The following is a 113,851-nucleotide window of genomic DNA, read 5'->3' as shown; positions in this document are numbered from 1 at the left end:
TTTGAACGTTATGTATTCAATATACTTAAAATAAAATACACGCTCAATGACTTGGATCGGACGTTAGCAGGGGCAGGCGGACTCGCAGGTGCCTGCAGCCGATGGCTTGCCCCGGATAGCTCAGGAGAATAATCTTACTTAAGACTCATCGATCGCCTCAGGGTACGAACATGCCGGCTACTGCCACGCTCTCCAGCAAGTTCCAGATCTCCATTCCCAAGGCGGTACGCGAAAAGCAGCGCTGGGAAGCGGGGCAGGAATTCGTGTTTATCCCCAAGGGCAAGGGCGTGCTGGTAATGCCCGTGCCCGCGCTTGACCAGCTCGCCGGCCTTGCCGAGGGCGCCCGCGCGGGCGGTTATCGTGACCGTGAGGACCGCTTTTAATGGCAGCGGGTTTACGGGTGGTGGATACCTCGGCCTGGGTCGAATGGCTGATCGGCAGCCAGCTCGGCAAGCGCCTGCGCACGGAGTTCCCGACCCCATCCCATTGCATCGTGCCGACTATCGTGCAACTCGAGCTTTCGAAATGGCTGATGCGTGAACGGGGCGAGGAGCAGGCCGATATCATGATCGCCTACACACAGAAGTGCGTGATCGTGCCGCTGGACACCGGTATTGCACTGCTTGCCTCCGAAATGCACCGTGAGTACAAGCTGGCGACGGCGGATGCCATCGTCTACGCCACGGCCCGGCATCAAGGCGCCGAGTTGCTGACCTGCGATGCCCACTTCGAGCAGCTCCCCAACGTGGTTTACTTCAACAAAGAGTGAGCCCGCTTTAGTCGTCTGATCTCTCGATCGCGACGCTGGCACGCAACATCTACAAATAGAGGCTTTTGGATGGATTTCGCGGCAAAAATTTATGTGGCAGGGCATCGCGGCCTGGCCGGTGGCGCCATCGTGCGTGCTCTGCGGGCCCAGGGGTACAACAATCTGCTGCTGAAGACGCACGCCGAGGTCGAGCTGACCAGCCAGGCGGCTGTCGACTCCTTTTTTGCGGCCGAGAAGCCGGACTACGTGTTCCTGGCCGCGGCCAGGGTCGGCGGCATCCAGGCCAACAACGTCTACCCGGCCGAATTCATCCGCGACAACCTGGCGATCCAGACCAACGTCATCCATAGCGCGTGGCAGCACGGCGTCAAGAAGCTCGCGTTTCTGGGCAGCTCCTGCATCTACCCCAAGCTGGCGCCGCAGCCGATGCCGGAGGCGAGTCTGCTGACCGGGCCGCTGGAATCCACCAACGAGTGGTACGCCGTCGCCAAGATCGCCGGCATCAAGATGTGCCAGGCGTATCGCCGGCAATACGGCTTCGACGCGATCTCGCTGATGCCGACCAACCTGTACGGCCCGGGCGACAATTTTCATCTGGAAAATTCGCACGTGATGCCGGCGCTGATCCGCAAGTTTCACGAGGCCAGGCAGCGCGGCGACGCCGAAGTGGTGATGTGGGGCACCGGTACGCCGCGCCGCGAGTTCCTGCACGTGGACGATCTGGGCGCGGCCTGCGTCTACCTGATGCAGAACTACTCGGGCGAGGACTTCGTCAACGTCGGCATCGGCGAGGACGTCACGATCCGCGAGCTGGCGGAGCTGGTGAAGAAAGTCGTCGGCTTCGAGGGCCGGATCGTGCAGGACCTGAGCAAGCCCGACGGCACGCCGCGCAAGCTGATGGACGTGACGCGGCTCAGCGCGTTGGGCTGGCAGGCGAAGATCGCGCTGGAGGAAGGCGTTGCGGAGACTTATCGGTGGTTCGTGGAGCAGCAGGGTGCGGCAAGGCTTTGAGCTGCTCCCCTCTCCCGGCGCTGCGCGCCACCCTCTCCCGCGCGCGGGAGAGGGGACAAAGCTCGAAGCGTCGCGCCCAGGCTTGCTTCCTCTCTCCCGCGTGCGGGAGAGAGTGCCCCCGACGGGGGCGAGAGAGGGCTGGCACCCCGCCGCCGCGACGTCGCCCTCTCCCGGCGCTGCGCGCCACCCTCTCCCGCACGCGGGAGAGGGGACAAAGCTCGAAGCGTCGCGCCCAGGCTTGCTTCCTCTCTCCCGCGTGCGGGAGAGAGTGCCCCCGACGGGGGCGAGAGAGGGCTGGCACCGCGCCGCCGCGACGTCGCCCTCTCCCGGCGCTGCGCGCCACCCTCTCCCGCGCGCGGGAGAGGGGACAAAGCTCGAAGCGTCGCGCCCAGGCTTGCTTCCTCTCTCCCGCGTGCGGGAGAGAGTGCCCCCCGACAGGGGGCGAGAGAGGGCTGGCACCGCGCCGCCGCGACGTCGCCCTCTCCCGGCGCTGCGCGCCACCCTCTCCCGCGCGCGGGAGAGGGGACAAAGCTCGAAGCGCCGCGCCCAGGCTTGCTTCCTCTCTCCCGCGTGCGGGAGAGAGGCAAGGGATTTTGGTCCTGTATGGCGGATGATCTCTTGAACACCGCGGTCCGCGAATGAAGATTCTCCAGGTGATTGGCTCGCTGGGCGCCACCTCCGGCGGGCCGGTCGAAGGCCTGATCCAGCAGGGTGTGCAAATGGCCTTGCGCGGTCATGAAGTGCATACCGTCTCGCTCGACTGCCCTGGTCAGGTCGTGGACGAGCGCATGGCCTCGCAGGGCATCTACTTCCTGGGGCCGCGTCTGCTCGGTTATGGCTTCGCGTTCCGGCTGGAGCCATGGCTGCGAGTCCATGCGCCGTACTTCGACGTGATCATCGTGCATGGCATGTGGCAGTACCACGGCTACTGCGTCAGCAAGGTCTGCCGATCCATGGGCCTCAAGTACGTGGTATTCCTGCACGGCATGCTCGACCCCTGGTTTGCCCGGCAATACCCGCTCAAACATCTGAAGAAGTGGCTGTACTGGCCCTGGGCCGAGTACCGCGTGCTGCGCGGCGCAGCGGCGGTGCTGTTCACCACGGCCGAAGAACTACAGCTGGCGCGCGAATCGTTCTGGCTCTACAAGGTGCGCGAAAAGCTGGTCGGCTACGGCATCAGCGCGCGCCCGATACCAGCTCCGGCCGCGGCCGAGGTGTTCTTCGGCCAATTCCCGGCGCTGCGCGGCAAGCGCAACCTGCTGTACCTGTCGCGCATCCATCCAAAGAAAGGCTGCGATCTGCTGATCAATGCCTTTGCGCAAGTGGCCGGCGCTGACCCAAGCCTGCATCTGATCATGGCGGGTCCGGATCAGATCGGCTGGCAGCAGCAGCTGATGCAGATGGCGCAGGATCTCGGCGTGGCCGAGCGCATCACCTTTACCGGCATGCTCACCGGCGAGATGAAATGGGGCGCCTACGACGCCAGCGAGGTCTTCGTGCTGCCGTCGCACCAGGAGAACTTCGGCATCGTGGTGGCGGAGGCGCTGGCCTCGTCTGTCCCCGTGCTGACGACCTATCAAGTTAATATCTGGCGTGAAATCCGCGATGTGGACGCCGGTTTCATCGAGGATGATACGCAGCAAGGCACCGAGAAACTGCTGCAGCAATGGCTGGCACTGAGCGAGGCGCAAAGAGCCGGCAAACGCAAGCAGGCAATCGAGTGCTTCGACCGCCATTTCGAGATCAGCACCGTGACGGATAATTTGATCGCCGCCTTGCAGTCGGTCTGCGACGGCACCGCAGGTGGCTATACGTTCAGGGGCAAGCCCCTGAAGCAACTGTTCTAGCTGGAGAGAGAATGTGATCAGAAGCTTTCGTTCGGGGTTCGGCTACCTGGCGTTGCTGCTGGCCGTGTTGAGTTTGAACTTCATATCGAGCACCGGCCTCAACTTCTGGGTGCTGTGCTTCGTCCCCATCGGGCTGGCGACTTGGAACCTGGGCGGCAAGGTCGGCCGCGCTGGTAGCGCTCGCGGCGCTCGTGCTGGGCGTGCTGGCTTTCGACAGCCCGCGGTATCCCACGGTCGCCCATATGCTGGTATCGGTCAGCTCCAAGACCCTGGCCTTTGCGCTGGTGGTGCGGCTGATCGTGCTGTTGCGGGCACAGGAAATCGGCCGGCTGTTCGTACCGTCGTCCCGGACCTCGGACAAAAAACAGAACCTCGTGCGTTAACATTCCCGCGCGTTCGCGCCCGGCCGCCGCCGCGCCGACCATCCATTTCGTTACGGAGTTTTTGAGTGAAGCGAGCTTTGATTACCGGCATTACGGGCCAGGACGGCGCCTATCTGGCCGAGTTGCTGCTGAAGAAGGGCTATGAGGTCCACGGCATCAAGCGCCGCTCCTCGCTGTTCAATACCGACCGCATCGACCACCTGTATCAGGACCCGCACGTCGACGGCCGCAAGTTCGTGCTGCACTACGGCGATCTGACCGACTCCACCAACATCATCCGCATCGTCCAGCAGGTACAGCCGGACGAAATCTACAACCTCGGGGCGATGTCGCATGTCGCCGTGTCCTTCGACAGCCCGGAGTACACCGCCAACGCCGACGGCATCGGCACGCTGCGCCTGCTGGAAGCGATCCGCATCCTCGGGCTGGAGAAGAAGACCAAGTTCTACCAGGCCTCCACCTCGGAGCTGTACGGCCTGGTGCAGGAGATCCCGCAGAAGGAGACCACGCCGTTCTACCCGCGCTCGCCGTATGCGGTGGCCAAGCTCTACGGCTACTGGATCACCGTGAATTACCGCGAGAGCTACGGGATGTATGCCTGCAATGGCATCCTGTTCAACCACGAATCACCGCTGCGCGGCGAAACCTTCGTCACCCGCAAGATCACGCGCGCCATCGCGCGCATCGCCCTGGGCCTGCAGGACTGCCTGTACCTGGGCAACCTCGACTCGCTGCGCGACTGGGGCCACGCCAAGGATTACGTCGAGATGCAGTGGATGATGCTGCAGCAGGAGGTGGCGGAAGACTTCGTGATCGCCACCGGCGTGCAGTATTCGGTGCGCCAGTTCGTCGACCGCGCGGCGGCGGAGCTGGGCATCACGATCGAATGGAAAGGCAGCGGCGTGGACGAGGTCGGCTATGTCGCTTCGGTCAGCAACCCCGAGTTCAAGCTGCAGCCGGGGGCGAGGATCGTCGCCGTCGATCCGCGCTATTTCCGCCCGGCCGAGGTGGAAACCCTGCTCGGCGATCCGACCAAGGCCAAGGAGAAGCTCGGCTGGGTGCCGAAGATCAGCTTCGCCGAACTGGTCAGCGAAATGGTCCGCGAGGACCTCAAGAGCGCCAAGCGCGACAGCATGGTCAAACTCGCCGGTTTCCAGGCTTACGATTACAACGAATAAGTCGGGCGGATTATTGCCGCGCTTATCCTGATTAAATAAACTGGATTATCTGGAATATTGAAGTCCGATTACGCTATTATCTCCGCCGGCTCCGATATTTTTCGGCGCCGGACATAAGGGTTCGAATGTATCCCAAATACCACGGAAGAGATAATGACCACGTATAACGACCTGCTCAAGCAGATTGAGTCACTGACCAAGCAAGCCGAAGAAATCCGTAAATCGGAAATCAACGGGGTCATTGCCGATATCAAAGAGAAAATGCAGAAACACGGCATTACCGTCGCCGATCTGCGCGGCGACAAGAGTGCCAGCCCGCGCACCGCCAAGAAGAGCAGCAGCGGCAGCAAGGTCGCCGCCAAGTTCCGCAGCCCGGCCGGCGAAACCTGGTCCGGCCGTGGCCGTACGCCCAAGTGGCTGGCCGAGGCCGAAGCCGCCGGCGCCAAGCGCGAAGCTTTCGCGGTCTAAACGCCACCTGGCAACCATGTGCGGTCGGGCTCGAAGGTCGGCCAGGGGCGGCCGACCGGCGGCTCGTTTTGAATCCCCCGATCCGCCCCTGATTCAATTCAGCTGCGGCAAAAAATCCGCTAAACAGGCAAGCTCGCAGCATGGGGGAAGCAGCCGCGTTTTCAGACCGTACCGCACGGGCGACCGAGTTGCGGGTGACGGTGGTCATCGTCAACTACAACTCGGGCGGCTGGCTGGGGCGCACGCTCAAGCGCCTGGCGCTGCAGAGCTTTCGCAATTTCGAGATCCTGGTGGTCGACAACGGCTCGGAGGACGAGTCGGAGGCGGTCTGTGCGCGCTATCACCGCGTGCGGTTGCTGCGCGCCGGCCGCAACCTCGGTTTTGCGGCGGCCAACAACCTGGCGGTGGCCGAGGCTCGCAGCGAGTGGGTGGCGCTGCTCAACCCGGACGCGCCGCCGCACCGCCGCTGGCTGGAATACCTGCTGCGTGAAACGCGGCAGCGGCCGGACTTCCGCATCTTCGGCAGCCGCCAGGTCAATGCGGCCAATCCGCGCCTGCTCGACGGCAACGGCGACGACCTGTCCGCCTACGGCGTCGCCTGGCGGCGCGGCTATCTGCGGCGGCGCACGCCGGAGCTGGTGGCCCCGCGCTCGCCTTTCGGTGTCTGCGGCGCGGCACTGATGGTGCGCAAGGCGGACTACCAGGCGCTGGGCGGCTTCGACGAGCGGTTTTTCTGCTACGTCGAGGACATGGACTTTTGTTATCGCGCCAGCCTGCGCGGCTGGATGAGCTGGCAGGCGAGCAAGGCGATCGTCTACCACGCCTCCGGCGCCTGCAGCCGCAGCAAGCACAACGAGTTTGCGATCTACCACGGCTATCGCAACCTGGTCTGGATGAGCATCAAGAGCGCACCGGCCTGGGTGCTGCCGGTGGCGCTGTTCGGCCACGTAGTGCTGACGCTGATCAAGAGCATCGCCACCAAAAGCCGCGACGCGCGCGGCGCTTATCTGCGCGGGCTGCGCGACGGCTGGCTGCAATCGGCGCCGTTCTGGCGCGAACGTCGCATCCTGCAGCGCAGCCGCGCGGTATCCGGCCTGCACGTCGCGCGGCGCCTGACCTGGAACCCGCTGGCGATCCCGACGCGCTGGATCCTGAAGGACGGCCCGCCGCGTTTCCGCAAGCAGAAGCGCGAGGCCAAACGTCAGGCGAAACGCAACGGACGCGAGCCGGAATAACATTCCCCTCTCCCTCCGGGAGAGGGGCCAGGGGTGAGGGCCTTGCAGAGATTCAGCTGGCCCCGTGCCGGGGCTCCCTCACCCGGCGCTGCGCGCCACCCTCTCCCGGTGGGAGAGGGCTGGAGTTGCTTCAATTTTTGTCCCAGGAATCCGCGATGCGTCTCTTCTCACCTGCCGCCCTGCTCGCCTCGATCTGCCTGAGCGCCTGCGGCGGTGGCAGCTCCGGCAGCCCCGATGCGCCGCGGCCGCCGAGCTTCGTGGTGTTCTATTCCGACGACCACGGCTTTGCCGACCTTGGTATCCAGGGTGTGCGCGACGACGTGCGCACGCCGCACATCGACCAGCTCGCGCTCGACGGCGTGCTCGCGACGCGGGCCTATGTCACCGCGCCGCAGTGCGCGCCGTCGCGTGCCGGCCTGATGACCGGCATCCACCAGAACCGCTTCGGCCTCGACGACAATGCCGCCGGCCCGATGCAGCCTGAGCAGGTGACGATCGCCGAGCGTCTCAAGGCTGCCGGCTACATCACCGCGATGGTCGGCAAATGGAATCTGGGCGTGGACCAGAACAATCAGCAGAACGTGCCGGCCGGCACCGACCCGGCGATTTTCTACGCGGCGAACCAGGGCTTCGACGAGTACTTCGAAGGCTATCTCAACGACTTCATCGCCTCGCACGACGCCTCGGGCAAAGCCCTCAGCCACGCGCCGGCCGGCGTGCACGACGAGCGCTATCGCATCGACCTGGTGACGCAGTGGGCGCTGTCCTTCATCCGCCGCCATCACGACAAGCCGTTCTTCCTGTACGTGCCGTATTACGCGCCGCATGTGCCGCTGGAGGCGCCGGATGCCTATCAGCAACGCTTCGGCGACGTCGGCGATCCGACTCGCAAGACCGGCCTGGCGATGATCGCGGCGATCGACGACGGCGTCGGCAAGATTCGCGCGGAACTGGCCAAGGACAAGCTCACCGACAAGACCCTGGTGCTGTTCATCGGCGACAACGGCGCGCCGCTGGGCGCCAACTGGGACGGCTCCCTGAACGACCCGCTGGTCGGCGAAAAAGGCATGCTCACCGACGGCGGCACACGCGTGCCGTTCGTGGCAGCCTGGCCGGGAAAAATTCCCGCCAACCAGGTGTTCGACTCGGCGATCAGTACGCTGGACGTCGCCACCACGCTGCTCGCCGCGGCCGGTGTCGCCAAGGCGCCGGAGCTGGAAGGGGTCGACCTGCTGCCCTACTTCAACGGCGGGCTCGCCACGCCGCCGCATGCACGGCTGTTCTGGCGCTGGGGCTCACAGGCGGCGGTACTGTCCGAACAATGGAAGCTGATCCTGCTCGGCAGCCAGCAATCGCTGCTCTACGACGCCAGCCATGGCGCGCCGGAGACCGCGGACCTCAGCGCGGACCACGCCGACGCGGTGCAGGCGCTGCAGTCGGAGCTGTCGGGCTGGGCGGCGGGCCTGAAGAAACCCGGGCTGCCGCAGGGTCCGCTGAACGCACACGACAAGGCGCTGTATCAGGCGCATGGGATCGTGCCGCCGTAGTCTGCACGCGGGATTGAAGAGCCCCGCCGACCTGTGCTTCCCCTCTCCCGCGCGCGGGAGAGAGTGCCCCCGACAGGGGGCGAGAGAGGGCTGGGAAACGCGGTGCCGCGACATCGCCCTCTCCCGGCGCTGCGCGCCACCCTCTCCCGCACGCGGGAGAGGGGACAAAGCTCGAAGAGTCGCGCCCAGGTTTGCTTCCTCTCTCCCGCACGCGCGAGAGAGGGCTTCGGTGCCGGCGCCGCTACGCTCTAGGCTTTGCCTAACCCCAACCGCTCGCCCGAATAGCGCTTGCGCTGAATCTCGCGGCACCATTCCAGGTTCTGCAGATACCAGACGACGGTCTTGCGGATGCCGGTCTCGAAAGTCTCGCGCGGCGTCCAGCCGAGCTCGCGCTGGATCTTGCCGGCGTCGATCGCGTAGCGCTGGTCGTGGCCGCGGCGGTCCTGCACGAAACGCATCAGCTGGCGATGCGGCCTGTGCGGTGAATCCGGCAGCAGTTCGTCGAGCAGGTCGCAGAGGTAGTGCACCAGGTCGAGATTGCGCTTCTCGTTGTGGCCGCCGATGTTGTATTGCTCTCCGGGTACACCGTCGGTGTAGACCTTGATCAGCGCCTGGGCGTGGTCGGTGACATAGAGCCAGTCGCGGATGTTGCTGCCGTCGCCGTAGACCGGCAGCGGCTTGCCGTCGATCGCGTTGACGATCATCAGCGGGATGAGCTTTTCGAGGAACTGGTACGGGCCGTAGTTGTTCGAGCAGTTGGTGATCAGCACCGGCAGGCCGTAGGTGTGATGCCAGGCGCGCGCCAGGTGATCCGAGCCGGCCTTGCTCGCCGAATACGGCGAATTCGGCGCATACGGCGTGGTTTCGGTGAAGTAGCCTTCTGCGCCGAGTGTGCCGTAGACCTCGTCGGTGGAGACGTGATGAAAGCGGAAGGCTTTCTTCGCTTCGGGCTCCAGCGTTTCCCAATAAGCGAGCGTCGCCTGCAGCAATTTGAAAGTGCCGACGACGTTGGTGTCGACGAATTCGCCCGGGCCGTCGATCGAACGATCGACGTGAGACTCGGCGGCCAGATGGATCACGCCGGTGGGCCGGTGCTCGGCGAACACGCGCTTGAGTTCGGCGCCGTCGCAGATGTCGACCTGTTCGAAGCGATAGCGCGGATCCTGCGGCGCGGCTTCCAGCGCCTCGATGCTGGCGGCATAGGTGAGCTTGTCGACGTTGACGATGTGATGCGCCGTGGTCGCCATCAGCTCGCGGATCAGCGCGGAGCCGATGAAGCCGGCGCCGCCGGTGATGAGCAGGGTCTGTTTCATGTTGTCACTACGTGCGATCAGAGGCGGATTGTCCGCGCTTGAGCAGATAAGTCCAGAACGCGGCCGAGGTCCAGTGCCTGAGCAGGCTGGTCGCGTGCCACAGAAAATAACGCGGGCTGCGGCCGCTCATGCGGCGCGCTTCGTGAATCACCGGCGCGCTGCGGATCGCGGCCACGTCGAAGCCCTGGTTGCGGGCGCGCACGCACAGATCGGCATCTTCGCAGTACAAAAAATAGCGCTCGTCGAATCCGCGCAGCTGCGCAAAATCCTCGCGGGCGATGGCGATGAACAGGCCCGCGATCCAGTCCGTCCTGTGACGCTCGCTGAGCACGCGTCGCTGGTGCCGGCCACCGAACAAATAGCGCCGCAACAGCGCCGCCGGCGTGATCAGCTCGCGTGCGTTGTCCTCGATCTGGCCGCTCGCGTTGACGATGGTCGGGCTCGCCAGCAGGTGCGCGCCGGGCTCGAGCAGGCGCTGTTCCAGCGCGATGAAAGGATCGTCGCCGAACGACAGCTCCGGATCGAGCAGCGCCAGCAGCTGGCCTCGGCAGCGCCGCGCCGCGTCGTTGTGATTGGCGGCAAAACCCTGTGGGGCGGTGTTGCGCGTCAGCAGCAGCGGGCCGGGCCAGATGCGCGCCAGATCGGGCGCCTGATCGCGCTCGCCGTCGTTGATCGTGATCACGATCTCGAAGCGGCCCGGAACATAGAAACGCGCCAGCTCGGCGAGCATGCGCCGGATGCTGGGCAAATGGCCGTGGCTGACGATCGACAGGCTCCAGCGCGGCGCGCCGAAGCCATGCTCGTCTACGACGGCGCATGGCTCGCCCGACAGCGACGCCTCGTCCTGCGGATGCGCGACCGACGCGTACAGCGGGCCGTCGGCGGCCGGCGTCACCCGCGGCCCCGAAGGCTGTACGCGATACGCAGCGGCAAACCTCAGAGCCTCAGCACGACGCCGGCGGCAACGGCGGTCTGGTACAGGATCTCGACGATGTCCTTGGAGAACTGGAAGGTCTTGCGCTCGACCTTGGGCAGGATCAGCACCTCGTCACCGGATTCCACTTTCTCGCGGCCACTGATGCTGGTCATGCGAATCTCGCCGTTGGGCTTCATCACCAGCACCTTGTCGACGTCGCCGATCTGGGTCGGGCCGCCGGCCATGCTGATGTAGTCCTTCACGCGCAGCTTGTCGTCCTGCACGAAATTGCTCGGGAAATACACTTCGCCGTGCACCGCGATGATCGGGTTCGAGCGCGGAATGCGGATCACGTCGCCGTCTTCCAGCGGAATCCGCGCCGGGTCGGCCGACGCGGTCAGGATCAGCTGGCCCTTGGGCTGCACCTGGCGCGCGCGCGTGATGAACTGGTTGATCAGCGCCGCTTCCTGGGTGCGCAGCTGCGCCTCGTCCGAGGTCGCCGACCGCGCCGAATAAACCGCCGCGTCGAGCTTGTCGAGCATGTCGTTGAGCACCTGCTTCTGGCGCGCGGCGATGCTCAGTCGATACAGCTGCAGCCCTTCGCGCAGCGACTGCGGGCTGAACTGCATGGTGTCGAGCAGATCCTTCAGCGTCGCGTTGTACGGCAGCACGTACTGGCCGCGGCCGAGGTGCTCGCCCTCGACCTGGACGATGATTTCGCCGATCAGGCGATCGGCGACCAGCTCGACCTCGTCGCCCGGCTGGACCACGACCGCGCTCAGATCGCTGGTCAAAGTCAGATATTCGGCGCGGCGCGAATCGCCGGTGTTGTGCGTCAGCCGCACGTGCGTCGCGGTGGCATTGGCGCCGGCCATCGTCATCAGCTCTTTCAGCGGCAGCGCGCTGCTGATTTCGTAGCGCGCCGGCGTCGCCACCAAGCCGCTGACCGTCACCGTCGGGCCCAGCGGGCCGACGAAGATCGAGTCGCCGTCGCGCAACTGCAGCAGCGGCAGCTTGCCGGCCAGCATGAAATCGTAAAGATTGACCTTGGCGATCTCGTTGCCGCTGCGCAGCACGCGGATGTCCTGATAGCTGCCGGCCAGCGGATCGACACCGCCGGCCAGATCGAGGAAATGCAGCACCGAGTCCGATGAGTTGGCGCCGTAGAGGCCGGGCCGGCGCACGAAACCGCTGACGAAAACCTTGACCGGCTGCGCCGCCGCCAGTGATACGTAGATGCCGACGTTCTGCTTGTAAATGCGCTTGACCGCGCCCTCGACGACGCGATTCAGATCGCCGTTGCGCACGTTGGCGACATGAATGGGACCGACGCCCGGGATGAAGATATTGCCCTGGCTGTCGACCAGCAGCCGCGTCTCCAGGGTGAAGCCACCCCACAGTCGCACGTCGACCAGATCGTCGATCGACACCTGGTAATCCGGGTTGAAGCCCTGGAACGAGGACTGCGCGAACGCTCCCTGAAACAGGGTTTGGCCGAACACCGGCACGGTCGAGGCCAGCGAGGTCTGGACGATCTGCGAATCGACGATCGGCGGCGCAGCGCGCGTGGCCAGCGGCACCTGCGGAATCGTCGAGACAGCCGGGATCGCCGGATAAGTATTGGTGATCGGCGGCACGGCCATGCCGGCAGCCGGCGCAGCCGCCGGGGCGGTCGCGGTCGGTGCCGGCGCTTGAGCCTGTGTCTGTGCCTGGGCAGCCAACTGGGCCGCGGCCTGTTGCTGTTGCGCCGCGCTCGGTATCTGCGCGCCGGCAGCGTTATGCAGCATCGCGACGACGAGGCCGATGCTCAGGCCCAGGCGCGCGGTCAGTGTGTGCTTAAGCATCCCTGTGGTCCCGGATCGCAGCCGCGATCAGCGTCAGAATGAAGAAAACCAAATGCAGCAGGAAAAACGCGGTCACGATCGAATACAGGCGCGCCGGCACCAGCGCCTCGTCCGGCAGACTGGCCTTGGACACCTCGACCAGATGCTTGGCGTTGTGGGAAGCCTCGAGCCGCGCCGCCTCCAATGCCCGCAGTCCGACCTGGTAGGAATCGCTGGCCACGGTTACTGCGGTCTGCGCGCTCTGATAGCTCAGATACAGATCGCTGAGTCCCTTGTCCTTGCCGCCGACCTGCCGGGCACGCTCGGCTTCGATCTGCTTCTCCAGCGCGGCGATCGCGGAGCGCTGCGCGATGATCTCCGGTGCGTTTTCGTTGATGTAGCCCAGCGATGCGCTGAGCTGCGCGCGACGCCCGGCCAACTGCCCCTGCAGGTTGGCGATAATCGCCGACAGCGTCTCGGTCTCGGTCTGCGGGCTGACCATTTCGTTCTTTTTCTGCAGGCTGATCAGCTGCGCGGTGGCCGCGGTCAGCCGCTCGTTGGACTTGGCGATCTCCTGCTCGACGAAGGCCATCTGCTCGCGCGCGATCTTCTGGCTGATCTGATTAACGAAGTGATCAGCCTCCTTGACGATCATCTGCGCCATCGCCTGCGCGTATTCGCGAGAATATGCCTCGACGCTCAGATGGATGATGTAAGAGTCGCTGTCGACACGGATATCGACGCGCTTGTTGTAGAACTTCAAGAACTTCTCGCGCGAGGCATCGGCGGCGAGCCGCGAGAAGTAGTCCTTGCTCGTGTCGGCGTAGTGATCGCGCAGCTTGAGCTTGTCGTCGAGCAGCAGCATCAACGTCAGCGACTGGATGTATTCCTGGATCAGCAGCGCGTCGGCCACCGCGCCGGACGTACCCGAAAACAGTCCCAGATCGATCGACCCCGAGGCCAACGAAGGATCGCCCTGCACCACGATTTCGGCCTCGCTGACGTAGCCGGGCGAGCGCAGCAGCCCGACATAAACCGAATACAGCAGCAGCGGCAGAATGACGCTGGCAGCGTACAAGGCCAGATTGCCGGATGAGGCCGGACGCAGCGGATCATCGGCCGCCGACTCGCGCAGCCCCAGCTTTGCCAGCGCGCCATTGAACGCGGCCGAGAAACGCCCGAGCAGCGTGGCGCTCATTTGCTTTTATCCGCCAGTTTCACTTCGACTCCCTCTTCTTCCGAGTACAGCTTCAGCGCATCGCGGATATCGTCAAACCAGCGCGCCTCGCCCTTGCGCACATAGATCCCCGACTCGCATTCCTCCTGAAGTGAGCGAAGATTATGACTGATCATGATCATCGCCGCCTTGCCGCGCTTGGCGCGGAACGTCAGCGAGGCCTTGGTACGGAAGACCTGGTCACCGGCCGCATTGAGTTCGTCGATCAGGTAATAGTCGTAGTCGAACGCCATGGCGATGCCAAATGTCAGGCGCGCACGCATGCCGCCGGAATAGAAACTCATCGGCATGTCAAAGAATTCACCGATTTCGGCAAATTTCTCAATCCATTCGAGGCGGATGCGCATTGTGTATTCGTCGTCGCCGTGAATGCGGCAGACGAACTTGGCGTTGGCACGCCCGGTGATGTTGCCAGTAACACCGGCCGAAACACCCAGCGGCGGCGAGATCGTGCCTGCATTGGTAATGGTGACGCGGCCCTTGTCCGGCTCGTCGACGCCGCCCAGCAGGCGCAACAGCGTGGTCTTGCCCGAGCCGTTGCGGCCGATGATGCCGACGTTGCGACGATCCGGGATGGTCATACTCAGGTCGCGGAACACGTAATGCCGGCGAAAGCCCAGCAAGGGATACGACTTGGTGATGCGATCGACGACGATCATCAGAACAACCGGTAGAGGTTGCGGCGGTAGAACGCCAGAGACATGAACATCAGCAGCAGGATGCAGGCGGCAGCGTAGTTCAGGTCACCGCGAGCGGGATATCCTTCCATGCAGGTGGCGCGGATCTCGTCGATGATGTGCAGCATCGGATTCCATAGCAGGTAAGGCTTGATCACCGACGGCAGCGAATCGATCGAGTAGATCACGCCCGAGGTCAGATACATCGACCGCACGAATACCTGCTGCACCATTTTTGCCTGGCGGAAGATGCTACCCATTACGTCGAAGAACAGGCCCAGCGAAAACGCCAGCCAGAACAGCAGGAAGATGCAGTAAAGAAACTCCAGCGGCTTGTCGACCGTATAGTCGTAGCCGAACCAGTTGGATATGGCCAGCATCAGGGCAAAGATCACGCCGTAAGTGAGAAAGTCGATAAAGCCACGCACCAGGCCGATGTCGATCGGCCGGATCTGTCGGAAATTGAACAGGCCGCTGCCAGCCATAATGCCGCTGCCGGACATCGCGTGCGAAAACATCTGGTAGGGAATCACGCCGAGCGAGAAGAAGAACACCAGATCCTCGCCGTAGATCTTGCCTTCGAACCGACCTTTGATGCCGCGTACGAGCATCGTCAGGATGATGACCTGGAATGCCGGCTCGACGAAGCCCCACAGATAGCCGCCACGCTGGGTGCCGAAACGCGAGCGGATCTCGCGCATCAGAAACGCATACAGGGAGCTGGCGAATACGCGGCTCGACGGCCGCGGTTTGATTCGCGGCAGCGTCAGCAGATCCAGCTGCGGCGCATCGACGCTGAGCTTGCTTTCACCCAGCAGAGCCGCCGGCGGCGGTTGTTTTTTTCCTTTACTTGCCGGCGCCTGTACCTCGGCTGGGCTGTTGATCAGCTCGTGGCTGTCACCGATAACGCGCGCGTGCAGGTTGTCGCCGACATTCAACTTCTGCTTGCAGGTGAAGGCGAAGCCGCACAGGCCTGTGGGGTGAAAACCGCGGGCCAGCAGGTCCGGTCGCAGCTGATCGGCGGTGACGATCATCGAACGGCCGCCCACCTGGATCTCGATATCGACGGCGGCCTCGACCCCTTCGATATAAACCCAGCCGCCACCGCCTCTCGGCACCACCTGGTCTATCGTGCCGTTGGTCTTGAACTGGCACGAAGGCAGCTCGGGAAAATTCTGATACAGGCGCTGCCAGCTGCGGGCGCAGCCCAGCCGATGCTCGTCCTGCTGACCAATGAAGCCGGCGAGCGCCTCGACCAGCGCGATGCCGCACTCGAGCGCCGCATTGACGCCAACCGCCATCACGGCGGCGTCGGCGTCGATCGCCTCCGCCAACCACGCCGGCAACGGCCAGCTGCGCGGCTCGCCATCGAGCTGCCGGTCGTCGATCACCACCAGATAGCGTTGCTGGTGCAGGCGCGGCAGCACCGCGGCGAAGCTCTCGTCAGCGGCGCTGGCGCGCAACTGCCAGCGTGGACCCTGGTGATAGCGCTGATCGACGATGGCCCTCTGCCCGGCCTGGTCGCCTGCCTCGATGGCGGACGCCAGCGCCTCGTCGCTCCAGCTCGGGAAGCTGACCCCGTGCGCTGGCCATCCCAGCTCGCGCAGCAGCGCCATCAGCACGGCGACCGCCGGGTCGTGCGTCCCGCAGACGATCAGGGTCGATCCGTCGTCTGCCGCTGCCGGCGTATTCGCGATGACTCGCCAGCTCATGCCGATCCGACCTTCTTCGACTTGGTTTTACGCTGCTTGCCGACGACAGCCGCAGCCTCTGCGGCGCCGCGCTCCCTTTTACCCTTTCCGGCGCGCCTCGAGGTGCGCTCGTTGCCTTCGATGAAGACCTTGCGCGCGTAGCGATAAAGCAACTGATCGAACTCGATCAGCGGCTGCAACGCGGCGCGAACTTCCGGAATCCCCGGATCGATGCTACCCCGGCCGGGATTGCGGTTCTCTTCCGGAATGTAACGCGGCGGCGGCCAACCCATTCGCTGCGCGATCCCGCCGAGAAAATCCCCGATCATTTCGGTCAGGCCAACGTGATCGAATTCGTTCAGCGCGTGCCGCGCATCGTTGAGCGCGGCGCGCTGTACACGCGCACCCGGCGCGACCGCACTCAGGTATCGCACCTGCAAATTGTCGACCAGCATCAGCTCTTCGGGCAGCAGCTGGTCGACCAGGCCGCGCACCGCTTCGCCGCTGGAAAAATCCGTGGCGGCGAGCTTGGCGGCGAACGCCTGGATCGTCGGCGCGTGCCCGGTCAGCCGCTGCCGCTGCGACGGATCCGCCAGGTAGCGGATGAATTCCAGATGCGAAATCAGGTGATCCAGCGGCGTGCGCAGCAGCGTGACCTTGATGTAATTGGCGGCATCCAGCCGGCGCTTGAACGCAGGGAACGTGATGTGGCCGGATATCACCGGCATCGCGGCGATCTGCGCACGCCCGATCGAACTGCGCCAGCGTGGGTCCACTTCCAGATGCAGCACGCAATGGGCGGCACCGGCGTTGTCGGACAGGAAACGGTTCACCGAGTTACCGGCGGTTTTGGCGATATGCATGAACATCAGCTGCGTTGGCCGGCGCGCCGGATCGCGCAGCGAGAACGAAAACAGCGGTTGCCAGCGCTGGCCGGCCGTAGCGCATTCGATGCGGTAGCTGCCCTCCTCGGTCACGGGCAGATGCCCGCCGAAACCGCAGGACGCCGCATGCTTGATCTTGGGATGGGCCTTGGCGACGCCGTCGCGTTCCAGGCCAATCTGGAGCTGCCCGATCTCATAGTCGTCGCACTCGCGCAGCACTCGCACCGCGGTCACGGGCTTGCGACGGCTGAGCACCCAGCCCTCGAACCGCAAAAGCTCGCCCTGCTGCAGCAGCACGGCCGGCGCCGGGTGCTCCAGCGCGCAGGTCCAGTCAGCCGGCTTGGGCTCGGCCATGACCCGCGATACCGCCAGCGTGCCGGAAACGCCGGCGCCGCGCCGCTCAGCCCGCATGGAAATACCCAACGAAGACAGACATCCAACCGCTGGTCTTGCTCGTCATCGATCCGTCAAGGTTCAAACCCGCCCGCTCAGCCACGGCCAATGCGGCACCGGCTCGGCGGACAGGGAATAGTCGGCCAGCTTCATCGAGAAGCCGGGGTGGTAATAGGGGTCGCTCCACAGCTGCGCACCCCAACGCTCGTGCATGGTGGCGATCTCGCGCTCGAAGCGTTCGCGCTTCTGCAGCGTGTCGTCCGAGCCGCGCGACTTGGACTCATGGTGGATCAGGCAGGCATGCGGCGTCCAGACGATGTGATGGCCGGCCGCGGTCACGCGCAGGCACAGGTCGACGTCGTTGAACGCCACCGCCAGGTTCTGCTCGTCCAGCCCGCCTACCGCCTCGAACACCGCGCGCTCGATCAGCAGGCAGGCCGCGGTCACCGCCGACACCCGCTGCGGCTGCCACAGCCGGCCCATGTAGCCGGGGCTATCGGCGGCGTAGCCCAGGTGGCCGTGGCCGGCGACGCCGCCGGCGCCGAGCACCACGGCGGCGTGCTGCACGGTCTGGTCCGGATACAGCAGCTTGGCGCCGACGACGGCGACCCCCGGGCGCTGCATCCACGACACCATCTCGGTCAGCCAGCCGGGGTCGATGATTTCGATGTCGTCGTTGAGCAGCAGCAGGAGTTCGCCGCTGGCCTGGCGCGCGGCCCGGTTGTTGATCGCCGAATAATTGAACGGCGCATCGAACGGCAGCACCCGTGTGTTCGGCAGCTGCGCCTGCTCGGCGAACAGCTGCAGCGTCGCCGGGTCACGGCTCTGGTTGTCGACGAGCAGCAGTTCGTAGTCCGGATAGTCGGTCAGCTCGCGCAGCGAACGCAGGCAATGCGACAGGTGGGCGTAGCCGTCGCGGCTGGGAATGATGATCGACACCCGCGGCGCCGGCTCGGGCAACGCAAAACGCAGGCGGTACATGTTCGGGTAGCGGCCGTCCTCGATGCTCACGCCCTGGACATCGCGCAGATGGTGACCGAGCGCGCGATAGCCGGCGGTTTGCGTATAGCTTTTCGCCGACGCCTCGCGCGCGGTCGAGCCCTGGATCGCGCGCCAGTGGTACAGCACCACCGGAATGTGCCGGATCTGCTCGGCCTTGCACTGCGCGGTGCAGCGCAGCATCAGGTCATAGTCCTGGCTGCCCTCGGTCTCCATGCGCAGCCGCCCGACCGCCTCGACCAGCGTGCGGCGGTAAACGGCGAAATGCGCGATGTAGTTGTTCGACAGCAGCAGCTCCGGGTTCCAGTCCGGCTTCAGATGCGGCATGAAGCGCCGGCCGCGCTCGTCGATCTTGTCCTCGTCGGTGTAGATCACCTCGGGCCGCGGATCGCGATTCAGCTCGATGGCGACGTAATACAAGGCCAGTTCGGCGAGCCGGTCGTCGTGATCGAGAAAGCCGACATAGTCGCCTTCGGCCAGGTCCAGCGCCGCATTACTGGCGGCGACGATGCCGCCGTTGCGCGCGCAGAACACCAGGCGGATCCGCGCATCGGCCGCGGCGGCCTGGCTCAGCCAGTCGCGTACCGCGGCATCGGGCGAGGCGTCGTCGGCAATGCACAGCTGCCAGTGCGGATAGCGCTGCGCCTGCACCGAGGCCACCGCCTGCTGCAGGAACCGCAGCGGCGTGTTGTAGGTGGGCATCACGATCGAGATCAGCGGCGTGTACGCGAGCCGGCCGATATGCGCGGCGACCGCGGCGTGATGCGCGTTGCCGCCGGGCTCGACGCGGCGCAGCCAGGCGCGATAGCGCAGGGTCTGCAGGCTCAGCCCGAGCCGCGGCAGCAGCCGGCGCAGAATCGGCCGCAGCGGCCAGGCCAGCCTGCGCAACACGGCACGCGCATTGCGCGACAGCTGCTGGTCCGCGCCCAGGCGCTGCATGCTCAGCTGCTCGATGCGGAAAGCACCGGCGCGCGTGGTCGGATCGAGCCGGACCTGCAAGGTGCGCAGCGGCAGCCGCACTTCGGCCGTGAACGTGAGCCGGTCGGGGCCATACGTCATCGCCACCGATCGTTCTTCGCGATAGCCGCGTCCGCTGTCGACGTAGACCCGCGGCAACCCGCCACCCGGCCCGGCGCTGCACTGCCCGCTGAGCCTGACCCAGCCGCGCGGACACTGGCGCAGATTGGCGATGACGAACTGCGGATCGCCGCCGGTGGCGAGCCACTGCGGCGGGGCCTGCGGCTGCAGATCGCCATTGGCGCGCAAACGCAGCGGGGTCGGCTCGCGCCGCTGGCCCATCCACGGCCACAGCCAGTGCAGTGTCAGCAGCGTGTTGGCGACCAGCAGCGCCGATCGATAGACGCGGTTGCGAATTCGCTGCAAGGCGCGCGGCGGCGCGGTCGGGCTCCCGGCCTTCATCGCGAGCCGCGGCCGCTCATGCGCTCAGCTCGTCGAGCGTCTCCTCAAGCCCGGCGCGCCAGTCCGGCCGCGCCAGGCCCAGCAGGCTTTCGGCGCGCTGGCAGTCCATCGCCGAATTGCCCGGACGCGGAGCGCGCGTCGGATAGTCGCGGGTGGCGATCGCCTGCACGGCCGGCAGGCGTTTGATCATGCCCTTGGCGAATGCGCGTTCCAGGATCGCCTGCGCGAACTCGTGCCAGTTGGTCTGCGGCGCGCCGGCGTAGTGGTAGATACCCCAGCGCAGTTCGCGCTGTGCGGCGTAACGCGCGGCCAGTTCCAGCAAGGCCTCGGCGATATGGCCGGCGTAAGTCGGGCCGCCGCGCTGGTCGGCCACCACGCGCAACTCGTCGCGGTCGGCGCCGAGCCTGAGCATGGTTTTGACGAAGTTGCCGCCGTGGCCGGCGAACACCCAGCTGACCCTGAGGATCACGGCGTTCGCACCCGAGCCCAGCAGCGCAAGTTCGCCGGCGAGCTTGCTGGCGCCGTAGACGCCGAGCGGGCCGGTAGCGTCGCTCTCCACATAAGGCGCGGGCTTGTCGCCGGCGAACACGTAGTCGGTGGACAGATGCAGCACCGGCACGCCGGCCGCAGCGCAAGCGCTGCCGATCCAGCCCGGCGCCTCGCCGTTGATGGTCTGCGCCAGCGCCGGCTCGTCCTCGGCGCGATCGACCGCGGTATAGGCACCGCTGCTGATCACCAGATCCGGCCGGTGCTGCTGCAGTGCGTCGTCGACGCTGGAGCGCCGGCTCAGGTCGAGCTGCTCACGGGGCGGCGCGATCAGCTCGAACGCGCGGCCGGCGGCGCGGCGGATCACTTCACGCCCGACCTGGCCGGTGCCGCCGGTGAGCAGGATCTTCATGCGCCGAATCGGAAAAGGCGCTCGGGCGCCTGGTTTTTCAGCGACGGCAGCCGGCCGTCCTTGTCCGACACCAGCGGCGTGATGCCGGCCAGCGGCCAGGCGATCGCCAGCTCCGGATCGTTCCAGGCAATGCCGGCGTCTGACGGGGCGTCGTAGTACTGCGTGCACTTGTAGGCAAAATCGGCTTCGTCGGACAGCACGACGAAGCCGTGCGCGAAGCGCGGCGGGATGTACAGCATGCGGTGCGAGACGTCGTCCAGCTCAATGCCGAACCACTGGCCGAAGCTCGGCGAACCGGCGCGGATGTCCACCGCCACGTCGTAGACCCGGCCACGCGCGGCGCGCACCAGCTTGCCCTGCGGATTGTGCAGCTGGTAATGCAGGCCGCGCAGCACGCCCTGGCGCGAGCGCGACTGGTTGTCCTGCACGAAAGGCTGGTCGATACCGGCGTCGCGCATCCAGGAATCGCGAAAAGTCTCGACGAAGAAGCCGCGCTCGTCGCCGAACACCTTGGGCTCGATCACGACGACGCCGGGCAGCGGGGTCTGGACGATGTTCATGCTGACCTAGCCGGCGATCTCGCGCAGATAGCGGCCGTAGCGCGTCTTGCCCAGCTGCGAGGCGGTTTCCAGCAACTGCTCGCGGGTGATGTAGCCCATGTTGAAGGCCACTTCCTCGGGGCAGCAGATCTGCTGGCCCTGGCGCTCCTGCACCACCTGGATGAAGTTGGACGCATCCAGCAGCGCCTCCGGCGTGCCGGTGTCCAGCCAGGCGAAACCGCGGCCCATCTGCTCGACGAACAGGCGCTGACGCTCCAGGTAGACCTGGTTGATGTCGGTGATCTCCAGCTCGCCGCGCTTGGACGGCTTCAGGTTCTTGGCGATCTCGACTACGTCGGCGTCGTAGAAATACAGGCCGGTGACCGCGTAATCGGAGGCCGGATGCTTGGGCTTTTCTTCCAGGCTGACCGCGCGGCCCGCGCTGTCGAACTCGACCACGCCGTAGCGCTCCGGATCCTTGACCCGATAGGCGAACACCGTGGCGCCTTCGCTGCGCTGGCTGGCGGCGCCCAGCAGATCCGGCAGGCCGTGGCCGAAGAACAGGTTGTCGCCCAGCACCAGCGCCGACGGCCCACCCTGAATGAAGTCCTCGGCGATGCGGAAAGCCTGGCCAATGCCCTTGGGCTTGCGCTGGATCGCGTACTGGATGTTGACGCCGAACTGCGCTCCGTTGCCGAGCAGGGTCTCGAACAGCGGCCGGTCGCGCGGTGTGCTGATCACCAGGATGTCGCGGATGCCGGCCAGCAGCAGCACGCACAGCGGGTAGTAGATCATCGGCTTGTCGTACACCGGCAGCAGCTGCTTGCTGGTGGCGATGGTCATCGGGTGCAGCCGCGTGCCGGTACCGCCGGCGAGCAGGATGCCGCGCCGCGCCGGCACGGACGCCGTGTTGTTTATCAGCACCAACGATTCCTTCTGGCTGTTTTTACTGGAATGACCGGGCAAACCGGCCACGCAATGGCGGATTATAGCCAGCCGGATCGGCCCCGCCGTCCGGCTTCGTTGCCCGCGGCGGGGCCGGCAGGCGACAATCGAAAATCACTACATCAACTGAACGCAGAAGGGGATCGGCTTTGTCGGGGTGGCTGAACCGCATTCTGCGTCGCAAACCGCCGCCCGCCCGATACCGTGGGCATCTCGATGCGCTGCACGACTTCATCGTCGACGGCTGGGCGATCGATTTCCAGGCGCCGGACCAGCCGGTGACGATCGAACTGCTGGTCGACGGCGGTGTGGTCGCCGAGACCCTGGCGGACCGGCCGCGTGCCGATATCAAGCAGGCCTTGATCGGCAGCGGCCTGCAGGGATTCGTCATCGCCGTGCCGGACGCAGCCTTCGACGGGCGCCACCACACGATCAGCGCGCGCATCAAGGGCAGCAGCCATTTGCTGGAAGGCACGCTGGACACCGTGCTGCTCAACCCCGACTGGAAACCGCGCTACGACGGCGCGGTCACTGGCGTCGAAGAGGGCTCGATCCTGCGCGGTTACTGTCGCAGCCTCAGTGCCGATCCCCATCCGCTGATCGTCGACCTGCTGCTCAACGGGGAGCGCATCGGCCAGGCCACGGCCGCCGGCCCTGCGCCGATCAACGAACTCGCCGACGGCTGCGGCTTCGGTTTCGACCTGCTCAAGTTCTGGCACCCCGACCTGCTGTCGGGGACGCTGGAGTGCCGCATCGCCGGCACCGGCGTCGGCTTCGCGGCCAGCCCCGCCGTACATCGCGCGATCGAGCTGGACCCTCTACGGCAACGCGACGGTGCCCTGGTCGGCAGCGTCCGCCTGCCGCCGTTCGTGCCGGTGGACAGCCCGATCGACCTGCTGCTGGATTCCGCGATGGCCGGCGACGTCGAATGGACCTCCGCCCCGGGGCTCTACGGCGCGGTCATCCGCCAGTTCCGCATTCCCTTGCCCGATGCGCCGCCGGCGGCAGGCGAGCACCACATCGAACTGCAACTGCGCGGACTCGGTTATCGCCTCGGCCGGACCCGGCACGGCGCGCCGGCAGTGCATCGCAATCTGCTCGACAACGCCTTCTTCCAGCAGTGGCAGGGCCACAGTCCCACCGGCTGGCAACTGCCGCAGGCACAGCTGTTGCGCTGCCTGCCGGAGCACTGCCTGCTCGATCTGGCGAATGCGGAGCTGCCCTGGTTCGGCCCGCTGGCGTTGAGACTGGACCTGCAGCCGGCCGGCGACGAGGCGGAAACCGCGGCCCCGCGCATCAGCCTGTTGTCGCAGACGCTGGCCAGCGAGTCGCTGCCGGCCGGGCAAACGCTGGACTTCGTGCTGGTGGCGCGCGCCGCAAACCGGCGCGCGGCCGAAGTCGCAATCGAGCTGGAAGACGCCGACGGCAGCCGTCACGAAGTGCGCGCACCACTGCAACTGAGCGAGCGCTGGAGCCAGCAGACCGTCGGCCTGTCGCTGCCGGCGAGCATGCTCGCCGGTGTAAGGACGGCGACGCTGAGAATCGAAACCACGGCCGACATCGGTACCCTACATGTCGCCGCAGCCGGGCTCGGCGCTGCCGGCTTTGAATGGAAACCGGCCGCCGCCAGCGTTCCCGACGACACCGCCGACGGCTTGCCGCCCGATCCGAACGCCGTCATCAACGGCCGTTTCCGCGACTGGAGCCGCGGCCTGGAATTCGGAAACCCGGCACGCCGCCTGGAGACCGCCGACCACTGGCTGCTGCGCAGCGAGGCGACGCCGGCGGCGCTGAATGCGCGGCTCGAAAAGATCGCCTTGCCGGCCGCCCAGGACCAGCCCGCGCGCGAGCTGTACGGGCTTGGCCTGGCCGGCTCGTCGGCCAGCCCGCTGCGCCTGGAAACCGTACTCGATCCGCTGAGTCTGCGGCTGGATACGCCCGAGATCCTGAGCTTTTATGCGGCGCGCAAGCCGCGCCCGGGTGCGCCGGCAGCGGCGCCGATCGAACGCATCCTGCTGATCCAGCGCAGCCCGCGCCCGGCTTCGGCTAGCGTTCCGACGGCCAGCCGCGACGACGTGCTGTGCGTGATCGCGCGGCGCGTGGTGCCGAGCCAGTCCGGCCGCTACCACGAATTCAAACTGCCGCCGCTCAACATCGCCGGTTCGGCGCTGTCGGATCGCTTCAGCCTGCCGACCGGCGGCCAGGGCAGCCTGCTGCTGGTATTCGAATTCTCCGGCGAGATCGACTGCGTGCTCGCCGACGTCTTCCTCGGCAAGCCGCAGAGGCTCGCGACGGCGTCCGCGCAGCCGCTGTCTGGCGCGGCCGCAGCAGCGGGAGGAACGCCGCAGCGCGAGGGCGCCTATGTCGGCCTGGAAGACCCCAACATCAGCAACCAGCTGGATCTGGTCAAGGGTCTGTCGGCCTGGGGTGGAGCGGCGCCGATTGCGCTGAGCCGCCATGCCGCTGCGGCCGGCCTTGCGGACCCGGAAAGCGGCGCCGCCGTCGATGGCGCGCATTGGTCGCTGCCGCACCTGCAGTTCCCGTTCGTCGAGATCGTGATCCCGGTCTACAACGCGCCGCAGGACGTAATGAACTGCCTGCACTCGATCGAGCGCAACACCGGCGTGCCGTATCTGCTGACCCTGGTCGACGACGCCTCCGACGCGGAAACCGAGCAGCAGCTGCTGCGCTATGTGCGCGGCCGGCCCTGGGTCAAGCTGATCCGCAACGAGCTCAACCTGGGCTATACCCGCAGCTCCAATATCGGCCTGACGCAAAGCGCCGCGCAGTGGCTGCTGCTGCTCAACAGCGACACGCTGGTGACGCCGGGCTGGCTCGAGGGGCTGGTCGAATGCGCGCAGTCCGATCCGGCGATCAAGTTCGTCGGGGCGCTGTCGAACGCGGCGTCCTGGCAATCGGTGCCGGAGCTGTTCGACAGCCGCGGCAAGTTCAAGATCAACATCCTGCCCGACGGCTGGTCGGCCGAAGACTTCGGCGCGCTGGTCAGGCGCGAATCGCTGCGTGCCTACCCCAGAGTGCCGTTGCTCAACGGCTTCTGCACGATGATGGAACGCGAGGCGCTGGAGCGTCTGGGCTATCTCGACGAGATCGCCTTTCCGGTCGGGTACGGCGAAGAGAACGATCTGTGCCTACGCGCCGGCAAGGCCGGCTACCAGCTCGCCGTCGCCGATCATGTGTACGTCTACCATGTGAAATCCGCGAGCTTCGGTACCGAACGCCGTGACCAGCTGTCCAAACAGGGCAACGAGCAGTTGCGGCTCAAACATCCCGACGTCGACCTCAAGCTCGAGCAGCAGAAACTGCTGAACCTGCCGGCGCTGGCCGAGCTACGCTCGACCTTGACGGAAAAGCTCGCCGGCCTGCCCGCGCCTGCCCGCGACGAGGGGATCTGATGCTGGCGCCCAAAGTGGTCTTCGTACTGCCGGCCAATGGCGGCGGCGGCGGCGCCAATTCGGTGGTGCAGGAATCGATCGGGCTGAAGCGCTTCGGCGTGCCGGTGTCGATCGCGATTCCGGCCCGCAACCAGCAGAACTTCATTCCCAGCTACCCCGAACTCGCGGGCGCCGACATCCCGGTCAGCGTCTACGCCAACGCCAAGGCCCTGGCGCCGGTGCTGGCGGCCAGCGACCTGGTGTGCGCAACCACCAATGGCTCGGTCCGGCATGTCGCCGACGCGCTAGACCTGCTGGGCAAGAATCATCGGCCGCGCAGCGCCTATTACGTGCAGGACTACGAGCCGCTGTTCTACCAGCCGGGCTCGCCGGAATGGGACGAGGCGCGGGCGTCATACACGCTGATCCCCGGCTGCACGCTATTCGCCAAGACCCGCTGGCTGTGCAACCTGGTTTACGAAAACCATGGCGTGCGCGTGGCCAAGGTCGAGCCCAGCCTGGATCACGACATCTACTTTCCGCGCCTCGCCAATGCCGGCGACCAGGTGCGGGTGCTGGCGATGCTGCGCCCGAACACGCCGCGTCGCGCACCGATCCGCACCTTGCGGATCATGGAGGCGCTGGCGTCCCGGTACGGCGAGCGCATCGGCCTGCAGGTGTTCGGCAGCAGCGACACAAAACTGCAGGAATACGGCATTAATCTGTCGCCGCTGATTCACAATCACGGCAGCCTGCTGCGCACCCAGGTTCCCGAGGTGATGCGCAACGCCGAGCTGTTTCTGGACTTGTCGGACTACCAAGCGTTTGGCCGCACCGGCCTGGAGAGCATGGCCTGTGCCTGCATCCCGGTGGTGCCCAGCCTGGGTGGCAGCGGCGAATATGCGGTGGACCGGGTCAACTGTTATGCGGTGGATACCCGATCCGATCAGCAGATTCTGGACGCGGTCGATCACTACGTCGGCCTGACGCCGGCACAGCGCGACCAGATGAAAATGGCCGCACTGAACAAGGCGGCAGCTTATACCGTGACCCGGACCGTGCTCAGCGAGCTGGCGCTGTTCGATGCGATCACGGCGCGCTAGCGGCAGACTCTGACAGCGGATTCAAATAGCATCTGGCACTATCCGGTGCGCTTTATGCTTATATCGACGTTTGCGCCGCAGGATCGCGGCCGGTAATCGTGGGCCGCATCGGGACCCGGTTCAATCAAACAACGCAGCCCTGCGGGTTGCCGTCACGTCGCCATCGTGACGGCCCGGCGACCGGGCGCCAACAACGAAGTAGGGGACGGTTTGGCATGGCTGATTCGCAGGACCCGGGACCGGCCGAGCTGCCGCAGGCTTTGCCGGATGACGCCTCGATATCCAACGCCGATCTGCTGCTCGCCATCGAGGCGCTGCGCCGCTCGGTGGAGTTGTCGACGCGGCAGACCGAAAGACTGACCACGGCCGTGATGCAGGCGCTGTCGCGCCTGGATCAGGACGCGACCGCCGAGGCGCGGCCGGTGTCGAACAAGAAAAGCATCAACTGGGTCATCGGGCCGCCGGACAACATCGGCTGGGCCTACGGCAACAACGCCAAACGTCTGTCGGCCAGGCTGAGCTCGTACCGCCACATGATTTCCGGCGCCGAGAGCGCCGATGTCGCGGTGTATTTCGATGCGATCGTAGCCAGCCGCTTTCCGGTGCCGGCCAAGAAATCGATCCTGCGCATCGGCGGGCCGCGGCCTCTGGACCGCCTTTACGGCGACAACGTGGAGGCGATGCGCGAGGCCTTCCAGAAGTTCGACGCGATCATCGCGCTCAACGGCGAGCTGTACCAGCGCGCGCTGAAAGTCCATCGCAACGTACACCTGATCCCGAATGCGCTGGACCTGAAGGAGTGGGAGCCGTCGCGGCTGGCCTCCGGCGGGAACCGTCCGTTCACGGTGGGTTTCGCCGCCAGCCTGAAGTCGTCCGCAGAAGCCGAAATCAAGGGCCTGGACATCGCGCTGGCGGCCGCGGCGCGAATCGGCGCACCGGTGCTGCGCACGTCCAAGGGCGATGGGCAGATTGCCCACGACCGGATGATTCCGGACTTCTATTCCAAGATCGACGTGCTGGTCTGCCCGGTGGCACCGGGCCGCGAGGGCACGTCGAACGTGATCATGGAGGCGCTGGCACTGGGCATCCCGGTGGTCACCACGGTGCACGCCGGCTATCACGGCGAATTCCTGATCGACGGCAAGCACGCGCTGATCCGCGACCGCAACGAGCTGATGTTCGCCGAGGCGCTGGCGACGCTGCAGCGCGATCCGCGGTTGCGTCGTCGTATCGGCAACGACGGCCGCGGTTTTGCCGAGCGCCATCACGATCTGACCACGGTAGCGCGCGACTATGCCGCCGTCATCGGCGGTGCCCGCAGCACGCGTACATCGTCCAAGCCGGCGCGCAAGAAAATCGCGTTCGTGCCGTTCTGGGAGCCCGCCTCGAACTTCGGCTCGTCGCGGCTGCGCGCGCTGTACCCTTCGGAATTCCTGGTACGCGCCGGCCAGGTCGATGTCAGCCTCGGCTACGATTCCACCGCCGACATCGTCGTCGTGGTCCAGTCCTGCAGCGACGAGATCATGCGGCAGCTGCAGGCCAACACGCAGCAGTTCCTGATCTACGACGTCTGCGACAAGTACTACGAGAATCCGCGGCTGTTCAAGCACCTGGATCCGCCGGTGGATTCGCTGGCGCGCTTTCATGATCTCGCCGGGCGCGCCGACCTGCTGCTGACACCTTCACGCGAACTCAAGGCCGACATCGCCTCGCGGCTGCCGGGCAAGCCGGTCAAGCACGTCGTCGAGCCGGTGGACTACGGCACCACGCCGCTGCCTTGCGTGCCGCCGGAGAACAAGGTGGTGCTGTGGTACGGCAACCCGGATCGCGGCAATTTCGAAAGCAGCAAATGGATGATCGACCAGCTGCGCAGCCGTCATGGCTATCGGCCGCTGATCGTGTCGCGCAAAAGCTTTTTCAAGAAATACCCGGAGTATCTGGAGTACTGCGTCGACTGGTCGCTGGCGGCGATGACCGATGCGTTTTCGCAGGCCGGCATCTGCGTGCTGGCCCATGATCTGGCCGAGCAGGCCAAGAGCCCGAACCGCTTCGTCGCCGCGATGATGCACGGCGTGCCGACCCTGGTACACCAGTCCCCATCCTGTGCCGACATCCTGGCCGTGACCGGGCACGAGTTTGCGGTGATCGCCACCGAGCGCGACCTGGATCGTTCGATCGGCAAGCTCGCCTCCGGTGAATTCCGCGAGCTGTTCGTGCGCCGCGTGCAGCGCCATCTGAACAGCGTCTATGGCGAAAAAGCGATCGCCACCGCTTATACCGACGTGTTCAACGATTACAGCTATGCGCGCGCGGTGTTCTCGTCGCGGCCGCGACGCATCGCGTTCGTGTCGCACAACCTGGCGGTCGGTGAAGGCGCGCCGTGGAGCCTGCTGGAACTGGTCACGGGCCTGGCCGGCGGCGACATCACGCCATTCGTGTTCTCGGCCGCCAACGGCCCGTTGCTGACGCAATACCGCAATGCCAGCCTGCCGGTAGAAGTGTTCGACCTGCACGCCCGACACACCGTCAAGGTACTGAACACCCAGTACGCGAACCTGTCGGAAGCGTTCTCCGCCTTTCTGAAAACCAACCAAATCGAGGCGGTGATCTGCAACACCGTCAAGTCCTCGCCGTTCGCCACGCTGGCGCGCCGTTTCGGCATACCGGCCACCGTGATCGTGCGCGAGTCCTACAGCGCGGATGAGCGCTTCGCGCATTTCACCGGCGACGCCAAACGGGCGGCGATCACCGGACTGTGCGCCGCCGAGCACGTTGTCTTCGTGGCGCAGTCCAGCCACGACACCTGGGCCGACCAGCCTTTCGGTGGCCGAGTGCACGTGATCCCGAACGGCATTTCGCCGGCGCGCTTCGCCGAAGACGCCGCGCTGGATCAGGCGCAGGCGCGCCAGCAGTTGGGCCTGCCGGCGAACAAGATCATTGCGCTGTGCGTGGGCACGATCAATACGCGCAAGGGCCAGCGCGAAATCATGGAAGCTTTCGCCGAAATGCCGGCGGAATTCCGTCAGCGCGTGCAGCTGGTCTTCCTCGGCGCGGTCGAGAACGCGCAGCTCAGCGACTTTCGCCGCAGCTATGTCGCACTGGCCGACGAGGTGCGCGAGCAGATCAGTATCGTCGAGGCCACCGACCGGGTCACGTTGTATTACCGCGCCGCCGACATCTTCCTGATGAACTCCTCGTCGGAAGCCTATCCGCGCAGCATCGTCGAAGGCCTCTACTTCGGCCTGCCGGCGCTGTCGACGCCGGTGTTCGGCGTCAAGGAACAGATCCGCGACGGCGAAACCGGCCTGCTTTACGAGTTCGGCGATATGGGCGCGTGGAAAGCCGCGCTGACGCGGCTGGTCGACGAGCCCGGCCTGCGCGAGCAGATGTCGGCCGCGGCGGCGCGCTCGTTCTGGATGCTGACCGGCTATAACGAGATGCTGATGGCCTACAAGGCCATCATCGCCGACATGCTGCGTAACTGAGGCCCCTAGCAAGACGCGATTGCCTGCCACCCTTTGAATGGAAAACGATATGCCCGCTGAACCCCTCGCCGCCCAGGCGACTGCCACCCGGCCACCGATCAAAGAAGACGCGGCCCGCCTGCTGGCGATCGTCGGCCAGGCCGCCGACGTGCGCAAGGCTGCCACCGCCGAATCCCTGCTGTTCAATTACGTGCTCGGCAACGGCGCCCCCAAGGACCGCCACGTCGCCTCGATCGTCAAGGTCCTGCAGTCGGCCGTGGATCTGGGCTACCAGAGCTGGCCGGCGGAGATCCGCAATCTGGCGATACGCCGCGACATCCTCCACGTCGACTGCGGCGCCACGCTGTACGGCCCGGTATTTCGCGCGCTCGGCGCCAATTCCTATACCGGAATCGACAAACAGCTGACGCCGACGCGCAAAAAATTCCGCAGCCGGCTGGAGAAGAAGACCGTCGAAACCGGCTTCTCGTTGGTCGACGTGATGCGCGCCGTTCCCGGCCTGAGCTACATGCAAGCCGACGAGATCGTGTTCCGCGAAGCCTTCGATCTGGTGCTGCTACAGGCGGTGACCCACACGACAAGCTCGGTTCAGGCGCTGTTCGCGCAGATCCATCGCTCGCTCAGGCCCAACGGCGAAATCTGGTTCATGCACGAAAATTTCCACTGCTGGAGCGGCCACCAGACGCATCCTCGCAACCCTTCACATTACGACCCCGACAACGCCGAGCAGGCGGCGATGGCGGACTGGGCGCATATCGGCTTCCAGCCGCCACCGGGCCACAGGCTCACCCACTTCAACCGGCTGACCTTGACCGAACTGCGTAAGATAACCAACACCTATTTCGAGGTGTCGCAGTGGAACGAAATCCCGGAACGCAGCAGCGTCAAAGAGCGATTGACACCCCCGCTTCGCGCCAAGCTGTCTGCGTATACCGAAAGCGAGCTGACGACCAAGCAGGTCGTCTGCCGTGCGGTGAAGCGCGAATTGTTCTGAGCCACCAGCGCTGGCCGCGATGAATATATTCGACGGCCGCGATCTGCATGTCGTCGGCAGGTTGCACGAACGCTCTGCCGATCAGCTGGTGATCACCTTCACCGGCCGCGCCGCGGCGCCGCCGGTCGCCAAGGGCTTCGGCGAAAACTATCTGATGAAGCGGCAAATCTCGGCCGTGCATTTCATCAGCAAGGACAATCACTGGTGGCAGACCGCCGAACTGCAGCAGGCACTCGACGAACTGCTGCGGCTGGGCCTGACCCGCGATCGCGCGCTGACCTTGTATGGATCGAGCATGGGCGCCTACGCGGCGCTGATGGTGTCGGGACGGCTGAAGCCGAAACGCCTGATCCTGTTCTCGCCACAGTTTTCGATCGACGCGGCGCGCGTGCCGTTCGAGAAGCGCTGGCGCAACTACGCCGCCAAGCTCAAGTTCGACTACGACGACATGGCCGCGAGCCTCGACGCGGATACCGAAATCAAGGCGGTGTTCGATCCTTACTACGCGCCGGACACGCAACACATCGAGCTGATCGAACAGCTGCGGCCGATCCAGCGCATCGCGATCCCGTTCGCCGGCCACAACACCGCGCGCGCACTGGAGGAGCTCGGCATTCTGACGCGCGTCACCGACGCGCTGCTGTCGGGCAACTTCGACGCGCCGGCCTTCAGCCGCCAGTACCGCAGCCTGCGCGCCGGCTCCTGCCTGTTCTGGCACGGCTTCTCGGAGGCGCTGGAGCAGCGCGGGCACGAAGCCGCATCCACTTATGCCGCGATGCTCGCCGCGTCCGTTATGAGCAAGGCCGGACGCATGAACGATCCGGTCCTGCGTCGTGACATCCTGCGGCGCGCCGTCACCGCCGCCTGCGATCTCGACCTGCCGGATATCGCGGACAGCTGGCTAAGCGTGCTCGAGCCGCTGGAAAAGCACGCCTATCAGGTGCGCTACCTGCGCGCGCTGGTCGCGCGCGCACGCCGGCAATGGCCGGAGGCCCTCGCTCACGTGCAGGCGGCACTCGACGGCAACTCTGATCAGACTTCGTATCTGGCGCTGAAGCTCGAGGCAATGTGCCGCTGCGATCAGGCCGCGGCGGCGCTGGCGTATTGCGAGCAGAACCTGACGCGCGTGCGCCGCTCCGGCGCGCTGCTGCTGGCTCAGGCGATGGCGGCCGCCGGAACCCAGCAGTGGCAGGCCGCGCTGGACATTCTCAAGCTGGTGTTTCGTTTCAATCGGCGCAGCCCGCGCGCCCGCGTGCTCGCCGTGGACTGCTGGGTCGCACTCGGGCGGCCGGAGGCGGCGGAAAAGCAGCTGGCGCCGGTGCTGCCTTTCGACCTGGCGAGCCGGCCGCTGGCCGAGCGGATCAGCGCGCTGCTGATCGCCGGTGGCTCACGCGGCCCGGCCAGGCGTTACCTGTCGCGGCAGACGCGCAATCGCGCTCGTTTCGATGCGGCGATGGCCGAACTGGCCGCGCTCGACTGGGCCAGCTGGCCGGCGCAGGTGCCGACGCTGCGCAGCCGCTACCTCGGCAGCGAGCGTCCGCCGCTGGTCGCCGCCTAGTCCGCCGACGACGTGGCGGCGCTTGCGTCGTCCGCTGCTGCCGGCGCCTGCGGAAAACGCTGCTGATATTCCAGCAAGGGCGCACGGAACCAGCGCTCGGCCGCGGCGTATTCCTCGTAAATCCGGTCCAGGCATGCGATGTCGATCGGCGCGTCCAGCGAGGCCTGCAGCAGCGCCGAGTAGCTGCGCCGCAGCCACTGCAAGGGACTGCCATCTGCCGGGGCCGCCATCGCCGACGACACCTGATGCCGCAATTCGCTGCTTAGGAATCCCGATACGGCGGCGCGCGATTCCGCGTCCAGCCGCAGCGCGATGCCGAGCTGATCCTGGCAACGCCTTATCACCTGTTCCCAGTTGCCGAGCAACTGATCGTAGGACACGAACAACCGCGGCAGATGGCGGCTGGCGCGCTCCGGCAGCAGGTTGTACTTGAGCCACAGCGCCTGCGAAAACCCGGCGGACAGCGAGTAACGCTGCGCCAGCGACGCGGCAACCTCGTCCGGGTGACGGAAGATCTGCACGACGCGGATCGCGTGCCCCATCTGCGCGGCGACGTCGAACCAGATTTCCGGCAGGCCGGAGATGCGCGGGTCCTTGATCACCGCGCTGTCGGCCTGCGGCAGATCGCCGATGAAGGCGCGGATATGCGCCTCGAACACCTGCTTTCGCCGGCTGGCCTTGGCCGCCTCCTCGACCACGCGCAGGCTCGGGTCGTGATACGCCGAGCCGATGCTGCGGAGGAAGGCATCGTTGCGCTTGAGCGACACTTCCGGCTCGAAGTAACCCAGCGGATTGGCCTTGCTCGGCCGCAGGATCCGCTCCGGCAGCGCCGCGCCGCACAGCGACAGCACGCGCGTCATCGCCGAGGTGCCGCTGCGGCCCATGCCCGTGACAAAAATGAGATTCATAGCGATGTGTCCGGCGCCGCCGCAAGGCGCGAGTATAGCCGCGACGGCGACCGCCGCCGATGCGCATTAGCTTAGAATCAATGCCACCGCCGCCCGTGCGATAGCCCACGTGCGCCCGGCGGCAAACCGCCGGCCCCAGCAGAGCCCTATGAAGAAACTCATCGTCCATATCGGCGCACCGAAAACCGGCACGTCGGCGATCCAGCATTTCATGCTGCGCAACCGCGAGGCACTGGCTCGCCAGGGCGTGCTCTACCCGCAGGGCGGCATGCTCAAATCGGCGCATCACCTGATCGGTGCCGCGATTCATCCGCTGCGCAGCAAGCGCCTCGGCAGCTCGTCGCGCGAGGAGGTGCTCGCCACCGCAATCCATGCCATCCACGACGAGATCGCCACGCAGCAGCCACACACGCTGGTGATTTCGACCGAATACCTATGGGGCAAGCTGTCGGCGGCCAACGTCAATCGCCTGCTGGCAGCTTTCCCCGGCTGGCGTGTGCACGTCGTCGCCTACCTGCGAAGGCAGGATCTGCTGGCGCAGTCGTTATATGTGCAGGCGGTGAAAACCGGCACGCCGCTGTCGTTCCCTCAATGGGTCGACACCGCCATCGACAGCGGCAAGGCCGGTTTCTTTTTTCACGAGGTGCTGTCGTGCTGGCGCGACTGCGGCCTGCCGGTGACGGTCGACGTGCGCATCTACGAGAAGTCACAGATCGGCAGTGACATCTGCAATGACTTCCTTAAAGTCATCGGCGCCGATGCAACCGGTCCATTTTCGTTCGACGATCGTTCGGTGAACTCGGCGCCGGACATGGTCACCACCGAGCTGATGCGCATGATCAACGCCAGCATGCCGGCCAAGGAAATCGCCGAGCGGATCCGGCGCAACATCGTCAAGCACAGCGCGCCACGGGCCCTGTTCGCGCCATTGCGCTACCTGGACGCGGCCGAGGTCCAGGCTTTCATGCAGCGCTTCGAAGCAGACAATCGTCGCGTCGCGCTGGACTACGTGAAGGCTGCGGACGGCGCGCTGTTCCGTGACCCGTTGCCAGGCGACGGTGGTACAACCGACCACGGCTTCCAGTCCCCCGAGTTGTTGCAGCGATTGATCGAATTGCTGCCGACGATGATTGCCTTGCCGGCCGAACTCAAGCAGGCGGCGGCGACCGCCACCCTGCCGGACAGCGCTGCCGTCGCCAGGGACAAAGCCCAGCGCATGAAGAAGAAGCAACGGAAAATGCAGGCTAAGTTGCTCGACAACCCGGCCTGATCGCCCGGGAAGGCGCTGCCTTCTAGCGATCGACCTTGGGCAGGTAGCTCATGTCGATCGGCCAATCCTTGCTCACGTAGATACCGAACGTGACCGCTCTTAAGCCGCGTTCGCGCATGATCTCGTCGATTTCGCGATGCACCGCCGCTTCTTCAGGCTCGGCTTCCTCGATCTGCTTGCCGATGATGTTGAAGCTCAGAAACAGACCGCCGCCAGGCGTCAGGACGTCGCGCTCGATGTGATCCAGAAAGCGCGTCCAGTCTGCCTTGCTCCAGACCCGGCTGGCGGTACGGTTGAAGGTGATGCGGCTGGCTGTGACCAGCTGGTAGCGCCGGTCCACTGGAATCGGCTCGCGTGAGCTGACCTTGGCGTCGACCACGGTGACGCCCAGCGCCTCGCACAGCTTGACGAACATCGGCGGCTGCGACTTGGTCAACGCGGTCGCGTCGTGGCCGAGTTCATTGAGCAGCTTGCAGAAATGCCCCCCGCCGGCACCCAGATCCAGCACTGTGATCGGCTCGCTCCTGTCCAAGGACAGCAGGCCCACCTCGGCCGCCTTGCGCTGAAACGGAATTTCAAACTTCAGGTACTTGTGCATGAAACCCTTGACCGCCTCGGGTTTCTTTTTCAGATATTCGGCCGGTGCCAGCTGCTCCGGAGAAAGATGCTTCTCGTTGGCAGCCGCAATACAGCGCGCCATGACATCGTCCAGCTTTGACATCCGATACCCCTGAACCTTGACCGCGACGCCGGACACTATACGCGACAGGTAGACACAGACTGAAGTGCCGCGGTAGCTTGGCCGAGCCTGCTTTGGCGCCGCTGAAATGCGCCAAGATGTCGCACCACAAGGAAGACCGAAGATGAAGATTTGGGTTACAGCCGGCATCGTGGTAGGCGTACTGCTTTCGGCCGCTGCAGTCCAGGCGCGCAAGCTCAGCAGCAGCAGCAGCCTCAGTACCTCTTCGATTCCACCCACGCCGGGCCAGAAAGCATTTCCGTCCGCAGCAGGCTACGGTGCCTATGCCAAAGGCGGGCGCGGCGGCGCCGTACTGTTTGTCACCAATCTCGACGACAGCGGTCCCGGCTCCTTGCGCGAGGCGGTGAAAACAGCCGGCCCACGTACCGTGATCTTTCGCGTCGGCGGACTGATCTCGCTGGCGACGCCGCTCAACATCAAGGACCCCTACCTCACCATTGCCGGCGAAAGCGCGCCCGGAGACGGCATTTGCGTGCGCGGCGACAAGGTCGTGGTGCAGACCCACGACGTGATCATCCGCCACTTCTGCGCCCGTGTGGGCAGCAGCGGCGGCACCACGCCGCCGGAAAAGCGCGACACCTTTCAGATCATCGACGCACACGACGTGATCGTCGACCACTCCTCGTTCAGCTGGTCGATGGACGAGGTGCTGGACATGGCCGATCTGAAAGAGCCGGTGGATACCAAAAACATCACCGTGCAGTGGTCGATCGTCGCCGAACCGCTGTACGCCTGGGGTACCAGCACCGAAAAGAAGGCCAAGCCCGGGCGCCCGGCGAAGCCCGAAAAAGCTGGAAAAAAGAACAAAGGCGACAAGGGCGGCGGCGATAGCGAAGACCAGGGCCACGGCTTCGGCCTGCTGGTCGGAGGAGGAGGCGGCGGCGTCACCAATGTGTCGCTGCATCATAATCTGGTGTCCCAGGCACATCAGCGCTCACCGAACATCGAAAGCGGCGCGACCGCCGATTTCATCAACAACTACGTGTTCAACTGGGGCCTGCGCGCGACCTTCATCACGTCAGGTTCCAACGACGGCAAACATCACTACTACGGCCCGCTGTTCGTCAACGTCATCAACAACATCTACAAAGCAGGCCCCGGCGCGGGCGGCGGCAGCAATCTCGACGGCCGCATCGTCGTTGGCCAGAAAAAGATCAGCTCGGCACAGCCGATCACCGATTCTCGCGTGTACATCCGCGGCAATGTCGACGGCAACGGCAAGCCTGCGGACGAGGCGACCGATGGCGGCGGCGCACTGCAGTTCGCTGCCGCGGCGCGCGCTCAGGTGCTGATGGCCTCACCGATCAAGGGCGGCCCGTTCGCGCTGACGTCGGAGGGAACCCAGGGGCTGGGTGAAAAAATTCTCGCCGGTGTCGGACGCACCGTGCCGCGGCGCGATGCCGTCGATACGCGCATCGTCAACGATGTTCGCCAGGGTGTGGGGCGTCGCATCCAGTCGCCGGACGAAGTCGGCGGTTATCCGGAGTTGCGCAGCGGCACGCCGTACCCGGACGCCGACCATGACGGCATCGACGACAACTGGGAAAAGGCGCACGGCCTGAATCCCAAGGACCCGGGCGACGCACAACGCGATCGCAACGGCGACGGCTACACCAATCTGGAGGAATTTCTCGACCAGCTCGCCAGTGGCAAGCTGGTGCAGCGCTAGTGCAGCGCTAGCTCAGCTCGGCAAGCCCGAGTTCGGCCAGGATCGGATTGACGCTGGCCAGGAAGGTGGCGCGCTCCCCCGCTTCGGCCTGCTCGATCATGAAATCATTGTGCCGCTTGCGGTCGAAAGTGTCGGCAAAGTGGATCTGGTGCTTGCGCAGGAACTTGTGATCGCGCTCGACGAAACTGGCATGTACGTCGCGTGCGAGCTGCAGATCGAAGCCCCAGAATAGTTCGTCGTTCCAGCCCTGCTGCCGGGCCATCCGCTTGACCAGCTTGCTGGGGATCGCCTGCTCTCGGTTCTTGTCCTTGTTCTTGCGATTGCGCAACCAGCTGTCACGTCGCTGTACGGGCTCCAGGGCCTTGAACACCAGGCGCGAGCACTCGATAGTCCTGGGACCGACACCGGTATTGTGGCGCTCGATCTCCTGATCCTCGGACGGCTTCACTCCCATCAGCTGATACAGGGTTTTGACGTTGTCTTCGCCATTGGGAAGGCAGATCAGCTTGTCGGAGATCGACTCCCAACCGGCAAACACAACCTCGTAGCACCAACGATCGTTGCCACGCTGCTCGGCAACATGATCGGCAAAAGGCCGCGCGTGATTGAAGTTCTTGACCTGCTGCGTATAAGCCGAGTTCAGGCAGGCCACGTATTCGCGGACGAACCCCACCGTGACGATCGAATAACCGAGCGAATCGGCGAACTCGCGCAGGCGCTGGTAGCGGCTGGGCCTGCTCGGATCGACCGGCTCCGGCTCCGCCTGCGGATTGAACTTGGAGGCACCGGGCTTGTTGTCCAGCGAGGTGAAGCCCTCCGACGAAATGATCACGTTCTGCGGCTGTTTGCGCTGCAGCTCCTTGTGCAGATCGTCGAGAGACCCGTTCTCCGGCACGAAGCGATTGTGCCGGTTGAGCTCCCAGGCGATGTTCTGATGCGCACGCGTATTGTGGTCGGTCGCGGTCAGCGGGAAGTACAGGCCCTGCTGGATCAGCGACTTCCGATCCTTGTTCAGCGCGCGCTGGATCGACGTGCTGCCCGCCTTGTGCATGCCGACATGCAGATACAGAGTTTTCATCGAGCTTCGAAACCTTGCAGAAAATGGGCCGCGCGCACCGCTGCCGGTGCTGGCGTCAATTGTAAAAGCGGCATCTGGGCGATGGCAGTCGTCACTCGATCAGGACCGAAAACGGCAGCATGCCCTGGCGCAGCACCAGCCCCGGCATCGCCAGCGAAGGCTCGGCGCAACGATCGAAAATGTTGCCCCACTTCTGCGGCGCATTGGCCGGGCCGACACGCGCCTGAAATGTGGTGGCGTAGCTCAGGCGGCCGGAAGAACCGGAACTCAGGCGAACAATCCAGCGCGACCGCGACGACTGATTTTCGACATCGACACCGATGATGTGCCCGCTGCCGGTCCACTCGAACCCGAAATGTTCGGCGGCACCGCGATCCCCGATGTAAATCTCAAGCCCGCGTTCGGCGTAGAGCACCGTGCCGCTGATGCGGTCGCCGTCCCGGACGATCGATGCCGGATCGGTACGCGGCGAGGTTTCGAACGGCACTTCCAACAGCGACCAGCCGCCATTGCCACCATCGAGGCCGGGATCGTAGACCGGGCGGCGTATCGTCATGCCCAGCCGGATGTCGGGATTCCGGGTCACCGCTTCGCGAACGATCCGCGCCGCGCGCGCACCGTATTCGCGCAGCAGCGCTTTCGCCAGAGGCCCCCAATGCACCGCCTGGCCTTCGCTGAAGCCATAGTCGCCACAGAACCAGTATGGCGAGCACACCGGCGCAATGCCGGGTTCGGACAAGGCCGCGACCTGGGCCAGCGTGATGTCCGAATGGGTGTTGGCATTACGACGTGCCGGCGCCACCAGAATCGTCGTCAGCATCCAGACCGGCTGCAGCTGGCCGGTGCGTTCGCGTATCTGCTGATCGAGACGCCGGCGCAGCTCGACCATGTCACGTCGATAGCACTCCGGATCGGTAGCGCGCTTGCGATCCTCTTCGCCATGGTCCCACAAAAAATGCGGTACCCACAGGCTTCTGCCATAGCCGCGCGCGATGGCGACGGAGCGATCCACCGTGGTCAGAAAATTCTGAAAAGCCTGCGAGCCTTCGGACAGGTCGGCCAGCAAGCGGCCGCCCTGGCCGGCGCTGCGGTACAGGTAGACGGTCGCCGGCTGCCCGAGTGCATCGTCGCTGGCCAGGGAGTGCCGCAGAAAGGCGCAACCGCCGGATTCACCGCTGGCCGGATTTTCGCGCGCGGGCACGATGTCGCTCAGGCTGGCGCCGTCGAGTACGCGCCCCTGCACCCCGAGCAGACCGGTGTCGAGCATCATCGCGCGCTGCTCGTCGACGACATCGGACACCGGCATCACGCGGCCGCGCCCCAGCTTGCGCAAGCCGCCGGCCTCGGCGTTGGACTGGCCATACGCGATGGTCAACAACAGCGGCTGCGAGCTGTCGGCCAGGCGCGTCGGCTGCAAGGCGGCTTGACGCGGACGCGCGCGTTCGCGGCGCGGCACGGCCACGTCGGCGGTCTCGACCGGACCGGCGGCCGCCGTTATCGCGTCGACGGCCTGCGGCCTCGCAACCCCGGCGGGAGATGGGGGCGACAAGGCGGCAAGCCGTGCTTCGCGCCGCGCCCGGCGCTTTCGCTTGCGCTCCTTGCGCAGTGCATCTTCCTCGGTCACCGGACTTATGCCAGGCCGTATTTTTCGAGCCAGCCGATCGCCGGCCCGCCAAACAACTGCGCGCAGTCGCGCAGTTCGTCGCCGAACTCGGCAACCAGGCAATCACGCATCGCACCTTCAAGCGCCGCCCGCGGCCGCCCGGTCTTGGGATTGTGCGACAGCGACAACTCGCCGCTTTTCTGCTGCGGATCACCGCCCAGGTATTGCAGAATCCGGCTGCGCGTGGCCTCGGGCTCGGCAATGACGTCGTCGAGAAAAAACCAGCGCAGCCGCGATTCCGGAAAACACCCGGCCCAACGGCGGTAGATCTGTGCCGGATAGGACAGATAGCTGTAAGGCTCGGCGTGGAGCACCTGTCGCAACGCGACCGGATCGTGGACCACGGCCTCGTCCAGCTTCCCGCGGCTCAGCGCGTCATTCAGATTGGACCAGAGGCGGCTGATGGGATCACGCAACATCAGAATCACTTTCACCTGCGGCAGCCGCTGCGCAATCGCCTGGATCATCGGCAACTCGAGCTTGCTGTAGGCAGGCGTGATATCGCCCGTCAGCCTGCCGCCGGAGAAGGAAAACAGCGAAGCGTAGATGTCGAAGTCGGGAACGCGCGATTTGCGCAGGCTCTCTAGAAGTTGCTGAAACCCTGCCGCGTCGGCGCCAACCGACCGCCTGCTGCCTTTGTCCACCATCGAGCGATGCGGGAAAGGGCGGTCGAAAAAGTGTAGTTCCTTGATCGGCGGCATCCAGAAATCGGGATGCTCCTCGAGCTGGTTGTAGAGCCAGCGTGTACCCGCTTTCTGCAGGCCTATGCCGATGAAATCAGGGCCGCTTCCGGTTGCCGCAGTTGCCACAAAAAACTCCTGAATCATTGGCGTTGATGATACGGCAGCCAAGCGGAGGCTAGCGGCGCCGGGACTCTAGGCGAGCCAGAATCGCACTGTCAAACCGCGGCGCGAGGCTGATCCTTGCCTGTAATGGGGGTGCGTGACAATATCCCCGGGCCCCATCGTGGAGCGCTCTCGTCAGACGCCGGCCGCGTCATTCGGCAGCAAACTTGCAAATCCGGGCTGCCATCGATTCCCAAACAAAAACCGACCGCCAGGCCACGCTGGCGATGGCCGCCTCACGGTGCGATCCCGCCTCATTCGACCCAAGGAGATTTTAGTGAAACTCGATGAAATTGTGACCCAGGTAGCAGCCTCTTCCGGCATCAAGGCCGGCGAGTTGAAGAAAGCCATCGACAGCGTATTCGCCACGATCAAAACGACCGTCGAAACCGGCGACAAGGTGTCGATCCCCGGGCTAGGTTCGTTCGTGCTCAAAAACCGTGAGGCGGGTGAAAAGGTCAACGCCAAGAGCGGTGAAAAACAGATCGTAGAGGCCGCCAGCTTTCTGACGTTCAAACCAGCCAAGACCGGCGCCGGCAAAAAAGACAAAACGGCCAAGGCGGAAAGAGCCGAAAAGAAAGACAAAAAAGATAAGAAGAAAGTCGAGGCCTAATCAGCCACCGCCACTTCGGCCGTCAGCATCTTCGACACCATCAACCAGAGACCCGCGTGACTGTGAACCCAACAGCGACCGGCACCCGCAACGCTGCCGCCGCCCTGCCCAGGGGCATCCTGATTCTCGGCGCAGCCAAGAGCGGCACCACCGCATTGTTCTACGCCATCCAGAACACGCTGATCAAGCGCCATGGCCTCAATGCCAAAGGCCTGTTCGAGCCGATCGAGGCGGAGAAAGTTCAGGCGTATCTGGACTCGGCCGTCGATCCGGTACCGCTGATCAAGGTGCTGCTCGGCCCGTTCATCCGCAAGGAAATGAAGCTGTTTGATGCCTTCGAGAAGAAGGTCATCATCTATCGCGATCCGCGTGACAACGTGATCAGCCGGCTGGTTTTCATGCTGACGCGTCTGATCGAGCCGGGGCAGAACGACAAGATCGAGGCCGTGCTCGAATTGCTGCGAGGCAAGGAACGAGCACCGGAATCGATCAGCGTCGCCGAGATCATTCGCCAGGTCGGCCGCATCACCGGGCGCGAGGGTCTGCTGGCCAGCGTTCGCAACAACGCGCTGCTGCCGGCAAAGATGAAACGCCAGGATGGCGATCGCTATTTCATGATGTCCTACGAGGATTTCGTCGAAAGCCGCTTCGACGCACTGAATCGCTACCTGGGTTTCGAAGTCGATCCGGAATTCGAGGTCGGCGGCAAGCACACGCATATCGTCCGCACCAAGTCATCAGGCAACTGGAGGGACTGGTTCCTGCAGGAAGACGTCGACTACTTCGTCAAGGAAGTGGCCGACGACTACGCACTGCTCGGCTTCGATGCGACGCAGCAGCCGCTTGCCGACAAAACGCTCGATCCCAAAATCGGCAGTGAATACGCGCTGGCACAGTTCACGCGGCTGGGCGACAAGCGCCCCGGGCACCGCGGTGACGCGCGCAAAAAGAAGACGCCTGAAGTCAAGGCCGCCTCGGCCCCCAGCCCCGCCGACCAAGCGGACAGGAGAGCCCAGCGCAAGGCGGCCAAGCAAGCAGCCGCCGCTGCGCCGGTGAGTCCTGACAATGTTGCGGCCGCAACCAGCAACGAAGACGAAGCCGCACGCGCTGCAAGAAAGGCGCAGCGGGAACGGCGCAACGCGAAACGCGCCGGCGGCGAAAAAAGGGCAAAGAAAAAAGCGCAGAAGCCCTGAGGTATGGACGACTTCTGCAACAAGCTGTTCCTGGTCGGCGTAGGCGCACAGAAAGCCGGCACGACCTGGCTGGCCCGGTATCTGGGCGAACACCCGGATGTCTACGTGTCGCGGCTAAAAGAGCTGCACTATTTCGATGCGGTGTATCCGACGCCGTCGCGGGTCGACGTCGGCAAACGCATGATCCGGCTGGCCAAGGAGGTCAGCGAGGGCCTCGAGCAGAACGGCAGCAAGGTCAACACCAAGATGCTGGACAAGCTGCTGACGGTGATCGACCGGCTGCAGATGCAGGCCGATCCAAAAAAATATCCGTACATGCGGTTCTTCCGCGAACGGGTCAAGGATGAGTCGGTTTTCTGCGACATCACGCCGGGTTATTCGCTGCTCGATGCGACCGGTTATCGCGCGATCATCGACATGCATCCGCGCGTGCGCTTCATCTTCCTGATGCGCGACCCGATCGAGCGTTACTGGTCGGCGCTGCGGATGGGCGTGCGCAAGATGAAGAATTTCAATCCCGACCAGCGCTTTATGGATCTGCTTGGCGACAAGGATTACTTTTACCGCTCGGACTACAAACGCACCATCGAAGAACTCGAGAAAGTCGCCAAGCCCGAGCAGATCAAGTACGTGTTCTACGAAAACCTGTTCACCGACGAAACCGCGGCCGACATCACCTCGTTCATCGGCGTGGCGCCGTGGCCTGCCAAGTTCGACCAGATCGTCAATCCCGGCGCCAAGATTCCCCTGGCGGCGGACAAAATGGCCGCCGCCTACGCGGCCTATCAGCATATCTACGACTTCGTCTTCGACAAGTTCGGCGACGCGGTGCCGGCCAGCTGGCATGCCACTGTCAAGCAAGCGCAGCAAGGCTAGCCTCGTCAGTCCACTTTCAGCAGCCGAACCGCAGACGCGATGACGTTCTATCTTCACATCGGCATGCCGAAAACCGGCACGACCACGATCCAGGCTTTTCTCGAACGCAATCGCGACCTGCTCGCGAGCCGTGGGGTGATCGTGCCCCGCGCCACCGGCTCGCAGAATCACCGCAAGCTGACCGCCTACGCGCTCGACGATACCGAGCTGGATCACACCCGGCGCATGCTGGGTCTGTTGTCGGCCGACAAAGTCGCACAATTCAGGCTCAAGCTCGATAGAAAGCTGTCGGCAGAAGCCGCGGGCTGGCCGGCCGGAAACAGCATCGTGGTCTCCGGCGAGAACATGTCGCAGCTGCGCCAGCCAGCCGAACTGATGAGGCTGCGCGATCTGCTGTCGCCGCTGACGGCCGGCCAGATCAAGGTCGTAATCTATCTGCGCCGTCAGGATCTGTTCTACCTGAGCAGTTATTCGCAGCACATCAAGGCCGGCGGCACGCGACACTGGTCGGAAATGGTCGGCGACGCCAAGAAACGCCTGTACGACTACACGCGGTTTCTCAAGCCCTGGGCCGAACATTTCGGTGAAGCGAATATCGTGGTGCGACCTTTCGAACGCAGCCAGTTCGCGAAGCAGGATCTGCTGTCCGATTTCCTGAGCGTCATCGGCTTGGATGGCGAGCTATCGGGCTTCGATATTCCGGAAACCCAGAACCAAAGTCTGGACGCTCAAACCGCGGAATACCTCCGCCTGATGAATCCGCAGTTCCCTCGCTACATCGACGACGTGGTCAACCTGAGCCGGCGGGAGCTCGTGCGCGCGATGGAGGCGATTTCCACCGGCCCCAAGCTACGCATGGCGCCGGAATTCGCCCACTCGTTTCTGTCGCAATTCTCCGGCAGCAATGCCGAAGTCGCGCGCCGCTATCTGGGGCGCGAAGACGGCTTTCTGTTTCGCGAGAAACCCGATGACTGCGGCGAAAGTGCCCCGCAGCTGAGCGTCGACCAGGCAATCTCGATCAGTGCCAAGCTATGGGCATTCAAGAACCCGGTCGTGGCATCCGGTAGCTCCGATGCACCGGCGGATGGGGACGCCGACGGAAGAGGCTAAATCGCTGCTGTATTATCGTCGGGAACTTCGAAGCCCGATCAAGAGCGCCGCGTTGAAGACATTGTTGATCCATGTGGGAATGGGCCGTGCAGGCACCAGTGCCCTGCAGAAGTTTCTCGCGCTAAATCGAGACGCGCTAATGACGCGCGGCTGGGCTTACCCGGACGAAACCGCTTTTGGTCTGCCCGCCAGAGGATCGTCGGTCGGCAACCTGACATCGCTCGCTCTGCTGGCACGTGAGGGCCAAGCCATCGACGAGCCGCTTGCTCAATTCTCTGCCTACCTTGGATCGGGGCAAACCGATCACGTGCTGGTTTCCAGCGAATGGACGATGGGTACCGGAGAAGTGCTGCTCGCACCGCTGAGGCTGGCCGCGGAGCGCGCCGGCTTCAGCGCGAAGGCGATCATCTATTTCCGCGAACAGTGCGAGTGGCTGCTGTCGGACTATGCGCAGAAGCTGAAGACACAGAACTGGACCCTAACCGCCGAAGAGTGCATGCAACAGGCCTTGCACGGGCGCAACCTGAACTACTACGCCAAGTTCCTGAGACTTACTCGCCTGTTCGACAAAGAGCGGGTACAGGCTCGTATTTACGATCGCGCGAAGCTCGTCGGCGGCGACATACAAAGCGATTTTCTCAGCGTCATGCAGGTCGATGGTGATGGCCTGCAACGAGTCGACGCCTCCGTGAATGCGTCAGCCGACATGGTGGAAGTCGAACTGATGCGCCTGATCAATCGCAATGAAGCCTCGGGCCTGAAGATCGATAAGAACCGGCTGCTTCAACTGGCCTCGGAAATCCCGGGCGACCGTGATCACCGCCTCTACCGGCTGGTGTCGCCAGCGTCGATCCAGGGCGTTCGTGAGCGTTATCGCAGATCCAATAAAAGACTGCAGAACGAACTGCAGCTTCCCGCGCCGCTGTTCAACCTGCGCATTCCGTCGGATTACGAAACCATGGATGAAGCCTGTCTGATTTCGGAACGCTCGGTGCAGATTCTGCTCCGCTACCTGGAAACCGTGAGGCAAGCTCCGGATCACAAGCCGCTCAAGCCGTCTGCCGTGCAGGCCACTAATTGAAGTTCACGGCTGGGCAAATTCTGCGGCCCGTCACTCTGGGCTGCGAGGCACAGCCCGCGGGCGGCTGGTCATCACAGTCGGCGGTGCAGGCTCGATATCGCCTCGGCGAGTCTGCTCCTACCTTTCAGCTATCCCCGGAGATGGCGGGCGAAGCACCGACTCAGGGCCAGGGCCTGACGCACGTGATGAACTGGCATCGAAAGCCCAGCCTGATGGTCGAAAAACAGATACTGAGCCTACCGGGCGCACTGCATGCCGGGCAGGCCTGCATTCTGGATCAGCAAGGGCGCTGGTTCGCGGAATCGACTACGCACGAGGGCCGCGCGGCGCGAGGTGAAAATCTGGAGCGACGCCGTGACTCCCTACAGATTCTGCGCGATTTCGAAATTCGCGATCAGGTGGAGGAGCCTGTCGTTTACATCGGCAACGCCACCGGGCAGTTCGGCCATTTTCTACTCGATCTGGTCCCGCGCCTGTGGGCAGTCGATCAGGCACGCGCTGCCGGTTTGCGGATCGCCGCTTACTCGGCAAACGGAAATCTGCTGCCCTTCCAGCAGCAGGTCTTCGAAGCGTTCGGTCTGAAACCGGCCGATATCCTGCTGTTTTCGGAGCCGCTGCGATTCAATCAGCTGTACCTGCCGACACCGCTGTATCGCCTGCACCGCGGCGCCCATACCGATGTGCTGCTGCTATATCGACGCATTAGCGAGCACCTGCTGGTCGGCCGGGCGCCACTGGCACCACGGGTTTACCTGAGCCGGCGCAAGTGGGACAGGCGGCGCGTGCTGAGAAACGAACTGGAAGTCGAGAGCCTGTTTCGGTCACATGGCTTCGAGGTGGTCAACCCGGAGCTACTGTCGTTCGCCGACCAGTTGCATCACGCCGCCGGAGCGGTGGATATCGCGGCACCGATCGGCAGCCAGACGTATCTGTCGTTGTTCCAGCGAAAGCCAGGCAGCATCACGGTGCTGGCGCCACCGAACTTCGTGTTCCCCGACGATGCAATCATCGCTGGCTTGAGCAATGCGCGATGCCGTTTTTTTCTGGGGCAGACGGCACCGGATGCCATCAGGAAGGCTCGCGATGACGACTTCAGCGTCGATCTGGAGCGGCTGGCCGACTCGTTGGAGCGCTGGTTCGGCTAACTGATTCCAAAGCCGATGAGGCGATGCCGCCAAAATTTCGTCTCAGATCGCCGGACTTGATGATTCGACGCGGGAGATGCGATCTCGCACCTGCAGCAGCCGCCGCGCACGGAAATGCACCAGGTTGCGGTACAGCACCAGGTACACCACGGCGAACACCGCGCAGCTGATCTTGAGCACCTGCGGCTGATCCCAGAACAGCACCGCCGGTACCGCGGCGAGCAGCGCGAACGGCCACATGTACATCGCCGCCAGCGAGCTCTGCAGCGTCTGCAGACGCGGGTTGTGCGCGTTGCTCATGCTCTTGATCAGGCGGTGATAGACCAGGCTATGCATGTGCAGCCGGTCCGGCGAGCCCGGCGAGCGGCCGCGCACGAACATGCGACGGTAGGCCGAATACAGCGTCTCCCAGATCGGGTAGACGCCGAGCAGCATCGGGAACCACGGCGACACGCCGGGGTTGCGGCACACCAGCAGGATCGACAGTTCGGCGACCAGCAGGCCGGTGAAGTAGGCGCCGCCGTCGCCGAGAAACAGGCGGCCGAACGGGAAGTTCCAGACGAAGAAGCCGAGCAGCGCGGCGACGCTGAGCACCGCGACCGAGAAGATGAAGCTGTCGCCGACGACGTTGGCCACCGCGGCGATCGCCGCCAGGATCACCATGCTGACGAAGCTGCTCAGGCCGTTGCAGCCGTCGACGATATTGACCGCGTGCGACACGCCCGAGGCCGCGAACAGCGTCATCGCGAAACCGGCAATCGCGTAGTTCGCCAGGATCGGATCGAGATAGCCGATGTCCAAAAACGTCAGCTTGGCGCCGAGCAGCCACCAGCCCAGCGCGGCCGAGGCCATCGTCGTGACCAGTCGCACCAAGGTGCCGAGGTTCTGGAAGAAATCTTCGAGCAGGCCGATGCACAGAGCCGGCAGCAGGGTCAGCGCAAGAAACAGCGTCTCGGCGTCGAAGTCGTCGCCGTCCAGCGTCAGCGCCCGCAACGCGATCAGCAGGCCGCCGGCAACCGGGATCGCGCCGAGCCGCGGCACCACATGAACGTGGGATTTGTGCGAGGCCTGCTGCCGGTCGATGCCGAGCCGGTAGCGCAGCGCGACGCGCAGGGTCAGGTAACCGAGCGACGCGCTGCACAACAGCGCCACCACCGCGATCGCAATCAGCCCCATAACCTGCTCCCTAAGGCTGCCCTTCAGAAGGCAACCGCGTCACTTTGTCGACCCTGCCCCGATTCAGAACCCCGCTGGCAGCCCGATCTACTCAGAACGCGAGGTTCTTTGGTTAGTCGGAATTGGTCTGCCTGCTGGCGAGTATACGCCGACGTTCGTCGGCAAATCATCAAAATCGATGTGATCTGGTGACTTTTTTGCGTCGCCCCCATAACAGGGGTTAGGCAAGGACTAAGCCGGCCGGCTCAAGCAAGCGAATCGGTCTAAGCCAGCGGTTTATAAGGATTATCCGAAGTGTCGATTACGTTCTGAGGACATAAGCGCCGTATGTCGGATGGTCCGTATCCTGGCGTTCGCGAAGGAAAAATCTTGCGTCTCGGAGCAGAAAAGCGGCGCTCCACCCGATCGACCGGCTTACTGAGAGAAAACCACCAGAGCGCGCCTCACGGGCCGATGCCGGCGATCGGCAGGCCCCGCTTGAAGGTCATTCTCGGCCGCAGCTGTTGCAGGTCCAGGCGGGCCCGCTTCCAGGGCCGGTCGAGCAGACACAGGTCCGCCTCGGCCCCGGCTTGGATCTGCCGCGGCAGCCGCTGCCGAACGTCCGCGGGCATCAGGAACAGCGCCAGCGCCTGCTCCGGCGTCAGGCTCTCGTCGGCGCCGATGACGACGCCGCCCCCGGTACGGCGCGACACCGCGGCCTGCATCGCTTTCCAGGGATTGGCGTCGCCGAACGGGGCGTCGCTGCTGCCCGCCAGCGTGATCCCGGCGTCGCGGAACGCGCGCAGGCGGTACAGCCAGGGCCGGTCGTCGACGTCGACGTCGGTGACATAGGCATCGCCGCGCTCGGCGATGAAGCCGGGCTGGCTGACGACGGCGACGCCGAGCCCGGCCATCCACGCGAGCAGTTCCGGCGGCGTGACGCCGGCGTGCTCGATGCGATCACCGGGCACCACGCCGGCCTCGGCCAGCGCGGCGAGCGCGAACGTCAGATCGGTGCGCGACACGCAGTGGAACGCGGCGCCACGGCCGACCGCGTGACTGCTGCGGATCGCGGCGCAGAGCGCGTCGAAGTCCGGCAGATCGGCATCGTGCAGATGAAACTTGTGCGCGCCGCAACGCACCGGGCCGGCGCGATCGACGCAGCCGTCGAGGCTGGCATCACCCATCATCAGCACGTCCTGCAGCAGCTCGCCGCGCTCGATCGCGGACGCGAATACCTCGAACATATCCGCGCCGTTGCCGGGCGTGGTGTCGGTGACGCCGGTGATGCCGTAGGCAGCGAGCTGACGGCTGACCGCGTGCAGGCTCGGCCGGCGCGACGGCCGGCGCGAGCGCAGCCAGTCGTCGGCGTCGTAGAGCCGGCCGGTGTAGCGGCCGGCGGCGTCGCGCTGCAGCGGCGTCGCATCGGATTCGCTGGCGCCGATCGCCTGCAGCGCCAGTGAATTCAGGATCCACAGCCGGCCGCTGCGATGCTGGATGCGCAGCGGCCGCGGCGGCCCGTGGCGGTCGAGCCAGTCGCGGTCGATGTCGCCGGCGACGGACTCGTGATAGCCGATACCTCGCAGCCAGGCGCCGCCTTCGAGTTGCGCATCGCGCGCCTGCAGCGCGCGCTGCAACTCGTCGACGCCATGCAGCTGCGGCGGCCCGCAGACCAGCGACTCCTGCGCCGCGGCGTAGGCGTACAAATGCAAATGATGGTCATGCAGCGACGGCAGCAGCGCGCCGCCTTGCGCATCGATCACCGTCTCGCCGGCCTGCGCTTCGAGCTGCTGCGCAATCTCGGCGATATGGCCCTGCGCGATGCGCAGATCGACGATGCGAGGTTGCGCGATGCCGATTTCGGCGGCGCGGATCAGCACGCGCGGGCCAGCTCGATACCCAGCCCGGCCAGCACCGCGTCGGTATCCGCGCCCAGCAGCGCCGCGGCCCGCACCGCCGTGCGCGCCTGCGGCGCCTGCACGCGCTGGCGCGACGCGATCAGTTGTTGCATCCACTGCCGCCGGCGCGCGTGTGGCGCGCCGGCGGTTTCGAAATCCGCGCAGCCCCTGACGACATCGACCAGCGCAATGTCGACCAGCCCGCCGCCGCCGCGCTGCCAGCCGCTCCAGGCGGCGAAGGCGGCATGCAGGCCCGCCAGCGGATCGGCGATCGCATCGCCGCAGATCAGCCAGCGGCCGGTCGCCGCGTGCAGCTGCGCCGACAGGCCGCCGGCGACACCAGCGTCGTCGCCGTAGGCGATCCACTGCGCGTTCGGCTCGGTGCGGCCGTAGCCGGTCAGGCTGATCCAGGTCTTGCGCGGATCGGCTGCGACCAGCGCTTCGGCGTCGATACCGAGCTGGCGCAGCGCGCGCGGCCGCGACGCCTCGACGACGATGTCCGCACGCCGCAGCAGCGCCAGCAAGGCGGCGCGGCCTTCACCGCTGCCAAAATCCAGCGCGACGCTGCGCTTGCCGGCATTCATCAGATCGAAGAACGCCGCCACGCCATGGCGCGCGCCGTCGGGGCGATGCAGGCTCTCGATCTTGATGACCTCGGCCCCGCAGCACTGCAGCAGATGCGTGCACAACGGCCCGGCCCAAAGCGAGGACAGGTCGACGACGAGTGGCGGCTTTTCCCCTCTCCCGCGTGCTGGAGAGGGTGGCCCGCAGGGCCGGGAGAGGGCCAGTCCGTTGAGCAGGCCCTCTCCCCCCGCTACGCGGGACCCTCTCCCACACGTGGAAAAGGGGACAGCATCCGCCACCGCCAGCCCCAACGTCCGCCCGCGCTCGACCAGACTGCCGACGCTGCGCACAGCAACGCGCTCGGCCAGCCCGTCCCAGCCGCTGCCGACCTCGGTCTCCAGCCAGGCCTCGAGCAGGCCCCAGTCGTCGGCGCGCGGCAGGTTCAGCGCGATGCGGCCGTCACTGGCGCGCAACAGACGGCAACTGCCGTTGGGTGAAATCGCGCCGTTGCGCGCGTGGCCGGTGATCGCGGCGCGCTCGGTCAGCAGCTGCGAGCCGCGCAGGCCATTGAATGCGGCTGGCGGCGCGACCGCCGCCAACGCTGCGAGCACACCATCGGCGCAGGCCGCGATCGGCGCCGGACACAGTTCGGCTTCCAGCCCAGCGTCGCCGGTCAGCATCATCAGCCCGCAACGCGCGGCGGCAACCACGGGATGCTCGTCCGGCAGCTCGACCGCGCCCGCCGCATCCGCCAGGCCGGCGGCGCTCAGCAGCCGCCCGGCGTAGCGCCGCGCGGTCTCCTCGACGGCCGGCTTCAGCCCGTCGCGGTATTGCGCTGCGCCCACAAGCTCTCTGCGCGCTGACGAATACCCTCGGTCATTCCGGCGAACCCCGCTTCAAGTCTGGTGCCCATCATGCCGCGCACCAGCGGCAGCAGCCAACCGCGCAGTTCGAAATGCGACTGGTAGCGCGTGCGATCGCCGCCGATCGCCTTGACCTCGTGCGAGCGCGCGCTGGCCAGCGCGCGCAGCGGCGCCGGCTTCATGCGGTAGCTCAGCCGCCGGCCCGGCACATGCTCGTGCATCCATTCGCGCTGCTTTTGCGCCTTGGCGAACAGCTTCACGCGCATGTCGATCGCATCGCCGGGTTTAAGGCTCGAACTGCATTCGACGACGAAAGGATTCCATTGCGGATACGCGGCGAGATCGGTGATCACTTCCCAGACGATGCCGGCCGGCGCCCGGATCTCGATGCTCTTGTCGATGACGAAGCTCATCAGGCCACCGCCGCTGTGTCGATCAATTCCTGGCGAATCACCCGGCGCAGCACCTTGCCCAGTTCGTTGTACGGCAACTGCTGCCTGAACACGATGCGCTGCGGCACGCGCGACGAGCGCAGCTGCGCTTTCACCAGCGCCTGCAGTTCGGCGACGCTGGCGACCTCGCCCTGCTTCAGCACGATCGCGGCCGCCACCGCTTCGCCCCACTGCTCGTCCGGCATCGCCACCACGGCGACGTCGGCGACCGCGGCGTGGCGCAACAGCACATCCTCGATCTCACCCGGCGAAATGTTCTCGCCGCCGCGCACGATCACGTCGTCGGCGCGGCCGTCGAGAAACAGATAGCCCTCGTCGTCGAGATAGCCGCGATCCTTGGTCGGGAACCAGCCGTCGGCGTCGAGCTGACTGCCCAGCGACTGGTATTCGCCGGATACCTGCGGCCCGCGCACGAACACCAGGCCGGCCTGCTCGGCACCGAGCACGTTGCCGGCTTCGTCGCGAATTTCGATTTCGACGGCGCCGGGCTTGCCCACCGACGCCAGCCGGCGACGCACGCGCGGATCTTCGCTGGCCGCGGCCGCGCGATGATCCTCGGGGCCGAGTACCGCGATCGTCGAGCTGGTTTCGGTCAGGCCATAGGCATTGGTGAATGCGACCTGCGGCAGCAGCTGCATCGCGCGCTGTATCGTCGCCAGCGGCATCTTGCCGCCGCCGTAGGCCAGCGCGCGCAGCGATGGCAGCTGGGCATCCCCGCCCTGCTCGTGCAGATGATCGACGACTCTTTGCAGCATCGTCGGCACCAGGAAAGCATTGCTGACCTGGTGCTCGCGACAGGCGGCGAGCCAGGACGCCGCGTCGAAGCCTTCGAGCTGCACCATGCGCCGGCAGGCGTAGGTGCTGCTCAATACCGCGGAGATGCCGGCGATGTGATACGGCGGCACCGTGACCACGATCGCGTCGTCCTCGTCGGCGGCGGCAAACTCGACCGTGCCGACGATATAGCTCATCAGGTTTTCGTGGCGCAGGATCGCGGCCTTGGGCTGGCCGGTGGTGCCGCTGGTGAACAGCTGCACGGCGACGGCACGCGGATCGTCGGGCGGCTCGATGGCCGCCGTTTCGCGCGGCGTAAGCAGCGTGCCGCGATCGACGATCTGCAGATCGTCGCGTGTGTCGATCAGCGCGTGATAGTCGGCGCTGGTCACGATCAAGGCCGGCGTGATGCGCGCGATCAGCGCGTTGATCTCGGCCCTGGTCAGCCGGTAATTCAACGGCACGTAGGGTACGCCGGCATAGGCGGCGCCGAAGATCGCCACCGGTGCCGCGGCGCTGTTGACATCGAGCAGCGCCACATAGGCGGCGCCGCTGGCCTTGATGCGCTGCGCGGCCGCCATCGCCGCGATTTTCAGCTGCGCATAGCTCAGCCGCGTCCCGCCGCAGACGACGGCGATACGCTCACCGAAAGCCTCGGCGGCCATGTCGAGCAGGGTGGCGATGTTCATTTTGCGTGAGGCCTGTTCTAGAAACCGTAGGAGCGGACCCTGTCCGCGACTCGGCACTGCCAGATCACAGTCGCGGACAGGGTCCGCTCCTACAGGTGACGATTGGCAGGGCTCAATCCGACGACGGCAACTGCTTCGCCTGCTTCACATCCAGCGCCGCGCCGTCCAGCGACAGCGTGCCCTTGCCGCCCTTGGTGCACAGCAGCTCCAGCGACTCGTCGTCGTTGACATAGCGCTTGCCCATCAGGGTGCCGGCCGCGAGCGCGGGATCGAGACTCGCGCCATCGGCGGCCGTGGCGGTGCCGGCCAGCATCGCGGCGCCGCCGCAATGAAGCTCGTGCTCGCCCGGCAGCGCCTTCACCACCATCACCTGCGTATCGCAAACCGCGCTTTTGTAACGCGCGCCCGCCTTGATTACCGTCGCCATGCTGCCGCTCTCCATTGGTGTTTCGGCTTATGGCGGCAGTTAAGCACGCGGCGCGGTGACCGACCTCGTCCAAACGGCTAAGCGCTCGAACAACTGCGCGCGCGCCGCGAACAGAAAGTGCGCGTGGCCGGTGTCGGGCAGCACCTGCAGGGCGATGTCCCGGCTGGCGGTGAACGCGGCCGGAATCTGCTGCGGCGGGCCGGCCATGTCGCGATCGCCGACCGCCAGATACACCGGCACGTCGACGCGCGCGGCATCCAGCGCGACATTGCCCGGCAGCATCGACTGGTAGGCCGGCAACGGCAGCAGCGGCTCGTCGGACGCGGCTTTCAGTGCGGCGATACCGCGCGGATCGGCGCTGCTGCCACCGAAGATGCCCTTGGCCTGCGGATCACGCTGAACTTTCGGGTAAGGCTCGCGGAACATTTTCTGCGCCAGCGCCGGCAACTGCTCGCGCAGCCGCCGCGGATCTTTCGCGAGTTCGGCCTGCGCCGGCGGCGTGTAGTCCGGCAGTCCTCGCGTCGAGAAGCCGAGCAGAGCGATCGCGGCGTGCGGCTTGTATTGCGCCTGCTGCAACAAGGTCAGCATCGCGCCCATCGAATGGCCGACACCGATGCTGCGCAGCATCGGCAGATGCGCGCGCAACTCGCCCAGTACCTGCTGCAGCGCTTGTTCGTTGGCCTGCGCGAGCAGGCTTGCATCGAGTGCATAGCCATCGGCCGGTCTCGTGCTGTCGCCGATGCCGAGATGGTCCATCGTCAGCACGTGAAAGCCGCGTGCACTCATCTGCCGGGCGAAGCTGAAGGACGTATCGCCATCTTCGGGCTGCAAATCGAAGTAGCCGCGATTCATGCCGCCGCCAGGCAGGCAGACCAGCAGGATGGGATCTTCGCTGACGCGGGCAGGCTCGAACAGCGTCGCTGCGATTTGCAGCGCGCTTTCGTTGGGCAGCGTGAGTTGCAGCGGCAGACGTAGCGTCATCGGCGTTCTCAACGAAACGTCATCGAATTCCCTGTAGGAGCGGACCCTGTCCGCGACTGAAAATTGGCAGGGCCCAGTCGCGGACAGGGTCCGCTCCTACAGGTGCAGCGATCAAACCGCGGACAGGATCGCGCCGGCCATTCCCGACGACACCAGCACGTTCTCGACCTTGCGCCGCGTTACCTGATTCACCGAGGTGCCGCGCACCTGGCGCACGCCTTCGGCCATGCTGTTCATGCCGTGGATGTAGGCCTCGCCCAACAGGCCGCCATGCGTGTTGATCGGCAGCGAGCCGTCGATCGCGATTTCGCCGCTCTTGATGAAGTCCTTGGCCTCGCCCTTGCCGCAGAAGCCGAAGGCTTCCAGCTGCATCAGCGCATGCGGACTGAAAGCCTCGTACAGCATCGCCGCCTGCATGTCGCCGGGCTTCATGCCGGTCTGCGCATACAGCCGCTTCGCCACACCCCAGGCCTCGGGCATGATCGTCAGATCATCGTGGTAGTAGTTCGAGATCACCTCGACGTCGTACGGAATCGACTGGCAGGCCCCGGTGATTTTCACCGGCTTCTGGCGCAGATCGCGCGCACGTTCCAGGCTGGTGATCAGCAGCGCCTGGCCGCCGTCGCTCTCCTGGCAGCAGTCGAGCAGGCGCAGCCAGGGCTCCTGAATCCACTTGCTGTTCTGGTGATCTTCCAAGGTGATCGGCTTGCCGTAGAACCAGGCTTTCGGATTGGTCGAGGCATACAGCCGCTGCTGCACGGCCAGATAACCGAGATCGCGATTGCTGACGCCGTAGGTGTGCATGTAGCGGCTGGTCTGCAGCGCGCCCCAGCTCGCCGGCGTCATCGCGCCGAAGGGCACGCACCACAGCAGCGATCCAGTGCCGTTGCCGGCCGAATAGCCCATTTGTCCCTGCGTCGGATTCTGGCCGAAGCGATACTGGCTGCGCTCGTTCATCGCGCGCCAGACCAGCACGTTGTTGCAGACGCCGGCATTGACCATCGCCATCGCCTGGTAGATCGTCGCCGCCGCCGCGGCGCCGCCGCCGGGAATGCGCGCGGTGTAGGCCAGATCCTTCACGCCGAGGCAGCGCGCGAGGTTGATCTCGTCGCTGTTGTCGATGGTGAAGGTGATCATGCCGTCGATGTCGCGCGGATCGACGCCGGCGTCTTCACAGGCGGCCAGCGAGCATTCCGCCGCAAGTTGCAGCTCGCTGCGGCCGGATTCTTTCGAGAACTCGGTGGCGCCGATGCCGGCGATCGCGGCCTCCTTGAAGCTGCGGCTCATTTGGAACCCCGCGGTTTGAACACCGGCACTTTATGTTTCCCCATCGTCGGCTCGAACATGACTTCGACTTTCATATCCATCTTCACGTCTTCGGGTGCGACGCCGACGACGTTGGAGACGAAGCGGATGCCCTCGTCGAGCTGGATCACCGCGACGATCGGCGCCTCCTTGAAACCGAAGGGATGCGGATGCCGCGGAATCGTCCACGAATGCACCGTGCCATAGCCCGACAGCGGCACCTCGACGCGATTGAGGCTGTGGCAATGCGGGCACATCGGCCTGGGCGGAAACGTGAATTGGTTGCAGTCGCCGCATTTCTGGCCGACGAATTCTTCGCGATCGGCCGCGTCCCAGAACGACTTCGCGTCGGTGGTGACGATGGGCGCAATGCGCGTCGGTTTGGGTGCGGCGGGTGCTTCGGTGGGTTCGGTCACAATGTGTCCTGATGGTGTTGTAGCCCGGGTGAAACCCGGGATCGCGCGGCCCCGGGTTTCACCCGGGCTACTTCTTCGCTTCCTTCTCCAGCATGCTGGCCATGCCCTGCTTCGGCGCCGCAGCCGCACCCGGCGCCGGCCGCGGTGGCATGCGCGGCATGCCGACGAAGCCGATCGCCATCTGTTCTTCCAGGGTGTTGATCTGCTCGTCGCTGTAGCCCATGCCGCTGAGGATTTCCCTGGTGTGCTCGCCGACCAGCAGCGGCCGGCCCTGAATCACGCCCGGCGTGTCCGACAGCGAGAACAGCAGGCCGATCTGGTCGAGCTTGCCGACCACCGGATGCGGGTAGGACACGGTCCACTGATTCTTTTTGAAATCCGCGTTGTCGTGCAGCTTGCGCGAGAACTCTTCGTCGACGATCTCGACCGGCACGCCGGCCGCATCGAGCTTGGCAAACCAGTGCGCCGCGCTGTCGGTTTTCAGTTTTTCGCCGATGATTTTCGCCAATGACTCGTCGCCTTGCTTGCGCACATCGGCGGACAGCCCGAGCGTCGCTTGCAGACTCGCCCAATGCTGATCGCTGCTCAGCGCCAGGCACAGCCAGCCGGTCCCGGTTTCGTAGATGCGATGGCCGGCCGAAAAACCCACTTGCTGGCCGTCGATCCGCGGACGCTCGAAGCCCTTGCCTTGCGGCGTCGCCACCGCGTAGCTGGTGTTGAGCAGCGCCGCATTGATGATCGAGGTATCGACGAACTGTCCCTCACCGGTGCGATCGCGGTGATACAGCGCCTGCACCATCGCCGTCGCCGACAGAAATCCATTGCCGGTGTCGCCGAAGCTGGTGAAGCTCCACAGCGGCCGGCCGCCTTCGCCGCGGCCCATGCCGCCGTCCTCGAACTGGATGCCGCTGAGGCAGGCACCGGTCTGATCGTTGCCCGGCAGGCCGGCGCGCGCGCCGCGCTCGAAGCCGCGCGTGTGGCAGTAGATCAGCTTCGGGTTGATCTGCTTCAACGATTCGTAATCGATTTTCAGCCGCTCGGCCGCGTCGTAGCGCATGTTGTGCTGGACGATGTCGGCCTTGGCCACCAGGTCCAGCAGCACTTTCATCGCGCGCGGATCTTTCAGGTTCAGCGTGATGCTCTTCTTGCCGCGGTTGGCCATGTAGGCGATGTGCACGCGGTGCCAGAACAGATCGAACAGGCCGTTGACCTTGATCACGGTGGCGCCGAGATCGCTGAGCAACTGCGTGCCGAAGGGGCCGGCGATGGCGAGGCCGAGGTCGAGCACGACGATGCCTTCCAAGGGCGCACGGCGCTGCGCGCCGCCCTCTCCCGGTCCTGTCGGACCACCCTCTCCCGCACGCGGGAGAGGGGACAAATTAGCTTCCCCTCTCCCGCGTGCGGGAGAGGGTCCCGCGGAGCGGGGGGAGAGGGTTGCGTCCGCAATAATCGCAGCCGCCTCCATCTTCACTTCCTCGGTATTGGCACCCGGCTTCACCGGCGGGGCGCCCGGTTTACCTTGCGTGAGACTCATGTTGTAAGCGTTGCCGACCGTGCGGATCGTGCCGAGCTGCGGATCGACCGTCTCGGTCACGCAGCCATCTTCCAGAAACGCCGGATCGGCCAGCGATTCCTCGATGCTGCGCACCGGCTGCATCGTCATCTCGGCGGTCACTGCGGCCTCGACCCAGTCCTTGACCGGGAACTTGGCGATGGCTTCGGCGAGTATCGGCTGGTAGTGCGACATCACCAGGATTTCTTCGGGGCCGGTGCCGAAACGATCCGGATCGTTCTGCACGGTCAGGTCGGGCGAGGCGTTGAGCGTGTCGCCGGCCGCGGCCTGCATGATGAAGCGCGGGTTCGGCACCCAGTTGTGCAGCCAATGCCCGTCCTTGGCCTGGAAATGGCCCTTGGGCGAGCGGTTGCCGAGAATCCAGGTGTCGAAACCCGGCGCGTCGATTTTCTCGGCGCGCTGCCAGACACCGGCCGCGCCAGCGAGCGCACCTTGCAGCAGCGAGGTCTCGACCCACTGGCCGCGGCCAGTGATTTCACGCGCGCGCAGCGCCGCGCTGATGCCGAGGCTGGCGTTGAAGAACGCACCAAGACTGGGCCACTGCGACGCCACGAACAGCGGCCCGGGACGCGGCGCGCCCTGCACCCAGTCCTGCGGAATTTCCAGATCCGGGAACGGATCGGGCTCGCCGTTCATGTGATTCAGCGCGCCTTCGGCCCAGCCGCGCTGCTCGAACATCAGGCCGGTGCGCGCCTGTACCAGCGCATCGACCGCCGGCCGCGCCGAGTGTTCGTTGTCGCGGCCGTAGCCGGTGATCGAGCAGACGATCAGGCGCGGGTTGAGCCGCGACAGGCTCGCGTAATCGACGCCGAGTTTCGCCGCCTCACCCGGCGCGAAAGACTCGACGACGATGTCGGCGGTCTGCGCCAGCGCCAGAAAGATTTTTTTATCGGCATCGTTGTGCAGATCGAGAAACGCACTGCGCTTGCCACGCTGCCAGACGTGATAGCCGAGTTGCTGCGGGCCGCTCTGGGTGCGCGCCGGATCGCCGCCGGGCGGTTCGATCTTGGTGACGCTGGCGCCGTTGTCGGCCAGCAGCATCGTCGTCATCGGCCCGGCGATGCCGGAGCTGAGGTCGAGGACTTTGAGTGAGTCGAGTACGCCGGCCATGCAATCCACCTGTTCGTCTTGTTCCCTTCTCCCCTCGGGAGAAGGTGCCCCGAAGGGGCGGATGAGGGCGTTCGAGTCAGCGCCAAGCTGCGAGGCCCTCACCCCTGCCCCTCTCCCGGAGGGAGAGGGGTTTCTTTCCCTGCACTACAGCGCGAACGCCTTCAGCGCGTTCTCGCTGACGATCTTCTTGCGGTCCGCGTCGTTGATCCCCGCTTCGCGACACTGGCTGACCACCTGTGCCTGCGAGTTCGGCCAGCAGGTCGCCGGATGCGGGAAGTCGGTCGACCAGTACGCGCAGTCGGCGCCGAAATACTCGTAAAAGGCCTTGAGCCCGATCGGCTCGTACATGAAGGTGGCGCCCATCTGCCGGCGGAAATAATCCGAGGGCTTCATCTTCATGCCGGGGAATTCGTAGTGCAGACCCATGCGCGGATCCAGCACGGCTTCGAAAAACCACGGCAGCCAGCCGAGGCCGGGCTCGACCATGATCACGCGCAGCTTCGGGAAGCGTTCGAGCGTGCCGGTCAGGATCCAGAAGCACATCGACTCGGCCAGCGGCGCCCACGGCAGCGCGGTGAAAATGCCTTTCTGCGGCGTCGGATCGCGGCGGAAAATGTCCCAGCCCTCGGTCTTCATCTCGAGGTGATTCATGATCGTCAGGCCGGCGTCCTGGATCGTCGCCCAGAGCTTGTTGTAGCGCGCGTCGTGCACGTCCGGCAGTCCGGAATCCGCCGGGAACGGCGTGATCTGCACGCAGCGCGCCTTGTAGTTCTTGGCCAGGCGTTCGACTTCCTTGACCGCGAAATCGACGTCGGCCAGCGGCAGCTGGTACGCGCACAGCAGGCGATCCGGGTCGTGGCTGGCGAAGTCCGCCATGCCCTGGTTGTAACCGGCGAACACTTCCTTCCAGTGGCTGCCCATCAGCGCTTCGTTGCAGACGCGCGCACCGCCGAGTTCGGGGAAGATCACCTCGGCATGCACGCCGTCGCGGTCCATCGAGGCGATCTTGCCTTCGGGCGTCTTGTAGCCCGGGTCCTGCGACGCGGACGGATCGACGAAGTCTTCCAGATGCAGCTGCGGCTGACCGCCGCGCAGCACTTTCGCCGCGTACTGCTCGGCCTTTTGCTGTGCGCCGTCCCAGACGGCGTGCAGATCCTTGCGCAGGCGATCCTTGACCCAGTCGTTGGTGAAATAGACGTGGCTGTCGGCGGATACCAGCTTTTCTTTTGCGGCGAGGCTCATGTTTCGGTTCTCCTGACGGGCTCGGTCTTGCCGCCGATGGCCGTGATGCGATTCGTGAGTCGAACTTACCCAGCGCCTGCAGGGCTTGCCTGCCTCAAACGGATGATGGTTCCCGAAATTCCCGGCCTCAGGCCACCGGGCCCACGCTCACGGCCAGATCGCTCATCGTCTCGTCGACGAACACCTGGCAGCTGAGCCGCGACGTCGGCCGCACCTCGACGAACTCGCCTATCGCCTCGAGCATCGCCTGCTCGTCGTCGCTGCGCGGCTGCAGCGACTCGCCGCCCCGGTCGATGTAGATGTGGCAGGTGCCGCAGCTGAGTTCGCCGCCGCAGATGCCTTCGACACCGGCGCTGCCGTCGCGCAGGAACTCCATCAGTGGAATCAAAGGCTGCGCCTTGATCTGCAGCTGGGTCCCGTCACGTGTGGTGACCTGCACTACCGCCATTTTTAAAATCCGAATGAACGATTCCCCCTCTCCCGCGTTCGGGAGAGGGTGGCGCGAATGCGCCGGGAGAGCGGCGTTGGCCTGGCATGAAGCAACATCAAAGGCGCCCTCTCCCCAGCCCCTCTCCCGCACGCGGGAGAGGGGTTCCATAGCTCAGACCTTTTCCAGAATCTTCGGGTCGGCGACGTAGAACTGCTTGAACCATTTGCGGAACTGCAGCACCGGGCCGTCGCCGTCGCAGAGCAGCGGCTTGGGCCGGTACTTCTTGTGGTTCCAGATGACGAAGTCGACGCTCTCGAAACCGGCGCTGGTTTCGCCTTCGGCGGCACCGATCATGTGGTCGATGATCTTGCGCGCGACCAGCTGCTCCTTGCTGCCCTCGGGGAAGTCGCGATGCCGGAAGCTCATGTTCATCTGGCTCTTGTCGACGGTGACCGGCTGCGTGTACGAGATCATCGTCGCGGCCGAGCCTTCCTGGGTGAACTCGAGCACGTTGAGTCCGGGGCCGTAAGCCTTGGCGACGATGTAGGTGCCGCCGATGCTGAAGCTCATGATGTGGCCGTCGAACTCGCAGGCCACCGGCGGAATGCCGGCCGCGCCGTGCAGGAACTTCAGGTGCGCGGTGTCGACGCCGTTTTCGGCGATTTCCTGGATCGCGGTATTGGCGGTCCAGCTGCCGCGGCGCGAACCGGTCCAGCCCGGCTCTTCCATGGCCGGGATCGCCGGCAGTTCCCAGCTCGGCTCCTCGCAGGCCGGGTGGAACCAGGCCCAGATCAGGCCATAGCGCTCCTGCACCGGCAGCGCGCGCAGGATCGCCTGCTTCTTGGTGATCGGCGGCGGCACCTTGCCGTAGGGAATGTTCTTGCACCAGCCGCTGGTGTCGTATTCCCAGTGATGGAACGGGCAACGCAGATGATCGCCGCAGACGCTGCCGCCATGGCCCATGTGCGCGCCCAGGTGCGGGCAGTAGGGGTCGGTCATGCCGACCTTGCCGCTCTCGCCGCGGAACAGCACCCACTCCTGGTCGAACAGCGTGACGTTGCGCACTTCGCCGGTTTTCAGGTTCTCGGAGTAATCGACGAAGAACCAGCCGGTCGGGATCGGGAAGGGACAGCGTTCGAGCGACTTGGCTTCGAGCAGCTGCTGGAGATTGATTTCGGCTTTGAGCGGCGGGTTGCTGGTCATGTGTCGGCTTCCTCGGTGAGGAGCCTAGTAAATGGCCAGCGCGCGCGGCGCGCCTGCTGCGAACGGACGAAATAAGCGAAGACACATACGACGGTAGGAGCGGACCCTGTCCGCGACCGTGCTCCGGATGGCCTCAGTCGCGGACAGGGTCCGCTCCTACCGGTCAGCGATTCAGCCGCGCAATTTTTTGTCGATCAGATAGTCCAGGCTGATTTTCCCCGGCCCGACCAGCAGCAGCCAGAAAAACACGAGCACGTACAGCACCTCGTCGAGTTCGACGAACTCGTCCAGTGTGCCGATGGTGGGCAGAACGACCACCACCAGCGCGACGAGCATGTTGATGATCGAGCCGACCATCGTCACGCGGAACGCCAGGCCGACGATCATCGAAATGCCGAAGACGAATTCGGCGCCCGCACTGAACGGCGCCGTGAATTCCGGCACCGGTAGTCCCCAGTTGCCGAAGCGCTGGATCGCGCCGTCCAGGTTGTGCAGCTTGGCCCAGCCGGTCTCGAGCCAGAAATAGCCGAACACGATGCGGATCAGCAGCGGCGCGAGCCAGACAAGGCGCTCGGCCAGATCGACCAGCGAGCGGTACATCGTGACCAGCGGTGACGGTGCGGATTTCATCGGCAGGCTCCATTGCAATGGGAGCATGTTGGTTCGCGCGCGCCGACGAGGCTACGGCCTGCCGTTCCCGCGATATGCCCGTCCGTCCGGCCTGGCAGAAAACGCGATCGGGACGATGCGCCTATAGTGGTAGTCCCCGTGCTCCTGCGGCTACTACGGAAACTCCCATGGCACGTGTGACCATCGAAGATTGCCTGCACATCATTCCCAACCAGTTCGAGCTATGCCAGGTCGCCGCCAAGCGTGCGCGTCAGCTGGCCCGCGGCGCGATGCCGCACGTGCCCTGGGAAGACCACAAATCGACGGTGATTTCGCTGAAGGAAATCGCCGCCGGTCACGTCGATCGCAGCGTGATGGCCGAGGCCGACCTGCCGCCGGTGCGCAGCTCCCAGGCCGACCTGAATCTGCCGGAACTCGCTTTCGAGATCTGAGCGGGGCTGTGTCCGGACGCCCGGGCACAAGTCGGATCACGATGTGACATGGTCGCCCGGGTGGCAAAGCTCTAGGATGCCGCCCATGGAGCATTCCAACCCGATCGCCGAAGCCGGCAACTCGCATTCCGTCGACAGCGTGCTCGAGGCGGTGCTGAGTTCCTACCAGCTGCGCGTCGAGATCACCGCCAACGTGCGCTACTGCGGCACCTGGTTCGAGCAGGAGCCGGCGACGCGTTTCGGCCAGTTCCACCTGGTCACCGACGGCGACTGCTGGGTCAGCGGCAGCGCGCTGCCGGCACCCGAGCAGCTGCGTCGCGGCGACCTGATCGTGTTCCCGACCGGCGCGCGGCATTCGCTGTCGGCCAGCCGCGATCCGCATCTTCCGGCCGCGCACGACGACAGCCCCACCTCGATGCTGTGCGGCGAGCTCGAATTCATCATGGGCACGCGCAACCCGATCTTCAGTGCGCTGCCGCCCTGCTTCATCGTCCGCGCCAGCGTCAGCAGCGACGCCTTCCGCCAGCTCGCCGACATGCTGGCTGCCACCAGCACCGACCGGCGCTGGGGCCGGCAGATGGTGCAGAACAAGCTCGCCGATTCGCTGTTCACGATGGCCGTCTGCGAATACGTGCGCAGCGCCGGCGAGCCGCGCGGCCTGCTGGCGGCGCTGACCGACGTGCGCCTGTCCAAGGCGCTGGCGGCGGTGCACGAGCGGCCCGGCGAGGAGTGGACGATACAGGGCATGGCCCAGGTCGCCGGCATGTCGCGCACCGCGTTCGCCGAGCTGTTCACCCAGACCGTCGGCCTGCCGCCGATCCAGTACCTGGCCAACTGGCGCGCGACCGAGGCGCGCCGGCTGCTGAAGAACCGCCGCTTCTCGGTGGCCGCGATCGCCGAGATGATGGGCTACAAGAGCGAGGCCGCGTTCCGGCGCTTCTTCAAGCGCGTCGATGGCGAGGGGCCGGGCAAGGTGCGGGCCGGGCGGGACGAGGAAGGCGGCGGCAGCTGATCCGCTGCACCTGTAGGAGCGGATCCTATCCGCGACTGAGACCTTGACGAGCACAGTCGCGGATAGGATCCGCTCCTACAGAATCGGCAGGCGCGTTACAGGTTCTCCTTCACCCAACCCAGCAGGCCCTTGCGCGCGACACCCGGCCGGCCTTCCTCGTCCACCGCCTCGGTCACATGCCCGCAGTAGGCAAAGCGCGGCACGACGCGGCCCTGGTATTCGACCTCCTCGTTCCACACCCTCAGCCTGCGCGTACTGGTCGGCAGGCCGGGGCGCGCGTAGAGCCGGGTGTAGACCACGACGACTTCGTCGGTCTCGTCCTCGCGCGCCAGGCACAGGGCCAGGTATTGCGGGCCCTTGTAGTGCTGGTACAGGCCGGGCTGGAAGTCGTTAACCATCTGCTCGAGCAGATCGGTGTCGTCGTCGAAGTCGGCCATGGTGTCTGCGGTGAACGGGGTTCACCGCATTCTAGGCATCAGGGGCGCGGCGCAGCCACCGGCGGCGTCACGCCCGGCGCGGCCGGCTGACGGCCTCCGCCACTGGCGCGGAACAGCCAGGAACCCATCGCCGGCAGCAGACAGATCGCGCCGAGCATGTTGACCAGGAACATGAAGGACAGCAGCAGGCCCATGTCCGCCTGGAACTTCAGCGCCGACAGGGTCCAGGTGCCGACCGCGACCGCCATCGTGATCGCGGTGAAAACAGCAGCACTTCCTCTTTCGCGCATCGCGCTCTCGAACGCCGCGCAGAAGCTCGTGCCCTCGTCGCGCATGTGATGCTGGATGCGCTCGAACAGGTAAATGCCGTAGTCGACGCCGACGCCGACACCGAGCGCAATCACCGGCAGGGTCGCGACCTTGAGTCCGATGCCGAGCCAGGCCATCAGCGCGTTGCAGAAGATCGAGACGATGGTCAGCGGCACGATCACGCACAGCACCGCGCGCCAGCTGCGGAACGTGATCAGGCACAGGAAGGTCAGGGCGCCGAAGATCGCCAGCAGCATGCGCACTTCCGCCGCCGACACCGCCTCGTTGGTCGCGGCCATCACGCCGACGTTGCCGGAGGCCAGGCGCAGCTTCACGCCCTGGGTCGGATTCTGCGCGATGAAGCGCTTGATCTCCGAAATCACGTGCGCGATCGTCGCGCCCTCGTGATTCTTCATGAAGATCATCACCTGGATCGCGCGGCAGCCCTCGTTGTTGATGCCGAGATTCGGATCGAAGCCCTTCGATCCGGTGGACAGGCCGACTTCGGAACGCGGCAGCGCGCGCATGCGCGGATTGCCTTCGTTGAACGAGCTGATCACCAGCTTGCCGATACCGGCCGCGCTGGTCACCGACTGCACGCCGGCGACGCCGTGCAGGAACAGCTCGAAGCGGTCGACCAGGTTGATCACCGGGTACTGCAGGCAGGAATCGCCCTGGAAGTCCGGCGCCTCGACGATCACCGTCAGCACGTCGGTGCCGATGTTGTAGCTGTTGTTGATCACCCGGTCGTCGTAGTTATAGCGCGAATCCGCGCGCAGCTCCGGCGCGCCGCGGCCGGTGTCGCCGATGACCAGGCCGCGCGACACCACCGCGCTGACCGCGAGCAATACCAGGCAGGCGCCGAACACCCACAGCGAATACTGCGGATCGGCGCAACGCGCGATGCCGCGCCAGACCTTCGCCATCCGCGGCGAATCGCTGCGCGTTGATTTTTTCCAGCTCGACTGCTCGAGCGTCACATGCGTCAGGATGATCGGCAGGATCATCTTGTTGGTGATGATCATCAGCAGCACGCCCAGACAAGCCGTGATGCCGAGCTCGTGCACGATCGGGATGTCGATGAACATGATCACCGCGAAGCCCAGCGCATTGGTCAGCAGCGCAACCGCGCCGGGCACGAACAGCTTGCGGAACGCGGCATGCGAGGCATCCACGGAGCTGGCGCCGGCGCAGACCTCCTGGCGCCAGGCGTTGGTCATCTGCACCGCGTGGCTGACGCCGATCGAGAAGATCAGGAACGGCACCAGGATCGACATCGGGTCGATGCCGAAGCCGATCAGCGGCAGGATGCCGATCAGCCACAGCACCGGCAGCAACGCGACGATCACCGCGGTCACCGTCATCTTCACCGAGCGCGTATACCAGTAGAGCAAGGCGACGGTGATCGCGAACGCCAGGCCGAAGAACGCGAACACACCGATCAGGCCGTAGATCACGTCGCCGAGCAGGCGCGCGAAGCCGATGATGTTGACCTCGACGTTGCCCTTCTCGAACTTGTGGCGGATCTCCTCGAGTTTTTTCTGCACTTCCCAGTAGTCGACGCGCTGCTTGTCAACCGGCGCGTTCGGGTCGAAGTCTTGCAGGTCGGCGCGGATCAGCGCGCTCTTGCCGTCGTTGGCGACGATCAGGCCGATCTGCCCGGACAGGCCGACGTTATGCCGCACTCTCGCCAGCTCTTCGGGCGTCGCCGAAAAGCGCGCCGGCACCACCGGCTCGCCGTTGAAACCTTCTTCGGTGATTTCGATGTAGATCGTGTTCGGCGTGAAGATCGACGAGACCTTGGTGCGATTGATGCCGGGGATGAAGAACACCTCGTCGGTGGCCTCCTGCATCGCCTTCATGAATTCCGGGTTGTAGATGTCGCCTTCGCCTTTCCAGCGCAGGTTCACCAGCAGTGTGTTGGCGCCGGAAAAATCCTTCATGTACTGCATCATCGTGCGCATGTATTCATGCTGCACCGGGATCAGTTTCAGGAAGCCCGGGTCGAGCTGCACATGCGTCGCGCTGTAGCCGAAAAACAGGGTCATCGCGATGAATACGACCGACCACAGCTTGCGCAGGCCGATCAGCAGATCGGCGAATCGGTTGACGGTTCTTTCGGTGAAACGATCGATCAGGCCGCCGGCTGCAGCACTCATCGCTGCACGTCCTTCGCGGTATTGGCATCGGCCGCGGCGAGCTCGCCAGGCGCTTTGCGCAGGGCGATGCCGGCTTCGCCGGCAACCAGCCAGCCACTGCCATTGCTGACCGGCAGCACCGTCGCATAACGCTTGCGATCGCCCTCCAACAGCATGCTGAAGGTGCGGCCGTTGTCGGTGGAGCGGAAGACGCTGCTGTTTTCGCCGACCAGCACCACATGGCCGTCGTGATCGATCATCGAGTCGTACAGCGACAGGCCGCCGGGCACGTTGCTGCGCGTCCAGTGCTGGCCGTTGTCGTCGCTCAGATACGCATTGCCACGCATGCCGAAGGCCAGCAGCGTGTCGCTGGGCAGGCGCTGCAGACCGTAGAACGAGCCCTTGTAGACTTCGGGCAGCTTGGTCCAGCTGGCGCCCTGATCGACGCTGCGCGCCATCAGCCCGGTTTCGCCGACGATCACCAGCGAGCCGTCCTGCGCCTGCACCATCGCGGCCAGATGGCGATCGCCGATCGCGCCGTGCTTCTCGTGCAGCCAGGTCTGGCCATTGTCGGTCGACACCAGGAACTGGCCGAAAGCGCCGTAGGCATAGAGCCGGCCGTCGAACGGCCCGGCGACGCCGAGCACCGCTTCGCCGCGCTCCGGGTCGAACACCACCTCGTGCCAGGTTTCACCGCGATCGGTGCTGCGCACGATCCAGCCGTCGTGGCCGACCGCGATCGCGGTATTGGCGTCGGTGAAGATCACGCGGGTGAACGTGGAACCGCGCTGCGGCGTGACCTTGACTTCGCGCCAGGGGCCGCTGGCGGCGTCGGCGATCAGGATGCGGCCGAGTTCGCCGACCGCGATGCGGCGTTCGCCGGACTGGGCCAGGCCGGTCACCAGCAGGCCGTCGGCCTTGGTCACGGTCTGCGGGAACGGCGGCAGCGGACGATGCGAGAACGAGTACACCGCGGCGCCGGCGACGATGACCGCCAGCAGCAGCGCCGGCCAGCCGCTCAGCAGGCTGGGAGCGCCGGGCGCGGCGACTGCCGCCGCCTCACGCGCACGCGCCTGCGGCTGACGGGGCTGCACCAACACGTTGGCAGTACGGGCCATCGGTGAATCTCCTCGTTCTCAAGACAGCCGATCTGCGTCGGTTTCCCTGTATGGCCCTATCGTGGCGGCTGCCCGCCGGGGCGACCTCGTCCATACGTGTGAAAGTGCCTGGTGCGGAGATTTATGGCGATGCTCTCCCGAAAATCGTGTCTGCTCGCCCCGCACGCCGACGGGAGGGAACGGTTCAGGCCGGGATTTCGAAAAGCCCCGCCGCGCCCATGCCGCCGCCGATACACATCGTGATGACGACATAGCGCTCGCCGCGACGCCGTCCCTCGATCAGCGCGTGCATCACCATGCGCGCGCCGGACATGCCGAAGGGATGGCCGATGCTGATCGCGCCGCCGTCGACATTGAGCCTGGCCTGCGGGATGCCGAGCTTGTCGCGGCAATACAGCACCTGGCTGGCGAAAGCCTCGTTCAGTTCCCACAGGCCGATGTCGGAGACCTTCAGGCCATGCCGGTCGAGCAGCTTGGGCACCGCGAACACCGGGCCGATGCCCATTTCGTCGGCGCGGCAGCCGGCGACGGCGATGCCGCGATAAATGCCCAGCGGCTTGAGCCCGCGCGCCCTGGCGTCGTCGCCGCTCATCATCAGCACCGCCGCGGCGCCGTCGGACAGCTGCGAGGCGTTGCCGGCGGTGATGAACTGCCCTTCCTTGACCCAAGCTCCGTTCTTCCAAACGGGCTTCAGCGCGGTCAGGCTTTCCAGCGTCGTTTCCGGACGATTGCCCTCGTCCTTCTCCAGCAGCACGTTCTGCTTGTCGGTGGGCTTGCCCTCCTTGTCGTAGAGCTGCTTCACCGAAGGCAATGCGACGATCTCGTCGTTGAAGCGTCCGGCCTGCTGCGCGGCCGCGGTGCGCTGCTGGCTCTGCCAGGAATATTCGTCCTGCGCGAGCCTGGACACGCCGTAACGCTGCGCCACCAGCTCCGCGGTTTCGATCATCGCGATGTACGCGGTCGAGTCCTGCGCCAGCACCGCTTCGGACTGCGAGCGATAGCTGTTCTTGTGGGCGTTCTGCGTCAGCGATATCGATTCGAGGCCGCCGGCGATCACCACTTTCTGCTCGCCGGCGATGATGTTCTTCGCCGCGATCGCGATCGCCTGCATGCCCGAGCCGCACTGACGATCCAGCGTCATGCCGGCCACCGTGTTCGGCAGCCCGCCGGCGACGCCGCACAGGCGGCCAAGGTTGTAGCCCTGGGTTCCCTGCTGCGCCGCGCAGCCGAGAATCACGTCGTCGACCTCGGCGGCGTTGACACCCGCGCGCTCGACGACGGCGCGCACCACGTGGCCGCCGAGCGCCGGCGCCTCGGTGTCGTTGAAGGCACCGCGGTAGGCGCGGCCGATCGGCGTACGCGCGACGGAGACGATGACGGCTTCGGTCATGGGAGTTCCCTTAATTCAAAAATAGTAGCGATTGAGCCAGTCGATCACGCAGGCCGGCTTGCTCTGGTTTTCGATCTCGATGACCACGCGCAAAGTCGCCTGCACGCCGCCATCCTTGGTTTTTTCCGCGGCGACGATTTCACCGCCGCCGCGAATCCGGCTGCCGACTTTGACCGGCATCGGAAAACGCAGCTTGTCGATGCCGTAGTTCAGGCCATGCTTGAACTTGATCTCGACCAGCTCCGGCAAAAACTTGGACGCCAGCGACAGGCTCAAAAAGCCATGCGCGATGGTGCCGCCGAACTCGCTGGCGCTGGCGCGCTCGGTATCGACGTGGATCCACTGATGATCGTCGGTGGCGTCGGCGAACCGGTTCACGCGATCCTGCGTGATCGTCAGCCAGTCGCTGGTACCGAGCTGTGTGCCGACCGCGGCAAGGACTTCGTCGGCGGTGTGGAAGACGGGTTTGGTCATTAAAAACTCCTCCATGCTTTTTGTAGGAGCGGACCCTGTCCGCGACTGTGCCGCTGACGGAATAGCCGCCGTCGCGGACAGGGTCCGCTCCTACAGGTTCTTGTTCTACGCCCGCTGACTCGACGCCGATATCGTCTCACCGACCAGATACGAAGCGTACTCCGAGGCCAGAAACACGATCACGTTGGCGATCTCCCAGGCTTCGGCCGCACGGCCGAAGGCCTCGCGGCTGGCCAGCGACTCCAGCAACTCCACCGGCGAGGTCTTGCGCAAATGATCGTGAAACACGATCGACGGCGACACCGCGTTGATGCGGATGCCGTAGTCGGCCGCTTCCAGCCCGGCGCAGCGCGTCAGCGCCATCACGCCGGCTTTCGCCGCCGCGTAATGCGCCTGTTCCTTCTGCGCGCGCCAGCCCAGCACCGAGGCGTTGTTGACGATCGCGCCGCGTCCGCGCGGCTGCATCCGGCGCAGCATCGCGCGCGTCATCCGCATCGTGCCGGTCAGCGTCACGTCGATGACCTTGTTCCATTCCTCGTCGCTCATGTCGACCAGCAACTTGCTGCCGCCGAGGCCGGCGTTGTTGATCAGCACGTCGACGCCGCCGAGTGCGCTTTCGGCGAAATCCACCAGCGCCTGCACGTCGGCCTCGACCGTGACGTTGGCCAGATGCGCCAGCACGATGCGATCCGGGAACTCGGCTTTGAGCTTCGCCGCCGCTTCTTCGGTACGCCGCGGATGGATGTCGGCGACGACGATGCCGCGCGCGCCTTCGGCAAGACAGCGCTGCGCGGTGGCAAAGCCGATGCCGCCACCGGCGGCGGCGGTGATCAGCACGCTGCGGTCGCGCAGCAGGCCGCAGGGGGCGTTGGGTTGGGGCGCGGGTTTCACTGAGCAAGCTCCGATGCTGGCGACACCCTCTCCCGCACGCGGGAGAGGGGACTACAAGGCGCCAAGGTCTTCAAGATGCCGGCCGCGCTTCACGCGGCAGGCCCAATCCGCGCTCGGCGATCAGGTTGAGCTGGATTTCGTTGGTACCGCCGTAAATCGTGTCGGCGCGCGAGAAGAAGAACAGCTGCTGCAGCGGCCGCACCGACTCGTCATCTGAGACCAGGTCGGCGGCTTCGCCGAGCACGTCCATACCGAGCTTGCCGAGGTCGCGATGCCAGTTCGACCACCAGTATTTGTAGATCAGCGCCTCGCGGCGCAGGCTCAGGTCGCTGCCGCCGTCGAGCATGCGCAGCGCGTTGTAGCGCATCACGCGCAGGCCGGTCCACGCGACCGCCAGGCGCTGGCGCAGCAGCGCATCGTCGACGCGGCCGGCTGCGCGCGCCGCCTGCACCACGCGTTCGAACTCGTGCGAGAAATGCATCTGCTGGCCCAGCGTCGACACCCCGCGCTCGACCTCGAGCAGGCCCATCGCGACTTTCCAGCCCTCGCCCGGCGCGCCGACGATGTGCGCCGCGTCGGCCACCGCTTCGTCGAAAAACACTTCGTTGAATTCCGAGCCGCCGCCGAGCTGGCGTATCGGCCGTATCCGGATGCCGGGCTGCTTCAGCGGCAGCAGCAGAAAGCTCAGGCCCTTGTTGCCGCGCGAGCCCGGCTCGCTGCGCGCGAGCACGAAAATCCATTCGGATTCGTGCGCCAGCGAGGTCCAGATTTTTTGTCCGGACACGCGCCAGGAACCGTCATCGGCCTGCCAGCAGCGCGTCTGCACGTTGGCCAGGTCGGAGCCGGCGTTGGGCTCGGAATAGCCCTGCGCCCAGAACTCGCGGCCGGCGACGATCTGCGGCAGGAAGCGCTGGCGCTGTGCCGCACTGCCGAACTGGATCAGGGTCGGGCCGACCAGGCCTTCGCCGATGTGCCCCATGCGGCCGGGGCCGCCGGCACGCGCGTATTCCTCGTGAAAAATCACCTGCTGCGCGATCGACAGGCCGCGGCCGCCGTATTCCTTCGGCCAGCCGACACAGGTCCAGCCGCCGGCAGCGAGCTCGCGCTCCCAGTCCTTGCGCAGCGCCGGATCGGCTTCTTCGTCGCCGGGGCCGCCGCGGTGTTTCAGCGCGGCGAAACGGCCGCACAGATGCGCTTGCATCCAGCCGGCGATTTCGACGCGAAATGCCTCGTCGCTTTGCTGCGCCTGAGAGGCCCTCTCCCGGTCCTGCGGACCACCCTCTCCCGCACGCGGGAGAGGGGACAGCAGGTGCGTCGCGATCTTTTCGCGCAACGCCTCCGCCGTGCCCAGCCAATGGGCGCTCGCCTGAGCGCGCTTGAAGTACAGCTGCGGATCGTATTCCCAGGTGAAGCCGACGCCGCCGTGCAGCTGGATCGCCTCGCCGGCGCAGTGAAAATAGGTGTCGATCGCCAGGGCCCGCGCCATGGCGCATTCGGCGTCCAGCGCCTCGATGTCATCGGTGGTGGCGGCCAATGCGGCCGCACCGGCCACGGCCGAACGCAGCGCCTCGATCTTCACCATCATCTCGGCGCAGCGATGCTTCACCGCCTGGAAGCCGCCGACGACGCGGCCGAACTGCTTGCGCTCGCCGACGTAGCGCACCGTCAGATCCAGGCACTGCTGCGAGCCGCCGAGCGCTTCGGCAGCCAAATACAGACGAACCAGCGCAGCGGCCTTGCGAAAGCCCTGAGGCGCGCGCGCGGCATCGTCGATGCGCTGCGCCCTCGCCTGGCTCAGCTCGACGCGCGCCAGCCGTCGCGTGCCGTCCCAGGTCTGCAGCGGCGTGATCGCGATGCCGGCGGCCCGGGCGTCGGCGACGAACAGGCCGACGCCATCGGCGGTCGCCGCGATCAGCAGCAGCGAGTCGGCACCGGCCGCGTCCGGCATGCGGGTGACCTCACCGCTGAGCACCCACTGCGCACCCTGCGCCGTGGCGCGCACGCGCTGGGCGGCAGCGGTCCAGTCGACCTCGGCCGGCAGCGGCGCGGTCGCGCGCAGGCTGCCCTCGGCGATTTTCGGCAGCAGGCGTTCGCAGGCCGCGTCATCCGCAATCTGCATCAGCAGGTTCGCCGCCAGCACCGCGCTGGAGAAGTACGGCGCGCACAGCAGATGCCGGCCGCCGCTTTCCATCAGCAGCGCCTGTTCGACCGGCCCCAGGCCCAGCCCGCCATGGGCTTCCGGAATCGCCAGCGCACACCAGCCGAGTTCACCGGCGACGCGCGCCCAGACGCGCTCGTCGAAACCCTTGGCACTGTCCAGCGCACGGCGCACGGCGGCGCTGTCGCTGGCATCGGCGAGAAAGCTCTCGGCCGAGTCGCGAATCATCTGCTGGTCGTCGCTGAGGCTCAGGTTCACGGGCGGTGGGGCAACGCGGCCAAGGGGATGATCCGCATTATTCGGCCCGCGCCGGTCAGGCTCTTCACCCGATGAGACGACGCCCCGGTGAGGGCAGTTAAGGAGCCGGCAAGCGCCGCCCGGGATAAATGCTTCATTGTCGAGATCTACCGAATAACGCAATACGGCGACCGCGAGTCAACGCGGCTCGCCGGGCATTCCTTTGACCTAGCCAAGAGCAGCCGGCGCGACCGAGTCCCCGATGGATTCACAGCCCTTTTCCAGCATCGACGCCGCCAGCGGCATCGACGGCCTGGACCATGTCCTGTGCGGCGGCTTCACGCCGAACCGCATGTACCTGCTCGAAGGCGTGCCGGGCTCGGGCAAAACCACGCTGGCGATGCAGTTCCTGTTCGCCGGCGTCGCCGCCGGGGAGCCGGTGCTCTACGTCAGCCTGTCCGAGAGCCTGGAAGAACTGCGCTCGGTGGCCGACTCGCACGGCTGGTCGCTGGACGGCGTGCATATCCGCGAGCTGCTGCCGCAGGAAGAATCGCTGCAGCCCGAGGAGCAGTACACGATCTTTCATCCGTCCGAGATCGAGCTGACCGAAACCACGTCCAAGATCCTCGCCGATGTCGACACGCTCAAACCGCGGCGGGTGGTGTTCGACTCGCTGTCCGAACTGCGACTGCTGATCGGCAACTCGCTGCGCTACCGACGCCAGATCCTGGCGTTGAAGCAGTATTTCACCGGGCGCAACTGCACCGTGCTGCTGCTCGACGACCTGACCGCGACCGATCGCGACCTGCAGGTGCAGAGCATTGCCCACGGCGTGATCAGCCTGCACCAGATGATCCCGGAATACGGCGCCGACCGGCGCCGGCTGCGCGTGGTCAAGATGCGCGGCAAGCGGTATCGCGGCGGCTATCACGACTATGCGATCCGCCGCGGCGGCCTCGAAGTGTTTCCGCGCGTGACCGCCGCCGAACATCGCCAGCCTTCGACGCGCGTCAAGATGTCCAGCGGCATCGAGGGCATCGACGCGCTGCTCAACGGCGGCATCGATCGCGGCACCAGCACGCTGCTGGTCGGCGCGCCGGGTACCGGCAAATCCTCGGTCGCGGCGCAGTTCGCCCGCACCGCGGCGCATGCGGGCCACAAGGCCGCGCTGTTCATCTTCGACGAGAGCAGCGAAACGCTGCTGGGCCGCATGGCCGGCCTGGGCCTGGACCTGCGCGCCAGCGTCGCAGCCGGCGCCATCACCATCCAGCAGATCGATCCGGCCGAGATGTCGCCGGGCGAATTCGCGCAACAGCTGCGCTACGCCGTCGAGGAAGGCGGCGCCAGCATGATCGTCATCGACAGCCTCAACGGCTATCTGAATGCGATGCCGGAAGAACACTATCTGACGATCCAGCTGCACGAGCTGCTGACCTACCTGGGGCAGAAAGGCGTGGCGACGATCCTGATCGGCGCACACCAGGGCCTGATCGGCGCGCAGATGCAGGCGCCGGTGGACGCGAGCTATCTCGCCGACACGGTGATCCTGATGCGCTACTTCGAAAGCCGCGGCGAAGTGCGCCAGTCGATCTCGGTGGTCAAGCAGCGCGGCGGCCCGCACGAACGCACCGTTCGCGAATTCACACTGGACCACGCCGGCATCCACGTCGGCGAGCCGCTGCGCCAATTCCGCGGCGTACTGACCGGCGTACCGGTCCCCGAGGACGAGGGTGCTACCGGATAAGACGCCACCCACTGCTGATATCAGCGCCGACGATGCGCTGAGCCGACGTCTGTTGATCCTGGCGCCCACCGGCCGCGATTCGCGGCTGATGCGCGAGCTGCTGGCCGAACACGGCATCGCCAGCGAGATTCGCGCGGATTTCACCGAACTGTCCCTCGCCTGCAGTGTAGGCGTCGCCGGCGTGCTGCTCGCCGAGGAAGCGATCCGCGACGGCAACCTGCAGATCTTCGGCGCCTGGGTGCGCGCGCAGCCGGCCTGGTCGGATCTGCCGGTGCTGGTGCTGACGCGCCAGGGCGCGGATTCGCCCGCGGTCGCGCAGGCGCTGGACACGCTCGGCAACGTCACGCTGCTGGAGCGGCCGACGCGAATGTCCGCGCTGACCAGCGCGGCACGCGCCGCACTGCGCGCCCGGGCGCGCCAATATCAGGTTCGCGATCAGCTGCTGGAGCTGCAGCGCTCCGCCGAAGCGCTGCGCGCCAGCGAGGAGCGGCTGCTCGACGCCGACCGGCGCAAGGACGAATTCCTGGCGACGCTGGCACACGAGCTGCGCAATCCGCTGGCGCCGATCCGCAACGCGCTGCATCTGCTGCGCCTGGGCGGAGGCGAGGTCAGTGCCGACGGCGAAGGCATCCACCTGCACCAGATGATGGAGCGCCAGGTCAATCACATGGTGCGCCTGGTCGACGACCTGCTGGAGATCTCGCGCATCACCCGCGGCAACATCGAGCTGCAGCTGGCGCCGCTGTCGATCGCCACCTTGATCAACAGCGCGATCGAAACCAGCCGGCCGATCATCGAAAGTGCCGGCCATCGCCTGGAAGTGAAGCTGCCGGCGCAGCCGCTGCAGGTCGAAGGCGACAGCGTGCGCCTGGCGCAGGTGTTGTCCAACCTGCTCAACAACGCGGCCAAATACACCGATGCCGGCGGCCTGATCGAGGTGATCGCCCGTGCCGACAACCGCGAGGTGGTGATCCAGGTCTGCGACAGCGGTGTCGGCATTCCGCCCGACATGCTGCCGCGCGTATTCGACATGTTCACCCAGGTGCACGACACCTCGAGCCGCTCGCAGGGCGGCCTCGGTATCGGCCTGACGCTGGTGCGCAGCCTCGCCGAAATGCACGGCGGCCGCGTCAGCGCCAGCAGTGAGGGCACCAACCGCGGCAGCTGCTTCACCTTGCACTTGCCGCAGCTGGCAGTCGCCGCAGCGGCGCCGTCACCGGTGGACGCCGCGGCCGCCGCGCCGAGCAGCGAGGTGCGCGCACCGCATCGCATCCTGGTGGTCGACGACAATGCCGACGCCGCCGACAGTCTCGGCATGGTGCTGCAGGTGCTCGGAGCGGAAGTGCTCGTGGTCCACGGCGGCCAGGCCGCGCTCGATGCACTGCAGGACTACAAGCCGGACGTGGCCTTCGTCGATATCGGCATGCCGGACATCGACGGCTTCGAGGTCGCGCGCCGGGTCCGTGCACGCGGCGACTGCGCCGACCTGAGGTTGATCGCGCTGACCGGCTGGGGCCAGCAGGAAGACCGCCGTCGCTCGGCCGAAGCCGGCTTCGACCGGCATCTGGTCAAGCCGGCCGGGCTGGAAGCCTTGAAGGTCGTTTTGGAGTCGCTGTGACGGCGGGTCGCGGACAGGGTCCGCTCCTACAGGCGCCGCTACTGTAGGAGCGGGCTTGCCCGCGACGGCAGGCTACACCGCCAGATGCGGCCTCAACTTCGCCAAAGCCGCTTCATCCAGCGCGATCGACGCCCGCGTCTTCGCATCCCAGCGCACGACGACGGCGACACCGCTTGCATGGCACACCTCGCCGCTGAAAATGCCGCAGCCGATGCGATAAGAACGGCGGCCGATGTCGAGCACCCGCACGCCGATGCGCAGCTGCTGCTGGTAATGCAGCTCGCGCTTGTAGTCGATCTCCAGACGCGCGACCACGTTCTGGATGCCCGAGCCCATCACCCATAGGCCGATCTCTTTCAGGAACGCGGCACGGCCGCTTTCGACATAAGTGGCGTAGACGGTGTTGTTGACGTGGCCGATCAGGTCCAGATCGGCGAAGCGCACATGCTCGTGCATCCAGTAGCGATAAGCGGCGACATCGTCGGCGGCCGGCAGGCTCACGTGCCGTAGACTTTCTGCGGCCTGGCGCCGCCGGCGATCAGGCCGGCGACGACCTCGCTCAACTCGGCCGGATGCCAGCGTGCCTTCTTGTCGGCGACGACGCCGGTGCGCCAGCCATCGGCGACCGACAGCTTGCCGCCTTCGACTTCGAACACGCGGCCACTCACCTCGCGGGACAAGGGACTGCAAAGCCACACCACCAGCGGCGCCACGTTCGCCGGATCGTAGTAGTCGAAGCTCTCGCCTTCCTTCACCTTCATCATGTCGGCAAACACTTTTTCGGTCATGCCGGTGCGCGCCGCCGGTGCCAGCGCATTCGCGGTCACGCCGTAGCGCCCCAGCTCCGCGGCCTGCACCAGTGTCAGCGCCGCGATGCCGCCCTTGGCCGCCGCATAATTGCTCTGCCCGACCGAGCCCTGCAGGCCGGCGCCGGAACTGGTGTTGACGATGCGCGCATCGACCTTGACGCCCGCCTTGACCTGATCGCGCCAGCGCCGCACCAGCGTGTTCGCAATGCAGAAATGGCCTTTCAGATGCACTTTCACCACCAGGTCCCAGTCCTCCTCGGTCAGCGAGGCGAACATGCGATCGCGAACGATGCCGGCGTTGTTGACCACGCCTTGCACGTCGCCGAAAGCGTCGACAGCGGCGGCGACGATGCGCTCGGCGCCGGCCATGCTGGTGATGTCGTCGGCATTGGCCACGGCCTTGCCGCCGGCCGCCTTGATTTCCGCGACGACGGCTTCGGCCGCCTCGCTGCGAATGTCGTTGACGACCACGCCGGCGCCTTCGGCCGCCAGCGCCAGCGCATACGCGCGTCCGAGGCCGGCGCCCGAGCCGGTGACGATGATGCCGCGGTTGTTGCAGATGCCCATCTCAAACTCCCTTTTTTTGGAACCCCTCTCCCTCCGGGAGAGGGGCAGGGGTGAGGGCCTTTCAGGGCAAAGTAGGCGTCGAGGCCCTCACCCGCCCTTCGGGCACCCTCTCCCGGAGGGAGAGGGCAAAAACTTCAAAGCCGCTCGATGATGGTCACGTTGGCCACACCGCCGCCTTCGCACATCGTCTGCAGCCCGTAGCGGCCGCCGGTGCGTTCCAGCTCGTGCAGCAGGGTCGTCATCAGCTTGGCGCCGGTCGCGCCCAGCGGATGCGCCAGCGCGATACCGCCGCCGTTGACGTTGGTTTTCTCCGGCGAATAGCCGGTTTCCTTGAACCAGGCCAGCACCACCGGCGCGAACGCCTCGTTGATTTCGACCAGGTCGATATCGTCGAGCTTCATGCCGGCCTTCTTCATCGCCACGCGCGTCGCCGGGATCGGCGCGGTCAGCATCAGGATCGGATCGTCGGAATACACGCTCATGTGATGGATGCGCGCACGCGGCTTCAAGTTGTATTTCTTCAGCGCCGCTTCGGAGACGATCAGCACCGCCGCAGACGCATCGCCGGTCTGGCTGGAAACACCGGCGGTGATCGTGCCGCCCGGCGCCAGCGGCTTGAGCTCGCGCATCTGCTCCAGCGTGGTGTCGCGCGTGGTCTCGTCATGTTCGAGGCCGTTGATCGGCACGATTTCACGCTTGAAGCGGCCCTCGGCGATCGCGCGGCGGGCGCGCTGGTGGCTCTGCAGCGAGAAACGCTCCATGTCGTCGCGCGAGATTTCCCATTTGTCGGCGATCATCTGCGCGCCGACGAACTGCGACACCGGCTGCGTGCCGAAGCGCGCCACCCAGCCCTTGCTGCCGGAGAAAGGATCGGCGAAGCCCAGCGGCTGCGCGGCGATCATCGCCGAGCTGATCGGGATCTGCGTCATCGTCTGCACGCCGCCGGCGACGACCACGTCCTGCGTTCCGCTCATCACCGCCTGGGCTGCAAAATGCACCGCCTGCTGCGAGCTGCCGCACTGGCGGTCGATGGTCACGCCGGGCACGTGCAGCGGCAGGCCCGCTGCCAGCCAGCTGGTGCGCGCGATGTTGCCGGCGAGCGGCCCGATCGCGTCGAGGCAACCGAAGATCACGTCGTCATAGTCCTCGGCCGGGATCGCGTTGCGCTCGACCAGCGCCTTGAGGATATGCGCGCCCAGGTCGGCGCCATGCAGGTTGGCGAGCGAACCCTTGCGCTTGCCGGTGGGCGTGCGGATCGCATCGACGATATAGGCTTCAGCCATGGTGTATTCCCTTCAGTGGTCGGTCGCAGCGCCCGGCGAACGTCTCGCCGGGGCCTAATGCCGCGCCATCGCCGAGCACCAGGCTGGCGACGCGCTGCTTGTGGAAGATGCTGTCGCCGTAAGCACTGTCCAGTGCCCAGGCGCGTTTCACGAACATCTGCAGATCGGCTTCCCAGGTGTAACCCATGGCGCCGTGTACCTGGATGCTGCGCCGCGCCGCCAGCCGCGCCGCCTCGCCGGCGACGAGCTTGGCGTGCGACACGAAGGCCGCGCGATCCGGCAGCTCCTGCGACACCGCGTAGGCCGCGCGATGAATCACCGGCTCGGCGAATTCGGCTTTCACCGCGACGTCGGCCAGGTGGTGTTTCACCGCCTGGAACGAGCCCACCGGCTTGCCGAACTGCTTGCGCTGCGCGGCGTGATCGACGCCGAGATCGAGCATGCGATGCGTCAGACCCAGCAGCTGCGCGGCCAGCGCCAGAGCGCCGCGATTGAGCACGCCGTCCCAGAGATCGCGGCCGGGCGAGGCCGGGCACACGCGCGTTTCGCGCGTCGGCGTCCATTCGACCCGGAACAGCCGGCGCGACATGTCGATGCTCGCATTCGGCGTCAGCTGCACCTGCTCGCGCGTCAGCGCATGCACTTCGCCTTCGTGATGCAGCAGCAGCAGATCGGCCATTTCCGCATCGGCGACCAGCGGGTTCTGCGGATGCGCGACCGCGACGCGCGCCTTGCCCTCGGCGATCAGCGGCAGCCATTTGCGCTTCAGCGCCAGATCGGCCGGCATTTTCTTCAGCAGGTACACGGCCAGATACGCCGTGTCGGTCAGCGAATCCGGAATCGCGTAGTAGCCGAGCTCCTGGTGCACCAGGATCCAGTCCAGATCGTTCTGGCCGATGCCGCCGAATTCTTCCGGCACCGACAGCGCGGTAAGGCCCTGGTCGGCGAGCTTGCCGCGCAGTTCGGACGAGCGTCCGCTGTGCGTCTCCCAGATTTCGCGCAGCCATTCCGGCGCCGCTTCCACCATCAGGAATTTGCGGATCGCATCGCGGAACGCGAGCTGCTGGTCGTCGAAGGTGAAGTCCATGAGTCAGCGTGTCTCGCTTACCGCAGCCTTGTAGGAGCGGACCCTGTCCGCGACTGTGCCGCTGACGGAATAGCCGCCGTCGCGGACAGGGTCCGCTCCTGCAGCTGAGAGGATGGCTTTATTCATGCCCTACCTCGGCAATCCGAGCATCCGCTCGGCAATGATATTGCGCTGGATTTCGTTGGTACCGGCGTAGATCGGGCCGGCCTGCGCGAACAGGAAACCGTCGAGCCAGTTGCCGATGCCGGCCGCGTCCGGCGCATCCGGCATCAGCTCGCCGCGCGTGCCGAGAATGCGCATCGCGGTTTCGTGCATGTGCAGATCCAGTTCGCTCCAGAAAATCTTGTTGGTACTGGCCTCGGCGCCGATGCTGCCGCCTTTGGCCAGGCGGCAGGCGGTGCGATACGTCGCCAGCGTGTAGGCCTCGGCGCCCATCCAGCTTTCGACGACCGCGTCGCGCAGGCTGGGATCGGCCGCCGCGCGCTCGGGGTTGCGCCGCAGCAGATCGGCGAGCAGGCGCGCGGTCTGCTGAAAGCGCGCCGGCGAGCGCAGCATCAGGCCGCGCTCGAAGCCGGCGGTGGCCATCGCGATGCTCCAGCCGGCACCTTCGTCGCCGAGACGATTGCCGACCGGTACGCGCACTTCGTCGAGAAAGATTTCGGCGAAGCCGGCCAGGCCGTTGAGCTGGCGGATCGGCCGGCGCGTGATACCGGGCAGGTTCAGCGGGAACAGGATGAAGGTCAGGCCGTGGTGGCGCTGCGAGCCTTCTTCCGTGCGAAACAGGCCGAAAGCCCAGTCGGCGTAGACCGCGCGCGTCGACCAGGTTTTCTGGCCACTGATCACGTAGTGGTCACCGTCGCGGCGCGCCTTGCTGCGAATCGCCGCCATGTCCGAGCCGGCGCCGGGCTCGGACCAGGCCTGCGCCCAGACATGCTCGGCGGTCGCCATCTTCGGCAGGATGCTGCGTTTCTGCGCTTCGGTGCCGTATTCCATCAAGGTCGGCGCCAGCAGAAAAATGCCGTTCTGGTTGACTCGCAGCGGCGCGCCGGCGGCCCAGTACTCTTCTTCGAAGATCAGCCACTCGATCAGATCGGTGCCGCAGCCGCCGACTTCCTTCGGCCAGGTCACCGCTGAATAGCCGACCGTCGACAGCTCACGCTCCCAGGCGCGGTGCTGGGCGAAACCTTCGGCGGTATCGAAGCTCTGCAGCGACTCGCGCGGTACGTGCTCGGCCAGCCACTGCCGCACTTCCCGGCGGAAGCGCTTCTGCTTTTCTGTATATTCAAGTCTCATGGTCAGTTGAGCTGTGCGTCGCGCTTTTCGACGAAGGCGGCGCGGGTCTCGGCCGAGTCCTTGCTCATATACGCCTGCAGCGTGAAGCCCTGTTCCCAGCGATATTTGTCCTCGAGGTTGCCGTCCTCGATGCCGTTCAGCGACTCCTTGGCGAGGCGGATCATCGCGGTGCTCTTCGCGGCGATTTTCGCGGCGATTTCCAGCGCGGTTGCGCGCAGCTGGTCGGCAGCGACGACGCGTTCCACCGCGCCCAGACGATGCGCTTCGGCGGCCGTGATCGGATCGCCGGTGAAATACATCATCCGCACCTTCTGCACCGGAAACAGCCGCTGCAGATGCGCGCCGCCGCCCATCGCGCCGCGATCGACTTCGGGCACGCCGAAAGTCGCGCTGTCGGCTGCGACGACGATGTCCGCTGCGCCCGCAAGGCCGATGCCGCCGCCGAGCACGAAGCCGTGCACCGCGACGATGACCGGCAGCGGGTTGCGATGCACGGCCTCGAAACTACGGTAATTGCCAGCGTTCACCGAGACGATTTTCTCGGGATGCAGGTTCAGTTCCTTGATGTCGACGCCGGCGCAAAAACCGCGGCCTTCGGCACGCAGCACGATCACACGCGCGCTCGGCTCGCGACCGAGCCGCGCGATTTCGTCGGCGAGCGCATGCCAGCCAGCGTCGTTGAGCGCGTTGACCGGCGGCGCGTTGATCACCAGCTCGGCGATGCCGTTGGCGATAGTGGTTTTGAAGGGCAGAGTCATGAGGTCAGCCGGCAGCGATACTCCCCTCTCCCTCCGGGAGAGGGGCTGGGGGTGAGGGACTCGCAGTACGCGCAAGGGTCGGCATGGCGGAGACGCCCTCACCCCTGGCCCCTCTCCCGGAGGGAGAGGGGAACAAGGCGTTCAAGCGCTGTTCCGCTTCGGCAACGATGCCCTCGATCAGTTCGGCGACGCTCGGCAGAGAACCGATAACGGCCGCAACCTGGCCGCTGGGCAGCACGCCTTCGTCCGGCCGGCCCTCGACCATCGCACGCTGAATCAGCACCGGCGCATTCGCCGACATCATGGTCTGGATCGCGCTGTCGCCTTCACGCAGCGCGCCAACGAAAGTCTTCGCCATATGCGCGACCGACATGCCGGTGTGCGCGCGCCACTGCCAGGCGCTCGACAGCGCGACGAACAGCCGACGCAGCAGACCACCGCTTTCGAGCTTCAGCAGGTAAGGATTGTCGATCATCCGCTGCGGCATGCCGTCGACCGCGGTCGAGGCGCGGATCTGCGCGGGTTCTTTTACTTCGATGTACTTCTGCAAGGTCGCACGCGGCACCGGCGATTCCGCGGTCATCAGGAAGCGCGTGCCCATCGCGATGCCGGCGGCGCCGAAAGCCAGTGCGCCGGCGAGACCACGGCCGTCGTGAAAGCCGCCGGCGGCGACCACCGGCACCTTCACCGCATTCAGCACCTGCGGCAGCAGCAGCGTCGTCGGTACCGAGCCGGTGTGGCCGCCGCCTTCGGCGCCCTGCACGGTGATGATGTCGGCTCCGAGTTCGACCGCCTTCTGCGCATGCTTCAAGGCGCCGACCGTGGGCATGCACAGCACGCCGGCGTCCTTGAACCGCCTGATCGTCGCCGCGTCCGGCCCGCGACCGTAGGACACCGCGCGCACGCGGTCGGCGTTGTTCAACACCAGCTCGATGACTTCACGCGCATTCGGCTGGAACATGTGGAAGTTGACGCCGAAGTTGTGCGGAGTGGCGTCGCGCACCCGCGCAATTTCCGCAGCCAGCAGTTCGGTGCTCATCGTCGCCGCGGCCAGAAAGCCGAAGCCGCCGGCATTGCTGGTCGCCGTCACCAGTTTGCTATCGGCAACCCAGCCCATCGCGGTCTGCACGATCGGATAGCGGCAGCCGAGCAGCTCGGTCAGCGGCGTTTTCAAAGCATTCATGCTCCCTCCCCCGCCTGCGGGGGAGGGATGGGGTGGGGGCGCGACATCACGGAGCGGCGCCCGCCGCACGCCCCCATCCCGGCCTTCCCCCGCAAGCAGGGGAAGGAGACCAGCCAGCGGCCGACGACGACCCCTGCCATCACGACTCCCCCGCCTGCTTCTTGTTCGCCGCCGCCATGCCCTTGCCGTCGAGGCCGCCGAGGCTGTTGCCGGTGGCGAGATCGTTCTGCGCGTGGGCGAAGTGATGCATATGGAACACCGCGTCCATCGCCGTGCGCTTGCCGCGCAGATCCTCGACCTGGTGGATCGCCTGCTTGGTCAGCCACAGGCCGAGCCGACCTTTCTTGCACAGATTGGCCGCCATGCCGCGCACTTCGTCTTCGAGCTTGTCGCGCGGCACGCAGCGGTTGACCATGCCGTAGCCGAGTGCGCGGGCTGCCGGCATGCGCTCGCCGAGCATCAGGAATTCCTTGGCCACACGCGGCGGCAACTCGAAGGCGTGCGCAAAATATTCGACGCCCGGAATGCCCATCATCTGCACCGGATCCTGAAAGAACGCGTCCTCCGAGGCGACGATGAAATCGCAGATCCAGGCCAGCATCAGGCCGCCGGCGATGCAGGCGCCGTGCACCATCGCGATGGTCGGCTTGGGAATGTCGCGCCAGCGCCGGCACATGCCCAGATAGACTTCCTGCTCGCGCGTGTACAGCAGCTCCGCGGCCGGCTTGTTGGTGTGATCCGGCAGCAGATGCCGGCGATCGAAGCTCTTGTGCAGGTCGCGGCCCGGCGTGCCGATGTCGTGGCCGGCGGAGAAATGCTTGCCGTTGCCCTTGAGCACGATCACGCGCACGGTGTCGTCGTCGACAGCGCGTTTGAACGCGGCGTCGAGCGCATAGGTCATCTGCGAGTTCTGCGCGTTGTTGAACGCCGGGCGGTTCATCGTCAGCCAGGCGATGCCGTCCTCCACCGAATAGAGAACCGGTTCGTCGGTCTCGTAGACGATGTCGACCTGCTTGGGCGGCACCAGGTCGCTCATGCAGCGGCCTTCAATGCCGGTGGATCGTTCTTGATCACCGTTGCACGCAGCTTGTGCGGATCGAGCCTGGCGATGATCGCGAGCTGTTCGGCGCTCGGCATCGGCGTCTCGCCCATGCCCGGCGCCTGCAGCAGCGGGAAGCCGGTCGCGGCCTGTACCTGGTCGAAGCTGACGCCCGGATGCAGCGACAGCACCCGGATCGCATGCTCGGGCCCGCCGAAATCCATCACGCACAGATCGGTGACGATGCGACGCAGATCCATGAAACTGCGGTTCATGCCCGGCAGCCAGCGCTCGGCCTTGTAGCCGACGCCGGAGACCATGTCGACTTCGCCGGCGACGAACACACGCGGGCCGTGATTCGGCACGAACAGCGAGTTCGCGTGATTGATGCTGTTGCCCGGCAGGCCGCGCACGCCGAGGATCGCGGTCTTCGGCTTGTCGTAGCTGCCGCCGACCACGGACAGGTTGGTCTGGCCCCAGCGATCGATCTGCGTCGGCCCGATCATCGCGTGGCGCTTTCCGCCCCAGACGCATTCGAATACGCGGTCGAAGGACATGTAGCCCTCGTATTTCGGCACGTAATCGCCACGCGGCCCGAGCGGCACCGGCTCGGAAACCAGGAAGGTTTCGGAGTCGGTCATCAGCAGTTCGGGGCTGTGCGTGAGCTTGGCCAGGCTGGCACCGAGGCGCGGCACGATACCGATGCCCGAGGCCAGCACTTCACCGTCATCCCGCCAGCATTCGCTGGCGGCGACGATCATCAGTTCGGCAAGGCTTGCAGTCATTCCCTTCTCCCACCGGGAGAAGGTGCCCCAACCCACCCCGCAAAGTGCAAGCACTTTGCGGGGGCCCCGGCGAAGGGGCGGATGAGGGCGTCGCAGAGTAGGGCCCACGTCGAGTCCCTCACCCCTGCCCCTCTCCCGGAGGGAGAGGGGATATATACCGAAAGGTTCGCCGTGATTTCCATCAGAACACCGGTGTCTTGAGTTTGGACAGGCGCTCGCTGCCGCCGGCTTTTTCGAGGTACTGGGCCTCGCTGATGGCGACGAATTCCTCGGCGTATCGCTGCCAGCCGCCGTCTTCGCTGGCGGAGGCGTTGTAGCGTTTCAGATGTTCCATGTCCCAGCCGTAGTCGGGGCCGCTGTAGGTCGGGTGCGCGCCGAACGGCGCATGCACCACGCCCTTGACCAGGTAACGCTCGAACATGTTGAGCTTCGCGGTCCTGGCATCGAGTTCGAGCTTGTCGTGCAGCTTGTCGGTGCTGACGTAGCAGGCATCTGCCGCGCGCGCGAACAGGTGATCGAACAGCGGATCGTTCGAGGTCGTCAGCGTGTTGCCGAGACGATCGGCCTCGTTGACGTGCAGCAGCGCGGCGTCGAGCTTCAGCGCCGGCATCGCGACATAGACTTCGCCGTCGTCGTAGGGCGAGGTGATGGTCTTCAGCTGCGGATTGCGCGTCAGCACGTCGGTCGCGAGGCCGACCCGCGTCGGCAGGAAGGACATGCGCATGCCGGCGGCGCGCAGGCCCCATTCGAACATGCCCTCGTCGAGTTCCATGACCTCGATCGCACCGGCTTCGCGCGCCTTGCGGAAGTAGGGCTCGAGCGGAATCGCGTCCATCGTGACGAAGCCGTAGATCAGTTTTTTGATCTTGCCGGCCGCGCACAGCATGCCCACTTCGGGACCGCCATAAGAAACCACGGTCAGATCTTTCACGTCCGAGCGCAGCAGCTCGCGCACCAGCGCCATCGGCTTGCGCCGCGGGCCCCAGCCGCCGATGCCGACGGTCATGCCGCTGCGCAGCTGCGCGACCACGTCGGCCGCACCGATCTGCTTGTTCAGCGCCATTAGCGGAAGCCCACCGAGAAATCGTGGCCCCAGATGCTGACCTGCTTGGTGTGCGTGGTCTGCCAGGTCGCCGGCTCGACGATCAGGCCGCCGTAGCCGTATTCGATCGCGAAATTGCCGGGCGTCATCATGTAGAACGAGGTCATGCGGTCGTTCTCGTGCTCGCCCATCGTCGCCATCTCCTTGATGCCGTGGGCGCGCATGCGGTCGTAGGCGCGGCCGACGTCGGTGAGCTGTTCGACCTCGACCATCATGTGCACGCAGCCGGCCGGATTCGGCATCTCCGCCAGCGCCACGCTGTGATGGCGGCCGCTGGCCGCGTGCAGGAAATAGATGCGGATCACCGGCGCGTCCGGGCCCATCTGGAAATTGAACACGTCGGACAGGCCCATGCCGAGCGCGTCCCTGAACAGCGCCAGCTCGGGCTCGAAAGGAATCGACGGCAGCACGGTGTGGCCGACACCGTACTGGCCGGTCTTGAAGCTCACGCCCAGTCCGGAGGTGAAAGCCGCATGGCCGCCGCTGTAGCCGAGCACCAGCTCGTGACGATTGCCGGCCGGGTCGGTGAACAGCGCGAGCCGGTCGACGCGGCGGGCCTGGACCTGATCGGCGCTGCCGCTTTCGACCGCAATGCCGGCGGCCTTCAGCGCGGCGACCGCGGCGTCGAACGCCGCGGCATCGACCGCGAGCAGTCCGGAGGCCTGATAGCGGTCCTGCGCGCCGGGCACGATGGCGATGCGGAAGTCGCGCTCGTCCATCTTCAGCCACAGTCCGCCGCCGGGCGCGTCGACTGCGCTCATGCCCAGCACCTGCTCGGCATAGTCGCGCCAGGCCTGCAGATTGGCACTCTCGACGACGACGTATTCCAGCGCCTGGATTCTGGCTGCTGCTTGCGACACGGATGACATGGCGTGGCCTTCCCGCCGCGGCGGCGGCTTGCTTGTCTGACGGAAGGATTATCGAAACCGCGGGGCCGACTTAGCTTCACCCGAAGTGGGTAGTTCGCTGCGCCCGCGTTCTCATCCACACGGACGGTTACGGCGGCGCGCACGGCTCCTAGCCTAGGATCGTGCCGGCGACTGCCCGGCCGACAGGAGCGCGCATGCTGAGCCTGCAGGAAATCTCGGACCGGCTGGAAATCCAGCAGCTGTTCACCGACTACGCCGACGCGATCGACCGGCGCCAATGGGACCAGCTCGACCATATCTTCACGCCCGACGCCTACATCGACTATCGCGCGATGGGCGGCATCGACGGCCGCTATCCGCAGATCAAGGCCTGGCTGGCGCAGGCGCTGGCCTACTTCCCGGCCTACTTCCACATGGTCGGCAACATGTCGATCAGGATCGACGGCGACCGCGCCAGCAGCCGCATCGTCTGCTTCAACCCGATGGAGATGCCCGTAGGCGAAGGCAAGACCCAGGTGATGTTTCTCGGGCTCTGGTACCTCGATCGCTTCGTGCGCACGGCGGACGGCTGGCGCATGTGCGAGCGCATCGAGGAACGCTGCTTCGATCACAACGTGCCGCAGGCGATGAAGGATGCGGTGGCGAAGAAATAGGCTTTTGAGGACACAGCAAACTCCCGTTCGTCCCGCACGCCGATCGTGTCTGCGGCGTATCGAGGGATCGGATCGCGGTCGGGTCCCTCGATAAGCGGGCAAGCCCGCTACTCGGGACGAACGGAGTGACGACATAACATGAGGAGAAGCAAATGGCAGGACGTGTAGAAGGCAAAGTCGCCATCGTCACCGGTGCCGCCAGCGGCGTCGGCAAGGAAGACGCGCTGCTGCTCGCAGCCCAGGGCGCGAAAGTGGTGCTGACCGACGTCAACGAGGAAGCCGGTCGCGCGGTCGCCAAAGAGATCGGAGACGCCGCGCTGTTCCTGAAGCACGATATTGCCGACGAGGAGCAATGGAAGTCGGTGATCGGCCAGACCGAGGAGAAGTTCGGCGGCCTCGACATCCTGGTCAACAACGCCGCGATCCTGATCTACGGCAACATCGAAACCACCGATCTGGCGACCTGGCGACAAATCCAGAAGGTCAATTCCGACGGCTATTTTCTCGGCTGCCATTACGGCTATGCGGCGATGAAGAAGCGCGGTGGCGGCTCGATCGTCAACATGAGCTCGATGGCCGGCATCGGCGGTGTGTCCTCGTTCTGCGCCTACAGTGCCAGCAAGGGCGCGGTCGCGGCGATGACGCGCTCGATCGCCGCACATGCGCGCATGACGCTGACGCCGATCCGCTGCAACTCGATCCACCCCGACGGCATTCGCACGCCGATGGTCAGCAACCTGCACGCGAATATGCCCAAGGGCACGCAAAGCGCGGTGCGGATGATGGACCAGAAGCAGCTGATGGCGCGCTTCGCCGATCCGAAAGAGATCGCCAACCTGGTGCTGTTCCTGGCCAGCGACGAGGCCAAGTTCATCAATGGCGCGGAGATGCGCATCGACAACGGGTATCTGATGTGGGCGGATTGATGCGCCTGGGTCGCGGACAGGGTCCGGTGAAATGACAACCGTCCCCTCCGCCTTCGCGCAATCCGTCGCCGCCCACCGCGATCGCATCGCCGTTCGCGGCGAAGACGGCGTCGAGCTGAGCTATGCGGCACTCGACGCGCAACGCGTCGCAGCCGCACGTGCACTACTCGCCTGCGGCATCGACAAGGGCGACCGCGTCGCGATCTGGGCGCCGAACGGTGTCGAGTGGATCGTCGCCGGCCTGGCGATCCACAGCCTCGGCGCGGTGCTGGTGCCGGTGAATACCCGCATGAAGGGCAGCGAGGCCGGCTACGTGCTGGCCAAGAGCGGCGCAAAGCTGATGTTCTGCGCCGGCGAGTTTCTCGGCGCGCATTTTCCGAGCCTGCTCGGCGAGCACCGGCCGGCGACGCTCGAACATCTGGTCGTCATCGGCAGCGCGCGCAGCGCTGATGTCGGTTGGCAGCGGTTCCTGCAAGGCGGCGAGCGCATCCAGGCCGGCGCGGTGGCCGAGCACGCGAAAGCGGTGCAGCCCGACGACCGCATGGACATCCTGTTCACCTCCGGCACCACCGGCGCACCCAAGGGCGTGGTCACCCGCCACGGCCAGAATCTCGGCGTGATCGCGGAATGGTCGGCGCGCATGCAGCTGTCGGCCGCTGATCGATACCTGGTCGCGATGCCGTTCTTTCATTCCTTCGGCTACAAGGTCGGCTGGCTCGGTGGCCTGATTTCCGGCTGCACGATCCTGCCGCACGCGGTGTTCGACGCCACGGCGGTGATGCAGCGCATCGCGCGTGAGCGCGTCAGCGTGCTGCCCGGCCCGCCGACCCTGTTCATCAGCCTGCTCGACGATCCGGCGCGCGCGAGCACCGACCTGTCGTCGCTGCGCGCGACCATCACCGGCGCCGCCGCAGTCGCACCGGCGCTGATCGAACGCATCCGCCGCGAGCTGGGCTTCAAAATCGTGCTGACCGGTTATGGCCTGACCGAAACCTGCGGCGTCGCCTCGCTGGCACAGGCCAGCGACAGCGCGCAGACCATCGCCACCACTTGCGGCCAGCCGATCCCGAACACCGAGGTGAAATGCATCGACGAGTACGGCAACGAGGTCGCGGCCGGCGTCGCCGGCGAAGTGCTGATCCGCGGCTACAACGTGATGCTCGGCTATTTCGACGACGAGGAAGAAACAGACAAGGCGATCGACGCCGACGGCTGGCTGCACACCGGTGACGTCGGCGTGCTCGACGAGCGCGGCTATCTGCGCATCACCGACCGGCTCAAGGACATGTACATCGCCGGCGGCTTCAACTGCTATCCGGCCGAAATCGAAAAGCTGATCGCGGCGCATCCTTCAGTGGCACAAGTGGCGGTGATCGGCGTGCCTGACGAGCGCCTGGGCGAAGTCGGCAAGGCCTGCCTGGTGCTGCGCCCGGGCCAGACCATCGACGAACGCCATTTCATCGCGTGGTGCCGCGAGCAGATGGCAAATTATAAAGTGCCGCGTTACGTCGAGGTTTTCACGGCCATGCCGACGAATGCGTCCGGCAAGGTGCTCAAGTTCGAGCTACGCAAAGCCGTGGTTCAAGGCAGCCGGGTGAATTCGTAGCGGTTCCGGAACGACAGATTCGCCAGCTCGGCACCGTCATCTTCCTCGATCCTCAGCGCCTTGCCTCCAAACTCGAAACGGCAGCGCAACCAGCGGCTGCCGTCCTCGTCCTGGCGGTGCCGTTCCGCGACCATGCTGAGTACGCCAGCTGATCGCGAGACCGACGTGATCTTCCATTCGGACGGTGGCTCCGACCCGGACGACCATTGCAATATTTGCGCGGCGAGATCGAACCGCAGTCGTTCATACGAATGCACCGTCTTGCCCGGGCCATCGTCGAATACAAAGTGCAGCGCGAGTTCGTTGGCAGCGGTCAGCGACGCGAATGCGAGCGTCGGCAGAACCACTTTCCGGTCGGGCTTCTGATAATCCTTGTAGGTCAGCGAGCCGGTCCATGCACCCTCGCTCGCCGCGAAGGCCGCGTCGGGAGCCGGGTCGTAAAGCGCACTGGCCGCCAGCGGTGTGCACAGCGCCAGCAGCATCGTCATGATGCGAGTCCGCGTTTTCATGGAATCTCCCCCTGCCGAAATGGCAGCATCCTGGGATGCCGTCGACCGCTGCTTGGTTTACGCGCGATTCCCGCAATCGGATGAGTTGCGGCACCGGCAGGCCGTGGCAGATTAGCGCCTCGAAAGAACGCCGCTCCGGAGAACCGCGCCATGGCCTCACCATTGAATTCCGTCATCGCCGTGGTGACCGGTGCGTCGCGCGGCGCCGGCAAGGGGATTGCGATCGCGCTCGGCGCGCAGGGCGCGACGGTCTACGTCACCGGCCGCTCGCTGAAAGAGGGCGATGCCGAACTGCCGGGCACGATAGGTGCGACCGCCGAGGCGGTGACGCGCGCCGGGGGCCGCGGCATCGCCGCGGCCTGCGATCACCGCGACGATTCGCAGGTAAAAGAGCTGTTCGGGCGCATCGCCAAGGAACAGGGTCGCGTCGACATCCTGGTCAACAACGCGACCTTCCTGCACGACGAGCTGATCGAAAAAGGGCCGTTCTGGAAAAAGTCGCTGCAGCTGGTCGATATCCTCGACGTCGGCCTGCGTTCGGCCTACGTCGCCAGCTACTACGCGGCGCCGCTGATGGCGAAACACAAGAACGGCCTGATCGCCTTCACCTCCAGCTTCGGCGCGAGCTGCTACATGCACGGCCCGGCTTACGGCGCGCAGAAAGTCGGCGTCGACAAGTTCGCCAAGGACATGGCGGTGGACCTGCGCGCCGACAACGTCGCCGCGGTATCGATCTGGATGGGCATGCTGCGCACCGATCGCACGCGGCGCGTGATGGACAGCGAGCCGCAGAAATACGCCGGCTTCTGGGAGATCGCCGAGTCGCCGGAGTTCACCGGCCATGTGATCGGCGCGCTGTATCGCGACGCCAGGCGCGCCGAGAAGTCCGGCCAGGTGCTGATCGGCGCCGAACTCGCCGCTGAATACGGGCTCAGCGATGAAGGCCGTACGCCGCCTTCACACCGGCCGATGCTGGGCGGCCCGACGCAGGCGCATCCGGCGATCGTCGAGTAAGCCCGCGCCGTCTGTCGTTCCCGCGCAGGCGGGAATCAACAGACGTCGCCGGGCAGCGCTTCGACTGCTTCTGGATTCCCGCCTACGCGGGAATGACAGGGGCTGCGTCAGCTCTGCAACAGGCCGCGCTGCATCGCCACCTTGACCGCGCCGTTGCGGCTGGACACGTCCAGCTTGGAAAACACGTTCTTCAGGTGAAACTTGATCGTGTTTTCGCTGACGCCGGTGCGCCCGGCGATCTCGCGATTGGACGCGCCGCCGACCACCAGTTGCAGTACCTCGGTTTCACGTCCGGTCAACGCATCGGCGGTGGACGCTCTGTAGTTGAACACGGCTGAGTCTCCTTACCGCGTGGTCATTTTATGGGCTCAAGTATTTCCGTCGTCGGCCGATAACAGTTGACACTTGACGACAATCTTTTAGCATCTGACGACATGCCGACCCTGATCCGATCCCATGTGCTGACCGGCTACCGCGCCCTGGTCGGCGAACTCGGCGGCAATGCCGGCGAACTGCTGCGCCGTTTCGGCATCCACGCCACCGAGAGCGAGCTGGTGACCTCGCTCGTGCCCTATGTGTCGGTGATGCGGCTGTTCGAGACCACCGCGGCCGAACTGGGCTGCGTCGATTTCGGCCTGCGCCTGTCGCGCTCCCAGGGCCTGGAAAACCTCGGCCCGCTGGCGCTGCTGGTGGCCAACTGCAAGACCGTGCGCGAAGGCCTGGCGACCATCGGCCGCTACATGCCGACTTACAGCCCGGCGGTGGTGATCGCGCTGGAAGACTGCGACGCCGATACCGTGCAACTGGTCTATGACATCAACCTGCGCGTGGTCGGCGGATCGCGGCGCCAGCAAAAAGCCGAGTTCTCGATCGGCGTGGCGATGAACGTGCTGCGCCTGCTGATCGGCGATCGCTTCAAGCCCGAGGCGGTGCTGTTCCGCCACGACACCTTGCAGCCGGCTGGGCTATATCGCCGCCATCTCGGTGCACCGGCGCGCTTCGGCCAGAGCGTCAACGCGATCCTGTTCGACCGCCGCCATCTGGACCAGCCGCTGGCGATGGGCGACCGGCGCATGCGCGGCATGGTCGACGAATACCTGCAGCCGCTGATCGAAACACAGCTGCCGAAGATGGAGCAGCAGGTGGAGCAGATGATCGCGCGGCTGCTACCGACCCAGCAGTGCCGGCTGGAGCGCGTCGCCGAACAGTTGTCGATGCATCCGCGCACCTTGCAGCGCCACCTCGACGCCAGCGGCCGCGTGTTCGAGCGCATGGTCGACGAAGTGCGCCGCGAACGCGCGCTGGAATATCTGGCGAATCCGCGGATGACGATATCGCAGGTGTCGGGCCTGGTCGGCTACAGCGAGCAGAGCACCTTCACACGAGCCTGCCGGCGCTGGTTCGAGCAGTCGCCGCGCGCGGTGCGGCAGCGATTGCAGCCGGAAACGGCAACGGCAACGGCGTAAAGCTCAAAGCTTCCCTCCCCCGCTTGCGGGGGAAGGAGACACGCGCGCTACCAGCGAACCGTCGCGCTAAGGCCGAAGGTGCGCGGCTCGATGAAGTTGGCCACCGTCAGATTGCCGAAGCCCGGACCGAAGTCGATGAAGTTGCTCGCGGTGTCTTCGTCGGTGATGTTGCGCACCCAGAAGAACAGATCACCGCTGGCCGAGTCGCTGAGCGCGACATCGCCCAGGCCGATGCGGCCGTTCAAGATGCCGTAGGCATCGACCTTGGAATTCGCCGCCAGCTGCGCGTTCGGATTGCTGCCGTCGAGCTGGTAGGGATAGGTGTAGATCGAGTCAGTGTAGGCGTAGTCGAGCAGTGCGCGCGCATTGCCCCAGCGCGCCTTGTAGAAAGTGCTGTCGAGCACGATGTTGAAGGTGTTTTTCGGCGCATGCACGAAGGCGCGGTTGTCAGCCTGGTTGACGCCGCCGTCCTCGAAGCGGTCGAACTTCGGGTGCAGGTAGCTGTAGTTCGCCATCAGCTTGGTGCCCTTGCTCAGCACCAGCACGGCTTCGACTTCGGCGCCGTAGACGGTGGCCTCACCGGCGTTGCGGATCACCGAGCCGGCCGCGCTTTCGGCACCGCCGAGGAAGGCGGACTCCTGCAGATCCTTGAGCTTGTTGTGGAACAGCGCGAGGTTGAACAGCGCGCGATCGTCGAACAAGGTGCTCTTGATGCCGACTTCGATCGACTTCTGCTTCTCCGGCTTGAACGGTGTCCTGGTTTCGTCGATGTTGATGTTCGGCTTGTCCGCCGGCGGCGCGGTGTTGCTGTATTCGCCGTTGAAACCGCCGCTCTTGAAACCTTCCGCATAGCGCGCGTAGACGTTGATCCGCGGGTTGATCTTGTAAGCCGCGGAGACCATCGGCGTGGTCGCGTCGAACGTCTTGGATGCGCTGGTGCCCTCCGGAATGAAGTAGAAGTACGGATCGGCAGCCGAGCCGCTGACGCCGAATACGCGGTCGATCTGCTTCTTCTCGTTGGTGTAGCGCAGGCCGGCCGATAGCGTCAGCGGCTCGATGACCTTGTAGTCAATCTGGCCGTAGCCGGACCAGGCATCGGTCTTGGTGGCGTAACGCGAGTCGTACAGCGCGCCGCCGAAGAAGAAGCTCTGCGGGTTGTTGGTCTTGCCGTCGTCGCCGAAGTAGTAGATGCCGGCGACATAGCTCAGTGCGCCGTGGGTACCGAGCAGCTGCAGGTCCTCGGAGGTCTGGTCGTAGTCGGTGAAGCGTTGCGTGAACACCACGTCGTAGGGTGAAGCATCGAGATCCAGCGAGTCGTTCCACTCCAGCCGGCGATAGCCGGTGATCGACTTGAGCGTGTTGTTGTCGTCGAGCTTGTAGCTCAAGGTCAGCGACTGGCCCTGGACTTTGGATTCCTCGTAGCTCGGCGCATTGATGTCCGCGTGCTTCTCGCGATCCTGCGACGCGTAGGCCGCCAGCGTCGAATAGAAGCCCGACAGGAAACCCGCCGGATTGTTGTCGTCGCCCGGATAGAACACGCCGGTCGGCTCCAGCCGGTACAGCTGGTCGTAGTTGTTGGACTGGTTGACGTTGGAGTGATCGAAGCGATATTCCGCCTTGAAGTCCTCGCTCAAATCGAAATCCGCGGCGAGGCGGAACGCGTCGTTGCGACGATTGTTGAGTTCATCCACCGAGCTGGTGCGCGTGGTGTCGACCCAGCCGTCGCGGCGCTCGCTGCGCACGCCGAACGAAACCTTGGCGATGCCCCACTGCGGCAGATCGATCGAGGCTTTCTGCACCAGCGCATTGTAGTTGCCGACCTCGACCGTGGCGCTACCGCCGAACACGCCGGTCGGCGCCTGCGTACGCAAATTGATCGCACCGGCCAGTGTATTGCGTCCATACAGCGTGCCCTGCGGGCCGCGCAGCACTTCGACCGCGGCGAGATTGACCACGTCGAACACCGAGCCCTGCGCCTTGCCGATGTAGACGCCGTCGACATAGATGCCGACCGCCGGGTCCCAGTAGATCGCCGGATTGATCTGGGTGACGCCGCGGATGCTGATCTGCGAAATCGTCGTGTTCGACGTGGTCTTGCTGATCTGCAGGCCGGGCGCCAGCGCGGACAGATCGGCGACGTTGCCGATGCCGCGCGACTCGATCTGGTCGGGCGTGAACGCGGTGACCGCGAGCGGCACTTCCTGCAGCTTTTCCTCGCGCCGCTGCGCGGTGACGACGACTTCTTCGATCTTGCCGTCGTCGGATTTCGAGTCGGCAGCGTCGACCGGCGCCGCGGCTTCGGTTTGCGCCAGCACAGGCAATGACATTGAGCCGGCCAGCGCCAGGCTCAGCGTGATAAGGCGTTTCATTCGAGTCTCTCTCCGGTAGTCCGCAGCGGTCATGGCCGCCGCTTGATGTTTTTCGCCGCATAGGAATAGGCCGCAGACGAGCTGCCGGCTTCGTCCATTGGGGTTACGAGCGGCGGTTGCCCTCTCCCACCGGGAGAGGGTGGCGCGCAGCGCCGGGTGAGGGCGTTCGAGGCGCAAGCGCGCTGCGATAGGCCGCAGACGCCCTCACCCCTGCCCCTCTCCCGGTGGGAGAGGGGTTCCAAGCGCTGCTGCATTCGGACGAGTTGCGCGACCGGGCACGGTGCAAAGCTCGCGTGCACCAGCATGTCGGAGCCTCGCCGTGAAAACCCCTAGCAATCGTCTGCACAACAAGGTCGCGATCATCACCGGCGGCGCGCGCGGCATGGGCGCCGCGACGGTGAGGCTGTTCGTCGCCGAAGGCTGCAAAGTCGTCATCAGCGACCTGCTCGAAGCCGAAGGCAAGGCGCTCGCCGCCGAGCTGGGCGCTGCATATCCCGGACAGGCCGCCTTCATCCGCCACGACATCGCCGACGAGGCCGCCTGGCAGGCGACGCTGGCGTTCGCCATCGAGCATTTCGGCAAGGTCGACGTGCTGGTCAACAACGCCGGCATCCTGCTGTTCCGATCCTTGCTGGAAACCAGCAAGGCGGACTTCGAGCGCGTGCTGGCGGTGAACCTGACCGGCACCTTCCTCGGCCTGCACACGATCGCACCGCACATGATCGCCAACGGCGGCGGCAACATCGTCAACATCTCGTCGATCGACGGCATGAAAGGCGCCAACAGCCTCGCCGCCTATGCGTCGAGCAAATGGGGCATACGCGGCCTGACCAAGGTCGCGGCGATGGAGCTTGGCCATCGCGGCCTGCGCGTCAACTCGGTGCATCCCGGCGGCATCGACACGGTGATGACCAATCCGCACGGCGTCGCACGCGAGCAGCTCGACCCGCATTACACGATGGTGCCGATGCAACGCACCGGCGCGCCGGAGGAAGTCGCCGCCGCGACGCTGTTCCTGGCCAGCGACGAAGCCAGCTACATCAACGGCGCCGAAATCGCCGTCGATGGCGGGCTGGTGATCGGCCAGTACTACCAGGGATTTCCGGGTGCACCGGGGGTCTGATGCTTTGCTCCGGGCCCGCGCCAAACCCGTTCGACGAACGGAGTTCCGTTGGGACATCGGCCGATGAGAGCTGAGGCGTCGCGCCCAGGCCAATCCGACCCCATCAGTCCGACCGCCTACGCGACCGGCCACTTCTGGTATCGCCACGGCCTCTCGGACGAGGCTTTCGTGACGCCGCAGGGCATACGGCTGGATCGTTATGCGCGCGTCGTCATCGCCGCGCTGAAGCTGTTCGGCGGCGTGTCGCTGGACGCGCTGATGCTGGCACGGCACCGCGGTATCGATGCGCGTCTTGCCGAGGCCATCGATCGCGGCGAGGTCACGCAGATCGTCGAAATCGCCGCCGGCCTGTCGCCGCGCGGCTGGCGCTTTCGTCGCCGTTACGGCGACCGCATCACCTACATCGAAACCGACCTGCCGCAGATGGCGGCGACCAAGCGCGCGTTGCTGGCGCGCGGCCATTTTCTCGGCGCGCGCCATCGCGTGGCCGAGCTGGACGCGCTCGCCGACGACGGCCCGCTTTCGCTGACGCAGCTGGCGGCGACGCTCGATCCCGCACAGGGCACCGCGATCGTCACCGAAGGCCTGGTCAACTACTTCGACACCGATACCGCGCGTGGCATGTGGCGGCGCTTTGCCCAGAACCTGTCGCGGTTCCCGCGCGGCTACTACTTTGCCGACGTGTATCCGCAGGCGAAGAAGGTCGAAGGCCTGTACGCCGCGTTCGGCAAGCTGCTTGGCGCCTTCGTCAAGGGCCGGCTGGAGCCGCATTTCGAGACGTCGCAGGACGTGGTCGACGAGATGAAGGCGGCCGGATTTCGCCGGGTGACGGTGTTCGAGACTTACGAAATCGCCGAGACGCTGGATGTCGCGCAGGTCAAGGGCGGCGATCGGGTGAAGATTCTGGAAGCGCGCTGCTGACGCCGGGAGTCGCGGACAGGGTCCGCTCCTACAACTACTCCTGTAGGAGCGGACCCTGTCCGCGACCTGGGCCCTTCAAACCGAAGCACGCTCCGCGTCGATCAACGCCCGCTTGCGCTCCAGCCCCCAGCGATAGCCGCCCATGCCGCCGTCGCCGCGGATCACGCGATGGCAGGGCACCAGCACGCCGACGCGATTCGCGGCACAGGCGCTGGCAACGGCGCGTACCGCTTTGGGATGACCGATCGCCTCGGCGACTTCGCTGTACGACCGCAGCTCGCCGCTAGGGATGCGCATCAGGTAGGCCCAGACCTTCATCTGGAACGCGGTGCCGCGCAGGTCCAGCGGCAGGCCGGCCGCGGTTCTGGCGCCGCGCAGCTGTTGTGCCAGCGCCGCCATCCAGGCCTGGAACTGCGGCCGCGCCTGCCCGCCCATTTCACCGATGTCGGCCTGCGGAAATTCGGACCGCAATTGCGCGATCAAGGCGTCGACGCCGTCACCGAACTGCACGAAGCACAGTCCGCGATCGGTCGCCGCCATCAGCAGCCAGCCGAGTTCGGACTCGAAGGCGGCGTAGGAGATCGCGGTGCCAAGGCCGCCGCGACGATACTCGCCCGGCGTCATGCCCAGATGCGTCGCGACTTTTTCGTAGACGCGGCTCGGCGACCCGTAGCCGGCGTCGACGATCGCATGCGTCACCGACTCGCCGCTGCGCAAGCCGGACTTGAGCACGCGCAGCCGCGCGGCTTCGGCGTACTGGCGCGGCGTCACACCGGTGGCGGCCTTGAAGCTGCGCTGCAGATGGAAACTGCTCATGCCGGCGCGCTCGCCCAGCGCGGCCAGCGTCAAGGGCTCGTCGGCGTGCTCGTCGATGTAGCGGCACAGCGCTTCGATTTTCGCGTTCGGCGTCTTCGTGTTCGGATTCATTGCGAGGTTCATGGTAGCTCCTTCGGGCAGGCGCTCATGGTCGCGCTGTGGGCCGGGGCTCGCCATCCGATTGTTGCGCTGTTGATAGCGGTCGGGTCCCTCGATACGCCGGATGAATCCGGCTACTCGGGACGAACGGGGTTTTGTTATCCGATCACTCGGCGTACCCCGTTCGTCCCGAGTAGCCGCAACGCGGCGTATCGAGGGACCGGACCGCCGATGCGGGAAACGTTCACAGCCGCCCGCTTACACTGGGAAACCCCGCAACCGCCCCGCTGCCCATGTCGATCCGTACCTCAGCCGTTGCCGTCTTGACCCTGCTGCTCGCCGCCTGCACCTCGCCCGAGCCGCTGCCGCCGCCCATCGTCGTCCCGCCGCCGGTGATGGTCCCGCAGCTGCCGAAGATCGGCCTCGCCCTCGGCGGTGGCGCCGCGCGCGGCTTCGCCCATGTCGGCGTGATCAAGATGCTGGAGTCGCAGGGCATCAAGCCGGATCTGGTCGTCGGCACCAGCGCCGGCAGCGTCGTCGGCTCGCTGTACGCGGCCGGCCACGGCGGTTTCGAGCTGCAGGAAATGACCTTCGACCTGGACCGCGCCGCGTTCGCCGACTGGCAGTTCTTCGGCCGCGGCCTGCTGCGCGGCGAGGCGCTGCAGAAATTCATCAACGAGCACGTCGGCGGCAAGCCGATCGAGCAGCTGCCGATGCGCTTCGGTGCGGTGGCTACGCGCCTGCGCACCGGCGAAGGCGTGCTGTTCCAGCGCGGCGACGTCGGCATGGCGGTGCGCGCCTCGTCGGCCATTCCGGGCGTGTTCGTGTCGCCCGTGATCGGTGGCGAGGAATATGTCGACGGCGGCACCGTCGCGCCGGTGCCGGCCGAATACGCGCGGCAGATGGGCGCCGAGCTGGTGATCGCGGTCGACATCAGCCAGCCGGTCGCCGAGGCGCCCAGCGACAGCACGCTGCGCACCGTGCTGAAGACCTTCGACATCATGGGCAATGCGCTGAAAGGCAATGAACTCAAGCTCGCCGACGTGGTGATTTCGCCGAACGTCAAAGGCATCGCCGCGGCGGACTTCGAGAGCAAGCAGCGCGCGATCCTGGAAGGCGAGCGTGCCGCGCTGGCGGCGATTCCGAAGATCAGGGAAGCAATCGCCGCCAAGACGCGCATGGTGCCGGCGGTCGCGCCGGCACCGGTGTTGCCGCCAGTACCGGCGGCGCCGATCGTGATGCCGCCGCCTACGACATCACACTGATGGGAGCCGGCTTTTGCTTGCCTCTCCCTCCGGGAGAGGTCGCTGCGCAGCAGCGGGTGAGGGCCTCGCAGGCCGATGCAAGCGGCGATGCGCACTGAGAGTCCCTCACCCGGCGCTTTGCGCCACCCTCTCCCGGAGGGAGAGGGCAAAACGTTCGCCGACGCATTGCGCGCGCTGCGCGGCGAGCCGTTGGTGCCGGGCAATCGCGTGACGCTGTTGCAGGACGGCCCGCAGACACATGCGGCGCAGTTGGCCGCAATCGCCGCTGCGCGGCATCACGTGCATCTGGAAACTTATCTGATCACCGACGGCGAAGTCGGCTGCCGTTATGCCGACGCGCTGATCGAGCGAGCGAGCGCCGGCATCCATGTACGGCTGATGCTCGACGGCCTCGGCGCGCTCGGCGCCGGCGACGAGTACCGCCAGCGCCTGCTCGATGCCGGCGTGCGCCTGCGCGAGTTCAATCCGGTGAATCCGCTGCGCGAGCCGCGGCTGTGGCGGGTCACGCGGCGCACGCATCGCAAGACCCTGGTCGTCGACGGCCGCATCGCCTTCACCGGCGGCGTCAACATCACCGACGAGTATCGCCGCGGTCCCAACGATGCAGAGCCCGCGACCGAAGACGGCCAGGGCTGGCGCGACACGCATGTGCGGATCGAAGGCCCGGCCGCGGCCGAATTCCAGAGCGTGTTCCTGACCTACTGGGCGCGCCTGGGCGGCCTGCGCGACACCCGCGACTACTATCCCGAGGTGCAGCCGGCAGGCGATGCGCTGGCCTGCGCGGTCACCGACCAGGGCGAGGGCTTCATCGATCACTGGGTCGGCGGCGAGGACGACAACGACGACGACGATCTGCCGCGGCCGAAAAATCCGCTAAGGCCGAAGTACCGGGTCAAGCCGCGCATCTACCACGCGTATCGCGACGCGATCCATCTGGCGCAGCGGCGCATCTGGATCACCCAGGCCTACTTCGCGCCGAACTGGCGGTTTCTGCGCAGCCTGAAACACGCGGCGCGGCGCGGCGTCGACGTGCAACTGATCGTGCCGCAGCGGACCGACGCCGGCCTGGTGAAATACGCGGCGCGGCGCAGCTACGCCGGCCTGATGCGCGCCGGCGTGCAGATTCACGAATATCGGCCGGCCGTGCTGCACGCCAAGACCGCGGTCATCGACGGCGTCTGGTCCACGGTCGGCTCCAGCAACCTCGACTACCGCAGCTTCTTTCACAACGACGAGGCCAATGCCTTCATCGTCGGCGCCGGTTTCGCGCGCGAGATGGAGGCGATGTTCGAGCATGACCTGCGGCATTGCCAGACCATCGACCCGGCGCTGTGGCGCCGACGCGGCTGGCGCGAACGGCTGCTGGAGCAGTTCGCGGGGATGATCAAGTGGGTGCTGTGACGATGGTGAAGCCGGCAACTCACTGCGTTCGCCCCGAGTAGCCGGATTTATCCGGCGTATCGAGGGGCCAGACCGCGATCCGGCCCCTCGACACGCCGCAAGCGGCTACTCGGGGCGAACGGCAGTGAGTGATGCGTTCAAAAAGAGCCTACTTCTTCCCCGCCCGCTCGCGGTCGATCAGCCAGGTCGCGATCGCCAGTTTCTCGTCCCAGCTCTTGCCCTTGACCAGGTACTTGCCGTTGATGATCAGCGACGGCGTGCTGCTGACCTTGCTGTGCATCGCGAAAGCGCGGCCCTTCTTCAGCTGCACGTCGACCGAGAAGCTGCGCATCGCGCCGAGGAACATTTCGGCGCCGGGCGCGCCATGCGCGGCGTACCAGTCGGCGATCTTGGCCTCGTCGACCGCGCCGCCTTCGCCGGGCAGCGCATGGGTTTCGTGCACCGCCTTGTAGACCTCGTCGTGGGTTTTTTCGACCAGGCCGAAGGACTCGGCCGCGTAGTAGGCGCGCGCATACGGCACGAAGTCGCCGCGGAAATCGGCGGCGATGTAGACCACGTGCACGTTGCCCGGCAGCTTCGCCTTCCACTGCTGGAAGTCCGGATTGAACGAAGCACAGGCCGGGCAGACGTAGTTGAAATATTCGACCAGCTCGATCTTGCCCGGCACCGGCGCGAACGGCTCGCCGCCTTCGATGGTCACGTAGTCGGTGCCTTCGACCGGCGGCGCGGTCAGCGCCGGCGCGGCGGCAGCAGCAGCCGGGGCCGGAGCCGGCTCGGCGGGCTTGGCTTCCGGCGCCGTGGCGGGCGCTGCGGCTGCAGCCGGGGCGGCACTGACCGCGGGTGAGGATCCGGCGGTGGCCGCGGCGCTTTCAGCCGGCGCCGGCTCGGCCGGTGCCGCGGTTTCGGCCGGTGCCGCGGCGGCGGCGGGTTCGGCCGGCTCGGCCGGCGGCGCCTTGGGCGAACAAGCGGCGAGCGAGGACAGCAACAGGGACATCAGCAGCAGCGGACGCAGCTTCATGGAAGGCTCGTTTCGTCTGAATGAGTAGGAGAAGACCGCGGCGGCGCCGCGTAGTGCCATAGCCTAGCGGCAGCGCGCCGGCCTTGCAGCTTTAGGGAACCTCTGATCAAGTCCTGCGCGGACGTGCAGGACTTGATCAGAGGTTCCTTAGGCGCGCCGTGCCGTCTCTGGCTTGCCGCCTTCGCGGCAATGACATGTGCGGCTAACGGCGGCGCATCGTATACAGCCGCCCCCCGAGCCAGCACTGCGGCACGGCCAGCAGCATCAGCGCGATCGGATACCAGTGCGGGCCCAGGCCCTGGTTCCAGGTGGTGACGACGCCGAGCAGGCCGAGCAGGCTGCCGACGCCGCCGAGGATCAAGGCGTGCTTCAGCGGATTCTGCGGAGCCAGCCTTGCGGTCAGCGCCCCGCCGCCGACACCGATGATGAAGCGGTACAAGGTCGCCATCACGCACAGTTCATGGGTCAGCGGCTGGTCCATCGCCGGATACACGCCGGCCAGGTGCAGCGCGATGTCGACCAGCGTGGTGACGATGACGATGAACGCAACGCCGGCGGCGACGGCCCAGACCGATTTCCCTTTCATCAGCGCAGTTCCTTGCGGATGACCAGCTTCAGCCCCGACCAGACCTCGTTGACCGCACAGACCTTGATGTCGACGAAGCCCAGCGGCAGGGCCACGGCACGGATCGTATCTTCCGTGATGTCGGTGACGACTTTGGACGCCTTCTTGGGCCATGAAACCCACACCGCCGCGTCGCTGCGGATCGCATTGCGCAGGCTTTTCAGCTCCGCGGCCAGCGCCGCGCCGTCGGTTGCGAAAATGTGCACGATGTCGATTGCAGCCGAGATTCCGGCCTCGAACGCGACAGCGGCCGGCAGCGGCGCCAGCCAGTCGCGATAGCCAGCGGGCGCCTGCAGCGCGAGCACCCGGCGGCCTTCGGTGATGCCAAGTTTTTTCGCGAGCGCGGTGCCCGAATAGCCGGCCTGAGCAGTCATGCCCCGATGCTAGCATCGGGGCGCGGCTTTCTTCAGCCGAGGAAAGCCTGGCCGCCGTCGACGGCGATGCTCTGGCCGTTGATGTAGCGGCAGTCGTCGGAGACCAGCGTGGCGACGAAGCGGCCGATGTCGGCTTCGCATTCGCCGACGCGCTGCATCGGCACCGTGGCGATGAAGGCGGCGGCCTCCTGAGGCCGCGCCTGGGTCCAGCCGGCCATCGCCGGCGAATCGCCCAGCGGCAGGATCGCGTTGCTGCGGATGCCGTCGGCGGCCCATTCGCAGGCGGCGGCGCGGGTCAGCTGGCGCGTCGCCTCTTTGACTGCGGCGTAGCCGCCGTAGCCGGAGACGTCCCAGCGCATCGCCGCGACCGTGCACAGGTTGACGATGTTGCCGGCGCCGGATTTTTTCAGGTGCGGATGGCACAGCTTCATCAAGCGTAGCGTCGCCAACGGCCCGGATTCCCAGCCGGCGGCCAGCGCCGCTTCGCTCAGCGACAGCAAGGGAGCGAGCGACACCTCCTGCGCGTTGTTGACCAGGATGTCGAGACCGCCGAGTTCGCCGACCACGCGCTCCACCGCCCGTGCCAGCTGATCGGCGTGCTTGATGTCGCATTCCACCGCGATCGCCTTGCCGCCGCGACGGCGGATCTCGGTCACCGTGGTGTCGAGCTTGGCGGCGGTGCGGCCGAGCACCGCAACGGTCGCGCCCTCGCCCGCCAGCGCGTAGGCAATGCCCTGGCCGACACCTTGTCCGGAGCCGGTGACCAGCGCGATTTTGTTGGAGAGTTTGGGCATGGTGGTTCCTGGCTTTTGTGCGTCGTCGGTCGCGGGCAAGCCCGCTCCTACAACTGCGAATGTGGGAGCGGGCTTGCCCGCGACATCGCGGTCAGGCCGCGACGGCGACCGCGGGTTTCACATCGACCGCCGCATTCGCCATATGCATCGCGCCGATATAGCCGAAGGTCATCGCCGGCCCCAGCGTCGCGCCCGCACCCGGATACTTCGGCCCCATCACCGCGGCCGTGGTATTGCCGGTGGCGTACAGGCCTTCGATCACATGGCCGTCTTCGCGCAGCACGCGCGCATGCACGTCGGTGACCAGGCCGCCCTTGGTGCCGATGTCGCCGGCGTCGAGTTTCACCGCGTAGAACGGCGCTTTCGCGATCGGGCCCAGGCAGGTGTTGGGCTTGACGCTGGGGTCGCTGTAGTAGCGGTCGATCGGCGTATTGCCCTTGCCGAACTGGCTGTCGACGCCGCTGGCGGCGTACTGGTTCATCGCCGCCACGGTCTTCGCCAGTTCGCCGGCATCGACGCCGATTTTCGCCGCCAGACCGGTCAGCGAGTCGGCGCGGTAGTAGACCTTGTCGAGCCAGTCTTTCGGCAGCTTGGAATCGGGCTCGATCTGGCCGGGCAGGAAAATACCCATCGGATACTTGTAGCGGAAGGTCGCGTCGAACACGAGCCAGCACGGCGCCGCGTGGTTGCCGCGCGCCTGGTCGGCGTACATCGCGTCGAGAAAATCCGGATAGGCGGCGGCCTCGTTGACGAAGCGCCGGCCCTCCTGGTTGATCGCGACACAACCCGGCATGCCACGTTCGACGAACAAGGTGATCTGCTGCGAAACGCCGGGCTTTTTCACCGTCGGCGAACCCCAGACCAGGCCCATGTGCTTGAGCGCGGCGCCGAGCTTCTGCCCGGCGCGGATGCCGTCGCCATGATTGATCGGCGGCGCCGCGGTCCAGGCCGAACTGGTCGGATGCGGCAGGTACTGCTCGCGCATCTGCTGGTTGGACTCGAAGCCGCCGCAGGCCAGCATCACGCCGCGCCGCGCGCGATAACGCAGCCGGCGGCCGCGCTGGTTGACGACGACGCCGACGACCTTGCCGTTCTCCTCGATCAGCGACTCCATGCCGGTTTCGAGTTGCAGCGGAATACTCGCCTTCTTCATCGCGATGCGCAGCCGCGCGACCAGCGCCTGGCCCAGGGTCAGCCGCCGATCTCGCGGCGTCTTGCGGCGCCAGCTGAAATCGGTCCAGTACCGGGCGAACATTTTCGTCATCAGCCACATCCATCCCGGGCCGCGCGAAAACAGCTTGTGCGCCTCGACCTGGTTCATCGAAATGCGGCCCATCAGCATCGTGCCCGGATAGGCGGCGCGCATCAGGTCGTAGTCGGCGCCCAGTTGCGCGGCGTCGAGTTCGAAGGGCTCCATCGAGCGCCAGCCGGCCTTGCCGCCCGGCGCATCGGAGTAATAGTCCGGATATTTGACGACGCTGTGATACGGCAGATCGAAATGCGCGGCGATGTACTTGACCATCTCCGGCGCGGCTTTGAGATAAGCCTCGAGCTTCTCCACCGGCGTCGCGTCGCCGATCAGGTGTTTCAGATAGGTCAGCGCTTCCTCGAACGAATCACTGCCGCCGTTGCGCGCGATGTCGTGATTGTTCGGGATCCAGATGCCGCCGCCGGACACGGCGCTGGTGCCGCCGAACAACTTGTCCTTGTCGACGACGATCGCCGACAGCCCCTGCTGCTTCGCGCACAGCGCGCTGGTCATGCCGCCGGCACCGGAGCCGACGACGACGACGTCGTACTCGGCGTCCCAGGATGTTTCGTTGATGCCCATCGCGTGCTCCATTGTTGTGCCCCTCTCCCACCGGGAGAGGGTGGCGCGCAGCGCCGGGTGAGGGACTTGCAGGTTCGCGCCGCGCTTCGACGCCCTCACCCCTGGCCCCTCTCCCGGTGGGAGAGGCGAAAAAATCTAGAGGAAGTAGTCCGTGTTCTCGCGACCCAGCAGCACGCTGCCGTAGTTGCGTTCGAACTGGTCGGGGTTGTTGGCGTAGTGGCCGCGCGCGGCGAAGATGTCGAACACGTAACGGTGCAGCGCGAAGTCGGTGAAAATGCCGCGGCCGCCGCACACCGAGAACAGCTGGTAGGCGTGTTTGGCCGAGCGCTCGACCACCTGCGCGGCCTGCGCACGAAAGTGCGAGCGCTGGGCGATGTTGTCCAGCGGCTGCTTGGCGCGGATCCTGTCCATCAGCAGGCCGAAATTGCGGTTCAGCACCAGCTTCATCTCGTCGATCGCCAGCGCGGTTTCGGCAGCGGCGATCTGCGCCGGGCCCTGCTCGCTGGTCTTGTTGCCCATGTCGCCGACACGCACCGCGGCGAATTCCAGGAAGGTATCCAGCGCGCCCTGCAGGCCGCCGATCGCGGCACTCGATACCGCCCGCACGAAGATCTGGCCGAACGGCAGCTTGTACAGGTCGGCGGTGAAATGCTCGCGGCCGGGGTTGGTGCCCATGAAGCCGTCGCTGGCCTTGTGCGTGCGGTACTCGGGCACGAACACGTCGTCGACGACGATGTCCTTCGAGCCGGTGCCCTTGAGGCCCATCGTGTGCCAGGTGTCGATGACCTTGAAATCGCTTTTCGGCAGCATGAAGGTGCGGTATTCCGGCGGCTGGTCCTGGCTGAAGATCAGGCCGCCGAGGAACACCCAGTCGCAGTGATCGATGCCGCTGGAGAAGCCCCAGCGGCCGCTGAACCTGAAGCCGCCTTCGACCGGCTTGACCTGGCCCTTGGGCATGTAGGTCGAGGCGATCAGCACGCTGTCGTCCTTACCCCAGACATCGGCCGCGGCGCGCGGATCGAACAGCGCGATCTGCCAGTTGTGCACGCCGACCACGCCATAGACCCAGGCGGTCGACATGCAGCCTTCGGCCAGCGTCATGCAGACCTCGTAGAACACCTGCGGATCCATCTCGTAGCCGCCGTAGGCCTTGGGCTTGAGCACGTTGAAGAAGCCGGCGGCTTTCATCTCGGCGATGGTCTCGTCGGGCAGGCGGCGCAGCGCTTCGGTCTGGCTAGCGCGTGCCTTGAGGATCGGCACCATCTCGCGGGCGCGCTGCACCAGGACCTGCGGGCTGATCGGGGTGGCGCTGGCTTTGGTCTGGACGTTGGGCACGACGGAATCTCCGACAGGAAACAGGGGCGACGCGACAGCGCCGCCGATGCCACTTTTTCGCAGATGCCCACCGCCGCAGCCTCACCCGAAATGACTAGCAGATGCGGCAGTCGGACCCACGTCGTCCGACAGGACGAAGTCGCCTATCCGGGTGGGGCGAATACTGGCTCAGCGGCTTTCAGCCAACAGACGACGGACGGGACCCCAACTCATGACCACCAGCAAGGAATACGGCCTCGGCGAATTCGACTTTCCGCGCGGCTGGTTCATGATCGCGCAGAGCAGCGAAGTGACCAGCGACAAGCCGATGGGCGTGCGCTATTTCGGCCAGGAATTCGCGCTGTATCGCGGCAAGGATTCCGGCAAGGTGTTCCTGCTCGACGCGTACTGCCCGCACATGGGCACCCACCTGGCGCGCAACAGCACCAGCTATGTGGCCCAGGACGGCGCGATCGAGGGCGACTCGATCCGCTGCCCGTATCACGCCTGGCGCTTCGGCCCGGACGGCAAGTGCAACCACATCCCGTATTCCGACGGGCCGATTCCGCCGGCGGCGAAAGTGCGCGCCTGGCCGGTGAAGGAGAGCATGGGCGCGGTGTTCGTCTGGCACGACCCGGAAGGCGGCGAGCCGGAATGGGAGGTGCCTTATCTGAGCGAATGGGACGAGCCGAACTGGGTGCGCTGGACCCATATCGACGATCTCGGCACCATCGACACGCATCCGCAGGAGATCGTCGACAACATCACCGACGCCGCGCATTTCGGCCCGGTGCACGGCTCGCGCACCAAGTTTTTCGAAAACGAGTTCAAGGGTCATCTGGCGATCCAGCGCATGGCCGGCGGTCATCGCACGCTGGCCGCCGAGGGCGGCCCGCTGCTGGTCACCGAAGCGATCTACAACGGCCCCAGCGTGCTGATCACGCGCATGAGCGGCCTCTACGACAGCTACATTTTCATCGCCCACACGCCGGTGGAAAACGGTAGCAGCCACGTCTGGCATTCGCTGCTGGTGAAGACCGCCAAGGGCGGCGCGGCGACCGATGAAGATCGCGCCGGCGCGAAGATGTTCTCCGACATGGCGCTGGCCGCATTCGCCCAGGATTTCGAGGTGTGGAAGCACAAGCGGCCCTGCTTCAACGGCCTGTTCGTGCAGGGCGACGGCGCCTTCCGCAAGCAGCGGCTCTGGTACAAGCAGTTCTACAACCCGCGTGCGCAGAAGCAGGAATTCCTGAAGCAGGTGGAAGGCATCCACGTGCCGCGCGGCATGCAGGCGTTTCCCAAGGATCACAAGGAACTCGCCGCCGCTTGATGTTTCTCTCCCTCCCCCGCCTGCGGGGGAGGGCTGGGGTGGGGGCGTTCGTCACGGCGCAAGGCTTTATCGTCTCGCCCCCATCCCGGCCTTCCCCCGCGCGCGGGGGAAGGAGACCAGCAGAAACTACTTCGGCAATTCCATATCGCCCGGACCCCAGAACGCGCGCATGCTGGTGAACTTGCCGGCCGCGTCGAAGGTGAAGGTGTCGATCACGCGGATCAGCGCCGGGCCCTGCGGCATGTTCAGTTCCACGTCGAAGGCCATCGCCGCCGCGTTGCCGTGCGAGCCGCGGATCGGCGCCGCCAGCTTCAGCCGCGCGCCGGTGGCCACCGACCTCTCGTAGAACGCGGCGATCGCCGTCCGGCCGCTGATCAGCGGCGTGCCGACCGGATCTTCCACCGTCGCCTCGTCGGCAAACAATGCCGAAATCGCCTGCGGATTGGAGGCGTTGAAGTGGTCGATATACGCCTGCAAAGCCCGCTTCATGCCCTGTTCGTCGCTCATGCCCGGCCCCGTCGCTGTGGATGGCCGCGACTATGGCCAGCGGCCTGGTGAGTCCGGCTCACCCTTTTGGACGAGACACCTCGTCCGCTTGCAGGGCTACCTTGATGGCCCGTCGCGCCCCTGGCTGCGGCGGGAGACAAGGGCCAGTTTTCCTACACCCGCCGGGAGTGGGATGGGTTCAAATAGGGCCAGAGCGCCACAAGGCGACACCCGGCATTGCTAACGGAGGAGACCCGTAATATGCCAGTCACCGCAGTATCGATGGCCGATGCCCGCAGTGCATCGCGCCCGCCCGCCGCGTTCGCAGCCGTGAGCGCCGCCGTCGGCATCACCGCGAATCCCGAGATCGACCAGCTCGATCGCCTGATCGGCTCGATCTACGACGGGCCGATGGAATCGCCGCCGTGGCAGACCGCGATGCAGCTGCTGCGCGATCGCCTCAAGGCCGGTCACGTCACGCTGATGCTGCGTCCGCCGTCCACCGACAGCACCGGCATCATGCTCAACACCGGCAGCACCACGGTGCAGAACGTGCAGGCCTACGAGACGCACTTCTTCGCGATGGACCCGTTCATCCGCCTGCCCGAAGGCGAAGTGCTGACCGCCGAAGAACTGATCGGCAAGCAGTGGCTGCAGTCCGCGGTGTACCTGGACTTCCTCAAGCCGCTGAACATCCGTCACCTGCTCGGCGCCGACATCAATACCCGCGACGGCATCGAGTGCCGGCTGCGGGTGACGCGCCTGCATGATTCGGCGCCGTTTTCTGCCGAAGACAAGGCGCTGTGCAAGCTGCTGCTGCCGCATCTGAAGCGCTCGATCCAGCTGCACGCGCGGCTGGATTTCCTCGAATGCGAGCGTGCGATGTTCGCCGGTGCGGTCAACCGCATGCAGCTGGGCACGATCAGCATCGACCAGAACGGCAACATCATCGAAAGCAACCAGGAAGCGCGGCGCATCCTGGCGGAGAAGGACGGCATCTGGCTCAGCGGCAACACGCTGTGCGTCGAAAGCGCCCAGGAGAGCCGCTCGCTGCAGCAGATGATCCGCCACTGCGTCACCGACGCCGGCGCCGCCGATGGCCCGGGCGTGGTCGAGGCGCTGTCGGTGTCGCGCCCCAGCGGCCGCGCCAAGCTCGGCATCCTGGTGCGCGCCATCCCGATGGGCCCGTTCTCCGAAAGCAAGCAGCGCCCCGCCGCGGCACTGTTCCTGCGCGACCCGGAAGCCAGCGCCGTGCAGCCGTCCCAGGAGCTGGTGCGCCGCCTGTTCGGCCTGACCCGCATGGAGGCCTCGCTGGCGCTGCTGCTGACCGAGGGCCTGACGCTGGACGAGGCCGCCGAGAAGATGAACGTGCGCCGCAACACCGCCCGCACCCATCTGCGCTCGATTTTCTGCAAGACCGGGGTGACCCGGCAGACGATGTTGGTCCGCTTGTTGCTCAACAGCGTATTGAGCTTGGGGTGAAGCCGTTGTTGTTGTAAGGGAGAGCGGGAAGGAAAGGCGGGCTTCGGCCCGCCTTTTTTATGGCTTTTCGTTTTGGAAGCGCCGACTACAAGCCCGTTCGTCCCGAGTAGCCCGCGCGGTTGCGGGCGTATCGAGGGACCGGATCGCGATCGGATCCCTCGATACGCCGGGATGAAACCCCGGCTACTCGGGACGAACGGAGTTCTGCGCGGAATTCACGCTCGGTTACCCACTTCCTAAACCGCCACCCGCTCGCTGCGCATCGTCACGAACTCTTCGGCGGTGGTCGGGTGCACGCCGATGGTGTCGTCGAGCATCGCCTTGGTCGCACCGGCTTTCAGCGCCACCGCCAGGCCCTGGATGATCTCGCCGGCGTCCGGGCCGACCATGTGCGCGCCGAGCACCCTGTCGCTGTCGGCGTCGACCACCAGTTTCAGGAAAGTGTTTTCGGCCGAAGCGGTCAGCGTCATCTTCAGCGGCCGGAAGCGGCTTTCGTACAACTTCAGCCGATGGCCCTGCTCCAGCGCCTGCTGCTCGCTCAAACCGACCGTTCCGATATTCGGCAGACTGAAAACCGCGGTCGGGATCAGCGTGTAATCGAGCGGCCGGTGCAGCTCGGGTCTGAACAGCAGCCGCGCGACCGCGGTGCCTTCCGCCAGTGCGACCGGCGTCAGCTGCACGCGGCCGATCACGTCGCCGACCGCGAAGATCGACGGCTCCGCGGTGCGGTAGTGCTCGTCGACGGCGATGTAGCCGCGCGAATCCAGCGCGACCTTGCTGTTTTCCAGGCCGAGGCCGTCGACGATGGGCCGGCGGCCCTTGGCGAACAGCAGGCAATCGGTGTGCAGCCGGCTGCCGTCGCTCAGCTGCAGTTCCAGGCTGGCGTCAGCGAGCCGGGTTACCTGCCTGATGGTGATGTCGAAGCGCAGGTCCAGGCCGCGCAGGCTCAGCTGATCGCGCAGATGCGTGCGCAGGCCGCCGTCGAATCCGCGCAGGAACAGGTCGCCGCGATACAGCTGCACGGTTTGCGCGCCAAGACCGTGGAAGATCGACGCGAATTCCACCGCGATATAGCCGCCGCCGGCAACGACGACGCGCTTGGGCAACTGCGGCAGATGAAAAGCCTGATCGGACGTGATCGCATGCTCGGCGCCGGGAATCGCCGGCACATAGGGCCGTCCGCCGGTCGCGAGCAGGATATGCGCGGCGCGGATGCGCTCGCCGCCGACATCGACCGTGTGCGCATCGAGCAGCCGCGCATGCGCCTTGATCACGCGCACGCCCGAATCCGCCAGCAGCCGAGCGTAAATGCCGTTGAGCCGCGCGATTTCGCGGTTCTTGTTGCGCAGCAGCGTCGGCCAGTCGAACCGTGGCTCGCCCGCGGTGCTCCATCCGTAGCTTTGCGCGTGCTCGAAATCGTCGGCGTAGGACGCGCCGTAGACCAGCATTTTCTTCGGCACGCAGCCGAGATTGACGCAGGTGCCGCCGAGATCGCTTTGCTCGGCGAGTGCGACGCGCGCGCCGAAGCCCGCCGCAACCCGCGCCGCGCGCACGCCACCGGAACCTCCGCCGATCACGAACAGATCGACGTCGTATGCAGGATCGTTCATGGCGACATGCTATGCCATTCCCTTCTCCCTCCGGGAGAAGGTGGCGCGTAGCGCCGGATGAGGGCGTCGCAGCGTGGCGCCACATTCGGGCGCCCTCACCCCCTAACCCCTCTCCCGAAGGGAGAGGGGAATGAAAATCAAGCCGCCTTCGGCAGCACCTTGCCGTGCTTCGCCAGCCAGTGCGCGGTGATGTTCGGCGCCTGCTCGACGGGCGTGACGATTTCGAAGATGCGCTCGTAGGTGGCGCGCTGGATCTTCCAGGCGCCGTCGCGCTTGACGTAGGTATCGCGGTACAGCGCGCTGCCGTCGGTGATGATCTTGTTGCGCAGGTCCAGGAACCAGTCTTTCAGATACCAGGTGCCGGTCGCCTCGGTCGCCGAAACCAGATCGATTTCCGGGTGATTGACGTGATGCATCGCAATCGCCTCGGAATGGAAGGCGCCCGACAGCGCATCGATGATGGCGTCGCGGCCGGCCGTCTCGAAGCGGTAGCTGCCGCCGACGTAGCAGACGCTGGAGTCTTCGGTCAGCAGCTCGCGCAGCTCGCCGAAGTTGGCCATGTCGATGCAACGGCAATAGGCATATTTCAAGCGGCGGATCTGCTCCAGATCCTCAAGTTGGGCCAGCGTCATCGACATCGTTGCTCTCCGTTATCAGTGCTATCGCACCGAGCATGTTGCCGACGCGCGGCGCGGGCATCGTCCATTCGCAGCAGCGCCGCCGCAGCGGCACCACGCGCCGGCGCTACAGGGAGGCGAGGAACGACAGCTGGTGGGCGATCGAGGTCGAGAAAGTCGGCTCGAAATACGGCTCGAAGTGGTTGGCGTCGATGCTGCGCACGCGGATGCGATCGTTGCCGGCGGCGACGATATCGGCCTCGTTGAACGGTGCCACCGAGTCGCGCGTCCCGCCGACGATCAGGGTCGGCACGCGGATGTCCTTGAGCCGCTTGAACGGCCGGTACGGCCCCATGGTCATCAGCGAGCGCGCCGCCACGCGGTTGTCATACGGGCGGCCGATCGCCGCCATGCCGGCGAACAGGGCCCGTTGCGCGTCGTCGCGATCCATGGAGCCGAATTCGCCGGGGGCCGACACCACCGGCAGATAGATCGGACGGCCGGGCTTCAACAGGTCGGCCAGCGCATAGAGCGCAAAACGCAGCAGGGTAAACAGCGGCACCGCGCGCACCGCCGCCATGCCGTTCAACATCGGCACCTGGGCGATGGCGCCCAGCAGTTCGGGATGCTCGGCCGCCAGCTCGACGACATGGCCGCCACCGAACGAGCTGCCCCAGAGCACGATCCGGTCCGCGTCGATCTGCGGCAGGCTTTTCAAATGTGCCAGCGCGGCGTCGGCATCCAGCACGCGCTGCTTCGGGTTGATCTGATTGCGCGGCATGCCGGCGCTATCGCCCCAACCCCGGTAATCGAAGGTCATCACCGCAAAGCCGGCGCCGGTAA

General features: G+C 65.7%; 99 protein-coding genes and 1 pseudogene (1 of these 100 running past the window's edge). 37 read left to right on the top strand and 63 right to left on the bottom strand.

Going from position 1 to position 113,851, the window contains the following annotated elements; translation table 11 throughout:
- Positions 1–170: 170 nt before the first annotated feature.
- From ACQZF9_RS01850 to ACQZF9_RS01810, 9 genes are all read left to right on the top strand, one after another.
- Positions 171–383 carry an AbrB/MazE/SpoVT family DNA-binding domain-containing protein gene (locus ACQZF9_RS01850; protein ID WP_428311579.1) on the top strand — a complete coding sequence of 71 codons (213 nt, stop codon included), beginning with the start codon at positions 171–173 and terminating at the stop codon, positions 381–383.
- Positions 383–769, top strand: coding sequence for a type II toxin-antitoxin system VapC family toxin (locus ACQZF9_RS01845; RefSeq protein ID WP_428311578.1), 387 nt, complete (start codon positions 383–385; stop codon positions 767–769). Before ACQZF9_RS01850 ends, ACQZF9_RS01845 begins: the two co-directional genes overlap by 1 nt.
- 69 nt (positions 770–838) lie before the next feature.
- Positions 839–1,780: a GDP-L-fucose synthase gene (fcl, locus tag ACQZF9_RS01840; protein WP_428311577.1), complete on the top strand. Its 942-nt coding sequence runs from the start codon at positions 839–841 to the stop codon at positions 1,778–1,780.
- A gap of 638 nt (positions 1,781–2,418) precedes the next feature.
- Complete coding sequence (locus ACQZF9_RS01835) at positions 2,419–3,627, top strand: glycosyltransferase (RefSeq protein WP_428311576.1); 1,209 nt, start codon at positions 2,419–2,421, stop codon at positions 3,625–3,627.
- A gap of 191 nt (positions 3,628–3,818) precedes the next feature.
- Positions 3,819–4,010, top strand: coding sequence for a hypothetical protein (locus ACQZF9_RS01830; protein ID WP_428311575.1), 192 nt, complete (start codon positions 3,819–3,821; stop codon positions 4,008–4,010).
- 65 nt (positions 4,011–4,075) lie between these two features.
- The gene (gmd, locus tag ACQZF9_RS01825) at positions 4,076–5,188 is read left to right on the top strand and encodes a GDP-mannose 4,6-dehydratase (protein WP_428311574.1); all 1,113 of its coding nucleotides are present in this window, start codon (positions 4,076–4,078) and stop codon (positions 5,186–5,188) included.
- Between the two features lie 153 nt (positions 5,189–5,341).
- A complete protein-coding gene (locus ACQZF9_RS01820; protein ID WP_428311573.1) occupies positions 5,342–5,656 on the top strand; it encodes an H-NS family nucleoid-associated regulatory protein in 315 nt (104 codons plus the stop codon).
- 140 nt (positions 5,657–5,796) lie between these two features.
- Positions 5,797–6,891 carry a glycosyltransferase family 2 protein gene (locus tag ACQZF9_RS01815; RefSeq protein ID WP_428311572.1) on the top strand — a complete coding sequence of 365 codons (1,095 nt, stop codon included), beginning with the start codon at positions 5,797–5,799 and terminating at the stop codon, positions 6,889–6,891.
- Between the two features lie 155 nt (positions 6,892–7,046).
- On the top strand, positions 7,047–8,438 hold the full coding sequence (locus ACQZF9_RS01810) for a sulfatase-like hydrolase/transferase (protein WP_428311571.1): 1,392 nt from the start codon (positions 7,047–7,049) through the stop codon (positions 8,436–8,438).
- A gap of 248 nt (positions 8,439–8,686) precedes the next feature.
- Here ACQZF9_RS01810 and rfbB read toward each other — a convergent pair whose 3' ends face one another.
- The 11 genes from rfbB to rfbA form a co-directional block, all read right to left on the bottom strand.
- Entirely contained in the window at positions 8,687–9,751 is a 1,065-nt protein-coding gene (rfbB, locus tag ACQZF9_RS01805) for a dTDP-glucose 4,6-dehydratase (RefSeq protein WP_428311570.1), read from the bottom strand.
- A 7-nt stretch (positions 9,752–9,758) separates the two neighbouring features.
- Positions 9,759–10,646, bottom strand: a complete 888-nt coding sequence (locus ACQZF9_RS01800; protein ID WP_428311569.1) for a glycosyltransferase family 2 protein — start codon at positions 10,644–10,646, stop codon at positions 9,759–9,761.
- A gap of 41 nt (positions 10,647–10,687) precedes the next feature.
- On the bottom strand, positions 10,688–12,511 hold the full coding sequence (locus tag ACQZF9_RS01795; protein ID WP_428311568.1) for a polysaccharide biosynthesis/export family protein: 1,824 nt from the start codon (positions 12,509–12,511) through the stop codon (positions 10,688–10,690).
- Positions 12,504–13,688, bottom strand: coding sequence for a hypothetical protein (locus ACQZF9_RS01790; RefSeq protein WP_428311567.1), 1,185 nt, complete (start codon positions 13,686–13,688; stop codon positions 12,504–12,506). The genes ACQZF9_RS01795 and ACQZF9_RS01790 overlap by 8 nt, the downstream gene beginning before the upstream one ends.
- Positions 13,685–14,386: an ABC transporter ATP-binding protein gene (locus ACQZF9_RS01785; protein WP_428311566.1), complete on the bottom strand. Its 702-nt coding sequence runs from the start codon at positions 14,384–14,386 to the stop codon at positions 13,685–13,687. The genes ACQZF9_RS01790 and ACQZF9_RS01785 overlap by 4 nt, the downstream gene beginning before the upstream one ends.
- The gene (locus ACQZF9_RS01780; RefSeq protein ID WP_428311565.1) at positions 14,386–16,116 is read right to left on the bottom strand and encodes an ABC transporter permease; all 1,731 of its coding nucleotides are present in this window, start codon (positions 16,114–16,116) and stop codon (positions 14,386–14,388) included. Before ACQZF9_RS01780 ends, ACQZF9_RS01785 begins: the two co-directional genes overlap by 1 nt.
- Positions 16,113–17,390, bottom strand: a complete 1,278-nt coding sequence (locus ACQZF9_RS01775) for a hypothetical protein (protein ID WP_428311564.1) — start codon at positions 17,388–17,390, stop codon at positions 16,113–16,115. The genes ACQZF9_RS01780 and ACQZF9_RS01775 overlap by 4 nt, the downstream gene beginning before the upstream one ends.
- A 63-nt stretch (positions 17,391–17,453) precedes the next feature.
- Positions 17,454–19,790, bottom strand: a complete 2,337-nt coding sequence (locus ACQZF9_RS01770) for a glycosyltransferase family 2 protein (protein WP_428311563.1) — start codon at positions 19,788–19,790, stop codon at positions 17,454–17,456.
- Positions 19,791–19,806: 16 nt separating this feature from the next.
- Positions 19,807–20,688, bottom strand: coding sequence for a dTDP-4-dehydrorhamnose reductase (gene rfbD, locus ACQZF9_RS01765; RefSeq protein ID WP_428311562.1), 882 nt, complete (start codon positions 20,686–20,688; stop codon positions 19,807–19,809).
- Entirely contained in the window at positions 20,685–21,248 is a 564-nt protein-coding gene (gene rfbC / locus ACQZF9_RS01760; RefSeq protein WP_428311561.1) for a dTDP-4-dehydrorhamnose 3,5-epimerase, read from the bottom strand. Before rfbC ends, rfbD begins: the two co-directional genes overlap by 4 nt.
- Before the next feature lie 6 nt (positions 21,249–21,254).
- Complete coding sequence (gene rfbA, locus ACQZF9_RS01755) at positions 21,255–22,070, bottom strand: glucose-1-phosphate thymidylyltransferase RfbA (protein WP_428313497.1); 816 nt, start codon at positions 22,068–22,070, stop codon at positions 21,255–21,257.
- A 251-nt stretch (positions 22,071–22,321) separates the two neighbouring features.
- On the opposite strand from rfbA, the gene ACQZF9_RS01750 reads away from it, so the two are divergent.
- The 5 genes from ACQZF9_RS01750 to ACQZF9_RS01730 all read left to right on the top strand — a co-directional run bounded on the left by ACQZF9_RS01750 (position 22,322) and on the right by ACQZF9_RS01730 (position 32,704).
- A complete protein-coding gene (locus ACQZF9_RS01750) occupies positions 22,322–25,585 on the top strand; it encodes a glycosyltransferase family 2 protein (RefSeq protein ID WP_428311560.1) in 3,264 nt (1,087 codons plus the stop codon).
- Complete coding sequence (locus ACQZF9_RS01745; protein WP_428311559.1) at positions 25,585–26,667, top strand: glycosyltransferase; 1,083 nt, start codon at positions 25,585–25,587, stop codon at positions 26,665–26,667. The genes ACQZF9_RS01750 and ACQZF9_RS01745 overlap by 1 nt, the downstream gene beginning before the upstream one ends.
- 215 nt (positions 26,668–26,882) lie before the next feature.
- Entirely contained in the window at positions 26,883–30,152 is a 3,270-nt protein-coding gene (locus ACQZF9_RS01740; protein ID WP_428311558.1) for a glycosyltransferase family 4 protein, read from the top strand.
- 49 nt (positions 30,153–30,201) lie between these two features.
- Positions 30,202–31,146, top strand: coding sequence for a methyltransferase domain-containing protein (locus ACQZF9_RS01735; RefSeq protein WP_428311557.1), 945 nt, complete (start codon positions 30,202–30,204; stop codon positions 31,144–31,146).
- A gap of 19 nt (positions 31,147–31,165) precedes the next feature.
- Positions 31,166–32,704 carry a hypothetical protein gene (locus ACQZF9_RS01730; protein WP_428311556.1) on the top strand — a complete coding sequence of 513 codons (1,539 nt, stop codon included), beginning with the start codon at positions 31,166–31,168 and terminating at the stop codon, positions 32,702–32,704.
- On the opposite strand, the gene ACQZF9_RS01725 is transcribed toward ACQZF9_RS01730, so the two are convergent.
- A complete protein-coding gene (locus ACQZF9_RS01725; RefSeq protein ID WP_428311555.1) occupies positions 32,701–33,612 on the bottom strand; it encodes a sulfotransferase family protein in 912 nt (303 codons plus the stop codon). The two genes, ACQZF9_RS01730 and ACQZF9_RS01725, sit on opposite strands and share 4 nt — an antisense overlap.
- Before the next feature lie 148 nt (positions 33,613–33,760).
- Between ACQZF9_RS01725 and ACQZF9_RS01720 the strand changes: the two genes are divergently transcribed.
- On the top strand, positions 33,761–34,882 hold the full coding sequence (locus tag ACQZF9_RS01720; RefSeq protein WP_428311554.1) for a hypothetical protein: 1,122 nt from the start codon (positions 33,761–33,763) through the stop codon (positions 34,880–34,882).
- A gap of 22 nt (positions 34,883–34,904) precedes the next feature.
- Here ACQZF9_RS01720 and ACQZF9_RS01715 read toward each other — a convergent pair whose 3' ends face one another.
- A complete protein-coding gene (locus tag ACQZF9_RS01715) occupies positions 34,905–35,582 on the bottom strand; it encodes a hypothetical protein (RefSeq protein WP_428311553.1) in 678 nt (225 codons plus the stop codon).
- 163 nt (positions 35,583–35,745) lie between these two features.
- Between ACQZF9_RS01715 and ACQZF9_RS01710 the strand changes: the two genes are divergently transcribed.
- Positions 35,746–37,311, top strand: a complete 1,566-nt coding sequence (locus tag ACQZF9_RS01710) for a hypothetical protein (RefSeq protein WP_428311552.1) — start codon at positions 35,746–35,748, stop codon at positions 37,309–37,311.
- A 7-nt stretch (positions 37,312–37,318) separates the two neighbouring features.
- Here ACQZF9_RS01710 and ACQZF9_RS01705 read toward each other — a convergent pair whose 3' ends face one another.
- The 3 genes from ACQZF9_RS01705 to ACQZF9_RS01695 all read right to left on the bottom strand — a co-directional run bounded on the left by ACQZF9_RS01705 (position 37,319) and on the right by ACQZF9_RS01695 (position 40,879).
- Positions 37,319–38,389, bottom strand: coding sequence for a hypothetical protein (locus tag ACQZF9_RS01705; RefSeq protein WP_428311551.1), 1,071 nt, complete (start codon positions 38,387–38,389; stop codon positions 37,319–37,321).
- A 91-nt stretch (positions 38,390–38,480) separates the two neighbouring features.
- Positions 38,481–40,013, bottom strand: a complete 1,533-nt coding sequence (locus ACQZF9_RS01700) for a hypothetical protein (protein ID WP_428311550.1) — start codon at positions 40,011–40,013, stop codon at positions 38,481–38,483.
- Positions 40,014–40,018: 5 nt separating this feature from the next.
- Positions 40,019–40,879 carry a sulfotransferase gene (locus ACQZF9_RS01695; protein ID WP_428311549.1) on the bottom strand — a complete coding sequence of 287 codons (861 nt, stop codon included), beginning with the start codon at positions 40,877–40,879 and terminating at the stop codon, positions 40,019–40,021.
- 295 nt (positions 40,880–41,174) lie between these two features.
- Here ACQZF9_RS01695 and ACQZF9_RS01690 point away from each other — a divergent pair, with 295 nt between their 5' ends.
- The 6 genes from ACQZF9_RS01690 to ACQZF9_RS01665 are packed head-to-tail and all read left to right on the top strand — an operon-like array spanning position 41,175 to position 46,915.
- Complete coding sequence (locus ACQZF9_RS01690) at positions 41,175–41,510, top strand: HU family DNA-binding protein (RefSeq protein ID WP_428311548.1); 336 nt, start codon at positions 41,175–41,177, stop codon at positions 41,508–41,510.
- A 56-nt stretch (positions 41,511–41,566) separates the two neighbouring features.
- Positions 41,567–42,703: a hypothetical protein gene (locus tag ACQZF9_RS01685; protein ID WP_428311547.1), complete on the top strand. Its 1,137-nt coding sequence runs from the start codon at positions 41,567–41,569 to the stop codon at positions 42,701–42,703.
- 3 nt (positions 42,704–42,706) lie between these two features.
- Entirely contained in the window at positions 42,707–43,579 is an 873-nt protein-coding gene (locus ACQZF9_RS01680; protein ID WP_428311546.1) for a sulfotransferase, read from the top strand.
- 39 nt (positions 43,580–43,618) lie between these two features.
- A complete protein-coding gene (locus tag ACQZF9_RS01675; protein WP_428311545.1) occupies positions 43,619–44,689 on the top strand; it encodes a hypothetical protein in 1,071 nt (356 codons plus the stop codon).
- 52 nt (positions 44,690–44,741) lie between these two features.
- A complete protein-coding gene (locus tag ACQZF9_RS01670; protein WP_428311544.1) occupies positions 44,742–45,770 on the top strand; it encodes a hypothetical protein in 1,029 nt (342 codons plus the stop codon).
- Complete coding sequence (locus ACQZF9_RS01665; protein ID WP_428311543.1) at positions 45,767–46,915, top strand: glycosyltransferase family 61 protein; 1,149 nt, start codon at positions 45,767–45,769, stop codon at positions 46,913–46,915. Before ACQZF9_RS01670 ends, ACQZF9_RS01665 begins: the two co-directional genes overlap by 4 nt.
- A 42-nt stretch (positions 46,916–46,957) precedes the next feature.
- Here ACQZF9_RS01665 and ACQZF9_RS01660 read toward each other — a convergent pair whose 3' ends face one another.
- The 14 genes from ACQZF9_RS01660 to ACQZF9_RS01595 form a co-directional block, all read right to left on the bottom strand.
- Positions 46,958–48,091: an MraY family glycosyltransferase gene (locus tag ACQZF9_RS01660; RefSeq protein ID WP_428311542.1), complete on the bottom strand. Its 1,134-nt coding sequence runs from the start codon at positions 48,089–48,091 to the stop codon at positions 46,958–46,960.
- 443 nt (positions 48,092–48,534) lie between these two features.
- Positions 48,535–49,950 (bottom strand): amidohydrolase family protein, encoded by a 1,416-nt coding sequence (locus ACQZF9_RS01655; protein ID WP_428311541.1) that lies wholly within the window; start codon positions 49,948–49,950, stop codon positions 48,535–48,537.
- Positions 49,944–51,377 (bottom strand): CoA transferase, encoded by a 1,434-nt coding sequence (locus tag ACQZF9_RS01650; protein WP_428311540.1) that lies wholly within the window; start codon positions 51,375–51,377, stop codon positions 49,944–49,946. Before ACQZF9_RS01650 ends, ACQZF9_RS01655 begins: the two co-directional genes overlap by 7 nt.
- Positions 51,347–51,808: an SRPBCC family protein gene (locus ACQZF9_RS01645; protein WP_428311539.1), complete on the bottom strand. Its 462-nt coding sequence runs from the start codon at positions 51,806–51,808 to the stop codon at positions 51,347–51,349. Before ACQZF9_RS01645 ends, ACQZF9_RS01650 begins: the two co-directional genes overlap by 31 nt.
- Positions 51,808–53,310 carry a class I adenylate-forming enzyme family protein gene (locus tag ACQZF9_RS01640; protein ID WP_428311538.1) on the bottom strand — a complete coding sequence of 501 codons (1,503 nt, stop codon included), beginning with the start codon at positions 53,308–53,310 and terminating at the stop codon, positions 51,808–51,810. Before ACQZF9_RS01640 ends, ACQZF9_RS01645 begins: the two co-directional genes overlap by 1 nt.
- A gap of 112 nt (positions 53,311–53,422) precedes the next feature.
- Entirely contained in the window at positions 53,423–53,737 is a 315-nt protein-coding gene (locus tag ACQZF9_RS01635) for a hypothetical protein (protein ID WP_428311537.1), read from the bottom strand.
- A 39-nt stretch (positions 53,738–53,776) separates the two neighbouring features.
- Positions 53,777–54,718, bottom strand: coding sequence for an alpha/beta hydrolase (locus tag ACQZF9_RS01630; protein WP_428311536.1), 942 nt, complete (start codon positions 54,716–54,718; stop codon positions 53,777–53,779).
- Positions 54,719–54,829: 111 nt separating this feature from the next.
- Complete coding sequence (locus ACQZF9_RS01625) at positions 54,830–56,005, bottom strand: thiolase C-terminal domain-containing protein (protein WP_428311535.1); 1,176 nt, start codon at positions 56,003–56,005, stop codon at positions 54,830–54,832.
- A complete protein-coding gene (locus ACQZF9_RS01620; RefSeq protein WP_428311534.1) occupies positions 56,002–56,439 on the bottom strand; it encodes a Zn-ribbon domain-containing OB-fold protein in 438 nt (145 codons plus the stop codon). The genes ACQZF9_RS01625 and ACQZF9_RS01620 overlap by 4 nt, the downstream gene beginning before the upstream one ends.
- Positions 56,440–56,506: 67 nt before the next feature.
- On the bottom strand, positions 56,507–59,122 hold the full coding sequence (locus ACQZF9_RS01615) for a CaiB/BaiF CoA transferase family protein (protein ID WP_428311533.1): 2,616 nt from the start codon (positions 59,120–59,122) through the stop codon (positions 56,507–56,509).
- A gap of 144 nt (positions 59,123–59,266) precedes the next feature.
- Positions 59,267–60,364 carry an amidohydrolase family protein gene (locus tag ACQZF9_RS01610; RefSeq protein ID WP_428311532.1) on the bottom strand — a complete coding sequence of 366 codons (1,098 nt, stop codon included), beginning with the start codon at positions 60,362–60,364 and terminating at the stop codon, positions 59,267–59,269.
- 127 nt (positions 60,365–60,491) lie between these two features.
- A complete protein-coding gene (locus tag ACQZF9_RS01605; RefSeq protein WP_428311531.1) occupies positions 60,492–60,812 on the bottom strand; it encodes a 2Fe-2S iron-sulfur cluster-binding protein in 321 nt (106 codons plus the stop codon).
- Positions 60,813–60,965: 153 nt separating this feature from the next.
- On the bottom strand, positions 60,966–61,997 hold the full coding sequence (locus ACQZF9_RS01600; RefSeq protein ID WP_428311530.1) for an aromatic ring-hydroxylating oxygenase subunit alpha: 1,032 nt from the start codon (positions 61,995–61,997) through the stop codon (positions 60,966–60,968).
- A gap of 171 nt (positions 61,998–62,168) precedes the next feature.
- Positions 62,169–62,627 carry a DoxX family protein gene (locus tag ACQZF9_RS01595; protein WP_428311529.1) on the bottom strand — a complete coding sequence of 153 codons (459 nt, stop codon included), beginning with the start codon at positions 62,625–62,627 and terminating at the stop codon, positions 62,169–62,171.
- 167 nt (positions 62,628–62,794) lie between these two features.
- On the opposite strand from ACQZF9_RS01595, the gene rpoZ reads away from it, so the two are divergent.
- Complete coding sequence (gene rpoZ, locus ACQZF9_RS01590; protein ID WP_428311528.1) at positions 62,795–63,058, top strand: DNA-directed RNA polymerase subunit omega; 264 nt, start codon at positions 62,795–62,797, stop codon at positions 63,056–63,058.
- An 85-nt stretch (positions 63,059–63,143) separates the two neighbouring features.
- Positions 63,144–64,070, top strand: a complete 927-nt coding sequence (locus ACQZF9_RS01585) for an AraC family transcriptional regulator (RefSeq protein ID WP_428311527.1) — start codon at positions 63,144–63,146, stop codon at positions 64,068–64,070.
- 95 nt (positions 64,071–64,165) lie between these two features.
- Here the strand turns inward: ACQZF9_RS01585 and ACQZF9_RS01580 are convergent, their stop codons facing one another.
- The 8 genes and pseudogenes from ACQZF9_RS01580 to ACQZF9_RS01545 all read right to left on the bottom strand — a co-directional run.
- Complete coding sequence (locus tag ACQZF9_RS01580; RefSeq protein ID WP_428313496.1) at positions 64,166–64,468, bottom strand: DUF1653 domain-containing protein; 303 nt, start codon at positions 64,466–64,468, stop codon at positions 64,166–64,168.
- Positions 64,469–64,545: 77 nt separating this feature from the next.
- On the bottom strand, positions 64,546–66,975 hold the full coding sequence (locus tag ACQZF9_RS01575; protein ID WP_428311526.1) for an efflux RND transporter permease subunit: 2,430 nt from the start codon (positions 66,973–66,975) through the stop codon (positions 64,546–64,548).
- Positions 66,972–68,072 (bottom strand): WD40/YVTN/BNR-like repeat-containing protein, encoded by a 1,101-nt coding sequence (locus ACQZF9_RS01570; RefSeq protein WP_428311525.1) that lies wholly within the window; start codon positions 68,070–68,072, stop codon positions 66,972–66,974. Before ACQZF9_RS01570 ends, ACQZF9_RS01575 begins: the two co-directional genes overlap by 4 nt.
- 184 nt (positions 68,073–68,256) lie before the next feature.
- Positions 68,257–69,462 (bottom strand): acetyl-CoA C-acyltransferase, encoded by a 1,206-nt coding sequence (locus tag ACQZF9_RS01565; RefSeq protein ID WP_428311524.1) that lies wholly within the window; start codon positions 69,460–69,462, stop codon positions 68,257–68,259.
- 15 nt (positions 69,463–69,477) lie between these two features.
- Positions 69,478–69,936: a MaoC family dehydratase gene (locus tag ACQZF9_RS01560; RefSeq protein WP_428311523.1), complete on the bottom strand. Its 459-nt coding sequence runs from the start codon at positions 69,934–69,936 to the stop codon at positions 69,478–69,480.
- A 105-nt stretch (positions 69,937–70,041) separates the two neighbouring features.
- Positions 70,042–70,827 (bottom strand): SDR family oxidoreductase, encoded by a 786-nt coding sequence (locus tag ACQZF9_RS01555; RefSeq protein ID WP_428311522.1) that lies wholly within the window; start codon positions 70,825–70,827, stop codon positions 70,042–70,044.
- A 70-nt stretch (positions 70,828–70,897) separates the two neighbouring features.
- Complete coding sequence (locus ACQZF9_RS01550; protein WP_428313495.1) at positions 70,898–72,028, bottom strand: acyl-CoA dehydrogenase family protein; 1,131 nt, start codon at positions 72,026–72,028, stop codon at positions 70,898–70,900.
- A gap of 165 nt (positions 72,029–72,193) precedes the next feature.
- Positions 72,194–73,213 (bottom strand): annotated as a pseudogene (locus ACQZF9_RS01545) (acyl-CoA dehydrogenase family protein); the annotation flags it as partial.
- Between the two features lie 271 nt (positions 73,214–73,484).
- Here ACQZF9_RS01545 and ACQZF9_RS01540 point away from each other — a divergent pair.
- Complete coding sequence (locus ACQZF9_RS01540; protein WP_428311521.1) at positions 73,485–74,966, top strand: ATPase domain-containing protein; 1,482 nt, start codon at positions 73,485–73,487, stop codon at positions 74,964–74,966.
- Between the two features lie 52 nt (positions 74,967–75,018).
- Complete coding sequence (locus ACQZF9_RS01535; protein WP_428311520.1) at positions 75,019–76,584, top strand: hybrid sensor histidine kinase/response regulator; 1,566 nt, start codon at positions 75,019–75,021, stop codon at positions 76,582–76,584.
- 72 nt (positions 76,585–76,656) lie between these two features.
- Here ACQZF9_RS01535 and ACQZF9_RS01530 read toward each other — a convergent pair whose 3' ends face one another.
- The 11 genes from ACQZF9_RS01530 to ACQZF9_RS01480 all read right to left on the bottom strand — a co-directional run bounded on the left by ACQZF9_RS01530 (position 76,657) and on the right by ACQZF9_RS01480 (position 87,359).
- The gene (locus ACQZF9_RS01530; protein ID WP_428311519.1) at positions 76,657–77,085 is read right to left on the bottom strand and encodes an acyl-CoA thioesterase; all 429 of its coding nucleotides are present in this window, start codon (positions 77,083–77,085) and stop codon (positions 76,657–76,659) included.
- Complete coding sequence (locus tag ACQZF9_RS01525; RefSeq protein WP_428311518.1) at positions 77,082–77,960, bottom strand: SDR family oxidoreductase; 879 nt, start codon at positions 77,958–77,960, stop codon at positions 77,082–77,084. The genes ACQZF9_RS01530 and ACQZF9_RS01525 overlap by 4 nt, the downstream gene beginning before the upstream one ends.
- Before the next feature lie 134 nt (positions 77,961–78,094).
- Positions 78,095–79,243, bottom strand: coding sequence for an acetyl-CoA C-acetyltransferase (locus tag ACQZF9_RS01520; protein ID WP_428311517.1), 1,149 nt, complete (start codon positions 79,241–79,243; stop codon positions 78,095–78,097).
- Positions 79,236–80,330: an acyl-CoA dehydrogenase family protein gene (locus tag ACQZF9_RS01515; RefSeq protein ID WP_428311516.1), complete on the bottom strand. Its 1,095-nt coding sequence runs from the start codon at positions 80,328–80,330 to the stop codon at positions 79,236–79,238. Before ACQZF9_RS01515 ends, ACQZF9_RS01520 begins: the two co-directional genes overlap by 8 nt.
- 129 nt (positions 80,331–80,459) lie before the next feature.
- Positions 80,460–81,623, bottom strand: a complete 1,164-nt coding sequence (locus ACQZF9_RS01510; protein WP_428311515.1) for an acyl-CoA dehydrogenase family protein — start codon at positions 81,621–81,623, stop codon at positions 80,460–80,462.
- 2 nt (positions 81,624–81,625) lie between these two features.
- A complete protein-coding gene (locus ACQZF9_RS01505) occupies positions 81,626–82,381 on the bottom strand; it encodes an enoyl-CoA hydratase family protein (RefSeq protein ID WP_428311514.1) in 756 nt (251 codons plus the stop codon).
- Positions 82,382–82,385: 4 nt separating this feature from the next.
- Positions 82,386–83,564 carry an NAD(P)H-dependent flavin oxidoreductase gene (locus tag ACQZF9_RS01500; RefSeq protein ID WP_428311513.1) on the bottom strand — a complete coding sequence of 393 codons (1,179 nt, stop codon included), beginning with the start codon at positions 83,562–83,564 and terminating at the stop codon, positions 82,386–82,388.
- A gap of 139 nt (positions 83,565–83,703) precedes the next feature.
- Complete coding sequence (locus ACQZF9_RS01495) at positions 83,704–84,600, bottom strand: enoyl-CoA hydratase (RefSeq protein ID WP_428311512.1); 897 nt, start codon at positions 84,598–84,600, stop codon at positions 83,704–83,706.
- Complete coding sequence (locus ACQZF9_RS01490) at positions 84,597–85,388, bottom strand: CoA-transferase subunit beta (protein WP_428311511.1); 792 nt, start codon at positions 85,386–85,388, stop codon at positions 84,597–84,599. The genes ACQZF9_RS01495 and ACQZF9_RS01490 overlap by 4 nt, the downstream gene beginning before the upstream one ends.
- A gap of 181 nt (positions 85,389–85,569) precedes the next feature.
- Complete coding sequence (locus ACQZF9_RS01485; RefSeq protein WP_428311510.1) at positions 85,570–86,451, bottom strand: CoA transferase subunit A; 882 nt, start codon at positions 86,449–86,451, stop codon at positions 85,570–85,572.
- Complete coding sequence (locus ACQZF9_RS01480) at positions 86,451–87,359, bottom strand: VOC family protein (protein WP_428311509.1); 909 nt, start codon at positions 87,357–87,359, stop codon at positions 86,451–86,453. Before ACQZF9_RS01480 ends, ACQZF9_RS01485 begins: the two co-directional genes overlap by 1 nt.
- A 194-nt stretch (positions 87,360–87,553) precedes the next feature.
- On the opposite strand from ACQZF9_RS01480, the gene ACQZF9_RS01475 reads away from it, so the two are divergent.
- The 3 genes from ACQZF9_RS01475 (at position 87,554) to ACQZF9_RS01465 (ending at position 90,544) form a co-directional block, all read left to right on the top strand.
- Positions 87,554–88,012, top strand: a complete 459-nt coding sequence (locus ACQZF9_RS01475; RefSeq protein ID WP_428311508.1) for a nuclear transport factor 2 family protein — start codon at positions 87,554–87,556, stop codon at positions 88,010–88,012.
- A gap of 152 nt (positions 88,013–88,164) precedes the next feature.
- Positions 88,165–88,938, top strand: coding sequence for a glucose 1-dehydrogenase (locus tag ACQZF9_RS01470; RefSeq protein WP_428311507.1), 774 nt, complete (start codon positions 88,165–88,167; stop codon positions 88,936–88,938).
- Between the two features lie 31 nt (positions 88,939–88,969).
- Positions 88,970–90,544, top strand: a complete 1,575-nt coding sequence (locus tag ACQZF9_RS01465; RefSeq protein ID WP_428311506.1) for a FadD3 family acyl-CoA ligase — start codon at positions 88,970–88,972, stop codon at positions 90,542–90,544.
- Here the strand turns inward: ACQZF9_RS01465 and ACQZF9_RS01460 are convergent.
- Positions 90,520–91,032 (bottom strand): hypothetical protein, encoded by a 513-nt coding sequence (locus ACQZF9_RS01460; RefSeq protein ID WP_428311505.1) that lies wholly within the window; start codon positions 91,030–91,032, stop codon positions 90,520–90,522. The two genes, ACQZF9_RS01465 and ACQZF9_RS01460, sit on opposite strands and share 25 nt — an antisense overlap.
- Before the next feature lie 171 nt (positions 91,033–91,203).
- On the opposite strand from ACQZF9_RS01460, the gene ACQZF9_RS01455 reads away from it, so the two are divergent.
- A complete protein-coding gene (locus tag ACQZF9_RS01455; protein ID WP_428311504.1) occupies positions 91,204–92,067 on the top strand; it encodes an SDR family NAD(P)-dependent oxidoreductase in 864 nt (287 codons plus the stop codon).
- A gap of 107 nt (positions 92,068–92,174) precedes the next feature.
- Here the strand turns inward: ACQZF9_RS01455 and ACQZF9_RS01450 are convergent, their stop codons facing one another.
- Positions 92,175–92,399 carry a response regulator transcription factor gene (locus ACQZF9_RS01450; protein ID WP_428311503.1) on the bottom strand — a complete coding sequence of 75 codons (225 nt, stop codon included), beginning with the start codon at positions 92,397–92,399 and terminating at the stop codon, positions 92,175–92,177.
- Positions 92,400–92,501: 102 nt separating this feature from the next.
- Between ACQZF9_RS01450 and ACQZF9_RS01445 the strand changes: the two genes are divergently transcribed.
- Positions 92,502–93,533, top strand: coding sequence for an AraC family transcriptional regulator (locus ACQZF9_RS01445; RefSeq protein WP_428311502.1), 1,032 nt, complete (start codon positions 92,502–92,504; stop codon positions 93,531–93,533).
- Positions 93,534–93,580: 47 nt separating this feature from the next.
- Here ACQZF9_RS01445 and ACQZF9_RS01440 read toward each other — a convergent pair whose 3' ends face one another.
- A complete protein-coding gene (locus tag ACQZF9_RS01440; protein ID WP_428311501.1) occupies positions 93,581–95,902 on the bottom strand; it encodes a TonB-dependent receptor in 2,322 nt (773 codons plus the stop codon).
- Between the two features lie 382 nt (positions 95,903–96,284).
- Here ACQZF9_RS01440 and ACQZF9_RS01435 point away from each other — a divergent pair, with 382 nt between their 5' ends.
- Together ACQZF9_RS01435 and ACQZF9_RS01430 are read left to right on the top strand one after the other, a co-directional pair.
- Positions 96,285–97,025 carry an SDR family NAD(P)-dependent oxidoreductase gene (locus ACQZF9_RS01435; protein WP_428313494.1) on the top strand — a complete coding sequence of 247 codons (741 nt, stop codon included), beginning with the start codon at positions 96,285–96,287 and terminating at the stop codon, positions 97,023–97,025.
- 63 nt (positions 97,026–97,088) lie between these two features.
- A complete protein-coding gene (locus ACQZF9_RS01430; protein WP_428311500.1) occupies positions 97,089–97,946 on the top strand; it encodes a class I SAM-dependent methyltransferase in 858 nt (285 codons plus the stop codon).
- Positions 97,947–98,021: 75 nt separating this feature from the next.
- Here the strand turns inward: ACQZF9_RS01430 and ACQZF9_RS01425 are convergent, their stop codons facing one another.
- Complete coding sequence (locus tag ACQZF9_RS01425) at positions 98,022–98,885, bottom strand: methylated-DNA--[protein]-cysteine S-methyltransferase (RefSeq protein ID WP_428311499.1); 864 nt, start codon at positions 98,883–98,885, stop codon at positions 98,022–98,024.
- 299 nt (positions 98,886–99,184) lie between these two features.
- On the opposite strand from ACQZF9_RS01425, the gene ACQZF9_RS01420 reads away from it, so the two are divergent.
- The gene (locus ACQZF9_RS01420) at positions 99,185–100,126 is read left to right on the top strand and encodes a patatin-like phospholipase family protein (RefSeq protein WP_428311498.1); all 942 of its coding nucleotides are present in this window, start codon (positions 99,185–99,187) and stop codon (positions 100,124–100,126) included.
- A gap of 165 nt (positions 100,127–100,291) precedes the next feature.
- On the top strand, positions 100,292–101,527 hold the full coding sequence (locus ACQZF9_RS01415) for a phospholipase D-like domain-containing protein (protein ID WP_428311497.1): 1,236 nt from the start codon (positions 100,292–100,294) through the stop codon (positions 101,525–101,527).
- 148 nt (positions 101,528–101,675) lie between these two features.
- On the opposite strand, the gene ACQZF9_RS01410 is transcribed toward ACQZF9_RS01415, so the two are convergent.
- The 6 genes from ACQZF9_RS01410 to ACQZF9_RS01385 form a co-directional block, all read right to left on the bottom strand.
- Entirely contained in the window at positions 101,676–102,545 is an 870-nt protein-coding gene (locus tag ACQZF9_RS01410; protein WP_428311496.1) for a thiol:disulfide interchange protein DsbA/DsbL, read from the bottom strand.
- 202 nt (positions 102,546–102,747) lie between these two features.
- Positions 102,748–103,131 carry a hypothetical protein gene (locus ACQZF9_RS01405; protein ID WP_428311495.1) on the bottom strand — a complete coding sequence of 128 codons (384 nt, stop codon included), beginning with the start codon at positions 103,129–103,131 and terminating at the stop codon, positions 102,748–102,750.
- On the bottom strand, positions 103,131–103,544 hold the full coding sequence (locus ACQZF9_RS01400; protein WP_428311494.1) for a DUF3052 domain-containing protein: 414 nt from the start codon (positions 103,542–103,544) through the stop codon (positions 103,131–103,133). Before ACQZF9_RS01400 ends, ACQZF9_RS01405 begins: the two co-directional genes overlap by 1 nt.
- A 32-nt stretch (positions 103,545–103,576) precedes the next feature.
- Entirely contained in the window at positions 103,577–104,338 is a 762-nt protein-coding gene (locus ACQZF9_RS01395) for an SDR family NAD(P)-dependent oxidoreductase (protein WP_428311493.1), read from the bottom strand.
- Positions 104,339–104,429: 91 nt separating this feature from the next.
- Complete coding sequence (locus ACQZF9_RS01390; protein WP_428311492.1) at positions 104,430–106,169, bottom strand: FAD-dependent oxidoreductase; 1,740 nt, start codon at positions 106,167–106,169, stop codon at positions 104,430–104,432.
- 135 nt (positions 106,170–106,304) lie between these two features.
- Positions 106,305–107,432: an acyl-CoA dehydrogenase family protein gene (locus tag ACQZF9_RS01385; RefSeq protein WP_428313493.1), complete on the bottom strand. Its 1,128-nt coding sequence runs from the start codon at positions 107,430–107,432 to the stop codon at positions 106,305–106,307.
- Positions 107,433–107,715: 283 nt separating this feature from the next.
- On the opposite strand from ACQZF9_RS01385, the gene ACQZF9_RS01380 reads away from it, so the two are divergent.
- Positions 107,716–108,813: a Rieske 2Fe-2S domain-containing protein gene (locus tag ACQZF9_RS01380; protein ID WP_428311491.1), complete on the top strand. Its 1,098-nt coding sequence runs from the start codon at positions 107,716–107,718 to the stop codon at positions 108,811–108,813.
- A gap of 126 nt (positions 108,814–108,939) precedes the next feature.
- Here ACQZF9_RS01380 and ACQZF9_RS01375 read toward each other — a convergent pair whose 3' ends face one another.
- A complete protein-coding gene (locus ACQZF9_RS01375) occupies positions 108,940–109,320 on the bottom strand; it encodes a steroid Delta-isomerase (RefSeq protein WP_428311490.1) in 381 nt (126 codons plus the stop codon).
- 309 nt (positions 109,321–109,629) lie between these two features.
- On the opposite strand from ACQZF9_RS01375, the gene ACQZF9_RS01370 reads away from it, so the two are divergent.
- Positions 109,630–110,781 (top strand): helix-turn-helix transcriptional regulator, encoded by a 1,152-nt coding sequence (locus tag ACQZF9_RS01370; RefSeq protein ID WP_428311489.1) that lies wholly within the window; start codon positions 109,630–109,632, stop codon positions 110,779–110,781.
- Positions 110,782–111,017: 236 nt separating this feature from the next.
- On the opposite strand, the gene gorA is transcribed toward ACQZF9_RS01370, so the two are convergent.
- From gorA to ACQZF9_RS01355, 3 genes are all read right to left on the bottom strand, one after another.
- The gene (gorA, locus tag ACQZF9_RS01365; RefSeq protein ID WP_428311488.1) at positions 111,018–112,391 is read right to left on the bottom strand and encodes a glutathione-disulfide reductase; all 1,374 of its coding nucleotides are present in this window, start codon (positions 112,389–112,391) and stop codon (positions 111,018–111,020) included.
- Positions 112,392–112,528: 137 nt separating this feature from the next.
- Complete coding sequence (locus tag ACQZF9_RS01360; RefSeq protein ID WP_428311487.1) at positions 112,529–113,029, bottom strand: nuclear transport factor 2 family protein; 501 nt, start codon at positions 113,027–113,029, stop codon at positions 112,529–112,531.
- A gap of 106 nt (positions 113,030–113,135) precedes the next feature.
- Positions 113,136–113,851: the 3' portion of an alpha/beta hydrolase gene (locus tag ACQZF9_RS01355; RefSeq protein WP_428311486.1), read on the bottom strand. Its footprint extends 193 nt past the window's final position; the window shows 716 of its 909 coding nt (coding positions 194–909); the start codon falls outside the window, past its right edge; its stop codon occupies positions 113,136–113,138.

The organism is Hydrocarboniphaga sp. (assembly GCF_965279055.1).
Classification (GTDB): Bacteria; Pseudomonadota; Gammaproteobacteria; order Nevskiales; family Nevskiaceae; genus Hydrocarboniphaga.
This window is presented reverse-complemented; position numbering and strand designations above follow the sequence as displayed.

Excerpts from the sequence above, each read along its gene's own strand:
- ACQZF9_RS01850 (WP_428311579.1), top strand. The coding sequence starts at position 171 with ATGCCGGCTACTGCCACGCTCTCCAGCAAGTTCCAGATCTCCATTCCC.
- ACQZF9_RS01845 (WP_428311578.1), top strand. The coding sequence starts at position 383 with ATGGCAGCGGGTTTACGGGTGGTGGATACCTCGGCCTGGGTCGAATGG.
- fcl (WP_428311577.1), top strand. The coding sequence starts at position 839 with ATGGATTTCGCGGCAAAAATTTATGTGGCAGGGCATCGCGGCCTGGCC.
- ACQZF9_RS01835 (WP_428311576.1), top strand. The coding sequence starts at position 2,419 with ATGAAGATTCTCCAGGTGATTGGCTCGCTGGGCGCCACCTCCGGCGGG.
- ACQZF9_RS01820 (WP_428311573.1), top strand. The coding sequence starts at position 5,342 with ATGACCACGTATAACGACCTGCTCAAGCAGATTGAGTCACTGACCAAG.
- ACQZF9_RS01815 (WP_428311572.1), top strand. The coding sequence starts at position 5,797 with ATGGGGGAAGCAGCCGCGTTTTCAGACCGTACCGCACGGGCGACCGAG.
- ACQZF9_RS01810 (WP_428311571.1), top strand. The coding sequence starts at position 7,047 with ATGCGTCTCTTCTCACCTGCCGCCCTGCTCGCCTCGATCTGCCTGAGC.
- rfbB (WP_428311570.1), bottom strand. The coding sequence starts at position 9,751 with ATGAAACAGACCCTGCTCATCACCGGCGGCGCCGGCTTCATCGGCTCC.
- ACQZF9_RS01795 (WP_428311568.1), bottom strand. The coding sequence starts at position 12,511 with ATGCTTAAGCACACACTGACCGCGCGCCTGGGCCTGAGCATCGGCCTC.
- ACQZF9_RS01790 (WP_428311567.1), bottom strand. The coding sequence starts at position 13,688 with ATGAGCGCCACGCTGCTCGGGCGTTTCTCGGCCGCGTTCAATGGCGCG.
- ACQZF9_RS01785 (WP_428311566.1), bottom strand. The coding sequence starts at position 14,386 with ATGATCGTCGTCGATCGCATCACCAAGTCGTATCCCTTGCTGGGCTTT.
- ACQZF9_RS01780 (WP_428311565.1), bottom strand. The coding sequence starts at position 16,116 with ATGAGCTGGCGAGTCATCGCGAATACGCCGGCAGCGGCAGACGACGGA.
- ACQZF9_RS01775 (WP_428311564.1), bottom strand. The coding sequence starts at position 17,390 with ATGCGGGCTGAGCGGCGCGGCGCCGGCGTTTCCGGCACGCTGGCGGTA.
- ACQZF9_RS01770 (WP_428311563.1), bottom strand. The coding sequence starts at position 19,790 with ATGAAGGCCGGGAGCCCGACCGCGCCGCCGCGCGCCTTGCAGCGAATT.
- rfbD (WP_428311562.1), bottom strand. The coding sequence starts at position 20,688 with ATGAAGATCCTGCTCACCGGCGGCACCGGCCAGGTCGGGCGTGAAGTG.
- rfbC (WP_428311561.1), bottom strand. The coding sequence starts at position 21,248 with ATGAACATCGTCCAGACCCCGCTGCCCGGCGTCGTCGTGATCGAGCCC.
- rfbA (WP_428313497.1), bottom strand. The coding sequence starts at position 22,070 with ATGACCATCGCCACCAGCAAGCAGCTGCTGCCGGTGTACGACAAGCCG.
- ACQZF9_RS01745 (WP_428311559.1), top strand. The coding sequence starts at position 25,585 with ATGCTGGCGCCCAAAGTGGTCTTCGTACTGCCGGCCAATGGCGGCGGC.
- ACQZF9_RS01740 (WP_428311558.1), top strand. The coding sequence starts at position 26,883 with ATGGCTGATTCGCAGGACCCGGGACCGGCCGAGCTGCCGCAGGCTTTG.
- ACQZF9_RS01735 (WP_428311557.1), top strand. The coding sequence starts at position 30,202 with ATGCCCGCTGAACCCCTCGCCGCCCAGGCGACTGCCACCCGGCCACCG.
- ACQZF9_RS01730 (WP_428311556.1), top strand. The coding sequence starts at position 31,166 with ATGAATATATTCGACGGCCGCGATCTGCATGTCGTCGGCAGGTTGCAC.
- ACQZF9_RS01725 (WP_428311555.1), bottom strand. The coding sequence starts at position 33,612 with ATGAATCTCATTTTTGTCACGGGCATGGGCCGCAGCGGCACCTCGGCG.
- ACQZF9_RS01720 (WP_428311554.1), top strand. The coding sequence starts at position 33,761 with ATGAAGAAACTCATCGTCCATATCGGCGCACCGAAAACCGGCACGTCG.
- ACQZF9_RS01715 (WP_428311553.1), bottom strand. The coding sequence starts at position 35,582 with ATGGCGCGCTGTATTGCGGCTGCCAACGAGAAGCATCTTTCTCCGGAG.
- ACQZF9_RS01710 (WP_428311552.1), top strand. The coding sequence starts at position 35,746 with ATGAAGATTTGGGTTACAGCCGGCATCGTGGTAGGCGTACTGCTTTCG.
- ACQZF9_RS01705 (WP_428311551.1), bottom strand. The coding sequence starts at position 38,389 with ATGAAAACTCTGTATCTGCATGTCGGCATGCACAAGGCGGGCAGCACG.
- ACQZF9_RS01695 (WP_428311549.1), bottom strand. The coding sequence starts at position 40,879 with ATGATTCAGGAGTTTTTTGTGGCAACTGCGGCAACCGGAAGCGGCCCT.
- ACQZF9_RS01680 (WP_428311546.1), top strand. The coding sequence starts at position 42,707 with ATGGACGACTTCTGCAACAAGCTGTTCCTGGTCGGCGTAGGCGCACAG.
- ACQZF9_RS01675 (WP_428311545.1), top strand. The coding sequence starts at position 43,619 with ATGACGTTCTATCTTCACATCGGCATGCCGAAAACCGGCACGACCACG.
- ACQZF9_RS01660 (WP_428311542.1), bottom strand. The coding sequence starts at position 48,091 with ATGGGGCTGATTGCGATCGCGGTGGTGGCGCTGTTGTGCAGCGCGTCG.
- ACQZF9_RS01645 (WP_428311539.1), bottom strand. The coding sequence starts at position 51,808 with ATGAGCTTCGTCATCGACAAGAGCATCGAGATCCGGGCGCCGGCCGGC.
- ACQZF9_RS01640 (WP_428311538.1), bottom strand. The coding sequence starts at position 53,310 with ATGAACATCGCCACCCTGCTCGACATGGCCGCCGAGGCTTTCGGTGAG.
- ACQZF9_RS01635 (WP_428311537.1), bottom strand. The coding sequence starts at position 53,737 with ATGGCGACGGTAATCAAGGCGGGCGCGCGTTACAAAAGCGCGGTTTGC.
- ACQZF9_RS01630 (WP_428311536.1), bottom strand. The coding sequence starts at position 54,718 with ATGACGCTACGTCTGCCGCTGCAACTCACGCTGCCCAACGAAAGCGCG.
- ACQZF9_RS01625 (WP_428311535.1), bottom strand. The coding sequence starts at position 56,005 with ATGAGCCGCAGCTTCAAGGAGGCCGCGATCGCCGGCATCGGCGCCACC.
- ACQZF9_RS01615 (WP_428311533.1), bottom strand. The coding sequence starts at position 59,122 with ATGGCCGGCGTACTCGACTCACTCAAAGTCCTCGACCTCAGCTCCGGC.
- ACQZF9_RS01610 (WP_428311532.1), bottom strand. The coding sequence starts at position 60,364 with ATGAGCCTCGCCGCAAAAGAAAAGCTGGTATCCGCCGACAGCCACGTC.
- ACQZF9_RS01605 (WP_428311531.1), bottom strand. The coding sequence starts at position 60,812 with ATGGCGGTAGTGCAGGTCACCACACGTGACGGGACCCAGCTGCAGATC.
- ACQZF9_RS01600 (WP_428311530.1), bottom strand. The coding sequence starts at position 61,997 with ATGACCAGCAACCCGCCGCTCAAAGCCGAAATCAATCTCCAGCAGCTG.
- ACQZF9_RS01595 (WP_428311529.1), bottom strand. The coding sequence starts at position 62,627 with ATGAAATCCGCACCGTCACCGCTGGTCACGATGTACCGCTCGCTGGTC.
- rpoZ (WP_428311528.1), top strand. The coding sequence starts at position 62,795 with ATGGCACGTGTGACCATCGAAGATTGCCTGCACATCATTCCCAACCAG.
- ACQZF9_RS01585 (WP_428311527.1), top strand. The coding sequence starts at position 63,144 with ATGGAGCATTCCAACCCGATCGCCGAAGCCGGCAACTCGCATTCCGTC.
- ACQZF9_RS01580 (WP_428313496.1), bottom strand. The coding sequence starts at position 64,468 with ATGGTTAACGACTTCCAGCCCGGCCTGTACCAGCACTACAAGGGCCCG.
- ACQZF9_RS01575 (WP_428311526.1), bottom strand. The coding sequence starts at position 66,975 with ATGAGTGCTGCAGCCGGCGGCCTGATCGATCGTTTCACCGAAAGAACC.
- ACQZF9_RS01570 (WP_428311525.1), bottom strand. The coding sequence starts at position 68,072 with ATGGCCCGTACTGCCAACGTGTTGGTGCAGCCCCGTCAGCCGCAGGCG.
- ACQZF9_RS01565 (WP_428311524.1), bottom strand. The coding sequence starts at position 69,462 with ATGACCGAAGCCGTCATCGTCTCCGTCGCGCGTACGCCGATCGGCCGC.
- ACQZF9_RS01560 (WP_428311523.1), bottom strand. The coding sequence starts at position 69,936 with ATGACCAAACCCGTCTTCCACACCGCCGACGAAGTCCTTGCCGCGGTC.
- ACQZF9_RS01550 (WP_428313495.1), bottom strand. The coding sequence starts at position 72,028 with ATGCAAGCGCATCTGTGCGGCCGTTTCGCCGCGCTGAAACACCGCGGC.
- ACQZF9_RS01540 (WP_428311521.1), top strand. The coding sequence starts at position 73,485 with ATGGATTCACAGCCCTTTTCCAGCATCGACGCCGCCAGCGGCATCGAC.
- ACQZF9_RS01525 (WP_428311518.1), bottom strand. The coding sequence starts at position 77,960 with ATGGGCATCTGCAACAACCGCGGCATCATCGTCACCGGCTCGGGCGCC.
- ACQZF9_RS01520 (WP_428311517.1), bottom strand. The coding sequence starts at position 79,243 with ATGGCTGAAGCCTATATCGTCGATGCGATCCGCACGCCCACCGGCAAG.
- ACQZF9_RS01515 (WP_428311516.1), bottom strand. The coding sequence starts at position 80,330 with ATGGACTTCACCTTCGACGACCAGCAGCTCGCGTTCCGCGATGCGATC.
- ACQZF9_RS01510 (WP_428311515.1), bottom strand. The coding sequence starts at position 81,623 with ATGAGACTTGAATATACAGAAAAGCAGAAGCGCTTCCGCCGGGAAGTG.
- ACQZF9_RS01505 (WP_428311514.1), bottom strand. The coding sequence starts at position 82,381 with ATGACTCTGCCCTTCAAAACCACTATCGCCAACGGCATCGCCGAGCTG.
- ACQZF9_RS01500 (WP_428311513.1), bottom strand. The coding sequence starts at position 83,564 with ATGAATGCTTTGAAAACGCCGCTGACCGAGCTGCTCGGCTGCCGCTAT.
- ACQZF9_RS01495 (WP_428311512.1), bottom strand. The coding sequence starts at position 84,600 with ATGAGCGACCTGGTGCCGCCCAAGCAGGTCGACATCGTCTACGAGACC.
- ACQZF9_RS01490 (WP_428311511.1), bottom strand. The coding sequence starts at position 85,388 with ATGACTGCAAGCCTTGCCGAACTGATGATCGTCGCCGCCAGCGAATGC.
- ACQZF9_RS01485 (WP_428311510.1), bottom strand. The coding sequence starts at position 86,451 with ATGGCGCTGAACAAGCAGATCGGTGCGGCCGACGTGGTCGCGCAGCTG.
- ACQZF9_RS01480 (WP_428311509.1), bottom strand. The coding sequence starts at position 87,359 with ATGTCATCCGTGTCGCAAGCAGCAGCCAGAATCCAGGCGCTGGAATAC.
- ACQZF9_RS01475 (WP_428311508.1), top strand. The coding sequence starts at position 87,554 with ATGCTGAGCCTGCAGGAAATCTCGGACCGGCTGGAAATCCAGCAGCTG.
- ACQZF9_RS01470 (WP_428311507.1), top strand. The coding sequence starts at position 88,165 with ATGGCAGGACGTGTAGAAGGCAAAGTCGCCATCGTCACCGGTGCCGCC.
- ACQZF9_RS01465 (WP_428311506.1), top strand. The coding sequence starts at position 88,970 with ATGACAACCGTCCCCTCCGCCTTCGCGCAATCCGTCGCCGCCCACCGC.
- ACQZF9_RS01460 (WP_428311505.1), bottom strand. The coding sequence starts at position 91,032 with ATGACGATGCTGCTGGCGCTGTGCACACCGCTGGCGGCCAGTGCGCTT.
- ACQZF9_RS01455 (WP_428311504.1), top strand. The coding sequence starts at position 91,204 with ATGGCCTCACCATTGAATTCCGTCATCGCCGTGGTGACCGGTGCGTCG.
- ACQZF9_RS01445 (WP_428311502.1), top strand. The coding sequence starts at position 92,502 with ATGCCGACCCTGATCCGATCCCATGTGCTGACCGGCTACCGCGCCCTG.
- ACQZF9_RS01440 (WP_428311501.1), bottom strand. The coding sequence starts at position 95,902 with ATGAAACGCCTTATCACGCTGAGCCTGGCGCTGGCCGGCTCAATGTCA.
- ACQZF9_RS01435 (WP_428313494.1), top strand. The coding sequence starts at position 96,285 with ATGGGCGCCGCGACGGTGAGGCTGTTCGTCGCCGAAGGCTGCAAAGTC.
- ACQZF9_RS01430 (WP_428311500.1), top strand. The coding sequence starts at position 97,089 with ATGAGAGCTGAGGCGTCGCGCCCAGGCCAATCCGACCCCATCAGTCCG.
- ACQZF9_RS01425 (WP_428311499.1), bottom strand. The coding sequence starts at position 98,885 with ATGAACCTCGCAATGAATCCGAACACGAAGACGCCGAACGCGAAAATC.
- ACQZF9_RS01410 (WP_428311496.1), bottom strand. The coding sequence starts at position 102,545 with ATGAAGCTGCGTCCGCTGCTGCTGATGTCCCTGTTGCTGTCCTCGCTC.
- ACQZF9_RS01405 (WP_428311495.1), bottom strand. The coding sequence starts at position 103,131 with ATGAAAGGGAAATCGGTCTGGGCCGTCGCCGCCGGCGTTGCGTTCATC.
- ACQZF9_RS01400 (WP_428311494.1), bottom strand. The coding sequence starts at position 103,544 with ATGACTGCTCAGGCCGGCTATTCGGGCACCGCGCTCGCGAAAAAACTT.
- ACQZF9_RS01395 (WP_428311493.1), bottom strand. The coding sequence starts at position 104,338 with ATGCCCAAACTCTCCAACAAAATCGCGCTGGTCACCGGCTCCGGACAA.
- ACQZF9_RS01390 (WP_428311492.1), bottom strand. The coding sequence starts at position 106,169 with ATGGGCATCAACGAAACATCCTGGGACGCCGAGTACGACGTCGTCGTC.
- ACQZF9_RS01385 (WP_428313493.1), bottom strand. The coding sequence starts at position 107,432 with ATGGTGCCGATCCTCAAGGCACGCGCTAGCCAGACCGAAGCGCTGCGC.
- ACQZF9_RS01380 (WP_428311491.1), top strand. The coding sequence starts at position 107,716 with ATGACCACCAGCAAGGAATACGGCCTCGGCGAATTCGACTTTCCGCGC.
- ACQZF9_RS01375 (WP_428311490.1), bottom strand. The coding sequence starts at position 109,320 with ATGAGCGACGAACAGGGCATGAAGCGGGCTTTGCAGGCGTATATCGAC.
- gorA (WP_428311488.1), bottom strand. The coding sequence starts at position 112,391 with ATGAACGATCCTGCATACGACGTCGATCTGTTCGTGATCGGCGGAGGT.
- ACQZF9_RS01360 (WP_428311487.1), bottom strand. The coding sequence starts at position 113,029 with ATGTCGATGACGCTGGCCCAACTTGAGGATCTGGAGCAGATCCGCCGC.